The following is a 115,343-nucleotide window of genomic DNA, read 5'->3' on the forward strand; positions in this document are numbered from 1 at the left end:
AGCCATATTTCAGGACTAGACATTTGACAGAACTACAACCAAAAAAAAATTACAATGGAATTAAAAGAATTCATAAAGACAACTCTAACACAAATTTCACAAGGAATAATTGAAGCTCAAGAAGAAATTGATGGAACTGATATGATAGTTAATCCATCAGGCTTAGCTACCAATCAAAATGGAGATAAATATTTGCGAACGGATGGTTGGAGATATGTCCAAAACATTGAAATTAATGTTGGAGTAACCGCACTTGAAAAAGAAGGTGAAAAAGCTGGAATTGGAATTGTAACTGGTTTTTTATCAGGTGGAGCTCAAGCTTCAACTGATAATTCAAATCAAACCGTCAGCACTATAAAATTTGACATTCCAGTTGCACTGCCATCAATTCCAACACCTAAAGGACATAAAGCTACTAGAAGTCTATCAATGAAATCGAGTGTTATTTAAAATATTGACAACTTGAAATTAAATAAACAATTATCAGGAATAGCTGGCGAATATTACGTTGCTGCTGAATTATCAAGAAGAGGATATTTAGCTGCAATAACTTTAAGAAATTCTGACGGAGTTGATATTTTAGTGAGTAATTTGGATGGTGACAAACTAATTTCTATTCAAGTCAAAAGCACTCAAAACAAACGGAAATGGATTTTATCAAAAAAAACGGAAACAGAATATTCTGAAAAAAAGTATTTTGTATTTGTAAATATTCCCGCTGATATAAATATGCCACCGGAATATATAATTGTTCATTCAAAAGTATTAGCGAATCATATATACATCGGCCACAGAACTTGGTTGTCAGAACCTGGAAGAAACGGAAAAAAAAGAAATGATTCTAATGTGAGGCAATTTGATCCTCGATATTTTAAACCAGAAGAATTATTAACTTGGGATGATTTGATAAAAGTAATTGAAAATTAAAAACGTTTGCCAACAAAGAACTGAGTTAAAAACAAGTTTTTTTAGTTTAATTTTGACACATAATTTTCATGATATGGCAATCCGCTTTTTGCAATAGCAAAAGCCTGCTTAATTAATTTATTTACTACGGCTATTAATGCTAACTTTTTGCTCTTTCTGGTTAGAATACTAATTAGATTTCAAACTTAAGATGGCTATAAGTAATTGCTTATTCTCGCCCCTAATTCTGAAAACCCACAAGGATTTTTAGCTTGATGTGTATCTGCCTGCATCTAGGCTTGCTAAGTTACGTTCTAAATTACGCAACTACTCATTGTTGAAAAGTGTTCTACAAATAAACCAAACCAATAAAACTTAAATGGAAGAATGAAATTTCTAAGTAATAAACCACATTTAATTTTTTTAATTGCTATTCCGGTTCTACTATTGGTTGGAATTTTAAGTGAAGATGCCTCTTTAAATATCAATGTACACGACACCTATTTTGTTATTTCTTTTTATCATTTATCAAAACTTACTGCTATACTTTTTGGAATCATTGGATTTGGATATTGGATAATGCGCAAAACCAACAGAAAACTATCCAAATGGCTAAATTACATTCACATCGGGCTAACTTTTGGCGGTATTATACTTATTTTCATGCTTTCTCAATTATATCGAGAGCCAAAAGCCGAAAACATACTGCTTGATTTTAGATTTAATCAGAACCTAGAACTTATAATACTAATAATTTTATTGATTACGGTTATAGGGCAAGTAATTTATCCCATCAACTTAATAAATGGAATATGCAAAAAAGCGAAAAATGATTAGCGACTATTTTGTGTTGAATTTAGTTGTTATTTTTCAGTCTGATTGAGAAAATATAAGAGGGTTTCTAAAATTAGTCTTTGGATATTATAACCTCAATGACAACTCAAGTTATTAGAAACTATTTCCCTAACAGGAGCAGGCGAGATATACGGGATGCCTAATCCTAAACCGCGTAAAACAAATAAGAAACCAATAAGCACAACAAAACCAGGAATGGCTTTTTGAATACGTTGTTTTATAGTGGTATTTAAAAATTTACCTAAATAAATTGCCGAAGTCATTAAAGGCATAGTACCTAAACCAAAAAGAGCCATATACAGCATACTTTCTGTTACACTATTATTTACCAAACTGCCAAAAACAGCCATATAAACCAAACCACAAGGCAAAAATCCGTTAAGGAAACCAATGGTTAAAAAGGTGTCGGCCGTTTTCTTTTTTAAAGCCAAACCAAGCTGCGTTTTTACTTTGTAAATGAGTTTATGTAGTGGTTTTGATAGGTTGTATTTATTAAAGACTTTATAAGGAATTAGCACTGTAATAATCATTAAAACACCAATAATAATAGATAATTGCTGCTGAAACCCAAAAAGGTATAGGTTTTTACCTATTACACCAAAAACGAATCCAATAAGGCTATAAGCTAATAATCTGCCTAAATGGTAAGTGGTTATTTGCGTTATTTTTTTTACCGAATTACTTCTATCTACTGGGAGCATAAATGCAATAGGACCGCACATGCCAACGCAATGAAAACTTCCTAATAAACCTAATATAAAAGCAGACCAAAGCATGTTTGTTTGTTTGTTTGTTTGTTTGTTTGTCAGATCGAGCGCAGTCGAGATCCTTAATAAATAATTTCTTCAGTAAAACGATACGGTGTTTTGTTGTACTCCCAATCTATAGTAATGTTCCAGCGACCATCTAGCAAACGGGTTTTAGGTATGAGCAATTTGTGGTTTGATAATGAAATTTTAGTGTCAAAATCAAACTGTTTGTTAGATGGTCTGTAAAGGAACACTGTGCCTGTTATTTTTGATGCATCAAAGTCTTCTGGGAAACTAAAAAGTAATCCAGCTTCAGTTTTTTGATACCTAATGTTTTGTTTTAGTTGTTTCGAGTTTCTTTCGCTGTTTATGTGTTTCTGAAAATTTAACTCCTGTTTATAGTAATCTTCGGTTACTAAATCGTGATCGTATTTGTTATCTGTGCTCATGGTTATCACAAAAAACATGATAAAGCCTATAAAACCTATAAAAGCTATTACAATTCCGGTACCCCAATTTATTTTCATAATGTTATTTGTTATTGTTAGTATTTAACTCAAATTTTAAATTCTGTATCAATGATAACTCCGTGGTCCTAAAAAGTTAACCGAAGTGGTTTCAATACATTTTTCGTGGCTGTACACATCAATAATCAGTTTGTTTTTGTCGCCTTTTAATGCGTTCTTTTTTAATTCAATAAATAGTGTGCCTTCTGCAATACCTTGTTCAGGAACCGTAAAATCATCGGTAGTTGAAACGAGTTTTATATCACCTTTAAAATTTCTAAGTTTAAAACTCACGTTGTCAATTTCTTTTGTGGTTTTATTTATCAGTTTATAAGTAAACACATTGCTGATGATGTTGTTTTCTTTTTTCTCGTAAAGCTGACCTGGTAATCTTAAAATTCTAGCCTCAACATCGTTTCTTATTAACAACATACCGGTAAGCATACCAATTAAAATGACTAAAACGGCTATATAGCCTTTCATTCTGCAGGTGAGTTTGAATTTTTCTTTCTTTTCAATCTCATTTTCACTCGCGTAACGAATTAAACCTTTTGGTAAATTGATACTTTCCATAATATGGTCGCATTCATCAATACAAGCAGTGCAGTTAACACATTCTAGTTGTGTGCCGTTTCTAATATCAATACCCGTTGGGCAAACGTTTACGCATTGTAAACAATCGATACAATCGCCATGACCTAAAGTTGTTCTGTCTTCGTTTTTTCTGAACTTTTTTCGTCCGTTTTCACCTTCACCTCGTTTATGGTCGTAGGCCACAACAATCGATTTATTGTCTAAAAGCACACCTTGTAATCTGCCGTAAGGACAAGCAATGATGCAAACCTGCTCTCTAAACCAAGCAAACACAAAATAAAATACAGCAGTAAAAATAAGTAGCGGGAATAGTGTGCTTAAATGTGAAGCAGGACCATCAACAACATAGCCAAGTAATTTATCGCTACCAATAATGTAGGCTAAAAATATGTTGGCAATTAAAAATGAAATAACTAAAAAGATAAACCATTTTAAAAGGCGCTTTCTAATTTTTTCGGCATCCCATTTTTGGTTGTCGAGCTTGCGTTGTTTGTTTCGGTCGCCATCAATCCAATATTCAATACGTCGAAATACCATTTCTAGAAATATGGTTTGCGGACAAATCCATCCGCAGAAAATACGCCCAAAACCTACGGTAAATAGCGTGATAAATACCACACCAATTATCATGGAAACAACAAACAAATGAAAATCTTGTGGCCAAAACGGAAATCCGAAAATGTTAAAACGACGTTCAAGCACGTTAAACATTAAAAACTGATTGCCATTTATTTTTATAAAGGGCGCCAAAAACAAGAAGGCAAGCAAAACGTAACTAACCACTTTACGTTTTTCGTAAAATCTCCCATTCGGTTTTTTGGGGTAAACCCAAGCACGCTTGCCTTCGTTGGTAATAGTGCCAATAGAATCTCTAAAATTCTCGTTATGTTGATTTTGTTGGCTCACAGAAATAATTTGGTTTACCGTTGTAATTTGTTATTGTTCGGTTGTTGCTTCGGTCGTGTTTTCTGCAACCCAAAGGTCGCCTTGAGGCGCTTTAGGTTCGGCTGGAGTTGTGCCTTGAAAACTTAAAACATAGCTTGCAACTTGCGCAATTTCTGATGGTTTTAAATTTTGTTTCCAAGCAATCATACCTTTACCATCTCGACCACCTTCAGACACGGTTTTGAATACATTTTTAATGCCTCCGCCTAAAATCCAATATTCATCGGTAAGGTTTGGACCAATACCGCCTCCGCCATCTGCTTTATGACAAGCAACACAATTGCCATCGAAAATTTTCTTACCCTTACTTAAATCTGAAGCATCGGTAAGTAATTCAACGGTATTAAAATCAACTAAATCTTTAGCGGTTTTCTTGTATTCTTCAATGGCAATTCTGGCTTCGGCATATTCTTGCTCAAGTTCATCAAATTGTCCTTCACCATTAAAGACATGATATTTTAAAAGATAAATGGCCGCAAAGACGATTGAAATGTAAAAACTGTAAATCCACCACGGTGGTAACGAATTATCTAATTCACGAATACCGTCGTAATTATGGTCCAGAATTATTTCATGTTCTTCTTCAATAGGTTTGGAGCCCAAAAGTTTTTTGTAGGTGTTTTTAATCCAACAGATAAACTTAGATGGTTTTGCTGTTTGAGCATCAAATCGCGCTTTGGCTTCTTCATCTAAACTTTGATAGACTAAGTTTTTCATGGCGCTTACAATGCCTTCAATAGCAATTAAAATAAGCAACACTAAAACTAAGAATAATGATAACAAAGGATATTCTATAAACGCTGGTTTGTCGCCTGAGTCTATAACATATTCCGCGAAAGCGGCAATTAAAAAGAAGGCTACCGGAACTCGAATCCAAGAGGGAATATACTGTTTCATAATTGGCTAGGTTTTTTATCTAATGGTAATTGGCTAACAGTGTTTATATAGTCCTTTTTTGCGGTGATTACCCACCAAAATAGGGCAACAAAAAAGATGAAAAATATAAGTAAGGAGATTAGCGGATATATTTCTATACCCGTAATGCTTTCCATATGATTTTTTACAAACTTCAACATAACTTATGGGTTTAATGTGGTTAGATTTTCTTCTAATTCTTGTACCTTAATGTCGGTTCCTAAACGTTGTAGGTAGGCAATTAGCGCAGTTATTTCGCGGTTTCGCATTTCAACAAAGGCGTTTCCGCCAGCTTTTTTGTCGGCTTCGTAAGTTTCGGCAAAATCAGGATCGGTATATAAGTTTTGTTCTATCTGCGTACCTTGTTCTAGCATGCTTTTTTGAGCATTCGCAATATCGTCTTTGGTATATGGCACGCCTAGTTTTACCATGGCTTCCATTTTGCTTTCGGTCATCGATTTGTCTAGCTCATTTCTAATTAACCATTGATACGCCGGCATGATAGAACCCGATGAGGTACTTTGCGGATCGTACATGTGGTTAAGATGCCAGTTATCGGAGTATTTTCCGCCTACGCGATGTAAATCTGGTCCTGTACGTTTACTTCCCCATAGGAATGGATGGTCGTAAACAAATTCTCCCGCTTTACTGTAATCGCCATAGCGCTCAACCTCACTTCTAAACGGACGAACCATTTGAGAATGACAACTAACACAACCTTCGCGAATGTAAATATCACGTCCTTCAAGCTCTAAAGGTGTATAAGGTTTTACGCTAGCAATTGTTGGGATGTTAGATTCTACCATAATAGTTGGTATAATTTGAATAATACCACCAATTAAAATGGTTATGGTTGCTAAAATGGTTAACTGTACCGGTTTACGCTCTAACCAAGTATGGAAGGTTTCACCCGAAATACGTCTTTTTGAAACACGTTGAAGTGCGGGTGCTTCAGCCAATTCATCGGTTACTTGGCTACCTTTTTTCATGGTAACAATAACGTTGTAAGCTAAAACAAACATACCGATAATGTATAGCGAACCGCCAATGGCACGCATCCAATACATTGGAATAATTTCAGAAACAGTTTCTAAAAAGTTACCGTAAACTAAAGTGCCATCAGGATTAAATTGTTTCCACATACTGGCTTGTGTAAATCCGGCAACATACATGGGTAATGCATAAATAATGATGCCTAAAGTACCCATCCAGAAATGCAAGTTGGCTAATTTTGTAGAGTATAATTTAGTTTTAAATAATCTGGGAATTAACCAGTAAATCATACCAAAAGCTAAAAAGCCATTCCAAGCTAAAGCGCCAACATGTACGTGGGCGATAACCCAATCGGTAAAGTGCGCAATAGCGTTTACGTTTTTAAGCGAAAGCATGGGGCCTTCAAAAGTAGCCATACCATAACCTGTAATGGCAACCACCATAAATTTTAAAACAGGATCGGTGCGTACTTTATCCCAAGCGCCACGTAAGGTTAATAATCCGTTTATCATACCTCCCCAGGAAGGCATTAATAACATTACAGAAAATGCTACCCCTAAATTTTGAGCCCATTCTGGTAAGGCTGTGTATAATAAATGATGTGGGCCTGCCCAGATATAAATAAATATTAAAGACCAAAAGTGTACAATGGATAAACGATAAGAGTAAATAGGTCTGTCTGCCGCCTTTGGAACAAAATAGTACATTAACCCTAAAAATGGCGTGGTTAAAAAGAATGCTACGGCATTATGCCCATACCACCATTGCACCAAAGCATCTTGAACACCAGCGTAAACGGAGTAACTTTTTAATCCGCTAATTGGCAATTCTAAACTATTAAAAATATGAAGCACTGCAACAGTAACAAAAGTGCCGAGGTAAAACCAAATAGCAACATACATGTGACGCTGTCTTCTTTTTAAAATGGTTCCTATTAAATTCCAACCAAAAACCACCCAAACAGCAGCAATGGCAATATCGAAAGGCCATTCTAATTCGGCGTATTCTTTACTAGTTGTAAAACCTAACGGAAGTGTAATAGCGGCACCAACAATAATTAATTGCCAGCCCCAAAAGTTAATATTACTTAACACATCGCTAAACATTCTGGCTTTTAGTAAACGTTGAGACGAGTAATACACACCTGCAAAAATGGCGTTACCCACAAAGGCAAAAATAACGGCGTTGGTATGCAAAGGTCTTAAGCGACCAAAGCTTAACCACGAAATGCCGTCGGTTAGGTTAGGGAACAAGAACATAAAGGCTAATAGTAAGCCTACTAGCATGCCTACAACACCCCAAAGCATGGTGGCGAGTAAGAATTTTTTAACAATCTTGTTGTCGTAATAAAATTGTTGTACTTCCATAATAGTTAATTAAACTTTAGTTTTATTAATGGTTTTGTTAGGTTTGGTTTTAACCAGTTCGTCTTCAAAAAGCATGCGTACCGATGGAGTATAATCGTCGTCGTATTGTCCCGATTTTACAGCTTTTATAAAGCCCACAAAAAAGACAATAGCAATGATGACGCTAATGGTTAGTAATACATAAATAACACTCATACCTACTTGAAGTTATGGTTCAAAATTACACTGACATCTTTTTTTAAAAGATGATATTTGTCATGTTTCATAAAGTTTTTCATTTTAATTTTCGACCTAAAATATTGGTGGCAATCGTTGTGAATACAACAATGCTAATGGAGCTTAATGGCATTAAAATAGCTGCAATTACAGGCATAAGTTGACCCGTGATGGCAAAGTATAAACCAATAGCATTGTAGAAAAAGGAGAACACAAAACTCCATTTTATAATTTTAATAGCTCCTTTTGAAGCTTTTATATAGTTGTATAATTGATTGAATTTTGAAGCGTCTAAAATGGCATCACATGCAGGCGAGAACACATTAATGTTTTCTGAAATAGCAATGCCAACATTACTCTGTGCTAAAGCACCAGCATCGTTTAAACCATCACCAACCATGAGTACTTGAGCGCCGTTGTTTTGATGATGCTTAATGTATTCTAGCTTATCGTTTGGTTTTTGATTGAAAATAAGTTTGGTTTTGCTTGGGAGTAATTTTTTTAGATTATTTAATTCACTTGCATTGTCACCCGAAAGTATCGCTAAATCGTAGTCTTTTTTTAGTTTGTTAAACAGTTTTGAAATGCCTTTTCGGTATGCATTGTAAAAGGTGAATTTTCCTTTGTAAATATTGTTTGAACTAATATGAACCGCAGTGCTCAATTCGGTTTCAGGTTGAGGTTGTCCAACATATTTTGCAGAACCTATTTTAACTGATTGATTGTTACTTTCTCCATAAATACCTTCACCCAAATGTTCTTCAAAATGATTTAAAGTTATAATGTTGTTTTGCTGAAGCAAGTTGTATAATGATCGGCTTAACGGATGGTTGGAATGTCTAAGCGTACTGCTTAAAATAGTGGTTTCATCTTCCGTAAGGGTTTCGCCTTGATATGCTGTTTTACTTTTTTGGTTGGAAGTAATTGTGCCTGTTTTGTCAAAAATAATGGTGTCTATTTTTGCCAACTGTTCAATGACCGAAGCGTTTTTTAAATAGAATTTCAATTTTCCAAAAATGCGTAACAAATTCCCTAAAGTAAAAGGAGCAGAAAGCGCAATAGCACAGGGGCAAGCAATAATTAACACTGATGTAAAAACGTTTAAAGCTTTGCTAGAATCGACAAACAGCCAGTATATTGTAGCTAAAAAAGCAATGCTTAACACAGCAATAGTAAAACGTTTGCTTATCGTATTGGTTAAGGTTGTAAAGCCGTCTTCTTTGTTTTTGTTAAACACATCGTTGCTCCAAAGTTGAGTCAGGTAACTTTGTTCAACTGCATTTAAAGCTTCCATTTCAATGCTTCCAGAGGTTTGTTTGCCACCAGCAAAAAGTTTATCGCCAGATGATTTTTTAACAGCTTCAGATTCACCTGTAACAAAACTGTAATCTATATTAGCGTTTCCGTTAATTAAAATGCCATCAACAGGAATTAACTCTTCGTTTCTAATTAATAATCGGTCGCCTTTTTTAATATCGTAAACCTGAATTGGAGTTTCAATGCCGTTTAAAATTTTAGTTACAGCAATAGGGAAATACGATTTGTAATCGCGCTCAAACGATAAGAAATTGTAGGTGCGTTGCTGAAAATATTTCCCAAGTAATAGGAAGAAAACCAAACCTGTTAAGCTGTCGAAAAAGCCTGTGCCTAGATCTAGAATAATTTCGGCTGTACTTCTTAAAAACAACACTAAAATACCAAGTGCTATAGGAATATCTATATTTAAAAGTTTCGCCTTTAAACCTTTATAAGCTGAAACAAAATAATCTTGAGCGGCATAAAAAACTACTGGCAGCGAAAATGTAAACATCAGCCAACGAAACACAGGTTTGTACTGCTCTAACCAGAACTCGTTAACCTCAAAATACTCTGGAAATGATAAAAACATCACATTTCCAAAGGCAAAACCAGCCACACCAAGTTTATAAATTAAGCTGCGGTTTACTTTGTTTTTTCCAGTGTTGAAATCTTCAAGAGAAATATAGGGTTCGTAACCAATTTTACTTAATAAAAGTACCGCTTCTTTTAATGAAAAAGCTTCAGTTTTATAAGTTATTCTTACGGTCTTTTTTCCAAAATTTACCTGTGAAGCCGTAATATTTGCATTGAGTTTGTTGAGGTTTTCTAAAATCCAGATGCAAGAACTACAATGAATATGCGGAATGGTTAAGGTTGCAATTTGGTGTTTACCATCATTAAATTCGGTGAGCTTTTCAATTATAGCGTCATCCGCCAGGAAATCGTATTTGCCTTGAATTTCTTTTGGGGTAGCTCCTGGTGCTTGTTGTAAATCGTAATAACAGGTTAAATCGTTTTCGGAGAAAATCTCGTAAACGGTTTTGCAGCCATTGCAACAAAAGGCTTTGTTATCAAAAATTATAGGTGCATCTGTAGCATTTAAACCACAGTGGTAGCATGCGTTTGTTTTCATTTTAATTGCTCGTAAAATACCTGCAGCAAAGGTTAGAAGTTAGCAGAGAATTAAATATGATATTTATCATGGTTTCATTAATTTTACACGAAACCAAAGCGTATTACAATACAAAAACATATCGCTTTATTAGATTTTTTAAATATTTATAAAACAATGACAGGAGTTAATAATGATACCTTTAGTGTACTTTTCGATGCCGTTAGTGAAGGTGTTATTGTGGTAAACACTAGCCAAAAAATTGTAGAAGTAAACCAATCCGTTTTACAACTTTTTGGTTATGAAAAAGACGAATTAATAAATCAGTCTATAGAGGTTTTAATTCCGCATAGGTTTCATAAAAATCATAGTACGTATGTGTCAAAATTCATGGATAATAAAGAGAAGCGCCAAATGGGACACGGTCGTGATTTATATGGTGCTCGTAAGGATGGTTCTACGTTTCCTTTAGAGATTGGTTTAAATCCTTTGGAAGTAGAAGGAGAGTCGTTTGTTATGGCTATGGTAATTGATATTACCGTACGAAAAGAGCAAGAAAACAAACTAAAAGAGCTTAACGACGAGCTAGAAAAAAAGGTTGAAGAACGTACAAAAACTTTAAGTATTACTGTAAATCAATTAAAAGAAGCTCAAGACGAAACCATAAAAGCATTAAAGAAAGAAAAAGAATTAAACGAATTAAAAACTAAATTCTTATCGCTGGTTTCGCACGAGTTTAAAACACCTTTAAGTGGTATTTTAACCTCCACCATGTTGTTGGCTAAATACAAACTTTCTGAGCAGCAGGAAAAACGCGATAAACACATAAAAACAATAAGCGATAAAGTACATTATCTCAATAATATTTTAAATGATTTTTTATCTATTGAAAAACTAGAAACGGGTAAGATTAAATATAATTTCACATCTTTTAAAATAAGCAAAGTTGTTAACGAAGTTATTTATAACGCCAATATGCTATTAAAAGAAGGACAAATTATAAATTACCCTGAAAATATCGACGATTTTTCTATGTTTCAAGATGAAAAAACACTTGAATTGGCACTTTCAAACTTGGTTAATAATGCCATAAAATACTCGCCAGAAAACACCATTGTAGACATAACCGTAAAGCAAGATGCTGTAAATACCACTTTTGAGGTAAAAGATAATGGCATAGGCATACCAGTAGAAGAACAAAAAAATATATTTAAACGCTATTTTAGGGCAGAAAATGCACTACTTACGCAAGGTACGGGCATTGGCTTAAATATAGTTAAAAGTCATTTAGAGAATTTAGGAGGCGCTATAAGTTTTACAAGCGAACAAGATAAAGGAAGCAAATTTACATTCACATTACCAAACGAAGCCAAACAATGAAAAAAGTTTTATTAATAGAAGACGACGCCGTTTTAAGAGAAAATACAGCAGAGTTACTAGAACTTTCAAATTTTAATGTAATTACAGCACCCAACGGTAGAGTTGGTGTAACTAAAGCTAAAACAGAATTACCAGACATTGTGGTTTGCGATATTATGATGCCAGAACTAGATGGTTATGGTGTTTTAAAAGACTTATCGGGTGTAGAAGACACAAAATACATTCCGTTTATTTTTCTTTCAGCAAAAACTGAGCGCAAAGACGTTAGAAGAGGAATGGATTTAGGAGCCGACGATTACATAACCAAACCTTTTGAGGAAGACGAACTTTTAAGCGCAATACATAGTCGTATTGCAAAAGCGGCTATTTTAAAAGATGAACGCGAACAATATAGTAATTCAGAAAATAATGAAGATGATTTACGCTCGTTAAACGATTTGAAAAATTTTTTTGAAGATAATGGTGATGAGGAAAGCTATAAAAAAGGCGATGTAATTTATGAGGAAGGTCAACACTCTAATAAGGTGTTTTTGATTTCGCGAGGTTTAGTAAAATGCAATAAACTAGATGAACAAGGTAAATATTTAACAACTGCTTTATATAAAGAAGATGATTTATTTGGTTACAACTCTATAAACCAAACCACGCCTTATCAAGAAACGGCTACGGCGATGCAAGATTCAGAGTTAGTCGCATTGTCAAAACAAACTTTAGAAGATGTTTTAGATAGCAATCACAAAGTTACTTTAGAGCTCATTCAATTACTAACCGACAATATTACTGACGTAAAAGATCAATTACTACAAATGGCTTACAGCTCTGTAAAACGACGCACAGCCAAAACATTGCTTAAGTTTGCCGAAAAAATAAACCGAAAACCCAACGATATTATTCGTGTGTCAAGAAACGATTTGGCAAGTGTTGCTGGTGTTGCACAAGAAAGTTTAATTAGAACCTTATCGAGTTTTAAAGATTTAGGACTTATTGAAATTGAAGGCAGAAATATAAAAGTACTCGACGAAAATAAACTGCATCAAGTCACTTAAAAAATACCAAAGCATTTAAATAATGATTTTGGTCATATTTTAAAAAAGCCTTCACGCTTACTTTTGTAAAAAAATAATAGCGTGAAGACGAAGCATATTTTAATACCAACAGATTTTTCCGAAAATGCATGGAATGCCATAGTTTATGCTATTAATTTATATGGTAAAGAGGCTTGTAATTTTTTTATTTTACATGTTAGCGCAGAAAATGAATATGAAGTATATAACAATGTGCCTTTAACCCAGCAGTCATCAGCAACTAAAGTAGCATCAAAACCTTCGCAATTATTACTTCAAAATACAATAAAACGCATACAAGAAAATTTTGGTAAAAATTTATTGCATAGGTTTGTTACTATATCCGATAGTGATTCGTTAATAAAGGCCATAAGGCAGCAAGTACTTTTAAATAAAATAGATGTTATTGTAATGGGGACTAAAGGTGTTTCGGGTTGTACCGAGCGCACTGTTGGTACAAATGCAGGAAATGTAATTACTAAAGTAAATTGTACTACGCTAGTAGTGCCAGAAAACGCAAAATTTGTAACGCCCAAAAAGATTGCCTTTCCAACAGATTTTTCAATTTTTTATAATGTTAATACATTACAACCGCTTGCCGATATTATTAAAAAGAATCATGCTGAGATTGAGTTTCTGCACATTAGTAAACGAGATTTAGTGTTAAATGAAAACCAACGCATAAATATTGAGTATTTAGAAGACTATTTTTCTGAAAACTCACATAGTTTTCATTTTTTAACTCACACAAAAATAGAGCATGCCATTCAAGATTTTGTCAACGATAAAGGCGTTACTTTAATTACCATGCTTGGGAAAAATCTCAATTATTTTCAGCATATTTTATTTCATCCATTAGCAAAAGAAATAAGTTATTATAAAGATGTTCCTTTTTTAGTGTTGCATTAAAATTAGGTATTCATTATTAACATTTTAATCACATAAATAAAAAGGTATGAGCAAATGTGAGCAATGTATAATTAGGCAATTTAATGCCTTAAAATCACTGCATAAAGAAGATTTAGTACGAATAACAAGTTGTAAAACATCAAAAGTTATAAAAAAGGGCGCTGTAATTTTTGAAGAAGGTGAAAATATAAATGGCGTATTTTGTATTCGCGAAGGCATTTGTAAATTAACAAAGTTAAGTCCAAACGGGAAGGAACAAATTGTTAGGCTAGTAATAAAAGGAGATTTACTTGGGCAAAGATCTTTGGTATCGAATGAGGTGGCAAATTTAACCGCTGTAGCCGCTAACGATATGGAGGTTTGTTTTATTCCTAAACAGGAAATTGTGCACAATTTAAGTCGAAACATTAATTTTTCGATGGATATGTTAAAGAGTATGGCCGATGAGTTAAAGTTATCTGAGAATATTATTGTAGATATGGCACAAAAAACTGTAAAACAGCGTTTAGCTGAAACTTTACTGTATTTAAGAGAGAACTTTGGCGAAGATATTAATGGCTTTTTAAATATTGTTTTAACTCGCGAAGATTATGCTAATATAGTAGGCACCGCAACAGAATCGGCTATTCGGTTATTGTCTCAATTTAAAAAAGAAGGCTTAATAGCAACTGAAGGTAAAAAAATTAAAATAGAAAATTCTGAAGCTTTAAAACTTGTAGAATAATTTGGGCTACCAATTCCCTCTAGATTTTATGTTGTTTGCACAAAGTTTAATAATTTCTGCAATACGTTTTTGTCTTGTAGTGTCTCGTTTTGCTTGATTTAGCCAGTATAAATAACTTTTGCGATATGATGGTGCAAAATTGTTATAATTGGCATACGCTTGAGCATTTTTATTAAATGCCGTTTGCAAATCTTGGGGGATTATACCATTTTCAACATCATCTAAAGCAAACCAACTTTTATTTTCTTTAGCAATTTCAATGGTTTTTAGGCCGCTTTCGTGCATTAAATCTTCAGCAATTAAATCATTAATGTAACGTTTATTTACCGCGCTCCAAACGCTTTTGGGATTTCGAGGCGAAAAGTATTGCCTGCGTTTACCATCGCCTAAACTTTTTACTGTAGAATCTATCCAACCATAACAAAGCGCTACTTTTACGGCTTCTTCCCAACGCATCGATTTGGCGTCGTGGGTTACTTTATAAAATATAAGATAAACACCGTTTGAAACGGCGTGATTGTTATGCAACCACGCCCGCCATTCGGTGTCAGTTTTAAAATAAAGCGCTTCGTTTTCTGGCATTATATGTTTTCAGATTCAATGTAAAAATCTCTGTCAACTTCAAACTTAGGATTTTTTGCATCAAGCTCAAGTGTTTGCCAATTTGCATTCGGTTGAATCCATTGCGATTTATCATCAATTTCTACTTGAATAGGCATATCGAAATTTTCAACAACGTTGGTGTAACGATATTTTAAGGTTTTTCCTTTTATACTATATTCTAGTTTTGGAATACGAATATCTCTTAAATATTGGTTGAAAAATTCGGTTAAATCAATTCCAGATTCTTCACTCAAAAAGTCCTCAATTTGTTTGGTTGAAACAGTTTGGTGATAAAACGTCACGTTCATTTTACGTAATATTTGACGCCATTTTTCATCATCTTCAATTAATTGTCTTAAAGTGTGAAGCATATTACCACCTTTTGGGTACATGTCGCCAGAACCTTCTTTGTTTACATCGTAAAAACCAATGATTGGTCGGTCGTTATTAATATCTTTTCTTGTACCAATTACGTAATCAGCTCCAGCTTCTTTTCCGTAATAATATTCTACAAATAAGTTCTCCGAATAGTTTGTGAAGCTTTCGTGAATCCACATATCTGCAATGTCAATGTAAGTGATGTTATTGGCAAACCACTCATGCCCAGATTCGTGAATTATAATAAAATCGAATTTTAATCCCCAGCCAGTTCCCGATAAATCACGACCTAAATAACCGTTCATGTATTTGTTGCCGTAGGTTACAGAACTTTGATGCTCCATGCCTAAATAAGGTACTTCAACTAGTTTATAACCGTCTTTGTAAAACGGATATTGTCCAAACCAATGTTCGAACGCTTTCATCATCTTAGGAGCGTCTTTAAAATGTTCTTTGGCTTTTTCAAGATTATCTTTTAAAACATAATAATCCATATCTAAGTTTCCTGCCATACCATCAAAGACTTCATGGAAATGTGCGTAATCACCAATATTTACGTTAACACCATAATTGTTAATAGGGTTATCAACGTACCACGAGTAGGTTTTTGTATCACCAATTTGTTCTACTTTTCTCAGTCTTCCGTTTGAGATATTCATAAGTTTTGACGGTACGTTTACACTAATAAGCATACTATCTACCTCGTCGTACATATGGTCTTTACAAGGCCACCAAACGCTAGCACCTAAACCTTGACAAGATGTGGCTATAAAATGATTGCCGTTATCGTCTTTTTTCCAAGAAAAACCCCCGTCCCATGGTGCGCGAACTGCTTCTTTTGGATGACCTTTGTAAAACACCTCTAAACTTTGAATACTACCAATTTCTTGATTGTTTTTTAAGGTGATAAAATGCGCGTTGCCATCATGCTTTATTGGTAACGTGTCGTTATTTTGAATGGCATAAGTAAGCTCTAACGGTGCTTGCAAATCGATTTGCATGACGTTATTGTTTTCTAACACTTTATACTGAATGGTGTTTTTTCCAGAAATATATTTTTCATCTGGATTTACCTTAATATCTAAGTGATAATAGGTTAGATCCCACCACGAGCGTTCTGGAGTTATGGTACCGCGTAAAGTATCTTGATGTGTGAAATGTGTTTTTTCAGACATTAATCCTTGTGCGTTTACCGATGCGATGGATAAGAATAATGAGAGTGTTAATAATAGATAAAGGTGTTTCATCTGTATGAGTTTAAATTTTTGACTAAATTAGCTAAAAAGGATTATAAAGATTTGTTAAATATTATCCAGTTATTTTCGGAAAATACCATTTGGAAAAACCACAACGCTTTCCGTACCGTTTTCTCCAACGGCTGCTACTCCAAATAAATAGTTATCAATAACAATACCATTTAAAGTAAATTCGGTTACATCACCCACATAGCGACTGTAATTCCAAGTAGGAGAGGTGGTGTCTCGCCAATAAATTTTGTAACCTTTTGCGCCTTCAACGTTGTCCCATTTAAGTTTTACTGATGCTTCTACAATGCCACCAATAGCAACACTTTTAGGTTGAGGTGGTGCCCATGCTAAACTAGCCAAATTAATAGTGTTAACTGCAGTGAGTTTTTTTGCGTAATCGAAGTTTACATGTTCTATAACATCGCCGTATTTTATACCGTTTTCTTCGCGAATATCTTGATGCTGTTGGGTGTAGTTTTCGTGCGCTTCCATAATTCTAATACCAGCAAATCCTAAATCGTTAAACGGACGATGATGCCCGCCACGACCAAAACGATCTAACCTATAAATCATCATAGGGTTCATGTCTGGCATGTATGTTTTTACATTTTTATGCACATAACGTGCTAATTGTCTGGAAATACCATCAACTTCACCACCGTAAAAACGACGCATATTGCGTTCTTTTTCAGTTTCGGTTGGAGGTACAGGTTCAGAGAAAATTCTAAATGATTTGTTATCGATAAATCCATCAACACCTTTAATATTTCCAATCATGTCGTTATTAAAAATGCCAATAATGTCCCAATTATTGTCCTTTGCATATTTGGCTAAACCTGCACCACCAAAAAGCCCTTGTTCTTCACCAGAAAGTCCTACGTAAATGATGCTGTTTTCAAAAGTATACTGACTTAAAACTCTGGCAGCTTCAATTGTTCCTGCCATTCCGGAAGCGTTATCGTTTGCTCCTGGAGCATCTGCAGTGAAATCCATAGTGTCGCTTGCGCGAGAATCAATATCACCACTCATAATAATATATCGGTTTGGGTATTTTGTGCCTTTTTGAATAGCTACTACATTAACCACCCAAGCATCATGGGGAACACGTCTGTTGCCAGCTTTCGAAACAAAATCCTTTTGATAAAATACATCGAGACAATTATTACAAGTTTTAGAGATGGTTTCGAATTCTTTTTTTATCCAACGTCTTGCAGCGCCAATACCTCGAGTGTTTGAAACAGTATCACTGAAAGTGTTTCGAGTACCAAAATTAACTAAAGTTCGAATGTCGTTTTCTATACGTTTTGCTGAAACGGCATCAATGATATCGTAAATTTTAGGGTTTGTTTGTCCAGTAAAGGTTGTTGTTAAAAGTAGTGCAGCTATTAGTTTTAGGTATTTCATAATTGAGAATTATATTTTAAAACACTTTAAATTTTATTTAAAGGTAATTAAAATAAAAACGTCCTAAGAATTACCTCAGGACGTTTTAAAAATTTGAATTAGTCACTCAAAAACTACTTTCAATATTAAAAGCAGTATTTATTTTCGCTTATTACTTTATTAGCAATAATATTTCTTAGTTCAATTATGTTAGGCATGTTTACATATTTAATGTAACGTTTTAAGCCCATTAACATCATACGTTGTTCATCTCCAGAAGAGAACGAAATAATCGAGTGTTTACCCGCAGTTTCAATAACATCGATAGCGTGGAAAAGGTTTAATTTAGCCATAGCTATTTGTTCTTTAACTTTATCTTCGCCTTCTTTTTTAGCCAGTTTTTCAGCGCGTAAAATAGCTGATTCTGCTAAATAAATTTGGATTAAAATATCTGAAGCGGCTAGCATAAGCTGTTGCTGACTTTCCATTTTCTCGCCATATTTCTCTAACGCTGCTCCAGAAACCATTAAAAATAACTTTTTTAAGTTTTTAATGATACTTTTTTCTTCAGAAAATAATTCTGAATAATCTGGAGTATCAAAAGATGGAATACCCATCAACTCATCTTTAACTGCCATGGCAGGTGTTAATACATCTACATGACCACGCATAGCTTTTTTAATAAGCATACCAATACTTAACATACGGTTAATTTCGTTGGTACCCTCATAAATTCTTGCAATACGTGCATCTCTCCAAGCTGATTCAATAGGAGTTTCCTCTGAAAAGCCCATACCTCCAAAGATTTGAATGCCTTCGTCGGTACATTTTTGAGTATGTTCTGAAACGGCTACTTTTAAGATAGAACATTCAATGGCATATTCTTCAACACCTTTGAGTTCTGCTTCTTGGTGTGTGTCTTTGCCTTCACTCTTACGAATTTCAATGCGGTCTTCGATATTTTTAGCAGCACGATAACTTGCCGATTCGCCAACCCAACAGTTTGTTGCCATTTCAGCAATTTTTTGGCGGATAGCACCAAAGCTAGAAATAGGTGTTTTAAACTGAATACGTTCGTTCGCATATTTAACCGATTCTGAGATAGTACGACGTTGGGCATCTAAACATGCCGCAGCTAGTTTTATTCTACCAACGTTAAGTGCGTTCATGGCAATTTTAAAGCCGTTACCGCGTGTTGAAAGCATATTTTCGGCAGGAACAACGGTGTCATTAAAAAAGACTTGACGTGTTGAAGACGCGCGAATTCCTAGTTTATGCTCTTCTTCTCCTAAAGTAATTCCGTTAGGATTGTTCGGGTCGTACTCAACAATAAACCCAGTGATGTATTTATCGTCTTCAATACGTGCAAAAACAATCATTAAACTACAGAAACCTGCGTTTGAAATCCACATTTTCTGTCCTGTAATTTTATATGATTTTCCGTCTTCGGATAAAATAGCCTTTGTTTTACCAGAATTAGCGTCACTACCGGCACTTGGCTCGGTTAAACAGTATGAACCAAACCATTCACCTGAAGCTAATTTAGGTACGTATTTTTTCTTCTGTTCTTCGGTACCATAAAGTGTAATTGGCATGGTGCCAATACCTGTATGCGCACCAAAGGCGGTACTAAAAGAACCTGTTGCTCCAGAAATATAATCGCAAACGAGCATGGTAGAAACAAAGCCCATACCCATGCCACCATATTCTTCTGGTACCGAAATACCTAAAAACCCAAGTTCTCCTGCTTTACGCATTACATCTTCAGTAAGTGCATAATCTTTCTTTTCAAATTGAGGTTTTTTAGGCCAAATTTCTCTGTCAACAAATTCGGTAACAGCTTCTTTCATCATCAGCTGTTCTTCGTTAAAATCTTCTGGGGTAAAAATATCTTCGCAATCAATTTCTTTAACTAAGAATTGTCCGCCACGAAGTATGTCTTTTTCTATATCTGCCATATTAATATTTTTATAAAGTTTAGTATTAGTTTAAAAATTCAAAAATTCCGCAGGCACCTTGTCCTGTACCAACACACATGGTTACGGCTCCGTATTTACCAACCATATTACGTTTGCGCATTTCATCAAATAACTGCACGGATAATTTAGTTCCTGTACAACCCAGCGGGTGACCAAGAGCAATGGCACCACCGTTTACATTTACCAAATCTGGATTTAACCCCAGCTCGCGAATCACGGCAATAGACTGCGATGCGAAAGCTTCGTTAAGTTCTATAAGTTCTAAGTCGTTTTGTTTTAAGTTGGCTTGAGATAAGGCTTTAGGAATTGCTTTTACAGGACCTATACCCATAATTCGTGGCTCTACACCCGCAGCGGCATAACTCACTAATCTGGCTATAGGTTTTAAGCCTAATTCGTTAACCATATCTTCGCTCATTACCATTACAAAAGCGGCACCGTCACTCATTTGCGATGAGTTTCCGGCAGTGACACTTCCGCCTTGAGCGAAAACAGGACGAAGTTTAGCTAAAGCTTCTAAATTAGTCCCTTTTCTTGGGCCTTCATCTTTATTAACCGTATAGGTTTTTGTTGCTTTTTTACCGTTGACGTCAATGTAAGTTTGTTCAACTGAAATAGGAACAATTTGATCTTGAAAACGGTCTTCGGCTTGTGCTTTAAGTGCTTTCATGTGAGAGTTATATGCAAACTCATCTTGGTCTTCACGAGAGACTTTAAACTGGTTTGCAACAGCCTCAGCTGTATTTCCCATGCCCCAATAATAATCTTCGTGACCAGCTTTTACGGTATCGTAGTTTAATTCTGGTTTAAAGCCCGTCATTGGTACCGAACTCATACTCTCTGCACCACCGGCGATAATACAATCGGCCATTCCTGCTTGAATTTTTGCTGTTGCCATACCAATGGTTTCAATCCCTGAGGAACAAAAGCGGTTTACGGTAACACCTGGCACATCAACAATATCTAATCCCATTAAGGAAATTAAACGAGCCATATTTAAGCCTTGAGCACCTTCAGGCATGGCGTTACCCACGATAACATCGTCGATGCGTTTTGGGTCTAAATTAGGCAGTTCTTTCATCATGTGTTTAATGGTTTCTGCTGCCAATTCATCGGTTCTTTTAAAGCGGAACAATCCCTTTGGTGCTTTACCAACGGCGGTTCTATATGCTTTTACTATATATGCTGTTTTCATTTTTCTTAGTTTCTTAAAGGTTTTCCTGTTTTAAGCATGTGCTGAATACGCTCTAGCGTTTTGCGTTCGGTACAAAGACTTAAAAAGGCTTCGCGTTCTAGATCTAATAAGTATTGTTCGCTTACTGCGGTTGGTTCACTTAAATCGCCACCGGCCATAACGTAAGCTAGTTTATTGGCAATTTTTTGATCGTGTTCGCTTATGTAGTTACTGGCTTCCATAGAATCGGTACCTACTAAAAACATACCTAAAGCTTGCTTACCTAAAACTTTTACATCTTTACGTTTTATAGGTTGGGTGTAACCTTGTTCTGCCATTAATTTGGCATAGGCTTTGGCCGTTGCTATTTGGCGGTCTTTATTTACCACGACAACATCTTTTCCTTTTTGAAGTACGCCCAAATCGAAAGCTTCGTAGGCAGAAGTAGATACTTTCGCCATACCAATAGTTAAGAAATATTCCTGAAGCACGTTGAGTTTTACATCGCCTTTATGGAATAAATCTGAAGCACGTAAAGCCATTTCTTTAGAGCCACCGCCACCAGGAATTACACCAACACCAAATTCTACAAGTCCGATGTAAGTTTCGGCAGCAGCCACAACTTTATCTGCGTGAAGCGATAATTCGCAACCACCACCAAGTGTCATACCATGTGGGGCAGCCACCGTTGGAATAGAGGAGTAGCGCATGCGCATCATGGTATCTTGAAAGTATTTAATAGCCATGTTCAACTCATCATATTCTTGCTCTACAGCCATCATGAAAATCATACCAATATTGGCACCAACAGAGAAATTTGCAGCTTGATTACCAATAACTAATCCTTGGAAATCTTTTTCGGCCAAATCAACAGCCTTATTTAACCCTGCAAGTACATCGCCACCAATGGTGTTCATTTTACTTTGGAATTCGCAGTTTAATATGCCATCGCCTAAATCTTCTATAACAACACCAGAATTTTTGAATACTTCTTTCGATTTTCTGATGTTATCTAAAATGATAAATGCATCTTGACCAGGAACTTTTGTTTGTGTTTTTGAAGGGATGTCGTAAAAATATGAAGCACCATCTTTTACGGTGTAGAATGATTTACTTCCAGAAGCCAACATTTCTGTAACCCACGAAGCAGGTTCTTTGCCTTCAGCTTTCATTATTTCTAAACCTTTTTCTACGCCTATAGCATCCCAGATTTGAAACGGACCATGTTCCCAACCAAAACCAGCTTTCATAGCATCATCAATCTTGTAAAATTCGTCGGTTATTTCGGGTACACGGTGCGACACATAAGCAAACATTGCCGCGAAGTTTTTTCTGTAAAAATCGCCAGCTTTGTCTTTACCGCCTACTAAAATAGGAAAACGGTTTATAACCTTATCTACCGATTTAGTAAGTTCTAAAGTGGCAAATTTTGCTGATTTTTTTGATCTATATTCTAACGTGTCGAGGTCTAAGGATAAAATTTCGCTTTTACCATTATCGCCTTTTACTTTTTTGTAAAATCCTTGACCAGTTTTACTGCCTAACCACTTGTTTTCCATCATAGTGTTGATGAAATCTGGTAGTTTAAACAGGTCGTGAGCTTCATCATCAGGACAATTATCGTAAATACCGTTGGCAACATGTACCAAAGTATCTAATCCAACCACATCAACAGTTCTGAAGGTTGCCGATTTTGGTCTGCCAATAACAGGTCCTGTTAATTTATCAACTTCTTCAATAGTTAAACCTAAATCTTTCACTTGATGAAATAACGATTGAATGCCAAAAATTCCAATACGGTTTCCAATAAAAGCAGGTGTGTCTTTAGCTATTACTGAAGTTTTTCCGAGGAATTGTTCGCCATAACCGTTTAAGAAATCAAGTACATCTTGAGAGGTTTTTGGCCCAGGAATAATTTCGAATAATTTTAAGTAGCGCGCTGGATTGAAAAAGTGGGTTCCGCAGAAATGCGCTTGAAAATCATCGCTTCTACCTTCGCTCATAAACTTAATAGGAATACCGGAAGTGTTTGAGGTAATTAGGGTTCCAGGTTTGCGGTGCTTATCAAGATTTTCAAACACTTTCTTTTTAATATCTAAGCGTTCTACTACTACCTCAATAATCCAATCTACATCGGCAACTTTAGTAATATCATCTTCTAAATTACCTGTAGAGATTCTGCTTGCAAAACTTTGGTGATAAATAGGTGATGGTTTCGATTTTAAAGCGGTTTGTAACGAGGTGTTTACCAAACGGTTTCTAACCACTTTGTCTTCTAGCGTTAAACCTTTAGCTTTTTCAGCATCGGTAAGGTCGCGCGGAACAATGTCTAAGAGTAATACTTCCACACCAATATTGGCAAAGTGGCAAGCAATACCGCTACCCATAATTCCGGATCCAATAACTGCTACTTTATTAATAATTCGTTTGCTCATTTAGTTACGTTGTTATTTATCTTGATTATATATTTTTTTATTTGAAACGAGTTCGTTTATGGTTTCTGTTACTTCAAAAAAATGTTTTAGTTTTTCTTCTGAAACGCTTTTTCTAATAGTGTCGTTAAACGTGAGTACTTTTTCTTTGGAGTAGTTACGTTTTTCAAGTCCAAATTCGGTTAGGGATATAATAACACCACGACCGTCATCAGGATTCGGATTTCTTTCTATAAGCCCTTTTTCTTCCATTTTTTTTAAAATACGTGAAAGACTTGTGGCTTCCATTCCCATTTTTGGGCCAAGAGCTGTTGAGGGTGTGCCTTTTTCGGGGTCTATACTTAATAAAGTAAAGCCTGTGGCCATCGTACTTTCAAATTTGGCAGCTTCTTCATTATACATTTTCTGAACCGTAAGCCACGTAGTACGAAGGATGTAGTCGATGGTTTTGTCTTTCATAGTTTAATATATTATCAAAGATAGAAAAAATATTATGCATGCATAGTAAATTAATGTTAAATTATAAATTTTTTCAAAATAAAAGTATGGTTTAGGTTTAAACAGAAATACTTTTATTAAGTTTTAAAGAAATTACGAAAGTTTAACATAAAACGTTAATAGGGTTACTAACGTTAAAATAATAATTTAACAATTTACAAGAGCATAAATTTTAGCATCTAGTTAGTTGGTTGATAATAAAAGTAATAAAAAATAATGAAATTAATAAAATAAGCGAGGTTAAATTGCGGTATGTGTTAAGAACGGTAAATTTTTTCAACTAAGTTGTTGTATTTTTCTTTAACCACTGCGCGTTTAATTTTCATTGTTGGCGTTAAATGTCCACCATCAATTGACCAAATATCAGGTGTCAACTCAAACTTTTTTATTTGTTCCCAACGTCCAAATTTAGCATTGCAAGCATCAACTTCTTGTTGAATTCTTTCGTGAATAATATCAGATGTAGCAATTTCTTTTTCAGATAAACCTACGTTTTTTTGTTTGCGTTGTATCCAATCTCTAATAAACTCGAAATTTGGTTGTATTAAAGCTGCTGGCATTTTTTCGCCTTCCCCAATAACCATAATTTGTTCAATAAAACGCGATTGTTTCAAGTCGTTTTCAAGTAAAGTAGGAATAATGTATTTACCACCAGAAGTTTTAAACATTTCCTTTTTACGACCAGTGATTTTTAAGAAACCTTCGGAATCCAGTTCGCCTTTATCTCCAGTGTGGAAGTAGTCGCCAGTCATAACACTAGCCGTTTTTTCGTCATCTTTATAATAACCCATCATAACATTTGGGCCTTTAATAAGGATTTCGCCGTCGTCGGCTATTTTAACTTCAACGTTACGAATTGGTTTGCCAACAGTTCCTATTTTAAAACTTTTATCACGATACATGCCAACACCAATTACGGGCGAGGTTTCTGTTAATCCGTAACCTTCCATAACATGCATGCCCGCGGCGCAGAAAATTCGTGATAAGCGCGGTTGCAATGCCGCACTACCAGAAACCATGGTGTGCAATTCGCCTCCTAAAGCTTCTCGCCATTTGCTAAAAATTAATTTATTGGCAATTTTTAATTGAAACTCATACCAAGCTCCATTCTTGTTGTAAGGTTCCCATTGTTCACCTAATTTTACAGCCCAGAAAAATAGAGCCTTCTTAATACCAGAAAGTTCTGCGGCTTTAGCCATAATTTTATCGTATACTTTTTCAAGTAAACGTGGAACCACACTCATAAGGTTTGGTTTTATTTCTTTGGCGTTATCTCCAATTTTATCGATGGCTTCGGCGAAATAAATAGACAAACCAGCATATTGATAAATATAAATTAAGACGCGTTCGAAAATATGACAAATAGGTAAGAAGCTTAAAACTCTGTTTTGATTTGGATTTAACGGTAACCTAGGAAAACTATCTAAGGCATTACTGGTAATGTTCCAATGCGATAGCATAACACCCTTGGGTTTTCCGGTGGTTCCAGACGTATAAATAATAGTTGCTAAATCATCCGATTTTACATCGTTTTTTCTAGCTTCTACTTCGGGTTGATTGCTTTCGTCTTTACCTAATTCAAATAATTCGGAATAATGCTTACAACCTTCAATATGATCAAAAGAATACACCTCTTTTAATTTGGTGTTTGCTTTTACTTTATTGACTTTTTCTAGAACTTCTTCATCTGAAACAAAACAATAAATGGACTCACTATGATTTAAAACATACTCGTAATCTTCCGCACAAATAGTTGGATAAATAGGAATATTTTGCGCACCTAATTGTAGCACACCAATATCCATAATATTCCATTCGGTACGATTTGTAGATGAAATTACAGCAATTTTATCGTTTTTATTAACGCCAAGTCTTAACAAAGCTCTACTAATAGCGTTAGCCTTATTTATATATTCTTGAGTTGATGTTTTTACCCATTCGCCATTGTATTTGGTTACCAAAGCGGCATCGGTAGGGTTATTTTCCAGTTGGTAATACGGAAAATCGAAAAGTCTCTTTAGTTCAGTCATCATTATCTATTAATCAGTATTGCAAAATAGCAAATAAAATAAGATTTTCAAATATCGAGCCAAAAAAAGAGGTTAGTGTTAATTAACCTCTTTTTATTTTAAGAATATGTTAAAATTACTTCTTTTCAATCCATTTTCTGGCGTTAACAAAAGCTTCTAACCAAGGTGATACTTCGTCTTTACGTCCGTTAGGGTAATTTGCCCAGTTCCATTGGAAGGTAGAACGCTCAATATGTGGCATGGTTACTAAGTGACGACCAGTTGAATCACACATCATGGCGGTGTTAAAATCAGATCCGTTTGGATTGTGAGGGTAACCTTCATAACCGTATTTAGCAACAATATGGTATTTATCTTCACCATAAGGTAAACTAAATTTACCTTCACCATGCGAAATCCAAACTCCTAAAGTACTTCCTGCCAAAGTAGAAAGCATTACAGAATTATTCTCCTGAATTTTTACAGAAGTGAATGAACTCTCATGTTTATGCGAATCGTTATGCATCATTTTACCGTGTTGCTCATGGTCTGGATTGATTAAATCTAATTCCATCCAAAGCTGACACCCATTACAAATACCAACTGAAAGTGTATCTTCTCTTGCAAAGAAGTTTTTTATGACTTCGTTGGCTTTTTCGTTGTATTTAATGGCGCCTGCCCAACCTTTTGCAGAACCTAAAACGTCCGAATTTGAGAAACCACCAACGGCACCTAAAAACTGAATGTCTTCTAAAGTTTCACGACCAGAGATTAAATCGGTCATGTGTACATCTTTTACATCAAAACCAGCTAAATACATAGCATTTGCCATTTCGCGCTCAGAGTTACTTCCTTTTTCACGAAGGATGGCTGCTTTTGGTCTTTTGTCATTGCGAGGAGTGTGCGACGTGGCAATCTCAGATTCTTCGCTAGCGCTCTGAATGACATCGGATAATTTACCCGTAAAATGCTCAGGAAACTCAAATTGTAATGGTTGATTTTTATAATTATCAAAACGGTCTTTTGCTAAACCGTTTGCGGTTTGTTTTTGGTCGAGTAGGAAAGAGGTTTTATACCACGTATCACGCAGTTCAGAAATGCTTAAACTGAAATTATCATCACCATTTGCAATGTTTAAAGTATCAGCACTTGTTACTTTTCCTATGTTGAAAAATTCAATATTTGCTTCAGCTAAAGCAGGTTCAATAGATGCGTCGGCCGCTTGAATAACAAGACCTGCATTTTCAGCAAATAATAATTTGAATGAATCGTTTTCAGCTAAAGTCGATAAATTTAAGTCAGCACCTACATTGTTATCAGCAAAACACAATTCTAGAAGTGTGGTGATTAATCCACCAGAAGCCACATCGTGTCCAGCAACAATTTTATCATCTAAAATTAATTTCTGAATCGTGTTAAATACTGTTTTTACATAATCGGCACTTTTTACTGTTGGCGCTTCGGTTCCAATTTTATTTACAATTTGCGCGAACGAGCTACCACCTAACTTAAAGTTGTCTTGCGATAGGTTGATGTAATAAATATCGCCGCCATTTTTCTGTAAAACAGGTTCAAGCACTTTTGTAATATCGATACAGTTGGCACCTGCAGAAATAATAACCGTTCCTGGAGAAATCACCTCTTCGTTAGCATATTTTTGCTTCATTGAAAGTGAATCTTTCCCAGTTGGAACATTCACACCTAAATCTATCGCAAAATCTGATACCGCTTGTACAGCTTCGTATAAACGCGCATCTTCACCTTCATTTTTACAAGGCCACATCCAGTTTGCCGAAAGTGAAACATTTTTTAAACCATCTTTTAATGGCGCCCAAATAATGTTGGTTAAGGCTTCAGTAATCGAATTTCTACTACCAGCAATTGGATCGATTAATGCCGAAACAGGCGAGTGCCCAATTGAGGTTGCAATACCTTCTTTTCCTTTAAAATCTAAAGCCATTACACCTACGTTGTTCAACGGAATTTGTAACGGACCAACACATTGTTGTTTCGCAACTTTACCACCAACGCAGCGGTCTACTTTATTAGTTAACCAATCTTTACAAGCTACGGCTTCAAGCTGTAATAACTGATTTAAATAATCATTAAAATCAGCTTTATTATAAGCAACATCGGTGTAGTTTCTGGTCACCGTGTTGTCTGTCATTATTGTTTTTGGCGAGCTACCAAACATATCTTCCATAGCCAAATCCATAGGTTTGTTACCTTTGGTTTGCGACTCGAATGTAAATCTATTATCACCCGTAACATTACCAACGGTGTACATTGGCGAACGCTCTCTGTCGGCAATTTTTTGTAAAGTTTCAATATGTTTTTCAGAAATAACAAGTCCCATACGCTCTTGCGACTCGTTACCAATAATTTCTTTATCAGAAAGTGTTGGGTCTCCAACAGGTAACTTATCTAAATCAATGTGTCCACCAGTCTCTTCAACCAATTCACTTAAACAATTTAAGTGTCCGCCAGCACCATGATCGTGGATTGAAACAATAAAGTTTTCGTCGCTTTCTACCATACCACGAACCGCATTTGCAGCACGTTTTTGCATTTCAGGGTTCGAACGTTGTACCGCATTAAGCTCAATACCCGATTCAAACTCACCCGTATCGGCACTAGAAACCGCAGCGCCCCCCATACCAATGCGATAGTTTTCACCACCAAGAATAACCACTTTGTCATCTTTTTTAGGCGTGTCTTTTAAAGCTTGATCTGCTTTACCGTAGCCAATACCGCCAGCTTGCATAATCACTTTGTCGAAACCAATTTTTCGGCCTTCTTCCTCATGCTCAAAAGTTAATACCGAACCCGTGATAAGTGGTTGCCCGAATTTGTTACCAAAATCCGAAGCACCATTACTAGCTTTAATTAAAATATCCATTGGAGTTTGGTACAACCAATCACGCTCTTTAACCGCTTGTTCCCAAGGACGATTTTCTTCTAAACGCGAATATGACGTCATGTAAACCGCAGTTCCAGCTAAAGGAATAGACCCTTTTCCGCCGGCTAAACGGTCGCGAATTTCACCACCCGAACCCGTTGCAGCACCGTTAAAAGGCTCAACTGTAGTCGGGAAGTTGTGCGTTTCGGCTTTAATTGAAATTACCGAATCGAAATCTTTAGTCTCGTAAAAATCAGGAATATCGGCACGTTTTGGCGCAAATTGTTCCACTTTTGGGCCTTTTATAAAAGCCACATTATCTTTGTAAGCCGAAACAATATCGTTAGGATTTGCTTCAGATGTTTTTCTGATTAATTTAAATAACGACGTTGGTTTTTCTTCACCATCAATAACAAACGTACCGTTAAATATTTTGTGGCGACAGTGCTCACTATTCACCTGCGAGAACCCAAAAACTTCAGAGTCGGTTAATGGTCTGCCAATTTTTTTGGCAACACCTTCTAAATAATCAACTTCCTCATCACTTAGCGATAAGCCTTCTTGCTGGTTGTAAGCCGCAATATCCTCAATATTTAAAATAGGTTCAGGTTGAATATCTATAGTGAATGATTCTTGGCCTAAACCCTTAAATTTCTCCGAAATCATTGGGTCGTAACCTTTAAAATCTTCGGCAACAGCGGTAAATTCTTCAATACGTACAATGCCGTCAATTCCCATGTTTTGGGTAATTTCCACCGCATTAGTACTCCATGGCGTAATCATTGCAGCACGCGGACCAACAAAAAAAGCATCCAACGATGCTTGCTCTATTTTAGGCTGGTTGCCAAATAACCAGGATAATTTCGAAATGGTTTCTGCAGAAAATTCTTTTGTTGCTTGAACAGCAAACACTTTGCTGTTTTGGTTTCCAAAGAAATGAATCATTATGTATGAGTTATAGTTGTTTTTAAAAACGCAAAAATACACTTTTTTAAGCGATAACACAGCTATTTTTAATTGAAACACAATAGGTTTTTAACAAGTTTTTTAACAGTAGATTATTTATGGCGTTACCCCGCTTGGGGGAGGTCGGGCTTTCGGTAGTCGCTGCCTCCTGCGTCGGCGAGCTTCAACAATACCTCAATCCCTAACGCAGCTGGCCTCATGGTTTAAAAATATTTGGTAAGTATGTGCTTAACCGATGTGTAATAACTTCGTCCAAATAAATTTAAATGTACTAGTAAATAATACAACTGATATATTTCTATTCTGGCATTCGTAAACGCATCAAACGGAAGATGTTTTTGGTAAGCACTATAAAAGGTCGTGTTAAAACCACCAAATAATTTACTTAAAGCAATATCAACTTCGTTGTGGCCGTAATAAACCGCAGGATCGATAAGAAACGGCGTGCCATCTTTAGAAATTAAAAAATTACCGCTCCACAAATCGCCATGAAGTAGCGCAGGTTTTATGTTTTCAAACCAAGGTGTAAGTACGGTTTCAAATACGTTTGTTGACGGAATTTCGTAAGCTTGCAATAAACCTTGCGCTTTAGCCATGTGAAGTTGCGGTAACAACCGTTCGTTAATGTAAAAATCCGTCCAATTATCATGAAAATGATTTTGCTGCGGTAAGCTACCAATAAAATTATTGGTTTCTAAACCAAATGTATTTGCGGTTGTGCTGTGTAATTTAGCCAATTGCTCGCCTAATCGGTTAAAATCGGTGTCGTTGGGTTGTTTTGTTTCTATAAACTCCAAAATTAAATACGCATTTTCTTCAAAGTTGCCAACATATATAACCTTTGGGGTAGCAATGGTATTACTGTGTTTTATGGTTTCAAGACCATGTTTTTCAACTTCAAAAATGCCTTTTGCTTCTAAGGTGTTTACTTTTAAAAAATAGGAGTTGTTTGATGTTTCAATTTTAAAAGCTTCAGAAATATCGCCACCAGAAACTGAACTATAATTAATTATTGTTTCATTTAAAACCGAAGCGATATGGTCGAGGAATGCTTTTTGCATTTAAAATAGTGATATTTTACTTCAGAAAATATATTAAGACTTTGTAGAGGTTTAAGTTATTATTTTTTTAATTAAATGCATCTTGAATGCTGTTGTCAACCTGAACTTGTTTCAAGTTCTCAATTAATGCCGCGATTTTAAAGTTTTGTTGAGATGCTGAAACAAGTTCGGCATGACATAAAATTAATAAAGTTTTGGCTATAAAGTGATGTTGATAGGGGGATGCTTTACCTTTTAAAAACAAAAAAGGTCATCAAAATAATGCTTGATGACCTTTAGTTTTATAAGTTTATTCGACTCCGAAAATATAAGTAGGATACTTAACTAAGATTCCATTGTCATGCAGAACGAGGCACGACTGAAGCATATTAATCACTGAAAACTCAAGAGATTCTTCGCTACGCTCTGAACGACAAAACAATTATTTTTTAACCAATTTCTTGGTTACTTGCTGTGAGCCATTTGATAATTTTAAAATATAAACACCAGCTCTTAAACCTTCAACCGAAATGTTTTGATTGTTGATTTTTCCTTTGCTAACGCGTTTGCCAAGGATGTTATAAATCTCAAATGCTAAATCGTCGTTACTTGTAACGGTAATGCGGTTATCATTTACCGGATTCGGATAAATATTAATATTATTTAAGTTTGGTTTTTCCACGCTTAATGTAGAATAGCAAGTCCAAGATAAATCATCAATTCTCACACGGTTTGAAGTTGATTGATTATCGAATACAACAGTAACATCTCCTTCAATATTAATGTTTGAAATTGTTGTTGTAGTTGATGAAGTGTTATTTTCAGAATAAGGAATGCTTCCTACTGAGTTTCCATTAACAAGTACATCAAAAGTTCCTGCTGAGCCACTAAAGGTTAACTGAGTCGTTACAGTAAGATTTCCAATTCCACCAGAAATTGTTGGTGAAGTTAAATTACCGTTTCTAATACAAATCGCTCTTGAGTTTAAGGTCTGGTCGGTTCTAGCATCGGTAGCTTCCCAAGTACCGCCATCATCACCTGTCCAAGTTCTTGTAGCATAGTTTGAAGCGTTAGTTGGAATGCTTTCAAACGTTTCACTTAAACAATTATCACCAGAAGCAGGCGCTTCAAGTGTCGTTTCAGGTACCGAATTACTTAATGTTGACGTATTATTTGCAGCATCAACAGCTAAAATCGCAAATTGATAAGTCGTTTCAGCAGATAAATCTGTTACTGTAAATGTTGTAGCCGTTGAATTTGTTGATACATAATAACTGCCATCTACATAAATATTATATGCTACAACAGCTTCGTTGTCGGTTGAAGCCGTCCAAGATAAATCTACAGTCGACGAAGTTGGGTTTGATGCGACTAAATTTGTTGGAGTAGTTGGCGCTTCAGTATCAGGATCTGGAGTGCTTCCCCAACGATTTTCAGCAGGAGTACCACCCCAAATTACTGTGGCTAAATAGGGGTTATCAATAAACGGATTTCTATTACCTTGGGCATACGTGTTGCTCGTATTAGAATGATAGGTGTTTCGATTATCTTCGATGGTTGAAACAGGATCTTCAGCATTCCATTCTAATAATACATTAATCATGTTTGCATCTATAGAATTACTGGTTCCCACACAAACGTTTGACGGTAAACAGCGTGAGCCGTAACGGGCGTACATATACATTATCATGCGGGCAACATCGCCTTTCCATTCATCACCAGGATACCAATTACTCGATACAGTTCCTGCATTTCCAGAACCATCAGCAAATTTTCTATTACCTCTATTGGAATTCATAGTTACATCCGAAGGGCGTAAATGATGCGCATCCGAACCAGGACCTGATTCACCAAGATTTGGGTTTCCTAAAGATTTAGGATAGGTGTGTTCGCGGTTCCAATCGCTTCCTGAGGTTCCTCCAGTTTCATTTTTATCTCGAGTTCTATCGGTAATATAATTACCGTCAGTATCGCTGTAACCATATAATAGAATCACATTATTACTATTTACAGGATCTAAATCGGTGGCCTTACTTGCTTCCCAAATACCAGGTGTGTAGCTTAAAAAGTTGGTGTGCTTATCGGTGGTTTTTGTAGCTAAATCGTCAAATAAAGCCGTACCTGTTTTATTAAAATCAACTCCAGAATAGTAGGCTTGTTGATTTGCAGGCGGCGTAAGTTGCGCAAAAGCAATGCTAGAGATTAATAAAAAAAGAATGTAAAAGTGTTTCATCTGTTTAGGATTTAAGTTCAGATGCTATGTGTTGTTATGCTTTTTTACTTGTTTAAAGTGGCTTTAAAACACATTTCATGCTATTAATAAAGGGTTTAATTTACTGTTTTTTTTCAAGTAGTGCCATGTAAAATCCGTCAAAGCCAGATTCATGAGCCAATACTTTTTTATCTTTTACAAAAGTAAATTCTTTTCCAGATTCCGATGTTAAGAATTTGTCAACTTGTTTCTGGTTTTCCGATGGTAATACAGAACACGTTGCATACACCAATTTGCCGCCAGATTTTACCATTTTAGAATATTGCTGTAAAACTTCTTGTTGTGTATTTCTTATTTTATCTAAAAACTCAGGTTCCAGTTTCCACTTGGCGTCAGGGTTTCTGCGCAGTACGCCTAAGCCAGAACATGGCGCATCAATTAAAACTCTATCGGCTTTACCATGTAGTTTTTTTATCGGTTTTGTGGAGTCGATTACGCGTAAATCGAAGTTGTGAACACCATTACGTTTCGCTCTAATTTTAAGCTTTTTAAGTTTACTTTCGTAAATATCCATAGCAATCACTTGCCCTTTATTTTGCATTAAAGCTGCAATATGAAGTGTTTTACCTCCAGCGCCAGCACAGGTATCTACGACTTTCATGCCTGGTTTTACATCAAGGAAATCTGCCACCAGTTGAGATGAAGCATCTTGTACTTCAAACAACCCATTTTTAAAAGCATCGGTAACAAATACGTTGGCACGTTCTTTAAGTTTTAATGCGTATGGATAACCTTTAATAAATTCGGTTTCAATATTTTGATCGAAAAGTATGTTTTGAAGTTTCTCTTTGGTGGTTTTTAAAGTGTTTACACGTAAAATAACATCGGCTTGCTCGTTTTGCATCGCGATTTCTTTGGTCCAAGTGGCTTCACCAAGTTCTTCTAAGCCTACAGCATCAATCCAATCGGGGATAGCTTCACGGAATTTTCTAATTTTAGAAAGCTCGTCAAATCGACCTTTAATTTTACGGGTTGGTGTATCTACAAAATATTTCCAATCGGGTAATTTTATACCTTTTAAAGTCGCCCACACAGCAAACAGTCGCCATAAGTTATCACGATCAAACGGTGCTTTAACTTCGGCAATTTCGGCATACAAACGTTTCCAACGAACAATATCATAAGTGGTTTCGGCTACAAAAGCACGATCTCTGCTTCCCCAACGTTTATCACGTTTAAGCAGTTGTTGTATCACCCTATCGGCATATTGATCTTCATTAAAAATTTGGGTTAAACCATCAATAACCGCAAAACATAAATTTCTGTGTAATCGCATATTTTTAAGTAATCAGTTTTTAGTCGTAGTATGCAAATTAACCAGACCGTGACTAAAATTTAAGCATGCAAAGTTACGTTAAATGCCACGAATTCACGAATGTTTTTATTTTTATGTAGATAAGGTTTATCTTAACCGAAAATTAATTTTATATGAAACATTTTTTTGCAGTTTTAACCGTGGTATTTCTGTTGATGTCGTGTGAACAGAAAAACGTTTTTAAACCTAAAAACTTTACTAAAGTTGAAGTTGGAACACTTTTACAAGATTCACTTTTGAATGTTAGGGCGATTGAACTTGTTAAGAATGAAAAATATAAATTATGGAGTTTGTTTTACTCAGGTAGTGAAAAGCGAACAGGTGAATTTCAATTTAATGATGTATTTCAATATAAAGAGGAAGATAAAGGTTTTTTTGAATTCGATTTTGAAGAAGATTCCTTAAATGTATATTTCCGTTCAATAGCAAATACTTCGAAGAATACTTTTGTTTTAAGTATTGAATCTCCAGCAAGATTATATAAAAAAGGAACGTTTAATAGAAATTTTAAATTAGTCTACCAAGAAAACCACCCCAAAGCCTTTTACGATGCGATGGATTTTTGGAATGATGAAGAAGGCATTGCCATTGGCGATTCAACAGATGGTTGTTTAAGTGTAATAATAACTAGAGATGGTGGTGAAACTTGGACGAAGTTGACCTGTGATCAATTACCAAAAGGTGTTGAGAATGAAGGCGCTTTTGCTGCCAGCGATACCAATATTGCTATTGTTGGCAATAAAACTTGGGTTGCCACAACTGCTGGTCGTGTTTATTTTTCGGCTGATAAAGGAAAAACTTGGGAGGTTTTTGAAACACCAATTGTAAAGGGAAAAGACACTGAAGGAATTTATTCTATAGATTTTTATGATGAATTAAACGGTTTTGCTATTGGTGGCGATTATACCAAACCCGATAATAACGCTGCGAACAAAATTAAAACTACCGATGGTGGTAAAACATGGCAATTGGTTGCGCAAAACCAAACACCAGGATATCGCAGTTGTGTACAATATATACCAAATAGAAATGGTAAGGAATTAGTAGCTTTAGGTTTTAAAGGTATAGATTTTAGTAATGATGGTGGCGAAACATGGAAACATTTAAGCGACGAAGGTTTCTACACGTTACGCTTTTTAAACGATAGTATTGCTTATGCTGCTGGAGCAGGAAGAATAAGTAAATTAACGTTTAGGGAATAAAAAAGAGGCTGTATAAAAAGTGTGAAACCTGTCATTCTGAATTTATTTCAGAATCTTAAATAATTGATTCTCAAAACACATTAGAATCTGAAACAAGTTCAGATTGACAACAATGTGACTTTTTTTACAGCCTCTTTTTTATTTGCGTTCACGACGCATTTTTTTCCATTGATCGAACATTTTTCGTTTAAAATCTTCCTCGGCTACTTTAAGCATTAAAATCTTTTTAGGCGAAATTATTTTTTTCAATTTTGTAATTAATTTGTCTTCTTCGGCGTGCAATTTGTTTTCGGCTGTAACCAATTGGTTTAAAAGATCGCTAGCTTGATTGCTTGATAGTGTTGCTGTATGTTCTTTAATATCGCGGCGTATAGCTCTAAGATCTTCAAACTTTATTTTATTGGTAATATCGTCGTATGCATTATAAACAGGCCAAAATTCTTGGGCTTCTTTTTCTGTGAGTTCTAAACGTTCGGTAATGAAGGCTACCTTAAGTGCTTTAATTTTATCTTTTTTATCTTGAGAGATTCCTTGAAAGGCGATAAAAAATAGTAGTACGGGGAGTATTATTTTTTTCATCAAAATTATAATTTATTGTGAGTTTGTAGTTATATTTTTCACCAATTAAGGTTTGGTAAACCATGATGTTGTGTTACTCAACAAAATCTTCAATATCGAAATTGTTAAGTAAATACGTTTCCATATTTTCTTCGTTAAACGTTGAGGAAATAAAGTTTTCTTCGGTTAAATCGTCTTCTGTAAGTAATGAGGCTATTTCGTAAGTTGAAATGTCATCATTTAAAACATAATTTTCAACGGTGTCAATATCCAATGTGTTCCAGTTATTGCTCGTATTTTTAAAAAGTGTTAAGCTGAAAAGTAACACCACTGCCGCAGCAATACTTGTGGCATAAAGCAGATTTTTTTTGTTGAAAATTGAAATTACCTTTACAGGTTCTTTTTGTTTTAATACATTTTGTAATACCGCTGTTTCTAAATTTTCAAAATATTTGTCTGGTACCTTAAAGCCAGAGTTTTCAACATTGTTTTTTAGTTTAGAAACAGTAAAAAAAGTATCGTCAAGATTATTGAAGTAATCTTGAGGTGTTTTAAAACCTGAATTTTTAATGTTATGTAAACTGTTATTTTTCATCTTATTTATAAGACTGTTTTTTTTGCTAAAGGTTTAATTGTTGGATAAATGGGCTTCAATTTTTTTTACAGCTAAATGATATGACGCTTTAAGTGCGCCTTCGCTGGTTTCTAAAATATCGGACATTTCGCTGTATTTTAAATCTTGAAAATACTTCATGTTAAAAACTAATTGTTGTTTTTGCGGCAATGTAGCAATAGCCTTTTGTAATTTTAATTGTATAACATCGCCTTCAAAATAAACATCCGATGTTAAGTTGTTTATTGCCAGTTCTTGTACTTCGTCGTTGCTAATTTGAAGTCGTTTTGCTTTTTGATTTAAAAAGGTAATCGCTTCGTTAGTTGCAATACGGTACATCCATGAGAATATTTTGCTATCACCTTTAAATTTATCAATGTTTTTGTAAACTTTTATAAACGTGTTTTGAAGCACGTCATCTGCATCGTCATGCGACTTCACAATATTTCTAACGTGCCAATACAGACGCTCTTTGTAAAGATTTAGCAAATCTTTAAAAGCTTGCTCTTTATGGTTTGTAGATTTTAATTGTTGAAGTAATTGGGCTTCTTCTATCACGAATAATGTTTGATGTTTAGACTAATAAATTTACTAAAAGTTTAATTGTTTTAAGGATGATAATTAATTGATAATGCTAAGTGGTTTATTATCAGAATTTTAATTTTTAAATCATCGACAAAACGCAATAAATTACGATAAAATACATTTTTTTCTTGTGAAGTAAGTATTTATGTATTATGTTTGTATCAGAAACCTACTTATGATTGTTAGTCGTCCCCAAGTCTAGCATAAACTTAAAAAAAAGGATAGTTGCCCAAATCACTATCCTTTTTCTTTTTTATCCTTTTTTTAAAACTTTATTCGAAGCTTTGCATATCAACCAACTTCTTGTAAGTGCCATTTAAGGCGATAAGTTCGTTGTGTTTGCCTTGTTCTACTATTTCGCCTTTGTTGAGCACAACAATTTCATCGGCATTTTGAATGGTAGAAAGCCTGTGTGCAATAACAATAGATGTTCTGTTTTTCATCATGTTTTCAAGTGCGACTTGTACCAAACGTTCGCTTTCGGTATCTAGTGCCGAAGTGGCCTCGTCTAATACCATTATTGGAGGGCTTTTTAATACCGCTCTAGCAATACTTAAGCGTTGTTTTTGTCCGCCAGAAAGTTTGTTACCAGAATCTCCAATATTTGTTTCAATGTCTTCTGGTAGTTCTTTAACAAATTCCCAGGCGTTAGCTATTTTTAAGGCCTCAATAATTTGCTCGTCAGTAGCGGTTTCGTTACCTAATTTTAGGTTGTTTTTTATACTATCGTTAAATAAAATAGCATCTTGAGTAACAATACCTAATTGTGCTCGTAACGAAGCCATACTTAAATCGCGAATATCTGTACCATCAATAGCAATGCTACCTTTATTTACATCGTAAAAACGTGTAATAAGGTTGGCAATTGTAGATTTTCCGCTACCTGATTGCCCAACTAAAGCTACTGTTTTGCCTTTAGGAATCATTAAGTTGAAATCTTTTAAAACATAATCTTTATCATATTTAAATGATAGATTTTTAAATTCAATTTGAGAATCGAAACTTGTTTTATCAATGGCGTTGGGTTTGTCTTGCAACGGATTTTCTGCCATCAAAATTTCTTGAATACGTTGTGCAGCAGAACCTCCTTTTTTTACGTTAACTAAACCTCTGGAAAAAGCCTTGGCTGGCGTAAGTATATTGTATGCTAAACCAATGTAAACTAAAAATTTACTGCCTGTTAAGAATGAGCCAGAATCATCGTTTAAAATTAAATTTCCACCAAACCATAAAATCACAGCAATCATGCAAATACCTAAAAATTCGCTTGCAGGTGATGCTAAACTTTGTCTGATTAATAGTTTGTTAGAAAAGTTATAGAAACGTTGGGTTGAATCTTTAAACTTGTTATTGAAAATATGCTCAACATTGAAACCTTTTATGATGCGTAATCCGCCTAAAGTTTCTTCTAAAGTCGATAAAAATAAGCCTTGTTCGCGTTGTACACGATCGGATTTGCGTTTTAAACTTTTCCCAATTTTAGAGATAACAAAACCAACAATTGGGATAAAAATAAATACAAAAATGGTAAGTTTTGTACTTATGATTATCATGGCAATTAATGAAAACAATATGGTAAGTGGTTCTCTTACAATTAATTCTAAAACGGGCAGCATAGAATATTGCAAATCGTTAACGTCGCCTGTAACACGTGCCATAATATCGCCTTTTCGTTTCTCTGAAAAATAAGATAGCGGCAAGTCTAAAATCTTTTTATAGACTGTGTTTCTAATATCGCGAATAACGCCATTACGCAAAAACACCATAAAATAGTTGGCTAAGTAACCCGAAATGTTTTTTAGTAAAAACGCCACTACAATAAGCAGTATAACGAAAATTAAAGCTTTCGATTTGTCGCCATCGGTAAATAAGTGCATGCGGTAGGCTAAAAGATCGCCAAAATAATCGCCCATGTCCCAAATACCAGTGTAAATAGGTTCGGTTGGGTTACTAACAATAATTTTACCTGTACACGGATCGACATTTTTTTCGAAAATAACATCAAGCATGGGCTTTAATGCTACGAAAGAAAGTGTCCCAAATAACGCAAAAAACACATTAGAAATAATGTGTCCTATTGCATATTTTTTATAAGGCTTTGCGTACCTTAATATTTTAAAAAATTCGTTCATTAAATTATATAAGCTTCATATCTTTTAAGATGTCTTCAGCTTTTTTATCAAGTTCTGTTTCAGTGTTTTTAAAATTAGCTACGCTATCTAAACCAGTGTTTACACTTACGTAGAATTTAATTTTTGGTTCGGTACCACTTGGGCGTAATGCCACTTGGCTACCATCTTCGGTGTAATAAATTAACACGTTAGATTTTGGTACATCAATTGTCTTTTCCTCACCGGTTGCTAAATATTTAGCAGTTGATGATTGGTAATCTTCAATTTTTACCACTTTAGAGCCGTTAATTTCTGTAAATGGGTTTTCGCGAGCGTCAACCATCATTTGTTTAATTTCTTCGGCACCTTCAATACCTTTTTTAGTAAGCGAAACTAATTTTTCTTTGTAGCAACCAAATTGTGTGTAAAGTTTTAGTAATTCTTCATAGAAAGAGCTTCCTTGAGATTTTGCAATAGCAGCAATTTCGCAAGCTAAAAGGGTAGAGGTAACCGCATCTTTATCGCGCACAAAATCGCCAACCATAAAGCCAAAACTTTCTTCGCCTCCACCAATAAAATCTAATTCTGGGTAGTCGTAAATAAGTTTAGCAATCCATTTAAATCCTGTTAAAACAATTTTTATGTCCACATTGTAAGCTTCTGCAAGTTTTACAAGCATTGGCGTAGATACAATCGTTGTTGCAATAAACTCTTTGCCTTTTATTTTTCCTTCCGCTTTCCATTGTTTTAAAAGGAAATCGGTCATCATAATCATGGTTTGATTTCCGTTTAAAAGCTGTAATTCGCCTTCAGTATTTCTAACAGCGACACCTAAACGGTCGCAATCAGGATCGGTACCAATAACAATATCCGCATCAATATCGTTAGCTAATTCTAAAGCCATTTTTAAAGCTGCAGGTTCTTCTGGGTTTGGAGATTTTACCGTCGGAAAGTCACCATTTGGTACTTCTTGTTCTTTTACAATATGTACGTTTTTAAAACCAGCACGTTTTAAGGTTTCTGGAACTGCGGTGATTGATGTGCCGTGAAGCGACGTGAATACTATTTTTAGGTTGTCTTTAGCATCTTGAGTGGCTCCAACACAGCCGTTTTCAACAGAGGCGTCAACAAAAACATCATCTACATCTTTACCAATGAAGTTGATTAAGCTGTCGTTAGCTTCAAATTTAATATCTGCATAATCTAATTCATTTATTACTTTAATTAAAGCAGAATCGTGCGGCGGTACTAATTGTCCGCCATCTTGCCAATAAACTTTATAGCCGTTGTATTCTGGTGGATTGTGTGATGCAGTTAAAACAATACCACAGTGACAATTTAAATGACGAACTGCGAATGATAATTCTGGAGTTGGGCGTAAATCTTCAAATAAAAATACCTCAATACCGTTTGCTGAAAATACATCGGCAACTACCTTTGCAAGCGATTTACTATTGTTTCTACAATCGTAAGCAATTACTGTTTTTAATTGTTCTCCTGGGAATGATGTTTTTAAGTAATCACTTAAACCTTGTGTGCTTTTTCCTAGTGTATATTTATTAATTCGGTTGGTACCCACGCCCATAACACCGCGCATACCGCCTGTGCCAAATTCTAAATCTTTATAAAAACTTTCTTGAATGTCTTTTGGGTTGTTTGCAATACTGTCTTTGATTTTTTCTTGAGTATCGGCATCAAAAGTTGGTGTTAACCATGAATTTATTCTTTCTAAAATTTTTGGTTCTATGTGTATCATAATCAATTAATAAATATTGTTCCAAAAATAAACAATTTGTAAAGGAATACCTTTTAAAAAGCTGTCGTTTTAACGATTAAATAGGCTTATTTAACCTAAATTTAATTCCTCTTTAACTAAATAGCGCTTTTTGTCTTGTTTGTTTCTTAAAATAAGTTCGCCTAAAAATCCGGCTACAAAAAATTGCGAGCCTATAACCATTGTAGATAGCGCGAGGTAAAATTGCGGACGTTGCGTAATTAAGCGTCCTGTTGGGTTTAAAAATAATTTATCGATGCCCAAATAGAAGGCAAAGCCAAAACCAATGGCAAACATAATAACGCCTAAAGCGCCAAATAAATGCATGGGGCGCTTACCAAATCGCGATAAAAACCAAATAGTAATAAGGTCTAGAAAGCCATGAATAAAACGATTCATGCCGAATTTAGTCTCACCATATTTTCTAGCCTGGTGTTGCACCACCTTTTCGCCAATTTTTGTGAAACCAGCGTTTTTAGATAATACCGGAATGTAACGATGCATTTCGCCGTTAACATCAATGTTTTTAACTACGTTAATATGGTAGGCTTTTAAGCCACAATTAAAGTCGTGTAGTTTTACGCCCGATGTTTTTCGAGCTGCCCAATTAAACAATTTTGAAGGTAAATTTTTTGCAATAACCGAGTCGTAACGCACTTTTTTCCAGCCCGAAACCAAATCGAAGCCATCGTTTACGATCATTTTGTAAAGTTCGGGGATTTCGTTGGGGTTATCTTGTAAATCGGCATCCATGGTGATAATTACGTTACCTTGTGCTGCATCGAAACCCGCATGTAAGGCTTGCGATTTTCCAAAGTTTTTTAAAAACCGAATACCTTTTACGTTTCTATCTTTTTTAGAAAGTTGTGTTATAATCTGCCAAGAATCGTCTGTGCTACCATCATCTATAAAAATGATTTCATAAGAAAAATGATTGGACTGCATAACGTTTGCAATCCAATCATGTAATTCTGTTAAAGATTCTTCTTCGTTAAGTAGTGGTATGACTACTGATATGTTCATTTATATGTTTTCTGAAAATAAATTAGTTTTCAAAAATACAGATTTTATTTTTAGAAAATTACTCCTGCTTTTTCATTATTAATCCAGAAATTAATGAATAGAATAGGCCAAAGAATAGGCTTAGGGCAATCCAAAAAGCGCTTCCAAGTAACGGATTTGACAATTTTTTTACCCAGGCTAACTGCTGTTCAGCTACTTCTGGTGGTATGTTTGGGGTTCCCATTAGTTTTTCTTCGGTAACTGCTATTATTTTGTTTACAAATTCTGGGTCTATAACATAATGAAATAGTATATTGTATAAACCGTAAACAATGGCGCTTATCAATGCTGTTGTAATACCAGCTTTTAGTGCTTCTGATAAACTTAAAAGATTACCGTTATTCTTTTTGTATTGCATTATACAATATATTATTATTACAGGGAAAAGGATGTAATAAATAATCATTGGCCATTGTTTACCCTCTAGCATCATGCCGCTAAAATACATTAGCACAGCAATCAATATCATAATGACACCTAGAACTAAGCCATAATTAGTTGCAAACTTAGAGGGGGAATGCGTGTTGTGTTCCATAATATTTTGGTTTTAATAATTAGTTATTAAGTTTGTAGTCAAATGTAGAAAAACGTTACACATAATTTTTAAATATTTTTTTAAATAAATTGTTGTACGTTAGATAAAAAAGTGTACATTTGCACTCCAAAATTGATTAGATAAAAGTATTTAGCGATGAGAAAAGGTATACACCCAGAAAATTATAGAGTAGTAGCATTTAAAGATATGTCTAACGACGATGTTTTTTTAACAAAGTCTACTGCAGTAACTAATGAAACTATTGAGGTTGATGGTGTGGAGTATCCGTTAGTAAAAATGGAAATTTCTAGAACATCTCATCCTTACTACACTGGTAAATCTAAATTAGTAGATACTGCTGGTCGTATTGATAAATTCAAAAACAAATACGCGAAATTCAAAAAATAATTTTCGAGTTTTAAAACTTTTATAAAGCCTTTCAGAAATGAAAGGCTTTTTTATTTTATGCAATTCGCATACATTTGTTTTAAACAAAGTTTAAGGGCGAAGTAGTACTTCAAACTTCAAACTTCAAACTTCATTTTAGCTATGAATTACATACTTTTTGATGGGCCTTCGCGCAATAGCTTATTGCCATTTACCTATACACGTCCTGTTGCCGATATTCGCGTGGGTATTTTAACCATTCGAGAAAAGTGGGAATCGTACCTAGACACTACCACAACCACTGTAACCGAAGATTATTTGGCCGATAAATTCCCTATGGTTGAAATGGATGAAAATGTTATGATAAACGCGTCGTTTTTACCTAATTTAGAATTGGTTGAAATGATTCGAGATTTAAAAGAAAATCAAGCTATTTTTAAAGATGAAGATGTCATTGCTTTTTTTGCAAAGGAAGCCCAAGAAGATATAAATTTTGAAACTTTTGAAGCGTTAGAATACAACGACGAAATAATTAAAATTGAAAATACTTGGGATATATTCTCGAAAAATGATGAAGCCATACAAGAAGATTTTAACTTTTTAACGCATAATAGAAAATCGCAACCCATACCATCGAGTAATAATGTTATCGCTGCCGAAAATATTTTTATAGAAGCTGGCGCAAAACTGGAGTTTACAACTTTGAATGCATCAACTGGTCCTATTTATATTGGTAAAAACGCCGAAATTATGGAAGGCACTGTAGTTCGCGGGCCTTTAGCCTTATGCGAGGATGCAATTATTAAATTAGGAGCTAAAATTTACGGCGCAACTACAATTGGTCCTGGCAGTAGGGTTGGTGGCGAAGTAAAAAATGCCGTACTTTTTGCAAATTCCAATAAAGGTCACGAAGGTTATTTAGGTAATGCGGTATTAGGCGAGTGGTGTAATTTAGGCGCAGATACCAATAACTCCAACTTAAAAAATAATTATGCCGAAGTAAGGTTGTGGAGCTACGAAACCGAGGGTTTTGCCAAAACAGGCTTGCAATTTTGTGGGTTAATCATGGGCGATCACAGTAAATGTGGTATTAATACTATGTTTAATACAGGAACCGTTGTTGGGGTAAGCGCTAATATTTTTGGTAGTGGTTTCCCAAGAAATTTTATACCAAGTTTCAGTTGGGGTGGTAGCTCGGGGTTTTCGAACTATTTAACCAATAAAGCTATAGAGGTTGCTAAACTTGTAACTTCAAGGCGCAATATAGAATTTACCAAAGTAGACGAAGCTATTTTTGAGCATATTTTTGAAGAAACTCAAAAATATCGTAGGTATTAATTAGCAGGATCTTTTTTTACGTACCTTAAATCCAGCATATCAACAGGGTTTATACCTAAACCCTCAATGTTTTTTCGGGTAAACCTAATTACTTCATCATAATAAAGCGGAACCATAATAGCTGCATCCATAGCTAAAGAATCCATTGTTGTGTATAAATGTTTGCGTTGCTCAATATTATTAATTGTGAAGGCTTTATTGTAAAGACTATCGAAGATCGTGTTTTTAAAATGAAAGTAGTTTGAACCTTTAGGAGCAAAATTTTTGCTGTAAAAAATGGAAAGATAATTTTCAGCGTCTAAATAATCGGCAATCCATGAGCTTCTAAACATGTCTACTTTTCCGTTAGAACGGGCACTTCTTAAAGTAGATTCTGGCATAACATCGACGTGTATTTTTAATCCAGCTTTTTCTAGTTCACGTTGTATAAACTCACAAAAACTAAGGTAATTGCTTGTGGTGTTCAAAGTGATTTCTGGGTTTATAATACCGCTTTCTTTTTTAAACTGTTCAACTAAAGCCTTGGCTTTTTGCGGTTGGTAAGTAAACCCAATGGAAGTATCGTGTCCTGGTAAACCCATTGGAATAAAACCTCCGTTGGCAGGGTTACCAATGCCGTTACGCAAATACAAAATCATTTTTTTACGATCAAAACCATAATTAATGGCTTTTCTAATAAGTGGTGATTTAATTTCGGGTGTTTTAGAATCTAAATAAAAACCTAAATATTCCGAATTTAAATAGGGGCCACGAATCATATTAACCGATTTAGAATATTGCGCTCTTAGCGAGCCACTGCTAGTTAAAAGTTCATCTTTATACGACACATCTAAACTGTTTAAAAAATCGATGTTACCTTGTACAAACTGTAAAAATTCACTTTGTTTATCGGGTAAAAACGTAATAGCAACAGCTTCTAAATAGGGGAGTTGTTTGCCGTTTTTGTCGGTTTCAAAATAGTGTTTGTTTTTTCTAAAAACTAGTTTTACATTTTCTTCCCAACGTTTAAATTTAAATGGTCCTGTACCAATGGGTTGCGATCTAAAGTCTATACCGTATTGTTCTACAACTTCTTTGGGTACAACCGAGCAATATTTCATACTTAATAAACCAATAAAAGCAGGAAATGGTTGCTTTAGGTTTATTTTAAAAGTACTGTCGTTTACCGCTTTAAAATCGTCAACTTTATTTAAAACCCAACTTCCAGGAGCGGCAAGTTTTTTATCACGTAAACGGTTTAAACTATATTCAAAATCATGAGCAGTTACTGTTCGTGTGGAGTCTTTACCAAAAGCAGGGTGTTTATGAAAAAAAACATCGTTTCTTAGGTTAAACGTATAGGTGATGGCATCATCAGAAATGTTCCAACTTTTAGCAATACTAGGCACAATGTTTAAAACACTATCCATTTGTACAAGTCCGTTAAATAGCTGGTTGGCCACACGAATATCTTGTAGTGTACGTGCAAAAGCAGGGTCTAAGGTGTTAATATTGGCGTGTTCATTGTAACGAAAAACAAGATGGTCTTTGTTTTTACTATTATTGTTGGAACAAGAAGAAAGTGAAAAAAAGATGCAACTAATTGATAAATAAAATATTACTTGTTTTAAAATGGGTTTTATCATGTGGGTAATTAGTTGTAAATTTGCACTCTTTTAAATGAGATAGGTAAATATAATGAGATTTCCGTGGTTGCGGAAATGAAAGCCAATGAAAAAGAACGTTGCATTTTATACTTTAGGTTGTAAGTTGAATTTTTCTGAAACCTCTACCATAGCCAGAAGCTTTAAAGATGAAGGCTTTAACCGTGTAGATTTTTCTGAAAAAGCCGACATTTATGTGATTAACACCTGTTCGGTAACCGAAAATGCAGATAAACGTTTTAAAACCATTGTTAAGCAAGCCCAAAAAGCAAACCCTGAAGCTTTTGTGGCTGCTGTTGGTTGTTATGCGCAGTTAAAACCTCAAGAACTAGCCGATGTTAATGGGGTAGATTTGGTACTTGGTGCTACCGAAAAATTTAAAATTACCGACTATATAAATGACCTTTCTAAAAATGATTATGGCGAAGTGCATTCCTGCGAAATTGAAGATGCCGATTTTTACGTAGGAAGTTATTCTATTGGCGATAGAACGCGTGCGTTTTTAAAAGTGCAAGATGGATGCGATTACAAATGTACTTACTGTACCATTCCATTAGCACGTGGTATTTCGCGAAGCGATACCATGGATAATGTATTGAAGAATGCTAGAGAGATTTCGGCAAAAAACATCAAAGAAATTGTTTTAACAGGTGTTAATATTGGCGATTACGGTAAAGGTGAATTTGGAAACAAAAAGCACGAACATACCTTTCTAGATTTAGTAACTCAATTAGATACCGTTGAAGGTATTGAGCGGTTAAGAATCTCATCAATTGAACCTAATTTACTAAAAAATGAAACCATCGATTTGGTTTCGCAATCTAGAGCTTTTGTGCCGCATTTTCACGTGCCGTTACAATCTGGAAGTAACGACATTCTTAAAAAAATGAAGCGTCGTTACATGCGCGAATTGTATGTAAATCGTGTTGAAAAAATTAAAGAAGTAATGCCTCACGCCTGTATAGGTGTTGATGTTATTGTTGGTTTTCCAGGTGAAACCGACGCGCATTTTTTAGAAACATATAACTTTTTAGCCGAACTCGATATTTCATACCTACATGTGTTTACGTATTCTGAGCGTGATAATACCGAAGCTGCCAAAATGGACGGTGTTGTTGCTAAAAATGTTCGTAACAAGCGCAGTAAAATGCTTCGAGGGTTATCGGTTAAGAAGCGTCGTGCGTTTTACGAAAGCCAAATAGGAACGGTGAGAACGGTACTTTTTGAAAGTGAAAATAAGGAAGGTTATATTCATGGATTTACCGAAAATTACGTAAAAGTAAAAGCGCCTTGGAATCCAGAAATAGTTAATACGCTTCATAAGGTAAAACTTACTAAAATTGATGATGACGGTTTGGTAAGATTCGATTTTGCCGAAACTTTTGTCGAGAATTAAATCGGCTAGCCCTGTTTTTTTACTTTTAATCGATTTAATTCATAAGTGTTTATTTCTCATATTACTTTTAAGCTGTTATTAACATATTATAAGTGAAAATCCTCTCAAAGTTATATTTAATTTTATGCTGTTTTGTTTGTTTATGCGCCTGCCATAAAGATAATGACGATACCTTAACAAGCGACAGTTTATTAGGGGTTTGGGAGTTTCAAAAGGAAGAAGGTTCAACGCAATACACATTTCAGCTTGTTTTGGCTCCAAATAGTAGGGCTGGAGAAAATGTACGTTATAAATATAGTAGCGGAGAAGTAACCTCTAGTTTTAATGAGCGACATTGGAATAAAGTTGATAGCAATACAATTGAAATTGAAGAATCTACCACTTCGGTTAGTTATCAATTAACTTCAGATAATCATCTCGTTTCAAACACCGATGCGACTTTGGTATTAATTAAAATTTCTGAAAATTACGGGTTGTATTTAGCGGAATAAAAAAAGTTGTTTCAAAATGCTAAAAAGGTGTAGTACTTTGTAATACTAAACAGCCTATAACATTTAAAAACAACTTGTTTATTTTTTTTGTAAAATTATTTAAATTCTCACGCCCACAGGAAGCATGCGTTTGTATTTGCGATTACTTCTTACAAATTTCGCAATTTCAGGGCTTGTTGGTACCATGCTTAAGTTGCGTTCTCTAATCTGTTCGAAAACAATTTCTAAAAAATCTTTTTTAAATTCAGCATCATTAATGTTGCTAGGAATAACAAGTTTGGTTAAAAATATTTTTCGTTCTTGCAACGAGTATTCAATCGTAGCTAATTCATTATCAACCTTTAATTCAAATTGGCGTAAAAAGTCATTGTCAATTAGTTCAGCCGTCTCAACCATGTTATAAAATTTTTAAATTATGCGGAATAGGGAAAATAGTGAAGACTATTTTATAAGTTTGCGGTGCAAATATACGAAAAATTTCGTTGTTTTTTGTTAAAACTTAAGTTAATCTGTTAGTTTATAAATAATTAACTATTTTTTGCTTCAAATAAAATGATTACCTTAAATGGAAAATACGCCACTTATTCACGTTTATTTAATGCCAGGAATGGCAGCGAGCCCTAAAATATTTGAAAACATTAGTTTACCTAAAAATCAGTTCAAAATTCATTTATTAGAATGGATAATACCTTCTGAAAACGAATCCATTACAAGTTATGTTTTACGTTTATCTAAACACATTAAACATGACAATATAGTACTTTTAGGTGTGTCGTTTGGAGGTGTTATTGTGCAAGAATTAAGTAAGATAATTAAGGTTAAGAAACTTATTATAGTCTCCAGTGTAAAGTCAAAAAACGAGTTTCCAAAACGTATGAAGTTTGCCAAAACAACAAAAATTTACAAATTGGCACCAACAAAACAAGCACAAAATATAGATAAGCTATCTAAATATACTTTTGGTAAACAGGTAACCAAGCGCATCGATCTTTACAAAAAGTATTTATCGGTAAACGATGAACACTATTTAAATTGGGCTATTGAAAATATGCTGTGTTGGAATCAAATAGAATATCAACCAAATATTGTGCATATTCATGGCGATGCCGATACTGTTTTTCCTATAAAAAATATTGAAAATTGCATGATTATTAAAGGCGGAACACATGTTATGATTTTGAATAAATACCGTTGGTTTAATAAACATTTACCACAGATTATTTTAGACGACTAGTACCACATTTTCGATAATTTTCATTAATTTTAGCAAAACTTTTTAAACATGAAGATAGTAAAGAATGCCTTAGCGTTTGTGGGATTATTAAGTTTATGTGGCCTTTTTATTTTTGCCTTACAAGATGCACCTACCGACGAAAACTTTGAAAAAAAATTAATAAACGATTATAACGTTTATGCCCTCCAAATTCCTGAAAATTTAGATTTTGCTGGCGAGCCTATGCCCTTAAAAAATCCAGACATTCACGAACGTATGGATAGAGAATTATTGGTAAATACCTATTGGCAATCTAACGGATTGTTAATGTTTAAACGCGCTAAAAAATATTTCCCAATTATTGAGCCTATTTTGGCTAAACATGGCGTTCCAGACGATTTTAAATATTTAGCCGTTATAGAAAGTGGTTTAACTAATGCGGTTTCACCGGCTGGAGCACGAGGTGTATGGCAAATTATGAAAGCTACTGGGCGCGAAAATGGTCTAGAGATTAATGACAATGTCGATGAGCGTTATCATTTAGAAAAAGCCACGGAAGTAGCGTGTAAATATTTAAAAAAATCGAAAGAGCGTTTAGGTTCTTGGACACTGGCGGCTGCGGCCTACAATGCTGGTAACGCTGGAGTTGCAAGACGCCTAAGAGAACAAAATGTAACCGATTATTACGATTTGTTACTAGGCGAAGAAACAGGGCGTTATATGTTTAGAATTGTTGCTTTAAAAGAAATTTTATCGCATCCAGCTAAATATGGTTTCAATTTTAGAGATAAAGATTTATATAAAAATATTCCAACCTTTAAAGTAGAAGTTGATACTGCAGTTACCGATTTTTCAAAATTCGCTCAAGATTTTAATATCAATTACAAAATATTAAAACTGCATAACCCTTGGTTAAGAGAGCCGCATTTAAATAATAAGTCTAGAAAATTATATCATATCGAAATACCTAAGGAAGGTTATTACCAGTAAGGTTTTTATATGCTCGATTTTGTATCGCAAAATATCTGGACCTTACTTATTGTTTTAAACTACCTACTTGCTACATCGGCAGTAATTACAGTAATATTAAAAAATTTAAATCCAACAAAAACACTATCCTACATTGTAGTTTTAGTGTTTTTTCCATTTTTAGGGGTTTTGGTTTATTATCTTTTTGGGCAAGAATACAGGAAGAATAAAATTTTTTCAAGAAAGCATATTCTCAATAAAAATGTAATAAAATCTATAAAAGAAGAATTACAATTTTCAAAACGCGAGTTAGAAACGGTTAATGATTATTTAGATGAAAAAGTAAAGTTAGTTAAACTGTTACATAGCAATCAAGATGAACCCCTTACCTTAAATAATTATATTGATATCATTAGCAATGGAGATGAAAAATTTAAACAACTCTTAAGCGATATTGAAGCAGCCAGTCATCATATACATTTAGAGTATTATATTGTAAAAGACGATGATATTGGTGCTAAACTCCTTAATTTACTTTGTAAAAAGGCTAAAGAAGGTGTAACGGTAAGGTTAAGTTACGACGATGTTGGAAGCAAAATTTCTAAGCAAATGAAAGCGCAATTAACAAATTCGGGTGTTAAGCATTTTGCTTTTATGCCTGTTTTATTACCGCGATTTACAGGAAAAATGAATTATAGAAACCATAGAAAAGTTGCTGTAATTGATGGTGAAATAGGTTACGTAGGAGGTATTAACATAGGCGATGAGTATTTAAATAAAAACGGAACAAGCTTTTGGCGCGATACTCATTTACGAATTAAAGGCGATGCAGTTAAATCGTTGCAAATTCATTTTTTATCTACTTGGGATTTTGTTTCAAACGAAAAATTAAAAATATATAAAACCTTTTTTCCTAAAACAGAACCTTTTGAAACCAAAGTGGGTGTGCAAATAGCGGCAAGTGGTCCCGATACCGATTGGGCAAATATTATGGAGTTAACACTTACGGCTATTGTTACTGCAAAAGATTATGTGTACATTACAACGCCTTATTTTGTGCCTAACGACGAAATTTTAAAAGCCTTGCAAATAGCTTCAAAAAGTGGCGTTGATGTAAGGTTAATGATTCCTAAAAAATCTGATTCCTGGGTAGTTAAACATGCATCAAACTCGTATTTAGGCGCACTTTTAAGAGCAGATATTAAAGTATATAAATACAAAAAAGGTTTTGTGCATGCTAAAACGATGGTGGTCGACGATATTTTTTCAACTGTAGGAACCTCAAATATGGATTACAGAAGTTTCAATATCAATTTTGAGATTAATTCGGTTATTTATCACAAAGCCAATAGTAAGCTATTAAAAAATCATTTTTTAGAAGATTTAAAAAGCTGCGAAGAAGTGCAATACAAAACGTATTTAAACCGACCTAAGTTTGATAAACTCAAAGAATCGTATTGCAGACTTTGGTCTCCTTTAATATAAAAAAGCCTCAAAATTAAAATCTTGAGGCTTTTTTATGCTTTAAATTTAAAAACAAATTTTATCTAGAACGACGCTTTTGCGAACGTAACGATCCACCAGCACCAAATTGTTGATTAGGTCCTGTAGCACGTTTCATGTTTTGTTTCATCATTTTAATTTGTTCGGTAAGCATGCCTTGTTTATCAAGTTTACTAGCTTCATTAAGTAGTTTTTGCGCTTCTTGTTTTCTGCGTTTTGAAAATGCAATACCTGCTAAGTTTAATTTTGCCATAGCTAAATCATGATCCATCGACAACCCTAAACTAATAGCTTTTTTAAAATATTTTTCAGCATCAGTCATATTAGTTTGCGATACCATAATACCGTGTAAATAGTTGTAGTAACCTTGTTGTTTGGTAACTAAGGCGGTTTCAGGGTTTTTAATTTTGTTAAGCCATTTTTTTGCGCCTTCAAAATCTTGCTTTCTTAAACGTAAAAAAGCTAATAAAATAAATTCGTTTTTAAAATAAAGAAAAACAAAAATTGAAGCTAACAGAATAAACATAATACCGTTACCAATATAACCTTCGGTAAATTGATAAACAGCATAGGCCAAAATTCCAGCTGCAATTATTAATTTTATAATTTTATTGTACATAACAGTTTAATTAAAGGTTGAAAAAAGCCCAAAAATAAATGGAATTAGCTTTTTTTTGATTGTTTTAGTTTGCAAATAAACTAAAATTTTATGAGAAAAAGTATATTGCTATTGGGTTTAAATAAGGTGTGAAGTCAATTAAATATAGGAAAACATTAGGCTTTTCTAAGCTTCAAAAAAATAATTAAAATTTTTATAAAAATGATTTGCAAAGTAATAAAGGCTTTGTATATTTGCCCTCGGTTTTTAAGGAAGCCCAATTACATTAAAATTTTTCAGAATTTAAAGATATAAGATAATGAGTAAGAGAACATTTCAGCCTTCTAAAAGAAAGAGAAGAAACAAACACGGTTTTAGAGAAAGAATGGCTTCTGCTAACGGTAGAAAAGTATTAGCTCGTAGAAGAGCTAAAGGTAGAAAAAAATTATCTGTGTCTTCTGAAACTAGACATAAGAAATAATATGATTAACAATTGTTTATAAATTAAAGGTGTTGCTTAAGTGTAACGCCTTTTTTTATATCTACTGATTATTATTTTTGCATAAAAACATATTAACTCCATATAAAACAAGCAAATGCCAAAGAATTCAAAACTAAAGTCGATACTAATTATTGGGTCTGGACCAATTATTATTGGGCAAGCCTGCGAATTTGATTATTCAGGATCGCAAGCTTTAAGATCATTACGTGAAGATGGAATTGAAACGATTTTAATTAACTCCAATCCGGCAACTATTATGACCGATCCTTCAATGGCCGATCATGTTTACCTTTTGCCGCTTAATACAAAATCGATAATAAAAATATTAAAAGAACACCCTCAAATTGATGCAGTTTTACCAACTATGGGTGGGCAAACGGCATTAAATTTAGCTATTGAAGCCGATGAAAAAGGAATTTGGGAAGATTTTGGTGTAGAGTTAATTGGTGTTAATATTGATGCAATTAATATTACCGAAGATAGAGAGCAGTTTAGAGAGCTTATGGGTAAAATTGGTATTCCAATGGCACCTCAAGCTACGGCAACATCATTTTTAAAAGGTAAAGAAATTGCTCAAGAGTTTGGTTTTCCATTATGTATCCGTTCATCATTTACTTTAGGCGGTGCAGGTGCAGCCATAGTTTACGAAGAAAAAGATTTTGATAAATTATTACGCAATGGTTTAGAAATTTCTCCTATACATGAGGTAATGATTGATAAAGCCTTATTAGGATGGAAGGAGTACGAGTTAGAGTTACTTCGCGATTCTAACGATAACGTGGTAATTATTTGTTCAATCGAGAATATGGATCCAATGGGAATTCACACTGGAGACTCAATTACTGTTGCTCCAGCCATGACTTTAAGCGATAGAACTTACCAACGTATGCGTGATATGGCAATTCACATGATGCGTAGTATTGGTGATTTTGCGGGTGGTTGTAACGTACAATTTGCGGTTTCTCCAGACGAAAACGAAGATATTATTGCTATTGAAATTAATCCGCGTGTATCGCGTTCTTCGGCATTAGCGAGTAAAGCAACGGGGTATCCTATTGCAAAAATTGCAGCAAAATTAGCTTTAGGTTATAGTTTAGATGAATTAAATAACCAAATTACAAAATCTACTTCGGCATTATTCGAGCCAACTTTAGATTATGTTATTGTAAAAATACCACGTTGGAACTTCGATAAATTTGAAGGTTCAGATCGTACTTTAGGGCTTCAAATGAAAGCCGTAGGTGAGGTTATGGGTATTGGGCGTTCGTTTCAAGAAGCGCTTCACAAAGCAACCCAATCACTTGAAATTAAACGTAATGGATTAGGTGCTGATGGTAAAGAAAATACCAATTACGAACAAATTATCGAGAAATTAACGCATGCTTCTTGGGATCGTGTTTTCATCATTTACGATGCTATTAAAATGGGTATTCCGTTAAGCAGAATATACGAAATTACTAAAATAGATATGTGGTTCTTAAAACAATACGAAGAGCTGTATTTCTTAGAAAAAGAAATTTCGAACTTTAAAATTGATTCCATTGAAAAGGAATTGTTACTTGAAGCTAAACAAAAAGGTTATGGCGATCGCCAAATAGCCCATATGCTTGGTTGCTTAGAAAGCGAAGTGTATACCAAGCGTGAAGATTTAGGTATTAACCGTGTTTATAAGTTAGTTGATACGTGTGCTGCCGAGTTTGAAGCAAAAACACCATACTACTATTCTACCTTTGAAAGCGATATGGAAACTGCCGATGGCGTGCGTTATGCACACAACGAAAGTGTGGTTTCTGATAAGAAGAAAATTATTGTTTTAGGATCTGGACCAAACCGTATTGGGCAAGGTATTGAATTCGATTACTGTTGTGTTCACGGGGTTTTAGCTGCAGCTGAATGTGGTTACGAAACCATCATGATTAACTGTAATCCAGAAACGGTTTCAACCGATTTTGATACGGCTGATAAATTATATTTCGAACCTGTTTTCTGGGAACATATCTACGACATTATCAAGCATGAAAAACCAGAAGGTGTTATCGTTCAGTTAGGAGGTCAAACGGCATTAAAACTTGCTGAAAAATTAGATCGTTACGGTATAAAAATTATCGGTACAAGTTTTGAATCTTTAGATTTAGCTGAAGATAGAGGAAGTTTTTCAACATTATTAAAAGAAAATAACATTCCTTATCCTAAATTCGATACTGCTGAAACTGCCGATGAAGCCTTAGCCGTAGCAAAAGAATTAGATTTCCCAATTCTTGTAAGACCATCTTATGTATTAGGAGGTCAAGGTATGAAGATTGTAATTAACGAAAAAGAGCTTGAAAAGCATGTTGTAAGTTTATTACAAAGCATACCAAATAACAAGTTACTTTTAGATCACTATTTAGAAGGTGCTATTGAAGCTGAAGCTGATGCTATTTGTGATGGAGAAGAAGTTTACATTATTGGTATCATGGAACATATCGAACCATGTGGAATTCACTCTGGCGATAGTAACTCAACGTTGCCACCATTTAACTTAGGTGAGTTCGTGATGCAACAAATTAAAGACCACACCAAAAAGATTGCGTTAGCATTAAATACAGTTGGTTTAATAAACATCCAGTTTGCTGTTAAAGATGATGTGGTTTATATTATTGAAGCAAACCCAAGAGCATCTAGAACGGTGCCATTTATTGCAAAAGCTTACGGTGAGCCTTACGTAAATTATGCGACTAAATTAATGTTAGGTGAGAAAAAGGTAAAAGATTTTACGTTTAACCCGCAATTAGAAGGTTACGCAATTAAGCAACCAGTATTCTCGTTTAATAAATTCCCGAATGTAGATAAAACTTTAGGTCCTGAAATGAAAAGTACAGGAGAAAGTATTTTATTTATAGATAGTTTAAAAGACGATGAGTTTTACGATTTATATTCAAGACGTAAAATGTACTTGAGTAAGTAAGAAAGTTCAAATAAACGTAAAAAAGTCGCTTTTTAGCGACTTTTTTTGTGTTTTACAGATTACTTTTTCGGAAAAATATTATAAATTGCGTACTGATTTTAACTGTTAACCATAATTTTTATCTAACCAATTCTACTAATTATGAAAACCAACCATTACTTATTGTTGCTCTTTTTTGCAGCTTTTTTTGCTTTTCGACCGCAGTTTTTTGCTCAAGAAAAAGAGCAAGCGCTTAGTAATCCAGAACTTTGCGGTACTACTTTTTTTCATAATCAAAAAATGAAAACTGATGCCGATTATAAGGCAAGACACCTTAATGCAATATCAGCTTTTAGTAAAGTAACTGCAAAAAATTCTAAAAAGCCTAACGGAATTTTACAAGTACCAGTTGTAGTTCATGTTATGCATAAAGGCGAAGCTATTGGTAGCGGTACAAATATATCTGATGAAGATGTAAAGAGAGGTGTGCAATATTTAAATAATTTTTGGAGAAAAGTAGCAGGTTCACATGGCGACGGCGATGGTGTAGATATGCAAATTGAATTTGCTTTGGCTGTGCAAGATGAAAACGGAAATTGTACCAACGGTATAAATCGTGTTGATATGAGCAGTGTACCGGCCTATGTAAATAATGGGGTAAATCGATCAAATACTGGAGGGATTCCTGATTATTCTGGAGATTCCGAGCTAAACTCGTTAAAAGAATACGCTAATTGGAATCCTAATAACTATTATAACGTTTGGCTTGTAGACGAAATAGATAATAAAAACTGTTCTAGCGGCGGATCATACACTGCGGGATATGCTTATTTTGCTGGTGCTCACGGCGCCGCTTACGATGGCTCGGTAGTGTTAATTTGTTCATTTTTAAGCGAAACGTCATCTACATGGGCGCACGAAATGGGACATGCTTTTAATTTACAGCATACGTTTAATGGAGACGATGCCGAAAATGGTATTTGTGGTGACGATGGAATTTTCGATACACCAAGTCATATTAGAACATCCGATATTAGCCCTTCAATCTATTTTGATTGTGATAATAGCGATGTAAATACTTGCGATTCAGCGTTTAATGAAATCATTAATCCTGATACCGGTTTTGTTCGAAATACAGGAACTCATCAAGATCATATGCATAATTATATGGACTATACGGGGTGCGCATCAGAATTTACAGGAGGTCAACGTACTGTGGCAAACAATGCCTTAAATACTACCAGAGCTTCTTATTTAACTAGTCCAGCATTAACACCAGCAAATCCAGCTACGGTATTTTTCTCGGCTTCTGCTACAACGGCTTGTTTAGGTGAAAGTATAACGTTTCTAGATGAATCTAGTTGTACTCCAAATACCTATACTAATAATGGTTATGATAATGTTAGTTTTTTATGGACTATCGATAATGGTGTCGATTCGCCTTATACATCAACTTTACAAAATCCAACAATTAATTTTACAAACTCGGGAATTTACAATGTTACGTTGCAAATTACCAATCCTCAAGGTGTTACCAATTTAACTAAAACGAGTTATGTAGCAGTGTCTTCGGGTGTTATAAGCGGTTGTGCAATATCGAGTACCAATGATGATGCTAATTTTGGATGTGGTGTTACAAATGTTAGTTTTAATACCCTAAATAATAGTACAACAACTTCAATTCCGTTAGGTGCTTTACAAGATTTTTCTTGTGATTATAATACTTCTGTTTTTGTAGGTGAAGCTTATGATTTAGAGGTAAATTATAAATCTAGATCTGGTGGAAATCAATATCTGGAAGTTTGGATAGATTGGGATAATAGCGGTTCTTTTGAAGCTATTAATTCTCAAAGTGATAGCGAAATGGTTTTAGCTGATAATATTGTGGCGAGTAGCACTGGTACAGCAACAGTAAGCGTAACACCGCCAGCCACAGCAACTTTAAATACGTTATTGCGTATGCGTGTAGTAAGCGATTATACCCAAGCGCCGGTAACCTGTGGCAATGGTTATATATTACGTGCCGATGATTATGGTGTTTATGTTAAACCTGCCTGTACGCCGCCTTCAGCAGGAATTACCAATAACTCCGCTACTACTGTTTTAACTTGTTTAGAACCATCAATAAGCTTAACGGCTACAGGTGGAGCAAGCTACAGTTGGGATAATAATAAAGGCATTGATGCCACTATTTCGGTGACAGAACCTGGTACTTACACGGTAATCGTTACATCGTCAAATGGGTGTACGGATACCGAAAGTATTGTTATTACAGAAGATAAACCAACTCCAACTGCCGAAATTACACCTGCTGATGGTACCACGGCTTTTACTTGCGATATTTCATCTATAAGCTTAACGGCTTCTGGCGGTGTAAGTTACAATTGGGATGATGGTTTAGGTACTAATGAGACAATTTCTGTTACACAGCCTGGAACTTATACAGTAACGGTTACCGCCGCGAATGGATGTACAGATACCGAAAGCATTGTAATTAGTAATAATAAAACTACCGAAACTTGCGAAGTTTCGAGTACTAACGATAATGGTAATTTTGGTTGTGGGGTTACAAATGTGAGTTTTAATACCATTTCAAATGCTACTTCAACAATTATCCCACTTGGCGCAACTAACGATTTTGTTTGTTCGGATAATACAACGTTAACCTCAGGAAATGGTTACCAATTAGATGTTACTTACAAATCTAGAAGCGATGGAGCTCAATATTTAGAAGTGTGGATTGATTGGGATAGTAATGGTGAGTTTGAAACTTCTAATTCTAACGGAAACAACGAACAAGTATTATTAAATAATATTTCGGCGAGTACAACATTTACAGCGAGTACAATTGTAACACCTCCCGCAACAGCAACTTTAAATACGTTATTAAAAATGCGTGTGGTAACCGACTATAATCGTTCGCCTGTTACTTGTGGCAATGGTTTTGTGTTGCGTGCAGACGATTACGGCGTAACCGTTTCTAATGCTTTAAGTGTTGCTGATTTGGCTGCGGATGATGATAGTTTTAAAATTTATCCAAATCCAGTTAACAATTATTTGAATGTAACTATTAGTCATTCAGAATCTATTAAATCATTAAAAATTTATGATGTTTTTGGAAAAACAATTTTAGAAAATGAGTTAAATAGAAGTGAGCCAATTGATGTTTCAGGGCTTCAAAAGGGACTTTATTTTATAAAAGTTGAAACCGAAACCAAGGCTTATGTTAGAAAGTTTTTAAAAGAATAGTGATGTAATGAGGCTATCTAAAAAGTGTGAAATCTGTCATTCTGAATTTATTTCAGAATCTGAAACAAGTTCAGATTGACAAAAATGTGACTTTTTAGATGGCCTTTATTTTATAAATCAATCATAACATTGTGTTGCTTTACAACATCTAAATAGTTTTCAATATTAAATTGTGAAGCGTTGTATTTTGTGGTTCGGGTTCTAGATTGTTCTTGGCGTTCAATACTTCTAGCAAATCGCCTTACGCTATCAACTGTATTTAAAATAATACCTGGTACTTTTACGTTTTTGCCCTGTTCATCTTTGGCAACCATTGTAAAATACGAAGAGTTACAATGCTTTTTTTTACCCGTTTGAATGTTTTCCGATTCTACGCGTAAACCAACAACCATCGAGGTGTTTCCTGTAAAATTTACAGAAGCTTTTAAGGTTACTAATTCACCAACATCAATCGGATTTAAAAAATCTACCCGATTTACCGATGCAGTAACACAGTAATGCCCTGAATGTTTCGAGGCACAAGCAAATGCAATTTGATCCATTAAATTTAAAATGTAACCACCGTGAATCTTTCCACTAAAATTCGAGTGCGATGGCAGCATAAGTTCGGTTATGGTTATTTGAGAATCTTCAATGTTTTTAAACATAATTTACAATTTTTAGTCGTCTTCTTGAGCACGTTTTATAATAGCTTCGGGTAAAGCTTTTTTAGCTTTGGCTCCCATTTTTTTCAATTTTTCTACGCTGGTTATCAGGTTACCTCGACCTTCAACCAATTTATTCATGGCTGCCGAATAATCGGTTTTTGCAGCGTCTATTTTTTTACCAACACCAGTCAAATCCTTTACTAAACCTTCAAATTTATCATAAAGTGCACCCGCTTGTCTAGCAATTTCTATGGCATTTTGTTGTTGTTTTTCATTGGTCCACATGGTATCTATGGTACGTAAGGTGGCCAATAGGGTTGATGGTGTTACAATAACAATATTTTTCTCGAAGGCTTTATTGTAAATGGATGTGTCTTCGTTTACAACCACCGCAAAAGCAGGTTCTATCGGGATAAACATCAATACAAAATCGGGAGATTCCATATCGTATAAATCTTGATAGTTTTTTTCTGAAAGCTGATCGACATGGCGTTTCACCGAATTTACGTGCGCTTTTAAAAACGGTAGTTTTTCATCGTCATCAGCATTTACCAAGCGTTCATAATCGGTTAAAGATACTTTACTATCAATAATCATTTTTTTACCGTCTGGTAAATGTAAAACCACATCGGGCATAACGCGTGAATTATCGTCTCTTGTAAAACTTTGCTGTACAAAATATTCACGATCTTTCTCTAATCCAGATTTTTCTAACACGCGCTCTAAAACCAATTCGCCCCAATTACCTTGCATTTTGCTGTCACCTTTCAAGGCGCGCGTGAGGTTGGTAGCTTCTTTGGTCATTTGCTGATTTAAATCTTTTAAACCAAGCAATTGCTCTTTTAAAGCCGAATGCATACTGATGCTTTCCTTTTGAGTTAAATCGACTTTTTCCTCGAAGGTTTTTATTTTTTCCTGTAACGGACTTAAAATATTCTTGATATTTTCCTTATTCTGCTCGGTAAATTTATTCGATTTCTCTTCCAGAATTTTATTCGCTAACAGTTCAAAATCTTTACGCAACTGTTCTTGGCGTTGCTCTAATTCTTTATCGCGTTTTAAGTTTTGTTGTTGTAGATTTTCGAATTCGGAGTTTCTTCTAGCTAATTCGGTGTTTAAAAAATCTTTTTCACGACGAATAGCTTCACGTTCTTTTTCAATTTTAGTAACCGTTTCTTTAAGCTCGTTTATTTTTAAATCGAAATTTTGGTTTTGTTTCTCATTTTCGGAAGCATGAAGCGTTTTTAAATCTTCAATTTGAAGGTTTAAATTGTTGTTACGTTCTTCAAGCGTACTTTTTTCGGTTTTACTTTTTAGTTTGCTAATAGTTAAACCAATATAGCCGCCAACTAAGGCTGAAATAAGTATGGAAATGATAAGAATTAGGCTGTCGTTCATTTATAGAATGTTTATTTTGTAAATTTAGTAATAATTAGAGCATTTAATTTTTCTTCACATTTGAAAAATTATATTTTTTTAGTGTCTGTTGAAGAATTTTCCAATGATTCCGAAGTTGTCTTTTTATTTCAGGTGCATTTAAGTCTTCTGAAGCTTTGTAGGCATATCGTATATAGTTGCCTCTATATTTTTTTTCGAAATAGTCCGTTTTAGGTTCTCCATCAATAAAATCAGTTCGTTTTGATGGTAATTTTCTTGTTTTTACGCCCTTGAAAGAATATAAACGATAAATTTTTCTTTTAAAAATAGCACCTTCATCTATTAGTTTAACTTCCTTCAAGTTTTCAACTCGCTTATTTTTTCTTTTGACGGCCTGTTTCATTCTCCTATAAAATGAAGCAAGGTTTTTAGATTTAATAAGAGTTTGATAACCGTAAAACTCAAAGCCTAAATAATTTAGAGGTACATTTTCTTTTAAAGAACCATCGTCTTCAATTTTGTAAGATTGTAAGCGATTTTTATTTGGTCTGAACAGAGTTTTTTCTGTTTTTTCAAAGGAAATTGTAAGGTCTATTTTTTCAATTTGTTTTTTTACAAATTTTTCAACGAAATTGATTTGTTCTTTGTTACAAAGTAAGATAATATCATCAGAATATCTCCTGTAAAAAATTTTATGTTTTTGGGTGAGTTCATTAACGATAGATTCGTCAAATGATAACATATAAATATTGGCTAAAATTGCACTAATTGGAAGTCCTTGTGGTATACCTTTTAATAAACCGTTTTTGTCTTTTTTTTGGTTCTTATAAATTATGATATCACTTTCAATCAAGTCTTTTATGCTTTCAAAAAAAGCGTGTTTTCCATTTTTTTTGTTCTCAGCAAGTTTTTTTTCATCGAAATGACCATTTTTAGTTTTTAGGTCGCTGAGTTTAACATATGAAAATCGCGTAGTTGCTTTAAACAAATTATAATGATCTTTAGGCAATGTTTTCGAACCTAAAGTTTTCGCCCAAGCAAGTTTTAACTTTTTATGGTTTAAACTTGGAAAAAAATTTTCAATATCTAAAACTAGAGCTACACAATTTTGTCTTCGTTTAATTTCATCAAAAACATCTTTTGCAAAATGAACATTATTTTTAAACTTTAAATCATCATCTGTTTTTATTTGTCGATACGCTGTTATGGTATTTGACAAAATAGGATTTTTATCTAAATAGCTTTCGTATTTTGGAGTAATTAATTGCTGAGTATAGTACGAAAATATATGGGCATCAATATGTGTGGCAAATAAAATCTCTCTTACTTTAGCATTGGATGTTATTTTACCATTTTTATTTTTCTTGTGAGATCGTTTAAAGATTCCGTTGTGATTGGATAGTTTATAGCGCCTTTGTTTTAATTCTTTAAAGATTAAAGGAAAAAAGGAATGTTTAGTTATGTTTTTGGGATTAGAAATGTATTTAAAAACTTTTCCTCTAGAAGCATGTGGTGTTCTATTAGAAAAATGAATATAACCTCTGTCTTTAAACCAATCTTTTTTTTGCTTCATAACTATTTAAAGTAAGAGAAGTTCTCGCGCGTATTTATTGCAGAATAAAACTTACATCTTACTAGAAGACTGAACCAATAGCCGAATTCTCGACCCACGCTGCAATTATACGTAACAAATAAATACATATACAATATGATAGTAAATATTCTTCTGATAGTAAACATAGCTTTAGAAATCTCCAATTTATCCATGTACTGGGGAGTTATCAAAGACCTAGCAAGAATTTGTTCAACACTATTAATAGTGGCAGGACAAAGTTCTTGTGTATTAAATTCTAATAGTTTAACTTACAGTATACTTAATCTCCATATTTATTAAACCCTCTGAAGGTCGGATTAAGTGATTAACCTATTGTTAATACAGTAGTTCAACAAATGTTTTATTCCCTTTAACTAAAGAACTTCCTTACTTTGAGGTAAATATATATATTTAATTGATTTTAAAATATTTATAATGCCGAAAAATAAATTTAATTTGGGTGAAATAGTTACATTTAAGTCTCATCCATTATTGTATGATTATTATATAAGAGGAGATGGTAAATTAGTACCTCCATTTCTGGTTATTTCAGAGATTGAGTTTGAAAATAAAAGTAAAAAAGTAGTTGAAGAAGTAACAGGTTCTAAAATTGCTGAAAAAGTAAAGTATAAATGTGTGTTTTTTGATGATAATAGGTCTCAATTTAAAGAGGTTTTTGTTTATCAAAGTATGTTGGAGAGTTTTAAAAGCATATGTATCGCTAGAAATAATGAAGTTGATAAAAAAGAAACCTATGAAAGTCTTATTTCAGAGGCATCATTATACACTGTTCCTAATTACGAGTATTCAAAAATAGTTTATTTTAAAACTAAAAAGTTTGAGATTTTTAAAAAGCGAATCTCTGTTAGACAGATAAAGAAGAAAAATAAAATTATAGACAAAGAGATTATTCAATATGTTGTTAACTATGCAACTCCAGATTTTGTTTTAACCGGTATAAAAAAGCAGATTCCTGAGAACAAATTTTATTCAAATGGAGATAAAAGAAAAATATCATCTGAGATACTTTATAAAGTAAAATGGTTTAATAGTAATCAAATGAAGTTTAGTGAACAATTTTTGCCCAGTGAGTGTTTTATGAAAGAGCAGCCTTTTCAAACTATAATAAAGCATAATCACGATAGTAATGAAAAGGAGAGTGGAAAATAATTTATGCTATTTCTTCACTTTAAAAGTTCCTGAATTGGTATCAAAAGCAATTAAATCATCAGGAAAAAGGGCATTAAAAACACCTTTTTCAATAAGGTTGCAAGGTGAATCAAAATGAATAGCATCATTGTGCATCACAATCATTTTATCACATAATTGAATGGCTAAATCAATCTCATGCGAAGAAAATAAGATGGTTTTTTGGGTATCTCTAGCCAATTTTTGAAGCAATTTTAAAATATATGCTTTGTGATACATGTCGAGATGTGTTGTAGGTTCATCTAAAATAATGAGATCGGTATCTTGCGCTAAGGCACGTGCTATCATTACTTTTTGGAGCTGTCCATCGCTTAGCTCGAAGCATTTCTTATCTTTTAAATCCTCTAAATTTATCAGGTTTATGGCTTTGTTAATCACATTTAAATCGTCTGTAGTCAAGTTACCTACCCAATTGGTGTAAGGTTGTCTTCCTAAAGCAATCAATTCGAAAACCGTTAAGTTTTTAGAGGCGAGCGGTTCGGTTAAAACGACGCTTAACAGTTTCGCTAATTCTAAATTTGTACATTGATTTAAAGGCGTGTTTTTGATTAAAACAGAACCGTTTAACTCCGGTAAATTCTTGGTTAAGGTTTTTAATAAGGTAGATTTTCCAATACCGTTAGCGCCAACCAATCCTACTAGTTGTCCTTTTTCAAGCTGAATGTTAATGTTTTCAGCAATAGAAATAACGTTCTTTTTGGTTTTGTAACCAATAGTAAGATTTTCGGTTTTTAAAATGGTATGTTTGGTGTTTTCTACCATGAAATGTTTTCCTCTTTATTTTCTAATTTAATTTTCTCCAGTCTCCTGTCTTCCTAAAACATCATTTTCCGTTTCCGTACCAAAAGCCAAATTACAACCGGCGCGCCAACCAAACAGGTAATAGCGTTAATTGGTAAGGTGTATTCTAAACCTGGTAATTGCGAGATGGTGTCGCAAATCAGCATAATAATACTACCTAAAAGAAAAACGGCAGGCAATAAAATTTTATGATTCGAGGTGGTGAAAATTTGTCGTGTTATATGCGGAATTGCCAAACCTATAAAAGCTATTGGGCCAGCAAAAGCAGTAATAGTTCCTGCTAATAAACTCGTCGCTATAATAATGTAAAGTCGCGTTTTTTTCAAGTTTACACCTAAACTTTTGGCGTAATTATCGCCCAAAAGTAAGGTGTTAAGTGATTTTATGGAAGCCAAACTAAAAAGCAATCCTAAGATATAAATTATTGAAAAAATTATGAGTTCTTGCCATGATAAATTTCCTAATGAGCCAAAACGCCAAAAGACAAATTGTTGCAATTCTTCGGCCGTTGAAAAATAAGTGAGCACGCTAATTATGGCTGCGGTGATGCTACCAAACATCAAACCAATAATTAAAAGCGCCATAGTATCTCTAACTCGTGTTGAAACAATTAATACGGTAAGTAAAACTAAAAAACTACCTAAGCTGGCGGCGATTATCATGCTCCATTTCGAGATTAAAATACCAGCTACAACACCTCCAAATAATGAGGCTCCCATAATAGCCAAAGCCACACCTAAACTCGCGCCCGAGGTTATACCAAGTACAAAAGGACCAGCTAACGGATTTTTAAATAAGGTTTGCATCAATAATCCTGAAATGCCTAAACCCGAACCCACAATTATGGCTGTAAATGCTTTTGGTAAACGGTAATTAATTATTATGAATTCCCAAGATTCGTTGGTGTTTTCGAGTCCGAATAAACTGCTAAAAACCGATTTTAAGGGTATTAAAACCGAACCCAAACAAATATTTAACAAAAAACATAGCAGTAGTACAACACTAAGTGCTAAAAATGCTGTTTTATATGTTGAGATACTTTGCAATTATTGTAAGGGTTTAAAAAAGTAAAGTTCGTAATTTGGTAGCACTTCGGGGTGTGCAATTTTTATAATGTCTTTTAAAACTAAATCGGGGCGAAGCGGCCCCAATTCAAAATAGACTAAACCACCATTTTCACTTACTTTTTTTGTGTAACTATACACATTATTGGTTTTGTAAGCGTTAAAAAAAGTATAGCGGTTGTATTGACTTTCCATTTCAGATTTGCTATTGTATAAACCTGCACCAATCCAAAACTGCGCTGTTTTCGCTTTTTCTAAAACGTTTTCAAAATTAAGCTGTAAACTTCCCGCTGATTGGTCGTTTTTCCAAATATAATCGGTATTGGCATCTTTTAAAAACGTAGCCATAAAACTTTCGCCTCCAGGTACGTTCCATATATCTTTAAACATAGACCCAGAAAATACAGTAGGTGTTTCAGCGGTGTTTGCTGCGAGTTGTTTAACCTTTAAATAATCATTTTCAATGGTCTTAAAAATACTGTTAGCGGCGTCATTTTTATCGAAAAAAGCAGCTATAAATTTAATCCATTCGGCTCTACCAAGTGGGTGATTTTCCGTCCAAGCACCATCAATAACAACAGGAATATTAAAGCGCTCAATCTGACTTAAAGATTTGCTCGTTCCGTTTATGGAATGCCCAATAACCACATCGGGTTGTAGGTCTAAAAGCAACTCCATGTTCATGTCAGCTTCACTGTTTAAATCTTTTACAAGGCCTTGTTCTATGCGTGTTCTAGTTTTTTCAGAAGAGATAAAATTAGTATTCGGAAAGCCTACTAATTTATCTTCAATACCTAAAAATTCAAGTGCAGGAATATTGGTGGTCGATGTAACAACCAATTTATTTACGGGTACTTTTATAACCGTTTTATTTTTGAATGCTTCTGGAACAGGTTTACCGTTTTTAACCAAAATATATTCAAAAGTTTTGTTGCTATTTGGCCATGGCGAAGTTACTGTAACCACTTTATAATCTTCAAAATATTTTATGCTAAAACCCTTAGCGTAGCCAATGTTTTCGGGTTGTTTTTCTGTTTGTGAAGCAGAATTTTCCCTTTTGATATCTTTTTTACAAGACGTAAAAATTAAAGCACTACATAAAAAGATAAAAACTAATCGCATAACTAAAAATTGGAAGCCAAAGGTCTTTATTTTTTTTGAATTACTCTGTGAAATCTACGTATTTTAGCTTTAAAATTAAAAATTATGACAGTTTCTTCGTTTATGCCGGCGGTAACACAAATGATTTACGATATGGGTTTACAAGCCCATTTAGAAGGCATTACGTTTGAATGTCCTGCGGAAGCATTGCAAGAAAAGCAAGTGGCAGTGCGCTATAAATTGGAAGGCAAAACGTTAACAAGCGAAGAAATAAATACTATTTTTTCTGAAACTAAAGCAGCAGGTGAAACGCTGTATTATGTTGATGAACCTGTTTTAGAAACCATCGCGCCCGATATTATTTTTACGCAAGACGTTTGCGATGTGTGCCAAATTGATACTGAATGTGTGGCAGCATCGGCTTATAAATTGCCTAAAATTCCAGAACTTATTTCGATAACACCAAACAGTTTGGATGATGTTTTTGATAATGCACTAACCATTGCAAAAGCGATGCAGCAAGAAGCTGTAGGTGTAAATTATATTGAAGGTTTAAAACAGCGTATTTACAACATTGTAGATAAACAACGCGAACGTCGTATTCAGCCAAAATCGGTGATGCTTTTAGAATGGATTGATCCTATTTTTAATTGTGGACATTGGATTCCGCATCAAATTGGTTATGCGGGAGGCATCGATTTATTGTCGCATCCATCGGGTGATAGCATTGTAATTCCTTGGGATAAAATTGTAAAGTACAACCCCGAAGTCATTATTATTGCGCCATGTGGTTATACTACCGAACGCACCTTACAAGATATGTGTTTTTTAGAAGAAAAACCAGAATGGAACAGCTTAAAAGCGGTAAAAAACAATCAAGTATACTTAGCCGATTTCGATATGTTTACCCAATCTTCTGCAGGAACTTTAGTAAACGGCATTGAATGTTTAGCGGCTATGATTCATCCAGAATATTTTGAGGCGCCGAATTCTTTAGCTTCAAAATTTTGTAATTATAATACTTTAAAAAGCGTAAGTTCTTAAAAAAACGCACTACCTTTGTGGCGAATTTTGGTTTGACATAGGATGAGATCCCAAAACAATTTTGGGACACTACGTCGATTAAAAGGGAATCTGGTGCAACTCCAGAACTGTTCCCGCAACTGTAAATTTATGCCGATGTCACCCTGAGCGCAGTCGAAGGGTTGTTTCGGTACCTCAAAAGAGGATGTTATTCACTTCAAACCACTGGTTTTTTACTGGGAAGGTTAAATAGCATAAAACAAGTCAGGAGACCTGCCACAATTCATAATTTAATAATAAAACTTTCGGGATAAAAGTTTAGTTAGTTATGAAGCAAAAAGCACTTGTTTTATTTGTTGGTATTTTTAGTACGCTAAGTTTTGCGCAGAACGATAGTTTGGTAAATCGTTTGGCCGAAGTTGTGGTGCTTGCCGATACCAAATTAAAAGCGCATTCTGTAGGCTATAAAATTGAGCGTTTAAACGATTCTGTAATCTTTAAAAATACCGAGTCGTTTACCAATTTACTCCGTTTTAATACACCCATTTATTTACGTGAATACGGTGCAGGTGGTACAAGTTCGGCTAGTTTTAGAGGTACAAGCGCATCAAACACTGCTGTGGTGTGGAATGGTATAAACATAAACTCGGTAAACAGTGGGCAAACTAGTTTTAATAGTTTTACGGTCACGTTGTTTGACGGTATTGATGTTCGAAGTGGCGGTGGTAGTTTAGAATATGGTTCGGGAGCTATTGGAGGCACAATTCACTTAAACGACAAGCTAAAATTCACAAACAAAGACGCTTTTAAAAATCGCACGCAGCTGTCGTACGGTAGTTACAACACTTTCCAAGGGTTGCATAAGCTTAAATTTTCAAATAAAAAGGTGGCGATAAATGCAGGAGTATCTTACAATACATCCGATAATGATTATCCTTGGCTTGAAACCGATTTGAAAAATAGCAACGGACAGTACACAAACCTTGCTTTAAATTTTAGTGGAGCGTATTATTTAAACAGCCAATCGCAAATTAATTTTTATACCGCGAATTACAGAGGAGAGCGCTTTTTTTCGGGCGAGTTGCCAAATCCAACTTCAGCTAATGATAAATATCAAGATTTTAGCAACAGAAATTTACTGACTTACTCTAATCACGGTAACAGCTTTAAGCATGATGCGAAATTGGCTTTTTTAACTCAAGAATATCGTTTTTTCGACGATGCAAATATTAATGACTACAGTTTCGGAAAATCAAAACGCTTCTTAGCGAATTATAATGTTAGCTACAGTTTGTTTAAAAACGGAAGTGTAACATCATTTTCTGAGTTTGAAGATATTTACGGAAAAACAGATCAGATATCTGAAAAAAACCGTCGCCAGTTTGCGCAAGCCTTCATTTATAATCAATCATTTAAAAACAATGTTTCAGTTGAAGCTAAAGTTAGAAAAGATTATAATTCCGATTATAAAGTGCCATTTACCTATGCTTTAGGCATGAAATTTAACCCAAAATCACAATGGTTTTTAAGAGCTAACGGATCTAAAAATTATAGAGTGCCTACCTATAACGATTTGTACTGGCCAGGGCAAGGAAATTTGAATTTAATACCCGAAACGGCGTTGCAAGGTGAAATAGGTTTCGGATTTAAAACACCGAGTTTTTTTGCCGATTTAGCGGTATTTTATATAGCAACACAAGATAAAATTGTGTGGACACCCAATGCCGATGCCAACCGTCCAGGGGTTTGGGTACCCGTAAATATTGCCGAAGTTGATAATAAAGGTATTGAGCTTGCTTTGCAATACAACAAAACCTTTCATAAACATAAACTTCAGTTTAAACTTAATTACAGCTATACCGAAGCTATTGATGCGTCGACCAACAAGCTAACTATTTTTACACCAAAGTATTTGCTAAATTGTAATGCATCATACAATTACAAGCGTTCTACAGCATTCATTCAGCAATTATACACCGGTATGGTGTACACAACGGCAAGCAATTCTAAAGATTTTATGTTGCCTAGTTATAACGTAACTAATATAGGTTTAAACTATAACGTGTTACAAACAGAAAACAATCAATTACAATTGGGTATTAAGGTAAATAACTTATGTAATAATTATTACGTGATACAACCTAGACGTCCAATGCCAAACCGAAATTTTAATTTTAACTTAAACTATACATTCTAAATTATGAAAATCAATAAATTACTAACTGCCATTTTTGTATTAAGTGCATTGTTTTTAACTTCTTGTAGCAGTGATGATGATTCTGTTAGCGAACCAAGAAGCGACTACGAAAACGGTATTTTAATAAGTGGAGAAGGTTCTAGCGCAGGGACAGGTTCGGTTTCTTTTATTTCAAATGATTTTACAGTAGCCGAAAATTTAATTTACAAAACGGTAAACGATGTTGAATTAGGAACTTATTTACAATCTATGGCTTTTGATGATGATAACGCATATATCGTTGTAGATAACGCAAACACCATCACCGTAGCCGATAGATATACTTTTGAATATAAAGGAGAAATAACAACCGGATTATCGTTACCAAGATTTATGGTTACGGCAAACGGTAAAGGGTATGTAACCAATTGGGGATCGACAGCTGATGATACCGATGATTTTATAGCTGTTGTAGATTTAAGCACTTATAGCATTGAAAAAACAATTAGTGTTGGTAATGGACCTGAGCGCATTGTAGCGCATAATGGTAAACTATACGTGTCGCATAAAGGCGCTTATACAACCAATAATATTGTATCGGTTATAACTATTGCAGATGATAATGTTGAAGAAATTACCGTAAAAGATAATCCAGACGAGTTGTTTTTTAATACCTCTGGTAATTTAGTTGTGCTTTCTGAAGGAAGAACAATTTATGATGCAAATTGGAATGTAACAGGGCATACTTTGGCAAGTATTTCAACTATAAATCCAAATAGTTTAGCTGTTTCACAGGAAGTTGTATTTGCTGAAGGAGAGCACCCATCGTTAATGGAAATAGATAATGGGACTATTTATTACGCTTTAAACGGAAGTATTTATAGCTTAAATGAAAGTGAATCGACACTTCCAATAGCATCTATAATGACAGCAGAAGGTTACTTATACGGAATGGCAGTGCAAGAAGATAACATTTTTACACTTGATGCTAGTTTTACCGATGCTAGTACTTTAAATGTGTATAGTGTTAGCACTTCAGAAAAAGTGTATACGCAATCTGTAGCAATTGGCGCTTCAAAAATTTATTTTAATTAAAAGTCTTCGCGTAAATTTTTACGCCACATTTAGCTTTAGGTGAGAGATAAAGCTAAATATCAAGAGGCTGTCTAAAAAGTGTGAAATCTGTCATTCTGAATTTATTTCAGAATCTTAAATGATTGATTTCCTAAACACATTAGAATCTGAAACAAGTTCAGATTGACAACAATGTGGCTTTTTAGACAGCCTCTTTTATTTTGGTAATAAATCGCAGTACCAAACCCCATAATTATCGGTGGTGCAAACCGAATCGTTGGTTTTAGGTTGTTTATATTCGCGATATACTTTTTCGCCGATTGTAAAATCTACTGGTTGTTTAAAAATTGGTCCATCGAAACAAAAGGTATGGAATTCGCCATTTTCACCACAGGCATCAACACCTTTGGGTAAATTTTTAATAAAGTGCTCGTCTATTACAGTACCTACAAAATCTTTATTAAAATATTTAGAATTGGCACAAACCACAACAGTTTTAAATCCTAAGCTTAAAAACTCATTAAGTAATTCTTTAGTATCGCGTTTCCAAATTGGGAAAACTGAATTAAAACCGAATTTAGCTAATTGGTTTTCGCGATAGGTTCTTAAATCTTCAAGAAAAATATCTCCAAAAGCGCTATGTGTAAAACCATTGGCTTTAAGTCTGCTAACAGTTTCATACATTTTAGCTTCGTAAACGGCCATACTTGGCATTTCGGGTAATTCTATAAGACTTGCTTTTATACCAATAGCCTGGGTTTGCGCTACAAGTAATTCTTTTCGTAACCCATGCATAGAAACCCGATTGTAATGTGCGTTTACGGTGGTAATTAATTCTTCAACCGCGTAATTGTTGTCTTGTAGTAAATAATATAACGCAAGCGCAGAGTCTTTGCCAGAGCTCCAGTTAAAGTAGGTTTTGTGCATTTTTTTAGACTAATCTATTCTCATGCCGCCTTCTAACGGATTAAAATCGTTACTATCTTTAATAAAAACTAAAGGCGATTTGCTATTAGACGTTGGTTTATTTATAGTTGATTTACCCGTTTGGTTTTCAATATCGGCTAACGCTAACGCTAGCATAGGCTCGTTTTCGTTCCCTAAAACCCCTAGATTTAATGGGTTTTCGCTATATTCAAAACCTACGGTTGGCGTTAATCCTGTGCCTGGTACTTCGTCATTGTCTTTATTAACACCTGTAGCAACAAGTGGTTGCATAGCGTAAGTATGATTTTGGTTGGCACCTGCTTTCTCGAAATTGGCAGAATCGTAAATGGTTATAGAAGCTTGTGTTTTTCCTACGGTTTTTTCTCCAATATGAACAACATTGATGTAGGATGATAAGCCATTAATTAAGCCTTCGCTGGCGGAAGCAGATCTTTCGGTTGCCAAAACATACACTTTGTTAAGGTTTAAACTATTGATTGTGTTTCCATTTTCTAACTGATTTTGAAAGTTATAATTCCTGTTATTGGAAGCAAAGTTTTCGTTATAAATTAGTTTTTGAAATAGTTCTCCTGTAAACTGTCCCGTAATCATACTTGCTAAATAAGTTTCGGTGCTTACGGTGCCCCCTGGGTTATAGCGTAAATCTACTACTAAGTGCTGGACGTTATTATTTTTGAAATTAGCAAAGACGTTGTTTAATTGGTTCTCCGAACCACCTGTAAATCCGTTATACATGAGGTAACCTACATTTTGTCCGTTTACGGTTAGGATATTAGATGTATAAATAGGATCTTCGGTGTAAATGGTTCCTGTTAGAGAGAACGTTTCGCCGTTGGGTTCCATATAGTCGTCTGCAGTGTCTGTGGTATTATTATCGTTATAAGTGGCTAAGCTTATGGAGTAGTTGTCTTGAGTAAGTAGACTCAAGTAATTATCAACGGTTAATGTATTGCCATCTACGGCATAAAATAAATCGCCACGTTCTATATCATTATTGCTAGCTGAAGTATTAGGTAAGACTAAGCGAACTACACCAATAAGATCTGTGCTACTATTTGGAGCCCGATATAAGGCAATCTCCATGCCGTTAGTGGTGTAGGTGCCATCAAAAGAAGCTTCTAACACAGTGTAATCTGGATATATTCTGCTAAATCGATCTACGTTTTCACTATCGTAAATTAAGCTTTCAAATAAGGCTTCGGGTGTTTCATAACTACTTAAATAGTTTGTGTATTCTTGGTTTGAAGAAAATCTAGTGTCTGCCAAATTAGAGATGTTGCTTTTGTAGAGATAGTAAACGTTCATACCACTCCAAACAAAATCTTTTACTTCAACCGAAACGGCTTGCGGGTTGGTAACATCGTCGCCATCTTCGAAACAGCTGGTTAATAATAGTGATATTATAAGTAGGTTGAGAAGTGCTTTTATGGGTTTCATAAGTTGTATTTTAAAACTTTAGTCTAAAAACTATAAATTTATTTACATTATTGCGTAATAAAAAACGATTTAATAAAAATGTAACAGACTTTTAAATAGTTTTACCGTTTGCAGTACGCAAACACCTTGGCAAGCACGTGCGTAAGGGATTGAACGGCATGTTTGAGCTCGCCGACGTAGGAGGCAGCGAGTAGTGAAAGCCCGACCCCAAATTATGGGGTTACGCCCAAATTAATTTTTTTTTTGATGTTGATGTAACAAAATAAATAATGGATCGTCGTAATTACAAATAGCAGAAATAAACCAGCTGCTTTTAACTAAACCAAACCAGAAAATGACTCAAACGGAGTTTTTAAATATTGTAATGCCTTTTAAGGATAAAGTATTTAGGGTGGCAAAACGCTTACTTATAAGTACTGAAGAGGCTGAAGATGCAACACAAGAAATTCTGTTAAAGTTATGGAAAAACAAAAAGAAAATGCAGGAGTATAAAAATGTAGAAGCGTTTTCTATGACGATGACAAAGAATTTTTGTTTCGACAAATTAAAATCGAAACAGGCACAGAACTTAAAAATTGTACATAGCAATTATGAAGATGGAAACACCTCGTTACAAAAGCAAGTTGAGCTTAACGATAGTGTAAATTGGGTGGGTAGAATTATTGAAGATTTACCAGAGCAACAACGCCTAATTGTACAATTAAGAGATATAGAAGAATATGATTTGGATGAGATTGCGAAAATGCTAGATATGAATAATACAGCGGTTCGCGTAAACTTATCGAGAGCACGAAAAACAATACGAGAAAAATTAACTAATACACATAATTATGGTATTAAATAATATAGAAAAATTACTTGAAAAGTACGACAACGGCGAAACAAGTTTAAAGGAAGAGCAACTGTTGAAAAACTATTTTACAAGCGACAATGTGGCTCCACATTTAGAAATGTATAAACCTATGTTTGCGTATTTTTTGGTAAACCAGCAAGAACAATTTACTAAAGACGTTCCATTAAAAACTACCAGAAAATTTAATTATAAATGGATTTCGGTCGCAGCAGTAGCGGTTCTAATGCTAGGGTTTTATTTGGGTACAAGCACAACAAAAAGCGAGCTTGGTACTTACGAAGATCCGCAATTGGCCTATAATGAAGTTACAAAATCTCTAGAAATGATTAGTAAACGCTTTAATAAAGGTACAGCAACAGTTGGGTATTTAAACGAGGTAAATAAAGGGGCAGCTACCTTAAATTACCTTAATGAAATTGAAAACTCAACCAACATAATTTTTAAAAACAACAAGTAAAAAACTTAAAAAAACAAAACCATGAAAAATAAATTAATAGTATTTGTATTTGCCTTAATGTTAATGCCTTTAATTGGTATGGCTCAAAAGGATATTTTTGAAAAATATAGCGATAACGCTAACGTTACTTACGTTAATATTAAGCCTAAAATGTTCCAGATGTTGGCTAAAATTAATATTGATGTAGACGACCCCGAAGCACAAGCTTATATGGATATGGTTAAAAGCATCACCAGTTTTAAAACTATTGTAACCGATAACGCCGGTATCTCAGCCGATGTGTCGAAATGGGTAAAATCGCGCTCTAGCTCGCTTGAAGAACTTATGGAAGTGAAAGATGATGGTACTACGGTTAACTTTTTTGTAAAGGAAGGTAGAGATGCCGACCACGTTAAAGAACTTTTAATTTTTGTTAATGGCATTGATAAGAAAATGGAAGACAAAATTGAAATTAACGGGAAAGAACGTAAAATTGAAACCGTTGTCGTGTCTTTAACTGGCGATATCGATTTAAACGAAATATCGAAACTTACTTCTAAAATGAATATTCCTGGAGGCGAGCATTTAGATAAAAAATAATAAACACAACAATCAATCATGCAACGAACAATTTCAAACCTTTTATTAGTAGTAATTACCGCAGTTTTTTTTACAAGCTGCGGTAACGAACCTAGCTTACAACAGTATTATGTTAACAACCAAGAATCGGTTAATTTTATAAGTCAAGATTTTCCGTTATCGATGGTAGAAATTGATAAAAGCGACTTTACCGAAGACCAACTTGAAGCTTACAACTCGGTTAAAAAACTAAATTTTTTAGGGTTTAAGTCTAACAATTCAAATACAGAAGCTTATAATGCAGAAATTGCTAAAGTGAAACAAATTTTGGCAAACGAAAAGTACAACGATTTAATGGAGTTTAGCGATAAAGGCAACCGAATTGTGGTGAAATATTTAGGTGAAGATGATGAAGCCGATGAGGTTATTGTGTTTGGTAGCGCTAAAGAAACAGGCTTTGGTATTGTTAGGGTTTTAGGAAATGATATGAACCCCGATAAAATGATGACTTTAATAAGTGCTTTTCAAAAAGCTGATGTTGATGAAAAGCAAATTGAAAATATTATAAATTTCTTTAAGTAATTTATAGTTATATGTTAATACGAAAATAGGCTGTTTTAAAAGTTAAGTTTTGTCAATCTGAATTTATTTCAGATTCTTAAAACGCATTGTAAATCTGATTAACCAGATCCTGAATCAAGTTCAGGATGACAGAGATTTACGAACTTTTAAAACAGCCTATTTATTTTATTTAATCTTCTAAATCTTGATCTTGGTTTTTAATTCCCGATCTAAACACATTAATTGCAATGGCAAAAAACATTAAGGTTAATACTGTTAAAACCAAGAAATTATCCAGAATATCTAACAAGCCACAAGCAAAAAATCCGCCGACTAAAAATCCGGAAACGACTAGTGTTTGTTGGTTGTTTAACATCATAATTTTAAATACCAGTATAGTTACTTGGCGTAATTGCTTTTAACTCTGTTTTTATTTCGTTTGAAACCTCTAAGGTATCAATAAAATTTGAAATAGAGTTTTGGTTAATTTTTTCGTTGGTTCTGGTTAATCCTTTTAAAGCTTCATACGGATTTGGATACCCTTCGCGACGCAAAATAGTTTGTATCGCTTCTGCAACGACTGCCCAGTTATTTTCTAAATCTTCAGCAAATTTACTATCGTTTAAAAGTAACTTGTTTAAACCTTTTAAAGTTGATTTAAAACCTATCAATGTATGCCCAAACGGTACACCAACGTTACGTAATACGGTACTGTCGGTTAAATCGCGTTGTAAACGAGAAATAGGTAATTTAGCTGCTAAATGCTCGAAAATAGCGTTTGCAATACCTAAGTTACCTTCAGAGTTTTCAAAATCTATAGGATTTACTTTGTGTGGCATGGCGCTACTACCAACTTCACCTTTTTTAATTTTTTGTTTAAAATAATCCATCGACACATAAGTCCACACATCACGATCTAAATCAATGATAATATTGTTGATGCGTTTTAAAGTATCAAAAAGCGCTGCCATGTGGTCGTAATGCTCAATTTGTGTAGTAGGGAAGGAGTGTTGTAATCCTAATTTTTCCTGCACAAACTTAGTACCAAAAGCTTTCCAATCAATGTTTGGGTAAGCCACGTGGTGTGCGTTAAAGTTTCCTGTGGCACCACCAAATTTAGCAGCACTCGGTATATCGTTAAGTAAATTAAATTGTTCCTCTAAACGCACCACAAAAACTTCAATTTCTTTACCTAAACGCGTTGGAGACGCTGGTTGACCGTGCGTACGCGCTAGCATAGAAATATTTGCCCATTCGGTTACCAACTCCTTAAGTTTGTTTAAAACTGTAAAATATTCAGGCACATAAACATCGTTCATAGCTTCCTTTATGCTTAAAGGAATAGCGGTGTTATTGATGTCTTGAGAGGTTAAACCAAAGTGGATAAACTCTTTATAAGCAGATAAGTCTAAAGCATCAAATTTTTCTTTAATAAAGTACTCTACCGCTTTAACATCGTGGTTGGTTACTTTTTCAATATCTTTTATCGCCGTAGCATCATCGGCAGAAAAATTCTTATAAATAGCACGTAAATCTTCAAAAATTGAAGCGTCTACAGTTTTTAATTGTGGTAGTGGTATTTCGCAAAGCGCGATAAAATATTCTATTTCTACTAAAACACGATATTTTATTAAAGCTTCTTCCGAAAAATAATCGGCTAAAGCATTGGCTTTACTTCTATAACGTCCATCAATTGGTGAGATGGCATTTAATGTTGAAAGTGACATATTTATGTGTGTTGTTTTAAAAGCGCAAATATAGGTTTTTTAAGCGATAAAGATGGCGGTGCAAATTTCAAATTTCAAAAAATAGGAAATTCTAACTTATAACGCATTTATCAATAAAATTGCTTGTTTAAAAACGTAATTTCTTGTTATTTTAATTTTTTCAGAATCCGTTTTGCTCGGGCTTTAAACGCGGCAGATTGTTGCGAAAAATCGCGTTCTAAAATGGTTTTTAGTTCGGGGTGAATCCAATCGAAATCCTTACCAAATAAAAACAAGGTGTGCATGCTATAGGCTTTTGCGGCTACCTTTTCGTTGTTAATCATATAATCGAAACACAGTTCTATAATACGTTCTTTATGTTCGGGTTTTAAAGTTTGTTTTATAGCATTTTCGGTTTTGCTATAATAGGCATTGGCTAAATATTCGCAAACTTTTGCCACAGGACGTACCGCAGGATCGAGGTGTACTTTATGCATGTTTTGGGTGAAATAATCGAGATGCGGAATTATATAATCTAAGTTTTCTCCGCAGGTAAATTCTAACACCCAAGCCGCTTTACAAGAAATTTTATCATCAACTTGGAATAAAATTTCGAGTAAATTTGAAATTAATTCAGGATTAGAAAGTAATAAATTTGCATAAAGCAAACGCTTTTCGCGCGAATGGTTTACATAGTTTAGTTCCTCGTAAAGTTGCTGAGTAGTCATCTATTTTGTTAATTTGAGGTTTAAAAATAACTAAAATTTGTTGCGGTTTTTGTTGGAATTGGTGATAATTTAAATGAAAAAACAAACATTATTAATAATTGGCTCGGTATGGCCCGAACCCAAAAGTTCGGCGGCAGGAAGCCGAATGATGCAATTAATTGAGGTATTTTTAAAACAGAATTACACCATTACATTTGCGACAACTACAGCGAAAACTGAAAATGCTTTTGATTTAATTGCCCTAGGAATTTCAGAAAAGCAAATAAAACTCAACGATTCAAGTTTTGATGATTTTATATTGAAGCTTAAGCCAGATATTGTGATGTTCGATAGGTTTATGACCGAAGAACAATTTGGGTGGCGTATCGCACAACATTGCCCCAATGCATTACGAATTTTAGATACCGAAGATTTGCATTGCTTACGCAAAGGCAGACAGCAAGCATTTAAAGAGAACGCTAATTTTAATGCCAGTTATTTATTTAATGATGTTGCAAAACGAGAAATAGCCAGTATTTATCGTTGTGATATAAGTTTAATAATCTCGGAAATTGAAATGGAAATTTTAAAGCAACAATTTAAAGTTCCAGAATCTATTTTATCTTATTTGCCTTTTTTACTAAATGCTATTGAAGCTGATGCCATAAAAAAACTACCAAAGTTTGAAGATAGAGCACATTTTATAACGATTGGGAATTTTCTGCACGAACCCAATTACAACGGCGTATTGTATTTAAAAGAAACCATTTGGCCGCTTATAAAAAAGGCATTGCCTAAAGCTGAAATGCATATTTATGGGGCTTATGCATCGCAAAAAGTGAATCAGTTGCACAACGAAAAGCAGGGTTTTTTAATAAAAGGGTTTGCTGATGATGTGCATGAAGTTATGCAGCAAGCCAAAGTCTGTGTAGCATCATTACGATTTGGTGCTGGTTTAAAAGGTAAATTAGTTGATGCCATGCAAAACGGCACACCTTGCGTTATGACTTCAATTGCTGCAGAGGGTATGTTTGGCGAGTTTCAACCAAACGGATTTGTAAATGATACACCTGAAACTTTCGCAGATCAAGCGGTTAGCCTCTATAAAAATGAATCAATCTGGTGCGAAAAACAAGAGAATGGCTTCCAAGTTATCAATGGACGTTTTCATAGATCTCAGTTTATAAATACTTTTCTAAATTTGGTTACAGAGACTAAACAACAACTTCAAACCAAACGGTATGAAAACTTCACAGGGCAAATGCTGATGCATCATACTATGCAAAGTACCAAGTTTATGAGTAAATGGATTGAGGAGAAAAATAAAGGATAAATAAAACGTTTAAAACTTTATTTTTTACTTCAAAAATTCAGTAATAACTTTTCTAACCCCAATAGTAGCATTTTCAGCAATAACAGTTAGGTTTTTATTCGAGTCGACGCTAGGTTTGGGGTCTATAAAATACACAGGTATACCACTAGGGGCATAATGCATTAATCCTGCTGCGGGATACACTTGCATAGATGTACCAATAATCATTAAAATATCGGCGGTTTCACAAATTTCCATAGCTTTTTCAATCATGGGTACATCTTCACCAAACCAAACAATATGAGGACGAATTTGATGTCCACTATCACATAAATCACCTAGAAGAATATCTGTTTTGCAATCAAATACATCATTAATGTTACCCGTACTTCGCGCTTTTAATAATTCACCATGCAAATGAATAACATTTGTACTACCAGCGCGTTCATGCAAATCATCAACATTTTGAGTAATTATTGAAACTTTAAATTCTTTTTCAAGCGCCGCTAAATCCAAATGTGCTTGGTTGGGTTTTACGGTTAAAAGTTGTTTGCGACGTTGGTTATAAAAGTCTAAAACCAATTCTGGGTTTGCTTTAAAACCTTCGGGCGACGCTACTTCCATAACGTCATGACCTTCCCATAACCCATCAGCATCTCTAAAAGTTTTTATACCACTTTCGGCACTCATGCCTGCTCCTGTAAGTACAACTACGTGTTTCATGTTATAAAGATAATAACTTACATCATTACGAGGAAGGTACGAGCGAAGTAATCTCATTAACGGAACTAAAAATAATCAGATTACCACGTCGCTCGTGTCTTGCTTCTTGCAATGACACTAACATTTCTTATTTTTGAAAAATGACAGACATCAAACTCCTAGAACATCTCGAATCTTTCCTAACCGAAAAACGATTAGAACGCTTTAATAAAGTTTTACCTCAACGAACTAAACACTTTACGGTTGCTACAGAAGATGTATATCAATTACATAACACTAGCGCCGTAATACGCAGTTGTGATGTGTTTGGTATACAAGAAGTAAATATTGTAGAGGAGGTAAACACGAAGCGCATTGATCGTGAAATTGCCATGGGTGCCCAAAAATGGGTGGATTTAAACCGATTTAATACTGTAAAAGATTGCATAAAAAGTTTAAAACAAAACGGCTATCAAATTGTGGCTACCACACCGCATACAAACGATACACTATTGCATGAGTTTGATGTTACTAAAAAATCGTGCTTTTTTTTTGGGCGAGAAACCGAAGGGTTATCCGATGAGGTTTTAAATGCGGCAGATTGCTTTTTAAAAATACCAATGGTTGGTTTTACCGAGAGTTTAAACATATCGGTATCAGCTGCTATAATTTTGCAGCACGTTACAACAAAGCTAAAACAAACACAAATAAATTGGCAACTTACTGAAGAAGAATTGCTTGAAAAACGATTAGATTGGTGTAAAAAAACAATTAAAAGCTACGAACAAATTATAGAAAACTTTTATAAGTTGTAACAATTTTGCTAAATTTAAGAACTAAACTTAAAACTATCCGCCATGTATATAGCGCTTTATGTTGTTCTTACCATTGCTATTATTTTTGTTTTATTAACCTTAATTGCACCAAAATCGTATAGTGTTAGTCGAACTATTGAAATAAATAAACCAATAGCTGAAGTGTTTTCTTATTTAAAATTAATTAAAAATCAAGATAATTGGTCGCCTTGGAAAAAGAAGGATCCAAATATGAAACAAGAGTTTGTTGGAACCGATGGTGAAATAGGATTCATCTCGAAATGGGAAGGCAATAAAGAAGTTGGTATAGGCGAACAGGAAATAAAAAAGATAGAAAACAATTATAAAATTGAAACCGAACTACGGTTTTTAAAACCTTGGAAATCTTTATCGAATGCCTTTTTAATGGTAGATGATATTGATGAAACCACCACAAAAGTTACTTGGGGATTTTCTGGAAGCAATCCTGCACCGACCAATATTTTTATGTTGTTTTTTAATTTTGAGAAAGCCGTTGGAAAAGATTTTGAAACAGGCTTAGCAGAATTAAAAGCAATTTTAGAGAACTAAATTAGCCTCTATTTCTACTTAATAGTTTGTATTCTTCGTAGCATTCACTAATAGCATCAAGAATCTGTAAATCGTTTGCAGTTTGTATAAAACCTTTAGAGTAGTTGCATTGGTTTACAATTTCATCTAAATCTACTTTATCTACTTGCAATAATGCCGTAAGCATTTCCCGATCAAAACGAGAGGCCAAAAGATTTCTAATTTGGTCGTCCTCTTTCATTTGTTTTAATTTTCTAAGCTCATTAGGTTTTTTACCAAACATGCGGTGTAAAAAATCTGCGGGATTAAAAATAGAGCCTAAAACTTTTGATACAGCCGATTTTTTCCCCGACTCATAACCTGTGCCCGATAAACCAGAAATACTGTAACGGTAGTTGTCGTTTGGCGCAGGTACTTGTTTTATATCAACTTCTAAATAGCCTGTTAAAGTTAATTGGTTTACAACAACTTCTTCTAGAGCTAAAGCAAGCTCGGTTAAGGCAATTTCAGAGCTTCCAAACTTTAACCAGTCGTTGGTAACTCTAACTTTAATCGATTTAAAACCTAAGTAAGAAAAATGAAGCGTGTCGTTCGCTTTAGCCGAAATAGCGAATTCTCCTTTTTTATTGGTAATGGTTCCTTTTACTTGGTTAAGGTTAACAATGTTTACACTTTCAAGAGGTGTACCGTCGGCAGAATTTATAACCACACCAATAACCTTTTCGGCGTCTTGTGCAAAACAAAATACCGATGTGAATAATAAGGCAAAAAGGAATAAGTATAACTTCATTTTAATGTATTATAGCGTAAAAATACTAAAGAATAATTTAGTAGGCGTTTTATGAGTTTTTATTTGACTTAAAATTAACAAAAAAGTTTAATTTAAACGGAAGTCTTTAGCAGTTAAACTAAAGACTTCCAAAAAATATTTTATCTACGTGAGCGTCTTGGGCGAGAAGCTCCAAAACCAGCACCAGATTTAACACGTTTGTTACCGCCTTGTTTGTTTTCGCTACGTCTTCCGCCACCGCGATTATCTTTTTTCTTACCACCACGTTTACGATCGCGTCTTCCGCCACCGCCACCACGGTTCTCAGAAACTTCAACATTTACAAAACGTCCGTTATGCTTAAAGTCGGTAAAATGTGCTAAAACTTTCTCTTGTAACTCGTTTTCGGTATTAAAAAATGAAAAACTGTCTTTAGTTTCAACTTTAAATAAATCATCACGACCTAAACCAAGTTGATCACGTAAAAAGTCTTTCAACTTCATCCAATCGTAGCCATCTTTTCTACCTACATTAATAAAGTAACGTGTCGCATTTCCGCTGAAGCTTCGTCCGCTATCACGATCACCACCTTTATCGGAAACATTTAAGTTTTCAGTATTTTTATAATAATTGAAGAAACGTGTAAACTCTACCGAGAAGAATTTTTTAATTAATTCGTCTTTGCTAGTATCTTCAAAAAGTTCGTTTATACTGCTTAAATATTTATCAATTTCATGATTGATTTTGGTGTTGTGTACTTTGTTTGCAAGCGACATAAGTTGTACTTCGCAAATTTCCATACCATCAGGAATATCCTTTTTCTCGAATTGGCGCTTAATAATACGCTCAATGCTTTTTATTTTACGCACCTCACTTTTACTTACAATTACCATTGAAACACCCGTTTTTCCTGCACGTCCAGTACGCCCAGAACGGTGTGTGTAAGTTTCAATTTCGTCTGGCAATTGGTAGTTTATTACGTGCGTTACATCGTCTACATCAATACCACGAGCGGCCACATCGGTAGCAACAAGCATTTGTATTTGGTTTTTTCTAAAGGCATTCATTACCAAATCACGTTGGTTCTGACTTAAATCACCGTGAAGAGCGCCTGCATTGTAACCGTCTTCAATTAGTTTTTCCGCAACTTTTTGAGTGTCACGTTTGGTGCGGCAGAAAATAACCGAGAAAATATCTGGATTGGCATCGGCCAAACGTTTTAAAGCTAAATAACGATCTCTAGCATTTACCAAATAATATTCGTGCGATACATTTGTAGTGCTTTCGTTTTTATTACCCACAGTAATTTCTTGCGGGTTATACATAAAGTTTTTAGCAATAGCTGCCACTTCTTTAGGCATTGTTGCCGAAAATAACCAAGTACTTTTATCGGTAGGGGTGTACGATAAAATATCGGTAATATCTTCTTTAAAGCCCATGTTTAGCATTTCGTCAGCCTCATCTAAAACCGAATATTCAATTTTAGAAATATCAACCATTTTTCTGCTAATCATGTCTTTCATTCTACCAGGTGTAGCTACAATAATTTGTGCACCGCGTTTAATTTCGCGAGCTTGCTCGGTAATACTAGAACCACCATAAACGGCTACTACGTTTAATCCTTTACAATATTTACCATACAATTTCATTTCGTTGGCAATTTGTAAACAAAGTTCGCGTGTAGGCGATAAAATTAAGCCTTGAGTAGTACGGCTTTCTACATTAATTTTTTGTAGCATAGGGAAACCAAAAGCGGCTGTTTTACCAGTTCCAGTTTGCGCTAAGGCTACTAAATCTTCATCCGAATTTAATAATAAAGGAATTGCTTTTTGTTGTACTTCGCTTGGTTTTGTAAAACCTAAATCTGTAATACCTTGTAATAGGTCGTCATTAAGACCTAAATCTTGGAATGTGCTCATTCTGTTTTTAATATGTATGCGATTTTATTATGTAGTGTTACATAAGAAGCGAATCGACATACTTAAAACCAGCTTTCTTGTAACACATCCTCACCCTGAGGAATTTTTTTGAAACTCATTCTGATTTATTTCAGAATCTCATTCTGTTGAATTTCAAGGCGCAAAGATATATAAAAGTTGCAAGTTTGAAGCGAGAAGTTGGAGTTATTTTAAAAACAATAAAAATTAATAGCTTAAAAGTTATCAAAGTTATTTGTTGAAAATCTGTTATTATATAAGTGAACTTAAAACGTAATATGGGTAGTTAATAGTTTAATTTTTAAAAAGGTCTATTCTATAACTACCCATTATTTAAATAATATTAATCTATAATTATAGTTGCAGTTTCTTTGTAGTGTAGATCTACATAATATAGTTCACCAGATTTTTCAGAGCAATTAACAGGATCTAAATAAAACGCTTGGTTTCCATAAGACTCTGCTTCACCAATTCCAATTTCTATTGTTTCTATTTGATTTGCTCTAACTTGTCCTATGTAGTTTGAGTTAGAGTCATATCCTTCAAAGATATTATGCATACAATCGGTTTGATTTACAATTTTTAGTTTTGCTGTATTGTCATCTTTACTACAAGACATAAAAAGTAAAATTACAGTTAGGTTTGTCAATAAAATTTTTTTCATTTTTGTTTTTAATATTATTACCTACTTCTTGTTTAAAGTCATTTTTCAGTTAATTCGGACTTTTATTTTGTGAAAATTAAACAAGCGAAATTTCTTCAATTAAAAAAATAAGTTCAATTTTTAGATCAGCAATAGAGTGATGCTATATTACTTTTTGATAGAGACAAAATCTAATTAGTGTTTTAAAATAAACAGAAATAAATGAAAGAATGTTTATTGTTTGCTATAAAATAATGAGATAACTAACAACCTAGTTAGTCTAGAAACTCCAACATTTTTTGGTTTATAATTTCAGCTTGGTCTATTGATAAAAAATGACCAGCGTTATTAATAATTTCGCCTTTGCCATTGGGAAGTGTATTGGCTATTTCTACAGTTTTTGGTGAATTAATAACATCGTTATCGCCAATTAAAACCAAAACAGGCATTTGTAGTGATTTTAATTCGTTTTTAGAAAACGGTGTCATAGACGTTATAAACTTATTATTCGATTCTTGTTGAGAACCCAATTTGTATTGATTAATGTATGCGCTATCGATATTAGCCGGATTGCTAGACATACTTTTTAGCATTTGAATGAGTTGTTTTTCTTTTGATGAAAACAAGGTTACAATGTTTTTAAGTAAATCTGTACTTGGTTTAATCCATGAAAATGTTTGAGCAGGACTCAATAATATCAAACTTTTAATTTGCTCTTGATTGTTTAATGCTAAATTAACGGCTAGCCAGCCACCACGAGAAGCACCAATAAGATGAAATTTTTCGAGTTCTAAGGCTTTAAAAATCTCGTTATACCATGCCATTACGTTTTCGATGGCTTCAATATTGTTTTCTAAATTTGACTTTCCAGGTTCAAGGATAAAATCTATGGCAAATACTTTATGGTTTTTTGAAAGGGCTTCAATATTAGGATACCACATTGTTGAACTTGCTTTCATACCATGAAGCAGTACAACAGGTTGGCTATTATTTAAGCCACTAACAATAACATGCGCTGTACCAAACGATGTTGGGATATAAAGCTCTTCAAAATCAATTTGCCATAGTTTTAAAGTTTCATTATAAGCATTAAAATAAGCTTTGTTTGCACCTGAAGCATTAACTAGGTACTCAGGAGTTTCTTTAAATTTATCGTATTTACTGGTGCAGCTTGTAATTGTAATAAGAGATAAAATTAGAAGGAGTTTATAGCTGTTTAAGGTCATTTTGTTCGGGGTTATTTTCTTAAATTCTTAATACGCTGCAACAATGTTGGGTGCGAATAATGCATAAATACATACGCTGGGTGGGGCATTAAATTACTCAAGCTATTTTTATTTAGCTTTTTTAGAGAGGTAATGAGTGGTTCGGCTTTGTAGGTGTTTTTCGCATAATCGTCGGCTTGATATTCAAACTTTCTGGAAAATACATTCATAATTAAACCTGTAATTTCAGAAATTGGCGCGTAAAGCATTCCAAAGGCAATTAAAGCAATGTGAAAACTATGCGTTTCAACGCCTAAAGCATTAGAAAGCAACGGATTTGAAATAAAAAGTGATAACACGTAAAACGTTAGTCCAGTTAGTAATATCGATGCAACTAGGTTAAAAATAATGTGTTTCTTTTTGTAGTGTCCAACTTCATGAGCTAAAACAGCGACAATTTCGTCGTCGTTTAAATCATTAATTAAAGTATCATAAAGTGTAACTCGTTTTTCACTACCAAAACCCGAGAAATACGCATTAGCTTTGGTGCTTCGTTTAGAACCATCGATCACAAAAATTTTGTCGAGTTTAAAGCCAACGGTTTTAGCATAAGCTGAAATTTTATCACGTAAATCGCCAGCTTCAAGTGGCGTTTGTTTATTGAATAGCGGTACAATTAATTTGGAGTAAAACATGTTCATAATTACCGTGAAAAGCGTTACTAATCCCCAAGCGTAAAGCCAGAAATGTTTTCCGGTTATGTTGTAAAACCCAATGATTAACGCTAAAATACCACCACCTAAAATGGCCATCATTAACCATCCTTTTAATTTATCTAAAAAGAAAGTTTTTTTAGTGGTTTTGTTAAATCCGAATTGTTCTTCAATAACAAAAGTGCTGTAATACGAAAATGGCGTGGTTAAAATATCGCTTCCAATCATAATAATTCCGAAGAAAATAAGAGCGATAAAGATGTTGTTATTACTGTAACTTCTAGCGATGTTATCTATAAATTCAAATCCATCAAAAAACAAAAAAGCTAAAGTTAACACTATTGAAAACGTTGAGGTTAAAATTCCGAATTTGTACTTCGTTGCTTTATATTGTTGCGATTTTTGGTATTCGGCATCGTCATAAACATCTTGTAATGCTTCAGGAAGTTCATCATTAAAATGTTTAGCGTTTAAGGCATCTAAAATTTTATCAACCAGAAAATTGATGATTATTATGGCTATTATAATGTAGAATAGGGTGTTTGCGGTCATGTGTGTTATTTATAAGGCTAAAATAAAACTATTAGTCACACTGAGCGCAGTCGAAGTGTATATTTATGATATGATTTAGATTAGAAATGTGAAAACTTTATATCTAGATAATTAAGGTCTTCGACTCCGCTCAGACTGACATTCGGTTTACTTAAAATTACGTTGTCTTTTAGCTTCAAAAATAAGAATTCCAGCAGCAACCGAAACATTCATAGAATCTATTTCGCCTTGCATAGGTATAATAATATTTTGTGTAGCGTTTACGCGCCAATCTTCACTTAAACCAGTAGCTTCGGTGCCCACAACAATGGCCGTAGGTTTAGTGAAATCTTGAGTGTGATAAGCCACCGATTCTTGTAAAATAGCAGCGTAAATATTGATGTTTTTCGACTTTAAAAAATCGATAATTTCTTGCGTACTTCCCGTAACGACGTTATTTGTAAACAAACATCCTACACTAGAGCGTATAATATTAGGGTTGTACAAATCGGTCTTTGGGTTTGCTATAATTACGGCATCGGCATTGGCGGCATCGGCGGTACGTAAAAGCGCACCAATATTTCCTGGCTTTTCTGGGGCTTCTGCAACCAAAATTAAAGGCGCTTCGGTTTTAAAAGTCAGGTTTTTTAAGAGATTCGGTTTGCTTTTTGCTACGGCTATGAGGCCTTCTGTGGTGCTTCGGTAAGCGAGTTTTTCGTAAACGTCTTTAGAGATTTCTATGATGTTTGCTGGGAACTCTGGAACCCTTTTGCTATGCTCAGTGTTATTGGTTTGTTCTAAACTTAATTGTAAATCGTCTAATTGTGCTTTTGAAAATAAATCAGCGTAAAATAAGAGCGTGTCAATCTCGTAACTTCCTTTTATGGCAAGCGAAACCTCGCGTACGCCTTCAATTAGAAATAGCCCCGTTTTTTTACGTTCGCGCGATTTGTCTTTTAATTGTAAAAGCGTCTTTATGTATTTATTTTGTGTGCTAAGTATTGCTTTCATAAGTCGATGCAAAAATAGTTTAATTAATGTAATTTCGGTAGAATACTAACGACAAAGCCTAATTAACCAATCAATTTATAATAAATGAAAAATTTATGTTTAGCCATCATAATGGTGTTCATTACATCGTGTAAAAAAGACACGAACAAATCTCAAATAAATTATAAAACCGAAACGCTCGATGTAACCACAAGTATCTATCCAGAGCCAATTTCTAAAGTGTTTCACGCTCATGGCGGAACAGATACTTGGAATGCCATGAAAACGCTTGAGTTTACAATAGGTAATGAGAAAGGCGATGAGCTAACAACAATAGATTTAAAGCAAAGAAAATCGAGAATTGAATTGCCAAAACATAGTATTGGTTTTGATGGAAAAGCAGTTTGGGTTTTTAATAAAGACACCACCAATTATCAAGGAAATGCTAAGTTTTATCATAACTTGATGTTTTATTTCTGCGGAATGCCTTTTGTTTTCTCAGATTCAGGAATACATTACAGCGAAGCTGAAGCGTTAAATTTTCAAGGTATTACTTACCCCGGAATAAAAATTTCGTACGATGACGGTGTAGGTGCATCATCTGATGATGAATACGTGCTGTATTACCATCCAGAAACTTACAAAATGGAATGGTTAGCGTATACCGTTACTTATTTTACTCAAGAAAAATCGGAGAAATTCAGTTTTGTAAAATACGGAGAGTGGCAAACAGTAAATGGATTGCTATTACCCAAAACAATTTCTTGGTATCATGTTGAAAATGGAGCGCCAACGGAAAAGCGAAATGAGGTGATTTTTAAAGATGTAAAAATATCGAAGGAAAAACTTGATGCTTCAAATTTTATCGCGCCTAAAGGAAGCTTTATTATTGAATAGCTGATTAAAAAAAGTCTTTGAAAAGTGCTTCAATTTTATTGTCAACCTGAACTTGTTTCAGGTTCTCAAACTCCATATTTACAGATTCTGAAACAAGCTCAGAAAGACAATAAGAGGTTGTTTTTAAATATTATCCTAAAGGAGGAATGACAAGCTGTATCAAACATTTATTTTTATATAAGACTAAAAATGATCTTTTTTTTACGCTCAAGCGATTTGTCTTTTAATTGAACCAGTTGACGAATAAACGGGTTATGTAAGTGAAATACAACTTTTGTAGTTAATTATTTACTATGTTTGGTGTGTAAATTTATTATAAATATGAAACAACTTTTACTTTTCTTTTTTTCAATATTTTTTTCTTGGGTTATTTCTGCTCAAGCGACTCCTGCTGGTTGTGAAGATTTAGAATATTATAAATGTGACAGTGATAATGATGGATTCGAAACATTTAATTTAAAGGGCATTTTTCCTTTCCCTTTTTGTAATGCAAGTAGTTATCAATATGAATCTACGCAATATTTTTTGACAGAAGAAGATATGAATAATGGTACAAATACACTTACGTCATATCAAGCATCTTATTACACGGTTAATACAGGTAGCCAAGAAACTATATATTTTAGAGCAAGGTATAGAAGCTCTTGGGGAAATAACTATATAAAAAACTCTGCTCAAATAGGAGTGCTTCAATCTACCTTGGTATATAATATAATCACAGACTTTGTTACGATTGATGAGGATAGGAATGGTGTTGAAAAACTGCCCTTTGCATCTATAACCAATCGTATTTTATCAGACCAAAAAAAATTAAAAGTATCGTATTATTTTTCTCAAAACGATGCAGAAAATAAAACGAATGAAATACTTCCAAGTGACGATTTTAATAGTAACACTTTAGTAACTTTGTTTGCAAGAGTAGAAAATGAACCTTGTGGGTTATTTGAAATCTTTTCATTTAATTTTTATGTTGATCTGCCAAAGATAGATGTTGACCTAAAAGATTTATACGTATGCCAAGACTATTCATCTTACACTGGTTTTGGTAGTTTTAATCTTGAAACTATATCAGATTTAGTTGAGGATGAGTACCCAGAGTTAGATGTTTTATTTTATGAAGGGTGGGACAATTCTAATAATGTTGGGACGAATCGGATTTACAACACAGAAAATTATACAAATTTATATAACCATCAAGTGATTTATGTTTATATTTTTAATCCAAATAACTTGCAAGATTATATTGTTAAATCATTAAAATTAACAGTAGAAAGAAAACCAATATGGGATTATGATAATCTATATGAATGCGATACGGGTGCGATTGATGGGATTGCGGAATTCAACTCTAATGATGCGAAAATTTACGTAAACAACACGAGTGTTGGAGGTTTAGCGTTGTATCGAACTCAGGAGGATGCTGAAGCAGATATTAATAAATTACCGCAATATTTTCAAAATTTAAAGCCTTATAAAGACATAGTCTATTTTCGTTATCAATATGGGAATTGTCTATTATTTGGAAGTATTTATCTTTATGTGAATAATTGCGCTAATAAAGGGGTTCTGTCTATAAGTGCATTTTACGATGAAAATAAGAATGGTTCTTTTTCTATAACAGAGGATTATTTTTCACAAGGTACTTTTACTTATGAAAAGAACAATGATGGGGTTATTCATAATGTGGATGCATCTCGAGGATTTTTTACAATTGAAAGTGAAAATGATACTGATAAGTATACCATAAGCTATACTTTATTTAACGAATTGACAAACTGTTATGAAGTCACAGATGAAATAATGTATAATGTTAGTGTTTCAAGTGGGAAAATAAAACACGTATCTTTTCCTGTTGTTAAGAAACAAACGTGTAGAAATATTGCTGTAGCTTTGTTAAGTGATGAATCACCTCGCCCTGGTTTTAATTATAGTAATAGGTTGCAAATAAAAAACTCAGCACATCAGACCATTAATTCATTAAAAATTAATTTTGAAAAAGATGAGAATGTGGAAGTGATAGAAGTTTTGGGTGTTAGCCCTGAAAACACGCTCACTACGACAAATAACGGATTTGTTTTAAACATTCAAGAGATTGGGGCAAACGAAACTGAGACCCTATTTGTTAATATGAGCGTACCATCCTCATTAAACTTAGGGGATGTATTAACCAACTCTGCTTCGGTTTCAATTTATGATTATAATTCAACTGATAATTCTTCAACACTCACTGAAACAGTAGTAAGCTCTTACGATCCTAACGACATTTTAGAATCTCATGGACCAGAAATTATATATGACGATTTTACTACAGATGATTATTTGTACTACACCATACGATTTCAAAATGTAGGAACCGCAGATGCAATAAATATTTCAATTGACAATACTTTAGATTCCAAATTAGATAAATCGACCATTCAAATGTTAACATCCAGTCATGATTACGTTTTTACAAGAACTAACAATCAATTAAACTGGCAATTTGATGACATACATTTACCGAGTGAAGATATGGACGAACCAAACAGCCATGGCTATGTGTACTACAAAATAAAGCCAACTGCAGGTTACAGTGTTGATGATATTATACCCAATAAAGCCGAAATTTATTTCGATTTTAATGAACCTATAATAACCAATACTTTCGAAACCAAATTTGTAAACGAAACGACACTGTCAAAAGAAGGTTTTTATTCCCAAAACTTTTATACGTATCCAAATCCTACCAGTGAAAACCTTGATTTAATATTTAATACTGCAAGCAAAGGATTAATCGAGATTACCGCTTTTGATTTACAAGGGAAATTAATTTTTAAAACCAATAAGGTATTAGATAACAACAAAACACATTTAAATGTTTCGAAACTCAAAAGTGGCTTTTATATTTTGAAAGTAAAGAAGGATGGTATTGAGAGTGTTAGAAAACTTATTGTTGAATAAATTATAAAAGCCGAAACGCTTGATTTTATCATAAATAAGGAGGAGGCGATGAGGTAACAACAATAGATTTAAAGCAAAGAAAATCTAGAATTGAATTACCAAAACACAGTATTGGTTTTGATGGAAAAGCCGTTTGGATTTTTTACAAAGAAACGGAAAAGCGAAATGAGGTAATTTTTAAAGATGTAAAAATATCTAAGGAAAAGCTTTATGCTTCAAATTTTATCGCCCCTAAAGGTAGTTTTATTATTGAATAGACAAAAAGAGGTTGTTTTTAAGTGTAATTCAGAAGGAGAAACAATCGAAGACTTTATTTATCGAATACTTCGCTTTATTCCTAATGACTACTAAAAACAACCTTTTTTGTTATGCTTAGTTTTCTAATTTCTTAGAATAACGTTTCCAAAGTTTCGTTTGATGCGTTTCCAAACTTAGGTCTCTACCATCAATAAAAGCATGTGTTAAAACGTTTGTTTTCATATCTAGAGCATCACCTTCAGAAATGAACAGAGTGGCACTTTTTCCTTTTTCCAAAGAACCATAATTGGCATCAATACCTAAAATTTTGGCAGCATTTAAGGTGATAAGTTGTAAGGCTTGCGCTTTAGTTAATCCGTGTGCAACTGTAGTTCCTGCATAAAAAGGTAGATTTCTAGAACTCATACGTTCCATATCGCCACTAGCTTCTAAAGCAACGGTTATGCCTACATCGGTTAGTAATTTTGCCATTTTATATGGTAAATCATAATCGTTATCATCTAAACTAGGTAGCGAGTGCGCGCGCATTAGCACCACAGGAATATTATTCTCTTTGAGTAGTTCGTTAGTTTTGTAAGCTTCGGCACCACCAACAACTACCATATTTAGGTTGTTTTCTTTAACGAAATTTACGGCATCGATAATACCTTTTTCCTCATCAACATGAATAAATAATTTTTTAGAACCATCTAAAACATCACTTAAAGCATCGTAAGGTAAATTTACGGTAGATTTACTGCCTTGTAAATAAGCCTTAGCGTTATTGAAATAAGCTCTAATTTCTTGAACTTGCTCTGCATACTCTTTATTTACGCTAACAGACCCCCAACGTCGTCTAAAATTTCGTGGCCAATTTAAATGTACAGCGTCATCAACTTTTACAGCAGCATCTTCCCAGTTCCAAGCATCGAATTGCACTACAGAAGATGTCCCTGTAAGTCGTGCACCACGAGGTGTAATTTGACCTAAAAGTACGCCATTAGGTCTCATAGATTCTACAACTTTCGATTCGGCATTGTAAGCAATTAAACTTCTTATATTGGCATTCCAGTCACCAATTTCGGCATCGTCATCAGATGCTCTTACAGCATCAATTTCTACTAAACCCAAGGTAGAGTTTGGTACAATAAAACCTGGGTAAACATGCTTACCTGTGGCATTTATTATCTTAACATTGCTTGCTATGTTTAGTTTTACTTCATTGGCATCAACAATATTTGTGATTTTTCCATCACTAAAAATAATCGTGCTATTTGCAATAGTTTTTCCATTACCAATATGAGCTGTTGCTCCTGTTATGGCAATATCTTGAGTTTGTTTTGGTGCTGGCGTTTGTTGCGCAAAGGCGGCTATGGCGCACAGCGAAAGTATATATGTTGTTAATTTTTTCATAGTAAATTATATTTCGGTATCCATAGAATCACAGTGAAGAAGTTCTTTGGTTTTCTTTTTAATAGGTTGCGTTTTTAAACCTTTGTTTTTTGCTTTTAGCATCATGTTTGTCAGTTTGCTTTTTTCGGCTAAAACTTCGGCTTGCATGGTTTTATCTCTTTCTAAATCGAAATAAGTTTTACCTTCAATAATGGTTTTTTCGGCTTTAGCGTAAATAGATAATGGATTTTGAGACCATAGCACCACATCGGCATCTTTACCTACTTTTATACTTCCTACGCGGTGGTCTATGTGTAATAATTTAGCAGGATTTAGAGTTACAAATTTCCAAGCTTCCTCTTCACTAACACCACCATATTTAATGGTTTTAGCAGCTTCTTGATTAAGGTGTCGCGACATTTCGGCATCGTCGCTATTTATGGCAACGGTTACACCTGCATTGTGCATAATACTTGCGTTGTACGGAATGGCATCGTTTACCTCGTATTTGTAAGCCCACCAATCGCTAAATGTAGAACCACCAACACCGTGTTCTTTCATTTTGTCGGCAACTTTATAACCTTCTAAAATATGAGTGAAGGTATTGATGTTGAAGTTGAATTTTTCGGCAACCTTCATGAGCATATTAATTTCGCTTTGCACATACGAATGACACGAAATAAAACGCTCTTTATTTAAAATTTCGGCTAAAACTTCAAGCTCAATATCTTTTTTATACGGCTTGCCGCTTTTCTTTAAAGCATCATAAGCTTTGGCTCTGGTAAAGTAATCGATATACAATTGCTCGACACCCATACGCGATTGCGGGAAGCGCGAATAACTGCTCCAGTTAGATTGTTTAACGTTTTCTCCTAAAGCAAATTTGATGAATTTTGGCGTATCGTTATACACCAAATTACTTGCCGATTCGCCCCATTTTAATTTAATAATAGCAGAACGACCACCAATTGGATTTGCAGAACCATGTAAAACCTGAATAGATGTGACGCCACCCGCAAGATTGCGATAAATATTGGTGTCGGTTTCATCAATAACGTCTTCAATACTTACTTCGGCGGATGAGTTTTGCCCACCTTCGTTAACCGATGCTGTTGCAATATGCGAATGCTCATCAATAATTCCTGCAGTTAAATGTTTGCCAGTAGCATCGATAACTTTGGCTCTGCCACTCGATAAATCTTTACCAATTTTTACAATTTTACCGTCTTTAATTAAAACATCGGTGTTTTGTAAAATACCATCGGCTTCACCAGTCCAAACAGTTGCATTTTTAAAAAGTAAAGTTTCAGTTTCTGGTAATTCGTTAAACCCAAAGGCTTTGTTTGGGTAGCTTACAGCAAAAAGGGTATTGGATTTTTCTTTGTCGTCTTTATGTTTATCTGCTTTGTCTACAGCTTTAGTAGCTTTTACAGAAAACGGTGTTTCGGTTCCGTTGGGTAGAATAGATTTTCCACTTAACGTATTTTCGGCATCAACTTTGGCAACAATTCTAATGAATTCTTGTTTTGTAGTGTCGATGGTAGTAAACGAAATATTTACCCAATCATCTTTGTAACTTATTTTAGAACCTAAGGTTTTGTCGCCCGATTTAATTTCGGTTTTTGGTTTGCTTAACTCACCAGAAATGCTCATTTCGTAAGGTTGATTGTCAATAGTAAACGTGTAATCGCCTGTAATATCTTTGGTAGATAAGTCTTCAATTACAGTTTTTTCACCTTGTACCCAGTTTTCGTAAAGGGTTGTTTTTTTGTCGAAAATATCGCCCGAAGTAATTAAAAAGTTGGCTAAACTTCCGTTTTTAAGCGAGCCAATAACCGCTTCTTTGTTAAGAATTTTAGCGGGAATTGTGGTTAAAGCTTCCAAGGCTTTTTCTTTAGAAAGCCCTGTACCAATAGCTTTTAAAATATTGGCTTTTAATTCTTTTGCCGATTTTAATTTGTGAGTCGTAAATGCAAACGTAACTCCGTTTTCGGCTAGAATTTTTGGGTTATGCGGCTTTTGGTTCCATGCACGCATATCCTGAAGCGATAATGACGCTGTAGCAAACGGATCTTCAACATCGTAAGCATCAGGGAAATCTAATGGTAAAATAATTGTAGCGTTGGTCGCTTTAATATCTGCAATACGCTCGTACTCATCGCCACCACCAAGCATAACATATTGTATACCGTAGGCATCACCAACTTTATCGGCGCGCATAATGTTTGCTCTACTGCCGGCTTCAAAAAACTGGATAAGTGTTTTGTTTTTATTTAAGGCTTCAAGCGATAAATCTTTGGTGCTGATATTGCCTTGAGCATACCAATCGGCATCAATATATAATTGTCTTAAAAGCGCCATGCTTCCCATTATTGAACCAGGGTAATACTGACTAGAAGTTACGCTTTTTCTAAATGATAAATACTGTCCAGAAGTCTCATCAATGATGCGATGCTCGTTTCCATTTTTATTATTAAGTGCAATTAAAGCGCCAGTACCACGAACAATACCATCTTGAATATGTGTGTTTACCACGCCAAAACCTGCTTTTAGTAAATCGGTAGCACTTTTTTCGTCGTATTTAAATTTCGCTATAGCATCGTTTTCAGGCATCACGTGGTCATTCCAGTAATAACCTGTTCTGGAAGGATTGTATTGCGCAGAGCGCGAACCTCCCGAAGTTCGTGTTGGTTTTTCAACACCAAAATCCGAATAAATATCAATAAAAGACGGGTAAATACTTTTGCCATTTAAATCGATAACAATAGCATTTTTAGGAATACTTACCGAGCTTCCAGAATTAACAATTTTACCATCTTTAATTAACAGCGTACCATTTTTAATAACTTGAGTAGGTGTTACATAAATTTTGGCATTTGTTAAAGCAGTGTAGTTGGTGTTTTTAGTATGAACACCGTCGTTTTTAGGAAAATAGTCTTGTGCATTTATTACAAATGCCCAAAGCATTGTAATAAACAAAAGGTACTTTTTAGTCATGTTTTTAAGAGTTATTTGGCGTTAAATTAGTTAAATTAAGATTTGATTAAAAAATCGTTAACATTATTTAACTTTTTATAAAGATTTTTCATCAAAGTAATTCACCAATAGCGCCACCACATAACTGTAACTCTCCATGCCTTTGCTCTGTTTGTTAGCTTTTAAAAAGCCACTATAAAACTGTTTAAAGTAAGGTTCGGCAGGATTTTGATGCGTCTCCCAAAACAAACGCACTTCTTCGTAGTTTTTTAAAACGCCCTTATTAACATCGGCAATCATATCTTCAAAAAGGCAGACATCACGACGATAAATCTCATTCAAGCAAAACCGCAACGCGAACGTGCAACCAGTATATTTAAAATATAAATCATCATGATTAATAGCGGCTAAACAACCAATAAAATTCGCTTCATTTTCGGCAGCATAACCCAATTGGTGAGCCATTTCGTGCGTTGCCGTAGTCGGGAATTTATAGCTAGGAATAAGCGCATCCACTTGCGCTTCGTTGGTTAACGGATTTAAATATCCGCTAAAACCCATGTAAGTTAACGGATAACTAAACAACGATTTTTTTACACTTTTAGGTTGATATTCCAAATGTGGAAAAACACTTTTCAAGCGTTTATATCCCAAAGGCGCTTTGTTTAAAATGTCGCTTTTTGTGTAAGGTATATCAATTTGTAAGCTATCATTTTTCGCAATTTGTAAGTGTACGGCGTTCGATTTTTCAATCAGCTTTTCAGTAACCAAAACCAGTTGCTCTGTGGTATAATCGGCTTCTAAATTCAAATTTCGGTGCAATGGCAAGCGGTAATAATTCAAACCCCAAAACAAATGAAACGCAAAATACAGCACAGCAACGGCAGCAAACACATCAACCAACCAATTTTTGGTGTCTTTAAACACACGTTTTCGGTTTTTAAAAACCCAACGGATTATGTAAATGGCAGCCAAACAATACACCACATCACCAAACGAAAATGGTAGCCAACCCAAAACATATCTAAACAACTTAGAAACCACAGGGTAGAGGCCATTACTGTAATACTGCTCAATAAAATTAGGGTAATTCACCAACCATTTTACCAGCAAAAACTGCGGAATAACAGACAGCGCAAGCAACGTTTTTTTCTTTTTCAGCATACCTCAAAAATACTAAAAATTTGTGCCATTTCGTGGTTGGCATTCTATAAAGGTTTCTTCCTGCTTTCCGCTATATCTTTTATGTGTAATAAGTTTTGGTTGTGTTTAAAAGTGCGCTTTTTAATCAAAATTGTTCTTCAATTAAAATTAAACAGTTGGCACATAAAAGGATGCCGCTGCAATCAGGAGCAGGCGCTAAGGTCGGTTACTTTTTGCTACCTTTGCAATCTAAAAATAAAATACATGAGCCAAGAGATAAAACAATTAGAACCACAAGAACTTTGGAGCAAATTTGATGATTTAAACGCGGTACCGCGACCATCAAAAAAAGAAGAACGGGTTATTGCTTTTATGAAAAATTTTGGAGAATCTCTTGGTCTAGAAACCGTTGTAGATGCTGTTGGTAATGTTATCATTAAAAAACCAGCCACGGCAGGCATGGAAAACCGAACCACCGTAGTGATGCAATCGCATTTAGATATGGTACACCAAAAAAATAACGATACCGTTTTCGATTTCGACACACAAGGTATTGATATGTACGTAGATGGCGATTGGGTAAAAGCCAAAGGAACAACTCTTGGTGCCGATAACGGTTTAGGTGTTGCCACCATTATGGCCATTTTAGAAAGTGAAACTATAGTTCATCCTGCTATTGAAGCCTTGTTTACTATCGATGAAGAAACAGGCATGACGGGTGCCATGGGCTTAAAAGGTGGTTTACTAACAGGTGGTATTTTACTAAACCTCGATACTGAAGAAGATGACGAAATAGGTGTGGGGTGCGCTGGAGGAATTGATGTTACGGCTACAAGAATTTACAACGAAGAGGAAACTCCAGAATTTAAAATTGGTTACCAAATAAAAGTAAAAGGGTTACAAGGCGGGCATTCTGGTATGCAAATACACGAAGGTTTAGGTAATGCCAATAAAATTATGAACCGTTTGTTATTTGATGGTTTTGAGTATTTCGGATTACGCATTTCTGAAATTGATGGTGGTAGTTTGCGTAACGCCATTCCAAGAGAAAGTACTGCAATTGTGGCTATTGATGCTATTCATGAGGAGAAGTTTAAAATTGAAATCAATAAACTGGTAAATACCATTAAAAATGAATTTAAAACTACCGAACCAGATTTAGAAATTGAGGTTGAAGCTTGCCAAACACCAGAAAAAATCATGGATTTAGGTATTCAAGAAGGTGTTACCCGAGCGTTGTATGCAGCGCATAATGGTGTATATCGCATGAGTGCCGATATACCAGATTTGGTCGAAACCTCAAATAATATCGCCCGCGTAGTTATAAAAGCAGGGAAAATTCATATTGGTTGCTTAACACGTTCGTCGGTAGAGAGTTCTAAAACCGATTTAGCAAACACCTTGCGCGCTACTTTTGAGTTAACAGGTTGCGAAGTTGAGTTTTCGGGCGATTATCCAGGTTGGGCACCAAACATGGACTCGAAAATATTAAAGGTGATGACAAAAATTTACGAGGACTTAAATGACGAAAAGCCACACGTAGCAGCATGTCATGCAGGTTTAGAATGTGGTATTTTAGGGCAGAATTACCCAAATATGGATATGATAAGCTTCGGACCAAATATTAAAGGTGCACACTCACCAGATGAACGTGCTCAAATTTCTTCAGTGCAAAAATATTGGAAATTTGTTTTAGAGATTTTAAAAGCTATTCCGGAGGCTTAAATTTTAAATGTCTGTCATCCTAAACTCGGTTCAGAATGTAATTAATCAGATTAATAATGCGTTTTTAAGAATCTGAAATAATTCCGAATATTTTCAGAATTATTTCAGATTTGTTAGTTTTATTAGATGCCTTTTTCTGTTTACAAATTAAAATGATTAATGGGACCGTTACCTTTTCCTAAAATTTTGTTTTTTCCGTTGTAAATGGCTTTGTTTACAAAATCACAACCTTTTTTAACTGCAACTTCTAAAGGATGACCTAAACATAAATAGGTGGCAATACTTGATGATAAACTACAACCCGTGCCGTGGGTGTTTTTGGTGTCAACTTTAGTATTCACAAATTCGTGGATGCTTTTGCTGTTGTAATCAAATAAAACATCCATAACTTGGTTACTATGGTTTTCAATGTGGCCACCTTTTAATAACACCGAAGTTTGGTATGTGTTCGCAAGTGCTTCCGCGGAAGCGATAAAATTATCAGTAGAAATTTTTGACTCCAAAAGTAATTCCGCTTCGGGGATATTGGGAGTTATTAAATCTACTTTTGGTAAGAAAGATTTTAGAGTTTCAATGGCGGTATCGGTGATTAATTTGTCACCTGAAGTAGCAACCATTACCGGATCTAGTACGATGTTTTTGGCGTTGTACTGCGCAAGTTTTTCTTCAACAGTTTGAATGACTTCTTTGGAATGAAGCATACCAATTTTTATGGCACCAAATGTTATATCGTTTAAAACAGCATCTAGTTGTGCACCGATATGCGTTACAGGAATAGCGTGAATATCTGTGACACCTAGCGTGTTTTGTGCTGTGGTTGCGGTAATCACGCTAGCGACAAAAGCGCCACAAGCACTAATGCTTTTTATATCGGCTTGAATACCAGCGCCACCGCCAGAATCGCTGCCAGCAATGGTTAAAACACTGTTGTATGTTGAATTTATATTTTCCATGATTCTTGGTTATATGCGCTATGCCAAAAAAGATATTCTAATTTTGAGGCTTTAGTAAAAGCGTCGTTCATTTTTTCTAATCGATCCGCCGAAGCTAATTCTGCATAATTATTGGTGATTGCGATGGCTTTTTCAACCGATTTAGCAAAATCTTCACCGCCGTAGGTATTAATCCAATCTTGATAGGGATTGTTGTCTTGGTTTTTCTGTTCGCTTAAAATATAATCGCCTATTTGTTTATAAATGGTAAAACAAGGTAAAACGGCGGCGAGGACTTCTTCAATGGTATGCGTATGTGCCATTTTAGATAGATAACTGGTGTATAATTCGCAAGTTGGTGACGCTTCAATATTTAGTTTTTCGTCTTTTAAAAAGAGTTGATGCAAGGCGTTTTCAACGTGAATAATGCCAGTTGCAGCATCTAAGAAAAACTGTGTGTCATCATCTTTACTGCATTTTACGCCAACCGAAGCGAGCGTTTTTTTGTATTCCGATAAGTAGATCGCATCTTGATGGATGTAAAATAAAAACACAGCTTTGGACAATGAACCATCAATTAACTCGGTAATAAAAGGATGTGTTTTTATGCGATTAAGTATAGGCTCAGTTTTTTTATTGATATGATTGTACCAATTGGTCATAATAATTGTTTTAAAAATTGGGTTGCAACTTCTGGGTTTTCAGCTTTTGATATGGCTGAAACTACTGCTATTCCATCAGCTCCGTTTTGCATGATTTCTTTGGTGTTATTTTTGTCGATGCCACCAATGCATACAATAGGTTTTGAACTTATTTTTCTGATAGATTGTAAACCAGAAATACTCAAAGGTTTATCTAAATCTTCGGTTTTGGTGTTTGTGCTAAAGATGGGCGAAATACCAATATAATCAATCGGTAATTGGTTAGAATCTTCAGCTTGTTGGTTGTTGCTCACTGATAATCCTATAATTTTAGTTTCGCCTAAAAGTTTTCTAGCAATACCAATTGGCATATCGTTTTGTCCTAAATGGACGCCATCGGCATCTACAGCCAAAGCAATATCAAGGCGGTCGTTAATAATCAAAGGAACGTTATAAAGTTCGCAAAGTGATTTTGCTCGTTTAGCCCGATGATAAAAGGCTTTTGTGCTGCGTTGTTTTTCTCGCAATTGCACAATGGTTGCACCACCTTTTAAAGACGCTTCAAGAATGTTGAAAAACGTAGCGTCATCTTCAATTCTATCATCGGTAACATACATTAATCGGTAATCGATAGTTTTCATATTGATTATTTTAATTGATGCAAGGCATCTAAAAAATGCATTTGAAAACTTCCAGGACCTGCCGCGGATTTTTCAGCTAAATTACCCGCTTGTCCCATAATTTCCATACCAACCGTTGCGGTTGTATGGTAATCTTGGTTTACAGCAATACATGCACCAATAATACTTGTTGCGGTACAACCCATACCCGTAACTTTGGGCATAAGCGCACTTCCATCAGTAACTTTAGATATATTATCGCCAGTAACAATATAGTCGGTAGCGCCACTAATCACTACGGTATTGTTGAGTTCTTTGGATAGTTTTTGAGCGGCTTCAACGGCAGCATCAGAAAGCTCGGTGCTATCAACACCCTTTGCGCTATTGGTGAGTTGTGCTAAGGCCATAATTTCTGAGGCATTACCACGAATGACATTGGGAACGGCAGCGTTTATAATTTGTTGTGCGGTTTCCGATCTAAATTTGGAAGCGCCAACACCAACCGGATCAAAAACGAAAGGTTTGTTTAAGGCTTTGGCTTTTTTAGCGCTTAAAATCATAGCGTCAATCCATTTTTCGCTCAATGTTCCCATATTTATAACCAATGAAGACGAAATGGAGACAATATCTTCAACTTCCTCTACGGCATGCGCCATAACTGGTGAAGCACCAACAGCAAGTAGAGCATTGGCGGTATTATTCATAACCACGTAATTTGTGATATTGTGTACCAAAGGCGATGTGTTGCGAATGGCATTTAGTATGTTATTAAATTCTTCTGTTTTAGACATAAATTTTAGTTTTGCATTAATAAAAAAAGCCACTTTCACGGGTATGAAAGTGGCTTGTATATTGATATACATCAAATGTGTGTTACAATCCTCGTTTCCCTCCGCTGTTATTAAACATCTCAGGTTCATAGGGTATAATCTCAGCCAATTTTAGGCACCCCTAACAATTCAGTAATTTATTTTATAAATTTTGTTGAAACGAATTTAGTTGAAAATCATCACAACGCAAAACTAAAGGCTATCCAATTTTAACCGAAGTCATGGTTAACGATCCAGCGAGAGGTTTATCATTAAAAATAGAAAGGTCTTCGTTCTTGTCTTTTAAGGCCAAAGTGTAAATTAAAGGCAAATAATGCTCGGGTGTTGGTATGGCTAGATCAAAAGCGGTACCTTGCGATTTAAAATTGATTAAATTTTGATGGTTGCCATCTAAAATCCAATGCTTCATTTTATCATTAGCTTCAATAGCCCAATCGTATGCATATTCGCTATTTAGTTTATTCCAAGCCACCATGCGTAGGTTATGTACCATGTTACCGCTGCCAATAATAAGCACGCCTTTATGGCGTAAATTGTATAATTCTTTAGCCAAATCGTAATGATATTGCGGCGGTTTTGTGTAATCAATACTCATTTGGATTACTGGAATATCGGCATTCGGATAAAGATGTTTTATAACACTCCACGCACCGTGGTCTAATCCCCATTTGTCATCTAAATGAACCGTAGTGCTTTTTACCATGTTTTTGGTTTCGTTAGCCAACTCCGGACTACCAGGAGCTGGATACTCCACATCGAATAGTGCCTGAGGAAAACCGCCAAAATCATGAATCGTTCTTGGGTTATCCATTGCGGTTACAAAAGTTCCTCGCGTTTCCCAATGCGCCGAAATACACAAAATAGCCTGTGGCTTAACTAAGTCTTTACCCAATTGCCTAAACGATGCGACAAATTCGTTTTCTTCAATCGCATTCATGGGGCTGCCATGACCTAAAAACAGCACCGGCATTTTACTAGTGTTATTCAAGCTTTTTGTGAGTTTGTGTAAAGTGTTTAGCGACATACTTTTGTTTATAAATGGTAAACTAGCCAATGTTAGTAAAAAATCTTTTCTATTCATAATTTATATGAATTTGAAGGTTAGTTTTATCTCATAATTTGAGATTCTTCAGTCGTTCCTCCTTCTGAATGACAGGGTGTTTTATACGTTTGATTATTTTCGAATAATATCAATCAACGAAAATTAACTGTAAACCGATTCAATAAATGTTGCAATAGGTGTTGTTTTTCTTCCTAAGATGTTTTCAATATCGGTTTTGTTCCTGTCAAATTCACCTTGTGCAATACCTTCACTAAAAAGTGTTGTTAAACCAATAGCAGCATCAGGAACGCCAGCATTACTTAACGTGTTTTTAAACTCGGTAATCGATGGTGAAACATGCTGAATGTTTTCATTTAGAGTATTAGAAAGGCTATTCGCTATATCTTTAAAAGCAACAGTTTCGCTACCGTTAAATTCTAAAATTTGATTGGTGTAGGCTTCTGGCTTTAAAAGCAAATTCGCTTCCGCTTCAGCGAAATCTTCACGCGCCACAAAGGCAGTTTTACCATTTTCGGTTGGTAAAAATACGGTTTTGGTGGCTAGTAATTGTTCTTTAGATCCTATAAATAATGGGATTACTTCGGCATACAAACTATGGCGTAATATGGTGTAGGCTTTACCTGAGTTTATTAATAAATCTTCGGTTTGCTTATGAGTTTCAATAACAGGAAATAGCGGCGCGCTTTCCGATTCTGTTTTTCTTACCGAACTAGTGTAAAACACCTGTTTAATATCACTATTTTTTGCAGCTTCAACCACATTTTGATGTTGTTTCAAGCGGTTTTCTACATCGTTACCCGATACAAAATATAGGACATCTACATTTTTGAATGCGGTACTTAAACTTTCCAAGTTATTGTAGTCGCCCACTTTTACTGTAATACCTTGTTGTTTGTACGCTTGAGCTTTATCTGAAGTTTTATCTCTTACTAAAACAGCAATGTTTTTTACGTCAATTTTATTTGATAAATGTTTTACAACTAAACTACCTAAGGCACCAGTGGCTCCGGTGATTAAAATGTTATTCATGGTATTAAAATATTTTTTAAATTTACATACTTATTAAAAGTTACTTACTTTTAGTAAGTCAAAAATACAAAGCATTGTAGTTGTAAACAAGAACTTACAGCGCTGTAGGATGCTTATGTTTTTGTTAGTTTTATTGAAAATCAACAGGTTATGAGTGAAGAAAAATTAAATAAATTTTCAGTTTCTGAAGATTGCCCCGTGCGAAACGTGCTCGATAGAATAGGTGATAAGTGGTCTATGCTAGTGCTTTTGGTATTAAATGAAGAAGGCGTGCTGCGTTTTAATGAGATTGATAAATACATTGAAACGATTTCGCAACGCATGTTATCGGTAACTTTGAAAGGTTTGGAAAGCGACGGATTAATAAAACGAACGGTTTACCCTGTAATTCCGCCGAAAGTTGAATATGAGCTTACCGAACGCGGACAAAGTTTAATGCCACATTTGCAAAGTTTAGTAAGTTGGGCAAAAGCTAACTTAAACGATATTAAAGCGTCGCGTGTGGCTTTTGAGGCTTAGATTTTAAATAAATATAGTTAGTATATTTAAATCTTCATCAAATTCGAAATTTTGATTGCTTGTTACTTCAACATTTTCTATATCACCAAAATCGCAACATTGGTTTGTTTTCGGTTCAATTCTATCATAGCTTACTCTAATTGATTCTAAGTTTTCTATATCAATAATTAGATCTTCAGAAGAGAAAAAAGATGTAGCAATAGTATGTTTGTATTGAGTAGAAGAGTCTCCATAGACACTAAAACTTATGGCTTCATTTTCATTTGATGTTACGGTAATGTCTTCGGTGGTTATAGCATGGTTTTCAATAAAGTTTTCACCAGAATTTGACTCAATAACTTTTATAAATAAACCAACGACAGCACAATCGACAGTTGAACAATCAGGAGTATTATCATCTGAATTATTACAACTTAAAATTATAAGGGCAAATAGGTAAATAGCAATTTTTTTCATGGTGTCGTTTTAATTTTAAGATGACGGTTTGTTGTAATGGTTGCGTTTATGGCATAAAAAAAATCCCGAAACCATTTGTTCTCGGGATTTTTTTATGTCAACCTGAACTGGTTTCAGGTTCTTTTTATTTTGAATTGAGATTCTGAAACAAGTTCGGAATGGCGATATAAAATCTTACTCATCAACCAAAACCCAGTCGCCTTTAGCTAATAACGGTTCGGCTTGTTTGTATTTTACAGTTTTGCTTTCACCGTTCATGACGTGTTTAATAGTTACACGATCGTTACGACCAATTTTTGGTTTGTCGCGAACAACGGTTTCAACAGTTTGTTGTTGTTGGCTAGCACCTGCACCAGCAGCTCTACTTTGTGCAGCACGTTCGTCAAGATTAGGAATTTCTTCTTTACTTGTTTGTACTTTTTCGGTTTTTCTAGCTCTCGCTTCTTGTATGTTTTCTTGAGTTTCGCTTGGTAATTCACCTTTAAATAAGAATGAAATTACGTCTTTGTTAACCTCGTCAATCATGGCCTTGAACAATTCGAAAGCTTCAAATTTGTAGATTAAAAGCGGATCTTTTTGTTCGTGCACTGCTAATTGTACCGATTGTTTTAACTCGTCCATTTTACGCAAATGCGTTTTCCACGCATCATCAATAATGGCTAGTGTAATGTTCTTTTCAAAATCGGTAATTAATTGTTTTCCTTTTGTTTCGTAGGCCTTTTCTAAATCGGTAACCACATTCAAGCTTTTTACACCATCGGTAAATGGTACAACAATACGCTTGTATTTGTCACGCTGATTTTCATAAACGTTTTCAATAACTGGGTATGCAATTTCAGCATTACGTTCCATTTTCTCACGGTAGTTTTCAAATGCTGCTTTGTACACTTTCGATGTAATTTCTTGAGCCGAAAGTTTTCCAAATTCAGCTTCAGAAATAGGAGAACTCATCGAGAAATATCTAATTAATTCAAACTCGAAGTTTTTATAATCGTTAGCCCCTTTATTTGTTTCTGCAATGTTTTCCGAAGTATCGAAAATCATATTAGCTAAATCTACACGTAAACGCTCACCGTTTAAGGCATTGTAACGACGTTTGTAAACCACTTCACGTTGGGCGTTCATAACATCATCATACTCTAATAAACGCTTACGAACACCAAAGTTGTTTTCTTCAACTTTTTTCTGAGCACGCTCAATAGATTTCGATATCATGGAATGCTGAATAACTTCGCCTTCTTTTAAGCCCATTCTATCCATCATTTTCGCAATACGCTCGCTACCAAATAAACGCATTAAGTTGTCTTCTAGAGATACGTAGAATTGAGAACTACCAACATCGCCTTGACGACCAGCACGACCACGTAACTGTCTGTCTACACGACGCGAATCGTGGCGCTCGGTACCAATAATGGCTAAACCACCAGCAGCTTTAACTTCGTCGCTTAATTTAATATCGGTACCACGACCAGCCATGTTTGTAGCGATAGTTACTTGTCCGCTTTTACCAGCTTGATCTACAATTTCGGCCTCTTTTTTATGTTGTTTCGCGTTTAATACGTTATGCGGAATTTTACGAATGCTCAACATTTTACCAAGCAACTCCGAAATTTCAACCGACGTTGTACCAATAAGCACTGGACGTCCAGCTTGCGATAACTGAGTTACCTCGTCGATAACAGCATTGTATTTTTCGCGTTTGGTTTTATAAACTAAATCTTCACGATCGTCACGCGCAATAGGTTTGTTGGTAGGAATTTCAACAACATCAAGTTTGTAAATTTCCCAGAATTCACCAGCTTCGGTAACCGCTGTACCCGTCATACCAGACAGTTTACGGTACATTCTAAAGTAATTTTGAAGGGTTACCGTAGCAAATGTTTGGGTAGCATCTTCAATTTTTACGTTTTCTTTAGCTTCAATCGCTTGGTGTAAACCATCAGAGTAACGACGGCCTTCCATAATACGACCTGTTTGCTCATCAACAATCATAACTTTATTATCCATCACCACGTATTGTGTGTCTTTTTCAAATAAAGCATACGCTTTTAAAAGCTGATTTAATGAGTGAATACGCTCCGATTTTATACCAAAATCTTTGTAAAGATCTTCCTTAAGTTCGGCTTCTTCCTCTTTAGATAAATTTTGTGATTCAATTTTAGCAATTTCAATACCTATTTCAGGAAGAATAAAGAAGTTAGGATCGTCTTTACCCGAAATATATTCAACACCTTTATCGGTTAATTCAATTTGATTGTTTTTCTCTTCAATAACATAGTACAATTCAGCATCAACCTTTGGCATTTCGCGGTTGTTGTCCTGCATGTAAAAGTTTTCGGTTTTTTGAAGCAGTTGTTTTACGCCTTCTTCACTTAAAAATTTAATAAGTGCTTTGTTTTTTGGCATACCGCGATACACGCGTAACAGTTGGAAACCGCCTTCTTTAGTATCTCCATCGTTAATAAGTTTTTTAGCCTCGGCTAAAACACCAGTTAAATATTTGCGTTGAACGCTAACAATATCGTCTACTTTTGGTTTTAATTCGTTAAACTCATGGCGATCGCCTTGCGGAATTGGACCAGAGATGATTAATGGCGTACGCGCATCATCAACCAATACAGAATCGACTTCATCGACAATGGCGTAGTGATGTGGACGTTGCACTAAATCGTCTGGAGAGTGCGACATGTTATCGCGCAGGTAGTCGAAACCAAATTCGTTATTTGTGCCGTAGGTAATATCGGCTTTGTAGGCCTTACGGCGCGCTGCAGAGTTAGGTTGATGGTAATCTATACAATCAACCGTTAAACCATGGAACTCAAAAATTGGTGCCATCCACGCGCTATCACGTTTGGCTAAGTAATCGTTAACCGTTACTAAATGCACACCTTTGCCAGCAAGCGCGTTAAGGTAAACCGGTAACGTAGCGACTAAGGTTTTACCTTCACCAGTTTGCATTTCGGCAATTTTACCTTGGTGCATGGCAATACCACCAATAAGCTGTACATCGTAATGAATCATGTCCCAGGTAATTGGTTTTCCTGCGGCATCCCAAGAATTTGCCCAAGTAGCGGTGTCGCCTTCAAGCGTAACGTAATCTTTATCGCCAGAAATAGTTCTGTCGAATTCGTTAGCAGTAACAGAAAGCGTTGGGTTGTTTGCAAAACGTTTCGCTGTTTCTTTAACTACAGCAAAAGCTTCAGGCAGAATATCGTTTAAAACATCTTCGGTAACTTTATATGCGTCATCTTTAAGTCTATCTACTTGATCGTAAATATCTTCGCGCGCATCAATATCTTCAGTGTTTTCGGCCTCTTTTAAAAGGTTTGCAATTTGCTCATCAATAGATTTATTGGCTTCGGCAATTTTAGACTTAAACTCGACAGTTTTTGCACGAAGTTGGTCGTGCGATAGGGACTCTAAAGCACTCTCGAAGGCTTTCACCTTTTTTACAATAGGCATAATGGCTTTAACATCTTGTTTCGATTTATCGCCAACAAATACCTTTAATACAGAATCTAAAAAACTCATGTGTATATGTTTTACGGTTTGCCAGATGTACTGGAAAACTTGTGATTTTATGTTAATGTGTTCTATGTATCAAGAAAAACATTCAAAGATACAGTATGTTATTATTTTATGTAACCAAAAGCATAAAAAAAAGCCTCAAAATAGAGACTTTTTAATGTTGTTTATGTGTTTTTTTAATATTCATCTTCATTCCAAAGATAATCTTCGTCTGTTGGGTAATCAGACCAGATTTCTTCAATAGAATCATAAGAATCGCCTTCGTCTTCAATAGATTGTAAATTTTCAACTACTTCTAAAGGAGCGCCTGTTCTAATAGCGTAATCTATTAATTCGTCTTTAGTTGCTGGCCAAGGCGCATCGCTTAAATAAGATGCTAATTCTAATGTCCAATACATGTTGTGTTCGTTTTAATTTTTCTGCAAAAATAAATTTTTAGTTTAAACAAGCAAGAAAAAAGTGAATTATTTTAATTTAAATAAAAATATGTTCAATTTTACTGAATATCAACAGTTTTACTAAGGTTTAAAACTTAAATTTTTAAGGTCTCTTTTAATTAAAAATAAGTTTTAGTTACTATTAATTTTAAATGAACGTTTTAAAGCAATTAACTATTTAGTTAGGGCGCTTCCCATAAAGGGTCGGGCTTTACGCTACAAGTTTTGGCTCGATGCGCGCCTCGCCAAAAGCTATTCGCTGCAATCCCTAGCGCAACTTTTAGGTTAAATAAAGTGTTTAGAATTGCCTTAATACTTTTTAGGCACCCATTTAACTTCGTTTGCTTGCAAGTCGTAAGTCAACTTTCGTGCCAACACAAAAAGGTAGTCAGAAAGGCGGTTTAAGTATTTAAGAGCATTCGCTTCAAAAGGTTCTAAGTCGTTAAGTGCTGTGGCTAAACGTTCGGCTCTACGGCAAACACAGCGCGCTATATGACAGAATGACACGGTTTGATGGCCACCGGGTAAAACAAAGTGCGTCATGGGTGGTAACGATTCGTTCATGGCATCCATTTCTTTTTCAAGAAGTGCAATATCTTCAGCAGATATTTTTTCAATATTTAGGCGTTCTTTACCATTTTTTAAGGTGGCTTTTTCTGGTGGAGTTGCCAATATAGCTCCTATGGTAAATAAGTTGTTTTGTATTTTTATAAGTACAGCTTTAAAATGCTCATTAATATCTTGATCGCGAATTAAACCTAAATGTGAGTTAAGTTCATCTATCGTGCCGTAACTTTCTATGCGAATATGATGTTTTGGTACACGCGAGCCCCCAAAAAGTGCTGTTGTGCCGTTATCTCCGGTTTTGGTGTAGATTTTCATAATTGTAAAGTTACAGGTAAAAAGTTAAAAGTTGAAAGTTTTTACCGCGAATTAAAGTGGTTCGTTTTAGTATTAAATAAGCTAGAAGTTTATTTGATTATAGCTCTAGTGTTTCTCGAAAAGTTTAGTTAACCGACTTAATAAACTAGCAATTACGTTCTTATTACAAAATGCTCTTTAACCTGTTCTTTTCTAAAAAATACAAATCCCCAGAAAAACGTGTCGATGGTTACAGTAACTTTTGGATGTTGTTTAATGGTTTCCCAAGCTTCGGTCATTCCTTTACTCCAATAAATATCATCGAAAATAAAAACCGAATTGTTGTGAGCACTGTTTAATAGGGTTTCAAAATAGTTTAGAGTGGCTTCTTTTTGGTGGTTGCCGTCAAAAAAAATTAAATCGAAAGTGTTTTGTTTTAGTTTTTCAACTTCGGTGTCGAGGTTCGCCGTAATTAGTGAAATATTTTTTAAATTATATGTGTTAAAAAGCGAAGCTGTAAATTTTGATAGGTTTGGGCAGCCCTCAACAGTTGTTATATTTCCTTCTTTATGCCCTAAACTTATAGCTTGTGTGGCAAAACCTAAAGAAGTGCCAAGTTCTAGAATGGTGTTAGGTTTAAAGTAATTAACTACTCGAAATAACAATTTTGCACGCCTGTTTGTTGTGCTGGCGTATTTTGCTATTTCAGAAATTTGCCGTTTTGTTTGTTTATTGACTTTTGAGCCAGCGCCAAAATCGGTTACATCGATGAAATTTTTGTTGTTTAGTAATTGTTTTTTGTAGTTTAAAATGATTTTGTAAGCAGGATATTTCTTTTTATCGTAAAAGCACAGCGTGACTAAATTATAAACAAAAGGCGAGTGCACACCATGTTGATTGGTCGATTTTAATAGGAATTTTATGTATTGTATTATTTGATGCATTTAATATCTTTTACCTAGTTCTCGATACAAAATTCTTTTGAGAATTTTACTCGAACCGACAATGTATTACAGATTGTGTAACTTCAAGTGTCCTGATAATAAATGGGATTTATCGAGAAGTTAATCCTCTAATTTTTCACTCAATTCGAACCAGCGTTCTTCTTTAGCTTCAATGGTGTCAATGATGCCTTGTAGTTCTTCTGATAATTTATTTATATCGTCTTGGGTTAAATCGGGGTTTAAAAATTTGTCTTCAAGTTGTTTTTTGTCGTAAGTCAACGATTTTAATTTGCTTTCAATGTTTTTAAGTTCTTTTTGTTCGTTGTAGTTTAATTTGTTGGCTTCATTTTGTTTAACGGCTTCATCTGTTTTTTTGTCTTCTTTTACCGTTGGTGTTTCTGGTTGGCTGTCTTCGTAAACACGATAATCGGTATAGTTTCCTGGGAAATCTTCAATGTCGCCTTCACCTTTAAAAACAAATAAATGATCAACGATTTTATCCATGAAGTATCGGTCGTGAGAAACCACCATGATACAACCTGGGAAGTCTAATAAAAATTCTTCCAAGACATTTAGGGTTACAATGTCTAAATCGTTAGTGGGCTCATCAAGAATTAAAAAATTTGGATTCTGAATTAGAACCGTACATAAATACAGTCGTTTACGTTCGCCACCACTAAGTTTTTCAACAAAATCGTATTGTTTTTTTCTACTGAATAAAAAGCGTTCTAAAAGCTGTTGTGCGCTAATTTGACGACCTTTTTTTAACGGAATATAATCGCCAAATTCTTTAATAACATCAATAACTTTTTGTTCTGGTTTTACAGCGATGCCGTTCTGGGTGTAATAGCCAAATTTTACCGTATCGCCTTTAATAACTTTCCCAGAATCTGGTGCTAAGGTTTGGGTTAAAATGTTTAAAAATGTGGTTTTTCCTGTGCCGTTTTTTCCAATAATACCAATACGTTCGCCTTTTTTAAACGTGTACTCAAACTTGTTTAAAATGGTTTTGTCTTTAAAGGCTTTCGAGACATTATGAAACTCAATTATTTTACTGCCCAAACGTTCCATGTTAAGCTCCAACTGCACTTGGTGATCTTTACGGCGTTGGTGCGCACGGTGTTTAATATCGGAGAAATCATCAATTCTCGATTTCGATTTTGTGGTTCGTGCTTTAGGTTGACGGCGCATCCATTCTAACTCTTTTTTGTATAGTTGTTTGGCTTTGCCTGTTTCTACGGCTTCACGCTCAATACGATCGTCGCGTTTTTCGAGGTAATACGAGTAGTTGCCTTTATAGCTATACAGTTTGCCTTCGTCTAGCTCGATAATTTCGTTACAAACCCGCTCTAAAAAGTAGCGGTCGTGCGTTACCATAAAAAGAGTGATGTTTTCTTTGGCGAAAAAATCTTCTAGCCATTCAATCATTTCAAGATCTAGGTGGTTGGTTGGTTCGTCAAGAATTAGTAAATCAGGTTTATTTATTAAAGCGTTTGCAAGAGCAAGACGTTTTTTTTGTCCGCCAGAAAGCGTGCTTATTTTTTGATTTAACTTTTCAAGTTTTAGTTTAAAAAGTATTTGTTTGTATTGCGTTTCGAAATCCCAAGCTTGGTGACGCTCCATAGCTTCGAAAGCTTTTTGGTACGCAACAATGTCATCGGGATTTAACAGTGCTTTTTCGTAGTTTGATATAATGTTTAAAACAGGATTGTCGCTAACAAAAATGGTTTCTTCAATAGTTAAATTGTTATCAAATTTAGGATCTTGCGAAAGAAAGGATACGTTTATGTCTTTTCGGTAAATTACATTTCCATTATCGGGCGCGTCTTCACCAGAAAGAATTTTTAAAATAGATGTTTTTCCGGTTCCGTTTTTTGCTACAAAGGCTATTTTCTGGTCTTTGTGGATGCTAAACGAGAGGTCTTGAAATAAAACAACCTCACCGTACGATTTCGATATGTTCTCGACTGTTAAGTAATTCAAAGGATATTTTTTTGCAAATAACGCATAAAATACCAAAAAATTAGTTATATGTTTTATTGTTCATGCCTAAAACTTATATTTGTCAGAAATCCGTCTACCACAATGAATAAATATTTAGTATTTGTTTACTTAATTTTTTGTGTTTTTTTTTCGTCTTGTATAACTAATAGAGATTTGGTTTATTTACAAGAAAGAGAAGGTTTAACTGCCGAAGACCTTGGGTTAATTGAGCAGCCCAAACCCTATCGTGTACAAGTTAACGATATGTTGAGTATAAGGGTAAAGGCACTCGATCAAGAATTGGTGAGTATCTTTAATCCAGTTGGTGAATCGGATTCAGGTAGTCAATCTGGAGGATTGTACTTTAATGGTTTTACTGTAGATATGCACGGTAATATTGAATTTCCTGTTTTAGGGAAAATGAATGTTCTTGGATTTACAATAGCAGAAATAAAAGAAAAAGTAGAAACTGAACTCCTAAAACAATATTTTAAAGAAACAGCCGAAATTTTTGTAACTGTTAAATTAGCAGGGTTAAAATATACCACCATTGGCGAAATTGGTACAGGAGTACACACCTTATTACAAGATCGGGTTAATATTATTGAAGCTTTAGCTAATGCAGGTGATATAACCCAAACGGGAGATAGAAAGGACGTTTTAATTATAAGGCAATACCCCGAAGGGCAACGCATTCATCATATTGATTTGACTGATGTTAAAGCTATGAAATCGCCATATTACTACATAGAACCAAATGATATTATTTTAGTAAAGCCATTAAAAAGAAAGGCTTTGGGAGCAGGACAAACAGCAATGCAAAACTTAGCTACAATATCGTCTATAGTATCACTGCTTGTTTCGACGTATTTTTTAACAAGAAACCTTTAATTTTAGATCATGGAAGAAGAGTTTGAAGGATCGGAATCGTCTGGAGGTGGATTGTCTTTTGATATAAAAGCATTTATAAGCCGTGTTATAAGTTATTGGAAATTATTCGTGCTTTTTATAGGTGTTGGTGTGTTTATTGTTTATCAGCAAAATATAAGAACACAGCAATCGTATAGATTAAGTACTCAAATTTCAGTAGAAGATGAGTCGAACCCTTTATTTACATCCAACACTAGTTTAACTTTTAATTGGGGTGGTGTCTCAGGTAAAGTTCAAACTATTTTAAATTCGTTAAAATCGAGGTCTTTACACGAAAAGGTGGTCGATAACCTGGAGTTTTATTTATCTTATTTAAAGCAATCCAGATTCAGAAAAGACGATGTTTATACCTATGCGCCGTTTAAATTCGATATTACACCAAATACCTATCAGCTTTTAAATATCCCAATACGCATTA

98 protein-coding genes, 1 pseudogene and 2 riboswitches (1 of these 101 running past the window's edge) are annotated in these 115,343 nt (G+C 34.6%); of the genes and pseudogenes, 35 read left to right on the forward strand and 64 right to left on the reverse strand.

Going from position 1 to position 115,343, the window contains the following annotated elements:
• The first annotated feature begins 54 nt into the window (after nucleotides 1-54).
• Nucleotides 55-450, forward strand: coding sequence for a hypothetical protein (locus PK35_RS05395; RefSeq protein WP_044625686.1), 396 nt, complete (start codon nucleotides 55-57; stop codon nucleotides 448-450).
• Nucleotides 451-462: 12 nt separating this feature from the next.
• Nucleotides 463-927, forward strand: a complete 465-nt coding sequence (locus PK35_RS05400) for a hypothetical protein (protein WP_052825892.1) — start codon at nucleotides 463-465, stop codon at nucleotides 925-927.
• Between the two features lie 41 nt (nucleotides 928-968).
• On the opposite strand, the pseudogene PK35_RS17505 reads toward PK35_RS05400, so the two are convergent.
• Nucleotides 969-1,082: pseudogene (locus tag PK35_RS17505) on the reverse strand (IS110 family transposase); the annotation flags it as partial.
• A gap of 211 nt (nucleotides 1,083-1,293) precedes the next feature.
• Between PK35_RS17505 and PK35_RS05405 the strand changes: the two are divergent.
• The gene (locus tag PK35_RS05405; protein WP_044625688.1) at nucleotides 1,294-1,743 is read left to right on the forward strand and encodes a cbb3-type cytochrome c oxidase subunit I; all 450 of its coding nucleotides are present in this window, start codon (nucleotides 1,294-1,296) and stop codon (nucleotides 1,741-1,743) included.
• 92 nt (nucleotides 1,744-1,835) lie between these two features.
• Here the strand turns inward: PK35_RS05405 and PK35_RS05410 are convergent, their stop codons facing one another.
• The 8 genes from PK35_RS05410 to PK35_RS05445 all read right to left on the reverse strand — a co-directional run bounded on the left by PK35_RS05410 (nucleotide 1,836) and on the right by PK35_RS05445 (nucleotide 10,477).
• Entirely contained in the window at nucleotides 1,836-2,537 is a 702-nt protein-coding gene (locus tag PK35_RS05410; protein ID WP_044625689.1) for a sulfite exporter TauE/SafE family protein, read from the reverse strand.
• 53 nt (nucleotides 2,538-2,590) lie between these two features.
• On the reverse strand, nucleotides 2,591-3,037 hold the full coding sequence (locus PK35_RS05415; protein ID WP_044625690.1) for a FixH family protein: 447 nt from the start codon (nucleotides 3,035-3,037) through the stop codon (nucleotides 2,591-2,593).
• 48 nt (nucleotides 3,038-3,085) lie between these two features.
• A complete protein-coding gene (gene ccoG / locus PK35_RS05420) occupies nucleotides 3,086-4,516 on the reverse strand; it encodes a cytochrome c oxidase accessory protein CcoG (RefSeq protein ID WP_044625691.1) in 1,431 nt (476 codons plus the stop codon).
• 30 nt (nucleotides 4,517-4,546) lie between these two features.
• Complete coding sequence (locus PK35_RS05425; protein ID WP_044625692.1) at nucleotides 4,547-5,452, reverse strand: cbb3-type cytochrome c oxidase N-terminal domain-containing protein; 906 nt, start codon at nucleotides 5,450-5,452, stop codon at nucleotides 4,547-4,549.
• Nucleotides 5,449-5,631 (reverse strand): cytochrome c oxidase subunit IV, encoded by a 183-nt coding sequence (locus PK35_RS17840; protein ID WP_044625693.1) that lies wholly within the window; start codon nucleotides 5,629-5,631, stop codon nucleotides 5,449-5,451. The genes PK35_RS05425 and PK35_RS17840 overlap by 4 nt, the downstream gene beginning before the upstream one ends.
• A gap of 3 nt (nucleotides 5,632-5,634) precedes the next feature.
• Entirely contained in the window at nucleotides 5,635-7,830 is a 2,196-nt protein-coding gene (gene ccoN, locus PK35_RS05435) for a cytochrome-c oxidase, cbb3-type subunit I (RefSeq protein WP_044625694.1), read from the reverse strand.
• A 9-nt stretch (nucleotides 7,831-7,839) separates the two neighbouring features.
• On the reverse strand, nucleotides 7,840-8,025 hold the full coding sequence (gene ccoS / locus PK35_RS05440; protein WP_044625695.1) for a cbb3-type cytochrome oxidase assembly protein CcoS: 186 nt from the start codon (nucleotides 8,023-8,025) through the stop codon (nucleotides 7,840-7,842).
• A 79-nt stretch (nucleotides 8,026-8,104) separates the two neighbouring features.
• The gene (locus PK35_RS05445; RefSeq protein ID WP_044625696.1) at nucleotides 8,105-10,477 is read right to left on the reverse strand and encodes a heavy metal translocating P-type ATPase; all 2,373 of its coding nucleotides are present in this window, start codon (nucleotides 10,475-10,477) and stop codon (nucleotides 8,105-8,107) included.
• A 156-nt stretch (nucleotides 10,478-10,633) separates the two neighbouring features.
• On the opposite strand from PK35_RS05445, the gene PK35_RS05450 reads away from it, so the two are divergent.
• From PK35_RS05450 to PK35_RS05465, 4 genes are all read left to right on the forward strand, one after another.
• Nucleotides 10,634-11,836, forward strand: coding sequence for a sensor histidine kinase (locus PK35_RS05450; RefSeq protein WP_044625697.1), 1,203 nt, complete (start codon nucleotides 10,634-10,636; stop codon nucleotides 11,834-11,836).
• The gene (locus tag PK35_RS05455) at nucleotides 11,833-12,882 is read left to right on the forward strand and encodes a response regulator (protein WP_044625698.1); all 1,050 of its coding nucleotides are present in this window, start codon (nucleotides 11,833-11,835) and stop codon (nucleotides 12,880-12,882) included. The genes PK35_RS05450 and PK35_RS05455 overlap by 4 nt, the downstream gene beginning before the upstream one ends.
• A gap of 81 nt (nucleotides 12,883-12,963) precedes the next feature.
• Nucleotides 12,964-13,809 (forward strand): universal stress protein, encoded by an 846-nt coding sequence (locus PK35_RS05460; RefSeq protein WP_044625699.1) that lies wholly within the window; start codon nucleotides 12,964-12,966, stop codon nucleotides 13,807-13,809.
• A gap of 46 nt (nucleotides 13,810-13,855) precedes the next feature.
• Nucleotides 13,856-14,533 carry a Crp/Fnr family transcriptional regulator gene (locus PK35_RS05465; protein ID WP_044625700.1) on the forward strand — a complete coding sequence of 226 codons (678 nt, stop codon included), beginning with the start codon at nucleotides 13,856-13,858 and terminating at the stop codon, nucleotides 14,531-14,533.
• Nucleotides 14,534-14,539: 6 nt separating this feature from the next.
• On the opposite strand, the gene PK35_RS05470 is transcribed toward PK35_RS05465, so the two are convergent.
• The 12 genes from PK35_RS05470 to PK35_RS05525 all read right to left on the reverse strand — a co-directional run bounded on the left by PK35_RS05470 (nucleotide 14,540) and on the right by PK35_RS05525 (nucleotide 34,689).
• Nucleotides 14,540-15,115 carry a YdeI/OmpD-associated family protein gene (locus PK35_RS05470; protein ID WP_044625701.1) on the reverse strand — a complete coding sequence of 192 codons (576 nt, stop codon included), beginning with the start codon at nucleotides 15,113-15,115 and terminating at the stop codon, nucleotides 14,540-14,542.
• On the reverse strand, nucleotides 15,115-16,761 hold the full coding sequence (locus tag PK35_RS05475) for a M1 family metallopeptidase (protein ID WP_044625702.1): 1,647 nt from the start codon (nucleotides 16,759-16,761) through the stop codon (nucleotides 15,115-15,117). Before PK35_RS05475 ends, PK35_RS05470 begins: the two co-directional genes overlap by 1 nt.
• A gap of 69 nt (nucleotides 16,762-16,830) precedes the next feature.
• Complete coding sequence (locus PK35_RS05480) at nucleotides 16,831-18,165, reverse strand: M28 family peptidase (protein ID WP_044625703.1); 1,335 nt, start codon at nucleotides 18,163-18,165, stop codon at nucleotides 16,831-16,833.
• A gap of 125 nt (nucleotides 18,166-18,290) precedes the next feature.
• Nucleotides 18,291-20,102 (reverse strand): acyl-CoA dehydrogenase family protein, encoded by a 1,812-nt coding sequence (locus tag PK35_RS05485; RefSeq protein ID WP_044625704.1) that lies wholly within the window; start codon nucleotides 20,100-20,102, stop codon nucleotides 18,291-18,293.
• Nucleotides 20,103-20,127: 25 nt separating this feature from the next.
• The gene (locus PK35_RS05490; RefSeq protein ID WP_044625705.1) at nucleotides 20,128-21,318 is read right to left on the reverse strand and encodes an acetyl-CoA C-acyltransferase; all 1,191 of its coding nucleotides are present in this window, start codon (nucleotides 21,316-21,318) and stop codon (nucleotides 20,128-20,130) included.
• Nucleotides 21,319-21,323: 5 nt separating this feature from the next.
• Nucleotides 21,324-23,732, reverse strand: a complete 2,409-nt coding sequence (locus PK35_RS05495; protein WP_044625706.1) for a 3-hydroxyacyl-CoA dehydrogenase/enoyl-CoA hydratase family protein — start codon at nucleotides 23,730-23,732, stop codon at nucleotides 21,324-21,326.
• 12 nt (nucleotides 23,733-23,744) lie between these two features.
• Nucleotides 23,745-24,188, reverse strand: a complete 444-nt coding sequence (locus tag PK35_RS05500; protein WP_044625707.1) for a MarR family winged helix-turn-helix transcriptional regulator — start codon at nucleotides 24,186-24,188, stop codon at nucleotides 23,745-23,747.
• Between the two features lie 296 nt (nucleotides 24,189-24,484).
• Complete coding sequence (locus PK35_RS05505; RefSeq protein WP_044625708.1) at nucleotides 24,485-26,257, reverse strand: AMP-dependent synthetase/ligase; 1,773 nt, start codon at nucleotides 26,255-26,257, stop codon at nucleotides 24,485-24,487.
• Between the two features lie 115 nt (nucleotides 26,258-26,372).
• A complete protein-coding gene (gene purL, locus PK35_RS05510) occupies nucleotides 26,373-30,080 on the reverse strand; it encodes a phosphoribosylformylglycinamidine synthase (RefSeq protein ID WP_044625709.1) in 3,708 nt (1,235 codons plus the stop codon).
• Nucleotides 30,081-30,304: 224 nt separating this feature from the next.
• Nucleotides 30,305-31,162 carry a fructosamine kinase family protein gene (locus PK35_RS05515; protein ID WP_044625710.1) on the reverse strand — a complete coding sequence of 286 codons (858 nt, stop codon included), beginning with the start codon at nucleotides 31,160-31,162 and terminating at the stop codon, nucleotides 30,305-30,307.
• Nucleotides 31,163-31,583: 421 nt separating this feature from the next.
• The gene (locus PK35_RS05520; protein WP_044625711.1) at nucleotides 31,584-33,374 is read right to left on the reverse strand and encodes an endonuclease; all 1,791 of its coding nucleotides are present in this window, start codon (nucleotides 33,372-33,374) and stop codon (nucleotides 31,584-31,586) included.
• Nucleotides 33,375-33,474: 100 nt separating this feature from the next.
• Nucleotides 33,475-34,689 carry an RsmB/NOP family class I SAM-dependent RNA methyltransferase gene (locus PK35_RS05525; protein ID WP_044625712.1) on the reverse strand — a complete coding sequence of 405 codons (1,215 nt, stop codon included), beginning with the start codon at nucleotides 34,687-34,689 and terminating at the stop codon, nucleotides 33,475-33,477.
• Between the two features lie 152 nt (nucleotides 34,690-34,841).
• On the opposite strand from PK35_RS05525, the gene PK35_RS05530 reads away from it, so the two are divergent.
• Nucleotides 34,842-35,930: a WD40/YVTN/BNR-like repeat-containing protein gene (locus PK35_RS05530; RefSeq protein WP_044625713.1), complete on the forward strand. Its 1,089-nt coding sequence runs from the start codon at nucleotides 34,842-34,844 to the stop codon at nucleotides 35,928-35,930.
• 138 nt (nucleotides 35,931-36,068) lie between these two features.
• On the opposite strand, the gene PK35_RS05535 is transcribed toward PK35_RS05530, so the two are convergent.
• The 7 genes from PK35_RS05535 to PK35_RS05565 form a co-directional block, all read right to left on the reverse strand.
• A complete protein-coding gene (locus PK35_RS05535) occupies nucleotides 36,069-36,509 on the reverse strand; it encodes a hypothetical protein (RefSeq protein ID WP_044625714.1) in 441 nt (146 codons plus the stop codon).
• A gap of 73 nt (nucleotides 36,510-36,582) precedes the next feature.
• The gene (locus tag PK35_RS05540) at nucleotides 36,583-37,083 is read right to left on the reverse strand and encodes a hypothetical protein (protein WP_044625715.1); all 501 of its coding nucleotides are present in this window, start codon (nucleotides 37,081-37,083) and stop codon (nucleotides 36,583-36,585) included.
• Nucleotides 37,084-37,116: 33 nt separating this feature from the next.
• Nucleotides 37,117-37,659, reverse strand: a complete 543-nt coding sequence (locus PK35_RS05545) for an RNA polymerase sigma factor (protein WP_044625716.1) — start codon at nucleotides 37,657-37,659, stop codon at nucleotides 37,117-37,119.
• Between the two features lie 299 nt (nucleotides 37,660-37,958).
• Nucleotides 37,959-39,818: an ABC transporter ATP-binding protein gene (locus tag PK35_RS05550; RefSeq protein WP_044625717.1), complete on the reverse strand. Its 1,860-nt coding sequence runs from the start codon at nucleotides 39,816-39,818 to the stop codon at nucleotides 37,959-37,961.
• Nucleotides 39,819-39,822: 4 nt separating this feature from the next.
• Nucleotides 39,823-41,553 (reverse strand): phospho-sugar mutase, encoded by a 1,731-nt coding sequence (locus tag PK35_RS05555; protein ID WP_202903816.1) that lies wholly within the window; start codon nucleotides 41,551-41,553, stop codon nucleotides 39,823-39,825.
• Between the two features lie 90 nt (nucleotides 41,554-41,643).
• Nucleotides 41,644-42,594, reverse strand: a complete 951-nt coding sequence (locus PK35_RS05560) for a glycosyltransferase family 2 protein (protein WP_044625718.1) — start codon at nucleotides 42,592-42,594, stop codon at nucleotides 41,644-41,646.
• Nucleotides 42,595-42,652: 58 nt separating this feature from the next.
• A complete protein-coding gene (locus PK35_RS05565) occupies nucleotides 42,653-43,168 on the reverse strand; it encodes a DUF4199 domain-containing protein (protein WP_044625719.1) in 516 nt (171 codons plus the stop codon).
• Nucleotides 43,169-43,324: 156 nt separating this feature from the next.
• Here PK35_RS05565 and PK35_RS05570 point away from each other — a divergent pair, with 156 nt between their 5' ends.
• Nucleotides 43,325-43,576 carry a type B 50S ribosomal protein L31 gene (locus PK35_RS05570; protein WP_044625720.1) on the forward strand — a complete coding sequence of 84 codons (252 nt, stop codon included), beginning with the start codon at nucleotides 43,325-43,327 and terminating at the stop codon, nucleotides 43,574-43,576.
• A gap of 141 nt (nucleotides 43,577-43,717) precedes the next feature.
• Nucleotides 43,718-44,893 carry a GlmU family protein gene (locus PK35_RS05575; protein ID WP_044625721.1) on the forward strand — a complete coding sequence of 392 codons (1,176 nt, stop codon included), beginning with the start codon at nucleotides 43,718-43,720 and terminating at the stop codon, nucleotides 44,891-44,893.
• Here the strand turns inward: PK35_RS05575 and PK35_RS05580 are convergent.
• Nucleotides 44,890-46,518, reverse strand: coding sequence for an ABC transporter substrate-binding protein (locus PK35_RS05580; protein ID WP_044625722.1), 1,629 nt, complete (start codon nucleotides 46,516-46,518; stop codon nucleotides 44,890-44,892). The two genes, PK35_RS05575 and PK35_RS05580, sit on opposite strands and share 4 nt — an antisense overlap.
• Before the next feature lie 85 nt (nucleotides 46,519-46,603).
• On the opposite strand from PK35_RS05580, the gene mtaB reads away from it, so the two are divergent.
• Together mtaB and PK35_RS05590 are read left to right on the forward strand one after the other, a co-directional pair.
• Nucleotides 46,604-47,932 (forward strand): tRNA (N(6)-L-threonylcarbamoyladenosine(37)-C(2))-methylthiotransferase MtaB, encoded by a 1,329-nt coding sequence (mtaB, locus tag PK35_RS05585; RefSeq protein WP_044625723.1) that lies wholly within the window; start codon nucleotides 46,604-46,606, stop codon nucleotides 47,930-47,932.
• Nucleotides 47,933-48,024: 92 nt separating this feature from the next.
• Nucleotides 48,025-48,423: a hypothetical protein gene (locus PK35_RS05590; RefSeq protein ID WP_044625724.1), complete on the forward strand. Its 399-nt coding sequence runs from the start codon at nucleotides 48,025-48,027 to the stop codon at nucleotides 48,421-48,423.
• Nucleotides 48,424-48,522: 99 nt separating this feature from the next.
• Here the strand turns inward: PK35_RS05590 and PK35_RS05595 are convergent, their stop codons facing one another.
• Entirely contained in the window at nucleotides 48,523-48,819 is a 297-nt protein-coding gene (locus tag PK35_RS05595; protein ID WP_044625725.1) for a GNAT family N-acetyltransferase, read from the reverse strand.
• Nucleotides 48,820-48,988: 169 nt separating this feature from the next.
• On the opposite strand from PK35_RS05595, the gene PK35_RS05600 reads away from it, so the two are divergent.
• The 3 genes from PK35_RS05600 to cls are packed head-to-tail and all read left to right on the forward strand — an operon-like array spanning nucleotide 48,989 to nucleotide 52,090.
• Nucleotides 48,989-49,657, forward strand: a complete 669-nt coding sequence (locus PK35_RS05600) for an alpha/beta hydrolase (protein ID WP_044625726.1) — start codon at nucleotides 48,989-48,991, stop codon at nucleotides 49,655-49,657.
• Nucleotides 49,658-49,705: 48 nt separating this feature from the next.
• Entirely contained in the window at nucleotides 49,706-50,626 is a 921-nt protein-coding gene (locus PK35_RS05605) for a lytic transglycosylase domain-containing protein (protein ID WP_044625727.1), read from the forward strand.
• Nucleotides 50,627-50,635: 9 nt separating this feature from the next.
• Entirely contained in the window at nucleotides 50,636-52,090 is a 1,455-nt protein-coding gene (gene cls, locus PK35_RS05610) for a cardiolipin synthase (RefSeq protein ID WP_044625728.1), read from the forward strand.
• Between the two features lie 58 nt (nucleotides 52,091-52,148).
• Here cls and PK35_RS05615 read toward each other — a convergent pair whose 3' ends face one another.
• On the reverse strand, nucleotides 52,149-52,727 hold the full coding sequence (locus PK35_RS05615) for a hypothetical protein (RefSeq protein WP_044625729.1): 579 nt from the start codon (nucleotides 52,725-52,727) through the stop codon (nucleotides 52,149-52,151).
• A 298-nt stretch (nucleotides 52,728-53,025) separates the two neighbouring features.
• Between PK35_RS05615 and rpmH the strand changes: the two genes are divergently transcribed.
• From rpmH to PK35_RS05630, 3 genes are all read left to right on the forward strand, one after another.
• A complete protein-coding gene (rpmH, locus tag PK35_RS05620) occupies nucleotides 53,026-53,187 on the forward strand; it encodes a 50S ribosomal protein L34 (protein WP_027878648.1) in 162 nt (53 codons plus the stop codon).
• Nucleotides 53,188-53,302: 115 nt separating this feature from the next.
• Entirely contained in the window at nucleotides 53,303-56,155 is a 2,853-nt protein-coding gene (gene carB, locus PK35_RS05625; protein WP_044625730.1) for a carbamoyl-phosphate synthase large subunit, read from the forward strand.
• Between the two features lie 141 nt (nucleotides 56,156-56,296).
• On the forward strand, nucleotides 56,297-59,383 hold the full coding sequence (locus tag PK35_RS05630; protein ID WP_044625731.1) for a GEVED domain-containing protein: 3,087 nt from the start codon (nucleotides 56,297-56,299) through the stop codon (nucleotides 59,381-59,383).
• Nucleotides 59,384-59,493: 110 nt separating this feature from the next.
• Here PK35_RS05630 and PK35_RS05635 read toward each other — a convergent pair whose 3' ends face one another.
• Genes PK35_RS05635 through PK35_RS05645 form a run of 3 tightly spaced genes read right to left on the reverse strand, consistent with a single transcriptional unit; the run spans nucleotide 59,494 to nucleotide 62,980 of the window.
• Entirely contained in the window at nucleotides 59,494-60,030 is a 537-nt protein-coding gene (locus PK35_RS05635; protein ID WP_044625732.1) for an acyl-CoA thioesterase, read from the reverse strand.
• A 12-nt stretch (nucleotides 60,031-60,042) separates the two neighbouring features.
• Nucleotides 60,043-61,428 (reverse strand): DNA recombination protein RmuC, encoded by a 1,386-nt coding sequence (locus PK35_RS05640; protein ID WP_044625733.1) that lies wholly within the window; start codon nucleotides 61,426-61,428, stop codon nucleotides 60,043-60,045.
• Nucleotides 61,429-61,471: 43 nt separating this feature from the next.
• Complete coding sequence (locus PK35_RS05645; protein ID WP_044625734.1) at nucleotides 61,472-62,980, reverse strand: reverse transcriptase domain-containing protein; 1,509 nt, start codon at nucleotides 62,978-62,980, stop codon at nucleotides 61,472-61,474.
• A 456-nt stretch (nucleotides 62,981-63,436) separates the two neighbouring features.
• Between PK35_RS05645 and PK35_RS05650 the strand changes: the two genes are divergently transcribed.
• Nucleotides 63,437-64,171: a hypothetical protein gene (locus PK35_RS05650; protein WP_044625735.1), complete on the forward strand. Its 735-nt coding sequence runs from the start codon at nucleotides 63,437-63,439 to the stop codon at nucleotides 64,169-64,171.
• Between the two features lie 6 nt (nucleotides 64,172-64,177).
• Here the strand turns inward: PK35_RS05650 and PK35_RS05655 are convergent, their stop codons facing one another.
• The 3 genes from PK35_RS05655 to PK35_RS05665 are packed head-to-tail and all read right to left on the reverse strand — an operon-like array spanning nucleotide 64,178 to nucleotide 67,197.
• Nucleotides 64,178-64,972 (reverse strand): ABC transporter ATP-binding protein, encoded by a 795-nt coding sequence (locus PK35_RS05655; RefSeq protein WP_044625736.1) that lies wholly within the window; start codon nucleotides 64,970-64,972, stop codon nucleotides 64,178-64,180.
• Between the two features lie 53 nt (nucleotides 64,973-65,025).
• On the reverse strand, nucleotides 65,026-66,057 hold the full coding sequence (locus PK35_RS05660; RefSeq protein WP_044625737.1) for a FecCD family ABC transporter permease: 1,032 nt from the start codon (nucleotides 66,055-66,057) through the stop codon (nucleotides 65,026-65,028).
• Nucleotides 66,058-67,197: an ABC transporter substrate-binding protein gene (locus PK35_RS05665; RefSeq protein ID WP_044625738.1), complete on the reverse strand. Its 1,140-nt coding sequence runs from the start codon at nucleotides 67,195-67,197 to the stop codon at nucleotides 66,058-66,060. It abuts the gene before it with no gap.
• Nucleotides 67,198-67,281: 84 nt separating this feature from the next.
• Here PK35_RS05665 and PK35_RS05670 point away from each other — a divergent pair, with 84 nt between their 5' ends.
• From PK35_RS05670 to PK35_RS05680, 3 genes are all read left to right on the forward strand, one after another.
• Nucleotides 67,282-68,220: an ABC transporter substrate-binding protein gene (locus tag PK35_RS05670; protein WP_044625739.1), complete on the forward strand. Its 939-nt coding sequence runs from the start codon at nucleotides 67,282-67,284 to the stop codon at nucleotides 68,218-68,220.
• An 11-nt stretch (nucleotides 68,221-68,231) separates the two neighbouring features.
• Nucleotides 68,232-68,494, forward strand: a riboswitch (cobalamin riboswitch).
• A 33-nt stretch (nucleotides 68,495-68,527) separates the two neighbouring features.
• Complete coding sequence (locus PK35_RS05675) at nucleotides 68,528-70,396, forward strand: TonB-dependent receptor plug domain-containing protein (protein WP_044625740.1); 1,869 nt, start codon at nucleotides 68,528-68,530, stop codon at nucleotides 70,394-70,396.
• A 3-nt stretch (nucleotides 70,397-70,399) separates the two neighbouring features.
• Nucleotides 70,400-71,470: a YncE family protein gene (locus PK35_RS05680; protein WP_044625741.1), complete on the forward strand. Its 1,071-nt coding sequence runs from the start codon at nucleotides 70,400-70,402 to the stop codon at nucleotides 71,468-71,470.
• A gap of 195 nt (nucleotides 71,471-71,665) precedes the next feature.
• On the opposite strand, the gene PK35_RS05685 is transcribed toward PK35_RS05680, so the two are convergent.
• Nucleotides 71,666-72,376 carry a Dph6-related ATP pyrophosphatase gene (locus tag PK35_RS05685; RefSeq protein ID WP_044625742.1) on the reverse strand — a complete coding sequence of 237 codons (711 nt, stop codon included), beginning with the start codon at nucleotides 72,374-72,376 and terminating at the stop codon, nucleotides 71,666-71,668.
• 9 nt (nucleotides 72,377-72,385) lie between these two features.
• A complete protein-coding gene (locus tag PK35_RS05690) occupies nucleotides 72,386-73,834 on the reverse strand; it encodes a S41 family peptidase (protein WP_044625743.1) in 1,449 nt (482 codons plus the stop codon).
• 334 nt (nucleotides 73,835-74,168) lie between these two features.
• Here PK35_RS05690 and PK35_RS05695 point away from each other — a divergent pair, with 334 nt between their 5' ends.
• Genes PK35_RS05695 through PK35_RS05710 form a run of 4 tightly spaced genes read left to right on the forward strand, consistent with a single transcriptional unit; the run spans nucleotide 74,169 to nucleotide 76,284 of the window.
• Nucleotides 74,169-74,678, forward strand: coding sequence for an RNA polymerase sigma factor (locus PK35_RS05695; RefSeq protein WP_044625744.1), 510 nt, complete (start codon nucleotides 74,169-74,171; stop codon nucleotides 74,676-74,678).
• Nucleotides 74,665-75,144, forward strand: a complete 480-nt coding sequence (locus PK35_RS05700; RefSeq protein WP_044625745.1) for a hypothetical protein — start codon at nucleotides 74,665-74,667, stop codon at nucleotides 75,142-75,144. The genes PK35_RS05695 and PK35_RS05700 overlap by 14 nt, the downstream gene beginning before the upstream one ends.
• 21 nt (nucleotides 75,145-75,165) lie before the next feature.
• Nucleotides 75,166-75,723 (forward strand): DUF4252 domain-containing protein, encoded by a 558-nt coding sequence (locus PK35_RS05705; protein WP_044625746.1) that lies wholly within the window; start codon nucleotides 75,166-75,168, stop codon nucleotides 75,721-75,723.
• Between the two features lie 18 nt (nucleotides 75,724-75,741).
• On the forward strand, nucleotides 75,742-76,284 hold the full coding sequence (locus PK35_RS05710; protein ID WP_044625747.1) for a DUF4252 domain-containing protein: 543 nt from the start codon (nucleotides 75,742-75,744) through the stop codon (nucleotides 76,282-76,284).
• Nucleotides 76,285-76,453: 169 nt separating this feature from the next.
• On the opposite strand, the gene PK35_RS05715 is transcribed toward PK35_RS05710, so the two are convergent.
• The 3 genes from PK35_RS05715 to PK35_RS05725 all read right to left on the reverse strand — a co-directional run bounded on the left by PK35_RS05715 (nucleotide 76,454) and on the right by PK35_RS05725 (nucleotide 78,697).
• The gene (locus PK35_RS05715; RefSeq protein WP_044625748.1) at nucleotides 76,454-76,642 is read right to left on the reverse strand and encodes a hypothetical protein; all 189 of its coding nucleotides are present in this window, start codon (nucleotides 76,640-76,642) and stop codon (nucleotides 76,454-76,456) included.
• A gap of 4 nt (nucleotides 76,643-76,646) precedes the next feature.
• Nucleotides 76,647-77,990: an adenylosuccinate lyase gene (gene purB, locus PK35_RS05720; protein ID WP_044625749.1), complete on the reverse strand. Its 1,344-nt coding sequence runs from the start codon at nucleotides 77,988-77,990 to the stop codon at nucleotides 76,647-76,649.
• Nucleotides 77,991-78,136: 146 nt separating this feature from the next.
• Nucleotides 78,137-78,697, reverse strand: coding sequence for a hypothetical protein (locus PK35_RS05725; protein WP_044625750.1), 561 nt, complete (start codon nucleotides 78,695-78,697; stop codon nucleotides 78,137-78,139).
• 73 nt (nucleotides 78,698-78,770) lie between these two features.
• Here PK35_RS05725 and PK35_RS05730 point away from each other — a divergent pair, with 73 nt between their 5' ends.
• Entirely contained in the window at nucleotides 78,771-80,009 is a 1,239-nt protein-coding gene (locus tag PK35_RS05730) for a glycosyltransferase (protein ID WP_044625751.1), read from the forward strand.
• A 24-nt stretch (nucleotides 80,010-80,033) separates the two neighbouring features.
• Here the strand turns inward: PK35_RS05730 and PK35_RS05735 are convergent, their stop codons facing one another.
• The gene (locus PK35_RS05735; protein WP_044625752.1) at nucleotides 80,034-80,711 is read right to left on the reverse strand and encodes an SIR2 family NAD-dependent protein deacylase; all 678 of its coding nucleotides are present in this window, start codon (nucleotides 80,709-80,711) and stop codon (nucleotides 80,034-80,036) included.
• A 140-nt stretch (nucleotides 80,712-80,851) separates the two neighbouring features.
• Here PK35_RS05735 and PK35_RS05740 point away from each other — a divergent pair, with 140 nt between their 5' ends.
• On the forward strand, nucleotides 80,852-81,505 hold the full coding sequence (locus tag PK35_RS05740) for a TrmH family RNA methyltransferase (protein ID WP_044625753.1): 654 nt from the start codon (nucleotides 80,852-80,854) through the stop codon (nucleotides 81,503-81,505).
• Between the two features lie 42 nt (nucleotides 81,506-81,547).
• Nucleotides 81,548-82,075, forward strand: coding sequence for an SRPBCC family protein (locus PK35_RS05745; RefSeq protein WP_044625754.1), 528 nt, complete (start codon nucleotides 81,548-81,550; stop codon nucleotides 82,073-82,075).
• 1 nt (nucleotide 82,076) lies between these two features.
• On the opposite strand, the gene PK35_RS05750 is transcribed toward PK35_RS05745, so the two are convergent.
• The 6 genes from PK35_RS05750 to PK35_RS05775 form a co-directional block, all read right to left on the reverse strand.
• Complete coding sequence (locus tag PK35_RS05750) at nucleotides 82,077-82,844, reverse strand: carboxypeptidase-like regulatory domain-containing protein (protein WP_044625755.1); 768 nt, start codon at nucleotides 82,842-82,844, stop codon at nucleotides 82,077-82,079.
• 140 nt (nucleotides 82,845-82,984) lie between these two features.
• Nucleotides 82,985-84,742, reverse strand: a complete 1,758-nt coding sequence (locus PK35_RS05755; RefSeq protein ID WP_044625756.1) for a DEAD/DEAH box helicase — start codon at nucleotides 84,740-84,742, stop codon at nucleotides 82,985-82,987.
• 361 nt (nucleotides 84,743-85,103) lie between these two features.
• Nucleotides 85,104-85,409, reverse strand: coding sequence for a hypothetical protein (locus PK35_RS05760; RefSeq protein WP_131474395.1), 306 nt, complete (start codon nucleotides 85,407-85,409; stop codon nucleotides 85,104-85,106).
• A gap of 269 nt (nucleotides 85,410-85,678) precedes the next feature.
• Nucleotides 85,679-86,629 (reverse strand): alpha/beta fold hydrolase, encoded by a 951-nt coding sequence (locus PK35_RS05765; RefSeq protein WP_044625758.1) that lies wholly within the window; start codon nucleotides 86,627-86,629, stop codon nucleotides 85,679-85,681.
• Between the two features lie 11 nt (nucleotides 86,630-86,640).
• On the reverse strand, nucleotides 86,641-87,873 hold the full coding sequence (locus tag PK35_RS05770) for a M48 family metallopeptidase (protein WP_044625759.1): 1,233 nt from the start codon (nucleotides 87,871-87,873) through the stop codon (nucleotides 86,641-86,643).
• A gap of 147 nt (nucleotides 87,874-88,020) precedes the next feature.
• Entirely contained in the window at nucleotides 88,021-88,863 is an 843-nt protein-coding gene (locus tag PK35_RS05775) for a TrmH family RNA methyltransferase (protein WP_044625760.1), read from the reverse strand.
• An 84-nt stretch (nucleotides 88,864-88,947) separates the two neighbouring features.
• Between PK35_RS05775 and PK35_RS05780 the strand changes: the two genes are divergently transcribed.
• Complete coding sequence (locus PK35_RS05780) at nucleotides 88,948-89,739, forward strand: DUF6503 family protein (RefSeq protein WP_044625761.1); 792 nt, start codon at nucleotides 88,948-88,950, stop codon at nucleotides 89,737-89,739.
• A gap of 321 nt (nucleotides 89,740-90,060) precedes the next feature.
• Nucleotides 90,061-92,679: a T9SS type A sorting domain-containing protein gene (locus tag PK35_RS05785; RefSeq protein ID WP_044625762.1), complete on the forward strand. Its 2,619-nt coding sequence runs from the start codon at nucleotides 90,061-90,063 to the stop codon at nucleotides 92,677-92,679.
• 372 nt (nucleotides 92,680-93,051) lie between these two features.
• Here PK35_RS05785 and PK35_RS05790 read toward each other — a convergent pair whose 3' ends face one another.
• The 3 genes from PK35_RS05790 to PK35_RS05800 all read right to left on the reverse strand — a co-directional run bounded on the left by PK35_RS05790 (nucleotide 93,052) and on the right by PK35_RS05800 (nucleotide 98,448).
• On the reverse strand, nucleotides 93,052-94,329 hold the full coding sequence (locus PK35_RS05790) for an amidohydrolase family protein (RefSeq protein ID WP_044625763.1): 1,278 nt from the start codon (nucleotides 94,327-94,329) through the stop codon (nucleotides 93,052-93,054).
• Between the two features lie 6 nt (nucleotides 94,330-94,335).
• Entirely contained in the window at nucleotides 94,336-97,305 is a 2,970-nt protein-coding gene (locus PK35_RS05795) for an amidohydrolase family protein (protein WP_044625764.1), read from the reverse strand.
• 75 nt (nucleotides 97,306-97,380) lie between these two features.
• Complete coding sequence (locus tag PK35_RS05800; RefSeq protein ID WP_044625765.1) at nucleotides 97,381-98,448, reverse strand: DUF3810 domain-containing protein; 1,068 nt, start codon at nucleotides 98,446-98,448, stop codon at nucleotides 97,381-97,383.
• Between the two features lie 243 nt (nucleotides 98,449-98,691).
• Between PK35_RS05800 and PK35_RS05805 the strand changes: the two genes are divergently transcribed.
• The gene (locus PK35_RS05805) at nucleotides 98,692-100,152 is read left to right on the forward strand and encodes an aminoacyl-histidine dipeptidase (RefSeq protein WP_044625766.1); all 1,461 of its coding nucleotides are present in this window, start codon (nucleotides 98,692-98,694) and stop codon (nucleotides 100,150-100,152) included.
• A gap of 140 nt (nucleotides 100,153-100,292) precedes the next feature.
• On the opposite strand, the gene thiD is transcribed toward PK35_RS05805, so the two are convergent.
• From thiD to PK35_RS05835, 6 genes are all read right to left on the reverse strand, one after another.
• On the reverse strand, nucleotides 100,293-101,105 hold the full coding sequence (gene thiD / locus PK35_RS05810; RefSeq protein WP_044625767.1) for a bifunctional hydroxymethylpyrimidine kinase/phosphomethylpyrimidine kinase: 813 nt from the start codon (nucleotides 101,103-101,105) through the stop codon (nucleotides 100,293-100,295).
• Nucleotides 101,093-101,746, reverse strand: coding sequence for a thiaminase II (tenA, locus tag PK35_RS05815; RefSeq protein WP_044625768.1), 654 nt, complete (start codon nucleotides 101,744-101,746; stop codon nucleotides 101,093-101,095). The genes thiD and tenA overlap by 13 nt, the downstream gene beginning before the upstream one ends.
• On the reverse strand, nucleotides 101,743-102,366 hold the full coding sequence (gene thiE, locus PK35_RS05820; protein ID WP_044625769.1) for a thiamine phosphate synthase: 624 nt from the start codon (nucleotides 102,364-102,366) through the stop codon (nucleotides 101,743-101,745). Before thiE ends, tenA begins: the two co-directional genes overlap by 4 nt.
• A gap of 5 nt (nucleotides 102,367-102,371) precedes the next feature.
• Nucleotides 102,372-103,136 carry a hydroxyethylthiazole kinase gene (gene thiM / locus PK35_RS05825; protein ID WP_044626055.1) on the reverse strand — a complete coding sequence of 255 codons (765 nt, stop codon included), beginning with the start codon at nucleotides 103,134-103,136 and terminating at the stop codon, nucleotides 102,372-102,374.
• A gap of 79 nt (nucleotides 103,137-103,215) precedes the next feature.
• Nucleotides 103,216-103,308: riboswitch (TPP riboswitch) on the reverse strand.
• Between the two features lie 66 nt (nucleotides 103,309-103,374).
• Nucleotides 103,375-104,199, reverse strand: coding sequence for a 4,5-DOPA-extradiol-dioxygenase (ygiD, locus tag PK35_RS05830; RefSeq protein ID WP_044626056.1), 825 nt, complete (start codon nucleotides 104,197-104,199; stop codon nucleotides 103,375-103,377).
• Nucleotides 104,200-104,379: 180 nt separating this feature from the next.
• Complete coding sequence (locus PK35_RS05835; protein WP_044625770.1) at nucleotides 104,380-105,267, reverse strand: SDR family oxidoreductase; 888 nt, start codon at nucleotides 105,265-105,267, stop codon at nucleotides 104,380-104,382.
• 150 nt (nucleotides 105,268-105,417) lie between these two features.
• On the opposite strand from PK35_RS05835, the gene PK35_RS05840 reads away from it, so the two are divergent.
• Nucleotides 105,418-105,786: a winged helix-turn-helix transcriptional regulator gene (locus PK35_RS05840; RefSeq protein WP_044625771.1), complete on the forward strand. Its 369-nt coding sequence runs from the start codon at nucleotides 105,418-105,420 to the stop codon at nucleotides 105,784-105,786.
• Nucleotides 105,787-105,789: 3 nt separating this feature from the next.
• Here PK35_RS05840 and PK35_RS05845 read toward each other — a convergent pair whose 3' ends face one another.
• The 6 genes from PK35_RS05845 to PK35_RS05870 all read right to left on the reverse strand — a co-directional run bounded on the left by PK35_RS05845 (nucleotide 105,790) and on the right by PK35_RS05870 (nucleotide 113,995).
• Nucleotides 105,790-106,242, reverse strand: coding sequence for a hypothetical protein (locus tag PK35_RS05845; protein ID WP_044625772.1), 453 nt, complete (start codon nucleotides 106,240-106,242; stop codon nucleotides 105,790-105,792).
• Between the two features lie 174 nt (nucleotides 106,243-106,416).
• The gene (gene secA, locus PK35_RS05850) at nucleotides 106,417-109,773 is read right to left on the reverse strand and encodes a preprotein translocase subunit SecA (protein WP_044625773.1); all 3,357 of its coding nucleotides are present in this window, start codon (nucleotides 109,771-109,773) and stop codon (nucleotides 106,417-106,419) included.
• 173 nt (nucleotides 109,774-109,946) lie between these two features.
• Nucleotides 109,947-110,168 carry a DUF2795 domain-containing protein gene (locus PK35_RS05855; RefSeq protein WP_019387375.1) on the reverse strand — a complete coding sequence of 74 codons (222 nt, stop codon included), beginning with the start codon at nucleotides 110,166-110,168 and terminating at the stop codon, nucleotides 109,947-109,949.
• Nucleotides 110,169-110,516: 348 nt separating this feature from the next.
• A complete protein-coding gene (locus tag PK35_RS05860) occupies nucleotides 110,517-111,089 on the reverse strand; it encodes a cob(I)yrinic acid a,c-diamide adenosyltransferase (RefSeq protein WP_044625774.1) in 573 nt (190 codons plus the stop codon).
• Between the two features lie 152 nt (nucleotides 111,090-111,241).
• On the reverse strand, nucleotides 111,242-112,012 hold the full coding sequence (locus PK35_RS05865; protein ID WP_044625775.1) for an O-methyltransferase: 771 nt from the start codon (nucleotides 112,010-112,012) through the stop codon (nucleotides 111,242-111,244).
• 120 nt (nucleotides 112,013-112,132) lie between these two features.
• Nucleotides 112,133-113,995, reverse strand: a complete 1,863-nt coding sequence (locus PK35_RS05870; RefSeq protein WP_044626057.1) for an ABC-F family ATP-binding cassette domain-containing protein — start codon at nucleotides 113,993-113,995, stop codon at nucleotides 112,133-112,135.
• A 174-nt stretch (nucleotides 113,996-114,169) separates the two neighbouring features.
• On the opposite strand from PK35_RS05870, the gene PK35_RS05875 reads away from it, so the two are divergent.
• Nucleotides 114,170-114,886, forward strand: a complete 717-nt coding sequence (locus PK35_RS05875; protein ID WP_316930167.1) for a polysaccharide biosynthesis/export family protein — start codon at nucleotides 114,170-114,172, stop codon at nucleotides 114,884-114,886.
• A gap of 9 nt (nucleotides 114,887-114,895) precedes the next feature.
• Nucleotides 114,896-115,343, forward strand: the start of a protein-coding gene (locus PK35_RS05880; RefSeq protein WP_044625777.1) for a polysaccharide biosynthesis tyrosine autokinase. The gene runs 2,015 nt beyond the window's last position; only the first 448 of its 2,463 coding nucleotides appear in the window; the start codon lies at nucleotides 114,896-114,898; the stop codon falls past the right edge of the window.

Origin of the sequence: Neotamlana nanhaiensis (assembly GCF_000943555.1) — a bacterium.
Classification (GTDB): domain Bacteria; phylum Bacteroidota; class Bacteroidia; order Flavobacteriales; family Flavobacteriaceae; genus Neotamlana; species Neotamlana nanhaiensis.

Excerpts from the sequence above, each read along its gene's own strand:
- cls (WP_044625728.1), top strand. The coding sequence starts at position 50,636 with ATGCTCGATTTTGTATCGCAAAATATCTGGACCTTACTTATTGTTTTA.
- PK35_RS05425 (WP_044625692.1), bottom strand. The coding sequence starts at position 5,452 with ATGAAACAGTATATTCCCTCTTGGATTCGAGTTCCGGTAGCCTTCTTT.
- PK35_RS05655 (WP_044625736.1), bottom strand. The coding sequence starts at position 64,972 with ATGGTAGAAAACACCAAACATACCATTTTAAAAACCGAAAATCTTACT.
- PK35_RS05535 (WP_044625714.1), bottom strand. The coding sequence starts at position 36,509 with ATGAAAAAAATAATACTCCCCGTACTACTATTTTTTATCGCCTTTCAA.
- PK35_RS05555 (WP_202903816.1), bottom strand. The coding sequence starts at position 41,553 with ATGATACACATAGAACCAAAAATTTTAGAAAGAATAAATTCATGGTTA.
- PK35_RS05805 (WP_044625766.1), top strand. The coding sequence starts at position 98,692 with ATGAGCCAAGAGATAAAACAATTAGAACCACAAGAACTTTGGAGCAAA.
- thiD (WP_044625767.1), bottom strand. The coding sequence starts at position 101,105 with ATGGAAAATATAAATTCAACATACAACAGTGTTTTAACCATTGCTGGC.
- PK35_RS05795 (WP_044625764.1), bottom strand. The coding sequence starts at position 97,305 with ATGACTAAAAAGTACCTTTTGTTTATTACAATGCTTTGGGCATTTGTA.
- PK35_RS05745 (WP_044625754.1), top strand. The coding sequence starts at position 81,548 with ATGTATATAGCGCTTTATGTTGTTCTTACCATTGCTATTATTTTTGTT.
- PK35_RS05580 (WP_044625722.1), bottom strand. The coding sequence starts at position 46,518 with ATGATAAAACCCATTTTAAAACAAGTAATATTTTATTTATCAATTAGT.
- PK35_RS05570 (WP_044625720.1), top strand. The coding sequence starts at position 43,325 with ATGAGAAAAGGTATACACCCAGAAAATTATAGAGTAGTAGCATTTAAA.
- PK35_RS05495 (WP_044625706.1), bottom strand. The coding sequence starts at position 23,732 with ATGAGCAAACGAATTATTAATAAAGTAGCAGTTATTGGATCCGGAATT.
- PK35_RS05475 (WP_044625702.1), bottom strand. The coding sequence starts at position 16,761 with ATGAAACACCTTTATCTATTATTAACACTCTCATTATTCTTATCCATC.
- PK35_RS05680 (WP_044625741.1), top strand. The coding sequence starts at position 70,400 with ATGAAAATCAATAAATTACTAACTGCCATTTTTGTATTAAGTGCATTG.
- tenA (WP_044625768.1), bottom strand. The coding sequence starts at position 101,746 with ATGACCAATTGGTACAATCATATCAATAAAAAAACTGAGCCTATACTT.
- PK35_RS05630 (WP_044625731.1), top strand. The coding sequence starts at position 56,297 with ATGAAAACCAACCATTACTTATTGTTGCTCTTTTTTGCAGCTTTTTTT.
- PK35_RS05470 (WP_044625701.1), bottom strand. The coding sequence starts at position 15,115 with ATGCCAGAAAACGAAGCGCTTTATTTTAAAACTGACACCGAATGGCGG.
- PK35_RS05835 (WP_044625770.1), bottom strand. The coding sequence starts at position 105,267 with ATGAATAACATTTTAATCACCGGAGCCACTGGTGCCTTAGGTAGTTTA.
- PK35_RS05770 (WP_044625759.1), bottom strand. The coding sequence starts at position 87,873 with ATGACCGCAAACACCCTATTCTACATTATAATAGCCATAATAATCATC.
- PK35_RS05605 (WP_044625727.1), top strand. The coding sequence starts at position 49,706 with ATGAAGATAGTAAAGAATGCCTTAGCGTTTGTGGGATTATTAAGTTTA.
- PK35_RS05560 (WP_044625718.1), bottom strand. The coding sequence starts at position 42,594 with ATGAACATATCAGTAGTCATACCACTACTTAACGAAGAAGAATCTTTA.
- thiM (WP_044626055.1), bottom strand. The coding sequence starts at position 103,136 with ATGTCTAAAACAGAAGAATTTAATAACATACTAAATGCCATTCGCAAC.
- PK35_RS05675 (WP_044625740.1), top strand. The coding sequence starts at position 68,528 with ATGAAGCAAAAAGCACTTGTTTTATTTGTTGGTATTTTTAGTACGCTA.
- PK35_RS05450 (WP_044625697.1), top strand. The coding sequence starts at position 10,634 with ATGACAGGAGTTAATAATGATACCTTTAGTGTACTTTTCGATGCCGTT.
- PK35_RS05670 (WP_044625739.1), top strand. The coding sequence starts at position 67,282 with ATGACAGTTTCTTCGTTTATGCCGGCGGTAACACAAATGATTTACGAT.
- ccoN (WP_044625694.1), bottom strand. The coding sequence starts at position 7,830 with ATGGAAGTACAACAATTTTATTACGACAACAAGATTGTTAAAAAATTC.
- PK35_RS05755 (WP_044625756.1), bottom strand. The coding sequence starts at position 84,742 with ATGAGCACATTCCAAGATTTAGGTCTTAATGACGACCTATTACAAGGT.
- PK35_RS05855 (WP_019387375.1), bottom strand. The coding sequence starts at position 110,168 with ATGTATTGGACATTAGAATTAGCATCTTATTTAAGCGATGCGCCTTGG.
- PK35_RS05645 (WP_044625734.1), bottom strand. The coding sequence starts at position 62,980 with ATGAAGCAAAAAAAAGATTGGTTTAAAGACAGAGGTTATATTCATTTT.
- PK35_RS05725 (WP_044625750.1), bottom strand. The coding sequence starts at position 78,697 with ATGACTACTCAGCAACTTTACGAGGAACTAAACTATGTAAACCATTCG.
- PK35_RS05765 (WP_044625758.1), bottom strand. The coding sequence starts at position 86,629 with ATGACCTTAAACAGCTATAAACTCCTTCTAATTTTATCTCTTATTACA.
- PK35_RS05780 (WP_044625761.1), top strand. The coding sequence starts at position 88,948 with ATGAAAAATTTATGTTTAGCCATCATAATGGTGTTCATTACATCGTGT.
- PK35_RS05515 (WP_044625710.1), bottom strand. The coding sequence starts at position 31,162 with ATGCAAAAAGCATTCCTCGACCATATCGCTTCGGTTTTAAATGAAACA.
- PK35_RS05490 (WP_044625705.1), bottom strand. The coding sequence starts at position 21,318 with ATGAAAACAGCATATATAGTAAAAGCATATAGAACCGCCGTTGGTAAA.
- PK35_RS05865 (WP_044625775.1), bottom strand. The coding sequence starts at position 112,012 with ATGCATCAAATAATACAATACATAAAATTCCTATTAAAATCGACCAAT.
- PK35_RS05615 (WP_044625729.1), bottom strand. The coding sequence starts at position 52,727 with ATGTACAATAAAATTATAAAATTAATAATTGCAGCTGGAATTTTGGCC.
- PK35_RS05705 (WP_044625746.1), top strand. The coding sequence starts at position 75,166 with ATGAAAAATAAATTAATAGTATTTGTATTTGCCTTAATGTTAATGCCT.
- ygiD (WP_044626056.1), bottom strand. The coding sequence starts at position 104,199 with ATGTCGCTAAACACTTTACACAAACTCACAAAAAGCTTGAATAACACT.
- PK35_RS05405 (WP_044625688.1), top strand. The coding sequence starts at position 1,294 with ATGAAATTTCTAAGTAATAAACCACATTTAATTTTTTTAATTGCTATT.
- PK35_RS05735 (WP_044625752.1), bottom strand. The coding sequence starts at position 80,711 with ATGAAACACGTAGTTGTACTTACAGGAGCAGGCATGAGTGCCGAAAGT.
- PK35_RS05730 (WP_044625751.1), top strand. The coding sequence starts at position 78,771 with ATGAAAAAACAAACATTATTAATAATTGGCTCGGTATGGCCCGAACCC.
- rpmH (WP_027878648.1), top strand. The coding sequence starts at position 53,026 with ATGAGTAAGAGAACATTTCAGCCTTCTAAAAGAAAGAGAAGAAACAAA.
- PK35_RS05530 (WP_044625713.1), top strand. The coding sequence starts at position 34,842 with ATGAAACATTTTTTTGCAGTTTTAACCGTGGTATTTCTGTTGATGTCG.
- purB (WP_044625749.1), bottom strand. The coding sequence starts at position 77,990 with ATGTCACTTTCAACATTAAATGCCATCTCACCAATTGATGGACGTTAT.
- PK35_RS05740 (WP_044625753.1), top strand. The coding sequence starts at position 80,852 with ATGACAGACATCAAACTCCTAGAACATCTCGAATCTTTCCTAACCGAA.
- PK35_RS05575 (WP_044625721.1), top strand. The coding sequence starts at position 43,718 with ATGAATTACATACTTTTTGATGGGCCTTCGCGCAATAGCTTATTGCCA.
- PK35_RS05395 (WP_044625686.1), top strand. The coding sequence starts at position 55 with ATGGAATTAAAAGAATTCATAAAGACAACTCTAACACAAATTTCACAA.
- ccoS (WP_044625695.1), bottom strand. The coding sequence starts at position 8,025 with ATGAGTGTTATTTATGTATTACTAACCATTAGCGTCATCATTGCTATT.
- PK35_RS05500 (WP_044625707.1), bottom strand. The coding sequence starts at position 24,188 with ATGAAAGACAAAACCATCGACTACATCCTTCGTACTACGTGGCTTACG.
- PK35_RS05485 (WP_044625704.1), bottom strand. The coding sequence starts at position 20,102 with ATGGCAGATATAGAAAAAGACATACTTCGTGGCGGACAATTCTTAGTT.
- PK35_RS05640 (WP_044625733.1), bottom strand. The coding sequence starts at position 61,428 with ATGAACGACAGCCTAATTCTTATCATTTCCATACTTATTTCAGCCTTA.
- PK35_RS05665 (WP_044625738.1), bottom strand. The coding sequence starts at position 67,197 with ATGCGATTAGTTTTTATCTTTTTATGTAGTGCTTTAATTTTTACGTCT.
- PK35_RS05790 (WP_044625763.1), bottom strand. The coding sequence starts at position 94,329 with ATGAAAAAATTAACAACATATATACTTTCGCTGTGCGCCATAGCCGCC.
- thiE (WP_044625769.1), bottom strand. The coding sequence starts at position 102,366 with ATGAAAACTATCGATTACCGATTAATGTATGTTACCGATGATAGAATT.
- PK35_RS05635 (WP_044625732.1), bottom strand. The coding sequence starts at position 60,030 with ATGTTTAAAAACATTGAAGATTCTCAAATAACCATAACCGAACTTATG.
- PK35_RS05840 (WP_044625771.1), top strand. The coding sequence starts at position 105,418 with ATGAGTGAAGAAAAATTAAATAAATTTTCAGTTTCTGAAGATTGCCCC.
- PK35_RS05540 (WP_044625715.1), bottom strand. The coding sequence starts at position 37,083 with ATGAAAAATAACAGTTTACATAACATTAAAAATTCAGGTTTTAAAACA.
- PK35_RS05445 (WP_044625696.1), bottom strand. The coding sequence starts at position 10,477 with ATGAAAACAAACGCATGCTACCACTGTGGTTTAAATGCTACAGATGCA.
- PK35_RS05650 (WP_044625735.1), top strand. The coding sequence starts at position 63,437 with ATGCCGAAAAATAAATTTAATTTGGGTGAAATAGTTACATTTAAGTCT.
- carB (WP_044625730.1), top strand. The coding sequence starts at position 53,303 with ATGCCAAAGAATTCAAAACTAAAGTCGATACTAATTATTGGGTCTGGA.
- PK35_RS05685 (WP_044625742.1), bottom strand. The coding sequence starts at position 72,376 with ATGCACAAAACCTACTTTAACTGGAGCTCTGGCAAAGACTCTGCGCTT.
- PK35_RS05775 (WP_044625760.1), bottom strand. The coding sequence starts at position 88,863 with ATGAAAGCAATACTTAGCACACAAAATAAATACATAAAGACGCTTTTA.
- mtaB (WP_044625723.1), top strand. The coding sequence starts at position 46,604 with ATGAAAAAGAACGTTGCATTTTATACTTTAGGTTGTAAGTTGAATTTT.
- PK35_RS05700 (WP_044625745.1), top strand. The coding sequence starts at position 74,665 with ATGGTATTAAATAATATAGAAAAATTACTTGAAAAGTACGACAACGGC.
- PK35_RS05480 (WP_044625703.1), bottom strand. The coding sequence starts at position 18,165 with ATGAAATACCTAAAACTAATAGCTGCACTACTTTTAACAACAACCTTT.
- PK35_RS05715 (WP_044625748.1), bottom strand. The coding sequence starts at position 76,642 with ATGATGTTAAACAACCAACAAACACTAGTCGTTTCCGGATTTTTAGTC.
- PK35_RS05695 (WP_044625744.1), top strand. The coding sequence starts at position 74,169 with ATGACTCAAACGGAGTTTTTAAATATTGTAATGCCTTTTAAGGATAAA.
- PK35_RS05520 (WP_044625711.1), bottom strand. The coding sequence starts at position 33,374 with ATGAAACACTTTTACATTCTTTTTTTATTAATCTCTAGCATTGCTTTT.
- PK35_RS05860 (WP_044625774.1), bottom strand. The coding sequence starts at position 111,089 with ATGAAAATCTACACCAAAACCGGAGATAACGGCACAACAGCACTTTTT.
- PK35_RS05785 (WP_044625762.1), top strand. The coding sequence starts at position 90,061 with ATGAAACAACTTTTACTTTTCTTTTTTTCAATATTTTTTTCTTGGGTT.
- PK35_RS05465 (WP_044625700.1), top strand. The coding sequence starts at position 13,856 with ATGAGCAAATGTGAGCAATGTATAATTAGGCAATTTAATGCCTTAAAA.
- purL (WP_044625709.1), bottom strand. The coding sequence starts at position 30,080 with ATGATTCATTTCTTTGGAAACCAAAACAGCAAAGTGTTTGCTGTTCAA.
- PK35_RS05455 (WP_044625698.1), top strand. The coding sequence starts at position 11,833 with ATGAAAAAAGTTTTATTAATAGAAGACGACGCCGTTTTAAGAGAAAAT.
- PK35_RS05600 (WP_044625726.1), top strand. The coding sequence starts at position 48,989 with ATGGAAAATACGCCACTTATTCACGTTTATTTAATGCCAGGAATGGCA.
- PK35_RS05550 (WP_044625717.1), bottom strand. The coding sequence starts at position 39,818 with ATGAACGAATTTTTTAAAATATTAAGGTACGCAAAGCCTTATAAAAAA.
- PK35_RS05710 (WP_044625747.1), top strand. The coding sequence starts at position 75,742 with ATGCAACGAACAATTTCAAACCTTTTATTAGTAGTAATTACCGCAGTT.
- PK35_RS05690 (WP_044625743.1), bottom strand. The coding sequence starts at position 73,834 with ATGAAACCCATAAAAGCACTTCTCAACCTACTTATAATATCACTATTA.
- PK35_RS05565 (WP_044625719.1), bottom strand. The coding sequence starts at position 43,168 with ATGGAACACAACACGCATTCCCCCTCTAAGTTTGCAACTAATTATGGC.
- PK35_RS17840 (WP_044625693.1), bottom strand. The coding sequence starts at position 5,631 with ATGTTGAAGTTTGTAAAAAATCATATGGAAAGCATTACGGGTATAGAA.
- PK35_RS05525 (WP_044625712.1), bottom strand. The coding sequence starts at position 34,689 with ATGCGATTACACAGAAATTTATGTTTTGCGGTTATTGATGGTTTAACC.
- PK35_RS05415 (WP_044625690.1), bottom strand. The coding sequence starts at position 3,037 with ATGAAAATAAATTGGGGTACCGGAATTGTAATAGCTTTTATAGGTTTT.
- PK35_RS05410 (WP_044625689.1), bottom strand. The coding sequence starts at position 2,537 with ATGCTTTGGTCTGCTTTTATATTAGGTTTATTAGGAAGTTTTCATTGC.
- PK35_RS05750 (WP_044625755.1), bottom strand. The coding sequence starts at position 82,844 with ATGAAGTTATACTTATTCCTTTTTGCCTTATTATTCACATCGGTATTT.
- PK35_RS05800 (WP_044625765.1), bottom strand. The coding sequence starts at position 98,448 with ATGCTGAAAAAGAAAAAAACGTTGCTTGCGCTGTCTGTTATTCCGCAG.
- PK35_RS05595 (WP_044625725.1), bottom strand. The coding sequence starts at position 48,819 with ATGGTTGAGACGGCTGAACTAATTGACAATGACTTTTTACGCCAATTT.
- PK35_RS05845 (WP_044625772.1), bottom strand. The coding sequence starts at position 106,242 with ATGAAAAAAATTGCTATTTACCTATTTGCCCTTATAATTTTAAGTTGT.
- secA (WP_044625773.1), bottom strand. The coding sequence starts at position 109,773 with ATGAGTTTTTTAGATTCTGTATTAAAGGTATTTGTTGGCGATAAATCG.
- PK35_RS05505 (WP_044625708.1), bottom strand. The coding sequence starts at position 26,257 with ATGACTGAACTAAAGAGACTTTTCGATTTTCCGTATTACCAACTGGAA.